Annotated in this window: 102 protein-coding genes, 4 tRNA genes and 1 pseudogene (2 of these 107 cut by a window edge); 44 read left to right on the forward strand and 63 right to left on the reverse strand. The window is 67.8% G+C overall.

Annotated features, from left to right (window positions below; all coding sequences use genetic code 11):
- The 3 genes from IEV99_RS12465 to IEV99_RS12475 form a co-directional block, all read left to right on the forward strand.
- Positions 1 to 771 carry the 3' portion of an FAD-dependent oxidoreductase gene (locus tag IEV99_RS12465; RefSeq protein WP_188518110.1) on the forward strand. 639 nt of this gene lie to the left of the window's left edge, so the window shows 771 of its 1,410 coding nt (coding positions 640-1,410); its start codon lies off the left edge, out of view; the stop codon is at positions 769 to 771.
- Positions 772 to 838: 67 nt separating this feature from the next.
- A complete protein-coding gene (locus IEV99_RS12470; protein ID WP_188518111.1) occupies positions 839 to 1,075 on the forward strand; it encodes a SlyX family protein in 237 nt (78 codons plus the stop codon).
- 25 nt (positions 1,076 to 1,100) lie between these two features.
- Positions 1,101 to 2,249, forward strand: a complete 1,149-nt coding sequence (locus tag IEV99_RS12475) for a CaiB/BaiF CoA transferase family protein (protein ID WP_188518112.1) — start codon at positions 1,101 to 1,103, stop codon at positions 2,247 to 2,249.
- Here IEV99_RS12475 and IEV99_RS12480 read toward each other — a convergent pair.
- The 6 genes from IEV99_RS12480 to IEV99_RS12505 form a co-directional block, all read right to left on the reverse strand.
- A complete protein-coding gene (locus tag IEV99_RS12480) occupies positions 2,246 to 3,211 on the reverse strand; it encodes a M14 family metallopeptidase (protein WP_188518113.1) in 966 nt (321 codons plus the stop codon). The genes IEV99_RS12475 and IEV99_RS12480 overlap by 4 nt on opposite strands.
- An 84-nt stretch (positions 3,212 to 3,295) precedes the next feature.
- Positions 3,296 to 4,498 carry an NAD(P)/FAD-dependent oxidoreductase gene (locus IEV99_RS12485; RefSeq protein WP_188518114.1) on the reverse strand — a complete coding sequence of 401 codons (1,203 nt, stop codon included), beginning with the start codon at positions 4,496 to 4,498 and terminating at the stop codon, positions 3,296 to 3,298.
- 12 nt (positions 4,499 to 4,510) lie between these two features.
- Positions 4,511 to 5,599 carry an ABC transporter ATP-binding protein gene (locus IEV99_RS12490; RefSeq protein WP_188518115.1) on the reverse strand — a complete coding sequence of 363 codons (1,089 nt, stop codon included), beginning with the start codon at positions 5,597 to 5,599 and terminating at the stop codon, positions 4,511 to 4,513.
- Entirely contained in the window at positions 5,596 to 7,557 is a 1,962-nt protein-coding gene (locus tag IEV99_RS12495) for a dipeptide/oligopeptide/nickel ABC transporter permease/ATP-binding protein (protein WP_188518116.1), read from the reverse strand. Before IEV99_RS12495 ends, IEV99_RS12490 begins: the two co-directional genes overlap by 4 nt.
- On the reverse strand, positions 7,554 to 8,480 hold the full coding sequence (locus IEV99_RS12500; protein WP_188518117.1) for an ABC transporter permease: 927 nt from the start codon (positions 8,478 to 8,480) through the stop codon (positions 7,554 to 7,556). The genes IEV99_RS12495 and IEV99_RS12500 overlap by 4 nt, the downstream gene beginning before the upstream one ends.
- Positions 8,481 to 8,502: 22 nt before the next feature.
- Entirely contained in the window at positions 8,503 to 10,029 is a 1,527-nt protein-coding gene (locus tag IEV99_RS12505; RefSeq protein ID WP_188518118.1) for an ABC transporter substrate-binding protein, read from the reverse strand.
- A gap of 228 nt (positions 10,030 to 10,257) precedes the next feature.
- Between IEV99_RS12505 and IEV99_RS12510 the strand changes: the two genes are divergently transcribed.
- Positions 10,258 to 11,145, forward strand: coding sequence for a LysR family transcriptional regulator (locus IEV99_RS12510; RefSeq protein ID WP_188518119.1), 888 nt, complete (start codon positions 10,258 to 10,260; stop codon positions 11,143 to 11,145).
- Positions 11,146 to 11,149: 4 nt separating this feature from the next.
- Here IEV99_RS12510 and IEV99_RS12515 read toward each other — a convergent pair whose 3' ends face one another.
- From IEV99_RS12515 to IEV99_RS12560, 11 genes and pseudogenes are all read right to left on the reverse strand, one after another.
- Positions 11,150 to 11,497 (reverse strand): response regulator, encoded by a 348-nt coding sequence (locus IEV99_RS12515; protein WP_188518120.1) that lies wholly within the window; start codon positions 11,495 to 11,497, stop codon positions 11,150 to 11,152.
- Between the two features lie 143 nt (positions 11,498 to 11,640).
- Positions 11,641 to 11,717: transfer RNA gene (locus IEV99_RS12520), tRNA-Asp, on the reverse strand.
- Between the two features lie 85 nt (positions 11,718 to 11,802).
- Positions 11,803 to 12,930: an HAD-IC family P-type ATPase gene (locus IEV99_RS23745; protein WP_244643839.1), complete on the reverse strand. Its 1,128-nt coding sequence runs from the start codon at positions 12,928 to 12,930 to the stop codon at positions 11,803 to 11,805.
- Positions 12,931 to 13,129: 199 nt separating this feature from the next.
- Positions 13,130 to 13,756, reverse strand: a pseudogene (locus IEV99_RS23920) (P-type ATPase actuator domain-containing protein); the annotation flags it as partial.
- A gap of 159 nt (positions 13,757 to 13,915) precedes the next feature.
- Positions 13,916 to 13,991 (reverse strand) — tRNA-Val (locus IEV99_RS12530).
- A gap of 189 nt (positions 13,992 to 14,180) precedes the next feature.
- Positions 14,181 to 14,456: an HU family DNA-binding protein gene (locus IEV99_RS12535; RefSeq protein ID WP_188518121.1), complete on the reverse strand. Its 276-nt coding sequence runs from the start codon at positions 14,454 to 14,456 to the stop codon at positions 14,181 to 14,183.
- Between the two features lie 188 nt (positions 14,457 to 14,644).
- Positions 14,645 to 17,071, reverse strand: coding sequence for an endopeptidase La (gene lon / locus IEV99_RS12540; protein ID WP_188518122.1), 2,427 nt, complete (start codon positions 17,069 to 17,071; stop codon positions 14,645 to 14,647).
- Positions 17,072 to 17,331: 260 nt separating this feature from the next.
- Positions 17,332 to 18,603, reverse strand: a complete 1,272-nt coding sequence (gene clpX, locus IEV99_RS12545; RefSeq protein WP_188518123.1) for an ATP-dependent Clp protease ATP-binding subunit ClpX — start codon at positions 18,601 to 18,603, stop codon at positions 17,332 to 17,334.
- 395 nt (positions 18,604 to 18,998) lie between these two features.
- Positions 18,999 to 19,622, reverse strand: a complete 624-nt coding sequence (locus IEV99_RS12550; protein ID WP_188518124.1) for an ATP-dependent Clp protease proteolytic subunit — start codon at positions 19,620 to 19,622, stop codon at positions 18,999 to 19,001.
- 181 nt (positions 19,623 to 19,803) lie between these two features.
- The gene (gene tig, locus IEV99_RS12555) at positions 19,804 to 21,264 is read right to left on the reverse strand and encodes a trigger factor (RefSeq protein WP_188518125.1); all 1,461 of its coding nucleotides are present in this window, start codon (positions 21,262 to 21,264) and stop codon (positions 19,804 to 19,806) included.
- Between the two features lie 107 nt (positions 21,265 to 21,371).
- Positions 21,372 to 21,456, reverse strand: a tRNA-Leu gene (locus IEV99_RS12560).
- 220 nt (positions 21,457 to 21,676) lie between these two features.
- On the opposite strand from IEV99_RS12560, the gene IEV99_RS12565 reads away from it, so the two are divergent.
- From IEV99_RS12565 to IEV99_RS12585, 5 genes are all read left to right on the forward strand, one after another.
- Positions 21,677 to 23,149 carry a multicopper oxidase family protein gene (locus IEV99_RS12565; RefSeq protein WP_244643841.1) on the forward strand — a complete coding sequence of 491 codons (1,473 nt, stop codon included), beginning with the start codon at positions 21,677 to 21,679 and terminating at the stop codon, positions 23,147 to 23,149.
- 108 nt (positions 23,150 to 23,257) lie between these two features.
- Complete coding sequence (ndk, locus tag IEV99_RS12570) at positions 23,258 to 23,680, forward strand: nucleoside-diphosphate kinase (RefSeq protein ID WP_188518126.1); 423 nt, start codon at positions 23,258 to 23,260, stop codon at positions 23,678 to 23,680.
- 85 nt (positions 23,681 to 23,765) lie between these two features.
- On the forward strand, positions 23,766 to 24,140 hold the full coding sequence (locus IEV99_RS12575; RefSeq protein ID WP_188518127.1) for a hypothetical protein: 375 nt from the start codon (positions 23,766 to 23,768) through the stop codon (positions 24,138 to 24,140).
- Positions 24,141 to 24,173: 33 nt separating this feature from the next.
- Positions 24,174 to 26,261, forward strand: a complete 2,088-nt coding sequence (locus IEV99_RS12580; protein WP_188518128.1) for a molybdopterin oxidoreductase family protein — start codon at positions 24,174 to 24,176, stop codon at positions 26,259 to 26,261.
- Between the two features lie 57 nt (positions 26,262 to 26,318).
- The gene (locus IEV99_RS12585) at positions 26,319 to 26,672 is read left to right on the forward strand and encodes a hypothetical protein (RefSeq protein WP_188518129.1); all 354 of its coding nucleotides are present in this window, start codon (positions 26,319 to 26,321) and stop codon (positions 26,670 to 26,672) included.
- Between the two features lie 10 nt (positions 26,673 to 26,682).
- On the opposite strand, the gene IEV99_RS12590 is transcribed toward IEV99_RS12585, so the two are convergent.
- From IEV99_RS12590 to aspS, 5 genes are all read right to left on the reverse strand, one after another.
- On the reverse strand, positions 26,683 to 28,032 hold the full coding sequence (locus IEV99_RS12590) for an Nramp family divalent metal transporter (RefSeq protein WP_188518130.1): 1,350 nt from the start codon (positions 28,030 to 28,032) through the stop codon (positions 26,683 to 26,685).
- Positions 28,033 to 28,135: 103 nt separating this feature from the next.
- Positions 28,136 to 30,457 (reverse strand): NADP-dependent malic enzyme, encoded by a 2,322-nt coding sequence (locus IEV99_RS12595; RefSeq protein WP_280514672.1) that lies wholly within the window; start codon positions 30,455 to 30,457, stop codon positions 28,136 to 28,138.
- 133 nt (positions 30,458 to 30,590) lie between these two features.
- Positions 30,591 to 31,211: a CatB-related O-acetyltransferase gene (locus IEV99_RS12600; RefSeq protein ID WP_188518131.1), complete on the reverse strand. Its 621-nt coding sequence runs from the start codon at positions 31,209 to 31,211 to the stop codon at positions 30,591 to 30,593.
- Positions 31,212 to 31,355: 144 nt separating this feature from the next.
- Positions 31,356 to 32,234, reverse strand: coding sequence for a glycosyltransferase family 2 protein (locus tag IEV99_RS12605; protein ID WP_188518132.1), 879 nt, complete (start codon positions 32,232 to 32,234; stop codon positions 31,356 to 31,358).
- A gap of 46 nt (positions 32,235 to 32,280) precedes the next feature.
- Entirely contained in the window at positions 32,281 to 34,053 is a 1,773-nt protein-coding gene (aspS, locus tag IEV99_RS12610; protein ID WP_188518133.1) for an aspartate--tRNA ligase, read from the reverse strand.
- Between the two features lie 165 nt (positions 34,054 to 34,218).
- Here aspS and rnd point away from each other — a divergent pair, with 165 nt between their 5' ends.
- Entirely contained in the window at positions 34,219 to 35,370 is a 1,152-nt protein-coding gene (rnd, locus tag IEV99_RS12615) for a ribonuclease D (protein ID WP_188518134.1), read from the forward strand.
- Positions 35,371 to 35,748: 378 nt separating this feature from the next.
- Here the strand turns inward: rnd and ppx are convergent, their stop codons facing one another.
- From ppx to IEV99_RS12640, 5 genes are all read right to left on the reverse strand, one after another.
- On the reverse strand, positions 35,749 to 37,260 hold the full coding sequence (gene ppx, locus IEV99_RS12620) for an exopolyphosphatase (RefSeq protein ID WP_188518135.1): 1,512 nt from the start codon (positions 37,258 to 37,260) through the stop codon (positions 35,749 to 35,751).
- A 14-nt stretch (positions 37,261 to 37,274) separates the two neighbouring features.
- The gene (locus IEV99_RS12625) at positions 37,275 to 39,476 is read right to left on the reverse strand and encodes an RNA degradosome polyphosphate kinase (RefSeq protein WP_188519645.1); all 2,202 of its coding nucleotides are present in this window, start codon (positions 39,474 to 39,476) and stop codon (positions 37,275 to 37,277) included.
- A gap of 379 nt (positions 39,477 to 39,855) precedes the next feature.
- Complete coding sequence (locus IEV99_RS12630) at positions 39,856 to 40,545, reverse strand: HdaA/DnaA family protein (RefSeq protein WP_188518136.1); 690 nt, start codon at positions 40,543 to 40,545, stop codon at positions 39,856 to 39,858.
- A 3-nt stretch (positions 40,546 to 40,548) separates the two neighbouring features.
- Positions 40,549 to 41,724, reverse strand: a complete 1,176-nt coding sequence (locus tag IEV99_RS12635) for an AI-2E family transporter (RefSeq protein WP_188518137.1) — start codon at positions 41,722 to 41,724, stop codon at positions 40,549 to 40,551.
- Positions 41,700 to 42,239: a CDP-alcohol phosphatidyltransferase family protein gene (locus IEV99_RS12640; RefSeq protein ID WP_188518138.1), complete on the reverse strand. Its 540-nt coding sequence runs from the start codon at positions 42,237 to 42,239 to the stop codon at positions 41,700 to 41,702. The genes IEV99_RS12635 and IEV99_RS12640 overlap by 25 nt, the downstream gene beginning before the upstream one ends.
- A gap of 149 nt (positions 42,240 to 42,388) precedes the next feature.
- On the opposite strand from IEV99_RS12640, the gene purM reads away from it, so the two are divergent.
- Both purM and purN read left to right on the forward strand, forming a co-directional pair.
- Positions 42,389 to 43,474, forward strand: coding sequence for a phosphoribosylformylglycinamidine cyclo-ligase (gene purM, locus IEV99_RS12645; protein ID WP_188518139.1), 1,086 nt, complete (start codon positions 42,389 to 42,391; stop codon positions 43,472 to 43,474).
- Positions 43,471 to 44,142 carry a phosphoribosylglycinamide formyltransferase gene (gene purN, locus IEV99_RS12650; protein ID WP_371875789.1) on the forward strand — a complete coding sequence of 224 codons (672 nt, stop codon included), beginning with the start codon at positions 43,471 to 43,473 and terminating at the stop codon, positions 44,140 to 44,142. The genes purM and purN overlap by 4 nt, the downstream gene beginning before the upstream one ends.
- Here purN and IEV99_RS12655 read toward each other — a convergent pair.
- The 3 genes from IEV99_RS12655 to IEV99_RS12665 all read right to left on the reverse strand — a co-directional run bounded on the left by IEV99_RS12655 (position 44,131) and on the right by IEV99_RS12665 (position 45,732).
- Positions 44,131 to 44,400 carry a hypothetical protein gene (locus tag IEV99_RS12655; protein ID WP_188518140.1) on the reverse strand — a complete coding sequence of 90 codons (270 nt, stop codon included), beginning with the start codon at positions 44,398 to 44,400 and terminating at the stop codon, positions 44,131 to 44,133. The two genes, purN and IEV99_RS12655, sit on opposite strands and share 12 nt — an antisense overlap.
- 3 nt (positions 44,401 to 44,403) lie before the next feature.
- The gene (locus IEV99_RS12660) at positions 44,404 to 44,937 is read right to left on the reverse strand and encodes a DinB family protein (RefSeq protein ID WP_188518141.1); all 534 of its coding nucleotides are present in this window, start codon (positions 44,935 to 44,937) and stop codon (positions 44,404 to 44,406) included.
- Positions 44,938 to 45,180: 243 nt separating this feature from the next.
- Entirely contained in the window at positions 45,181 to 45,732 is a 552-nt protein-coding gene (locus IEV99_RS12665; RefSeq protein WP_244643844.1) for a histidine phosphatase family protein, read from the reverse strand.
- A gap of 68 nt (positions 45,733 to 45,800) precedes the next feature.
- Here IEV99_RS12665 and IEV99_RS12670 point away from each other — a divergent pair, with 68 nt between their 5' ends.
- A complete protein-coding gene (locus IEV99_RS12670) occupies positions 45,801 to 46,055 on the forward strand; it encodes a hypothetical protein (protein WP_188518143.1) in 255 nt (84 codons plus the stop codon).
- 148 nt (positions 46,056 to 46,203) lie between these two features.
- Here IEV99_RS12670 and rpsI read toward each other — a convergent pair whose 3' ends face one another.
- From rpsI to IEV99_RS12685, 3 genes are all read right to left on the reverse strand, one after another.
- The gene (gene rpsI / locus IEV99_RS12675; RefSeq protein WP_188518144.1) at positions 46,204 to 46,683 is read right to left on the reverse strand and encodes a 30S ribosomal protein S9; all 480 of its coding nucleotides are present in this window, start codon (positions 46,681 to 46,683) and stop codon (positions 46,204 to 46,206) included.
- Positions 46,684 to 46,685: 2 nt separating this feature from the next.
- Positions 46,686 to 47,150, reverse strand: coding sequence for a 50S ribosomal protein L13 (gene rplM / locus IEV99_RS12680; RefSeq protein ID WP_188518145.1), 465 nt, complete (start codon positions 47,148 to 47,150; stop codon positions 46,686 to 46,688).
- A 200-nt stretch (positions 47,151 to 47,350) separates the two neighbouring features.
- The gene (locus IEV99_RS12685; RefSeq protein ID WP_244643846.1) at positions 47,351 to 47,791 is read right to left on the reverse strand and encodes a PaaI family thioesterase; all 441 of its coding nucleotides are present in this window, start codon (positions 47,789 to 47,791) and stop codon (positions 47,351 to 47,353) included.
- A 104-nt stretch (positions 47,792 to 47,895) separates the two neighbouring features.
- On the opposite strand from IEV99_RS12685, the gene IEV99_RS12690 reads away from it, so the two are divergent.
- From IEV99_RS12690 to IEV99_RS12700, 3 genes are all read left to right on the forward strand, one after another.
- Positions 47,896 to 48,729 (forward strand): enoyl-CoA hydratase, encoded by an 834-nt coding sequence (locus IEV99_RS12690; protein ID WP_188518146.1) that lies wholly within the window; start codon positions 47,896 to 47,898, stop codon positions 48,727 to 48,729.
- Between the two features lie 98 nt (positions 48,730 to 48,827).
- Positions 48,828 to 50,285 carry a glycoside hydrolase 5 family protein gene (locus IEV99_RS12695; RefSeq protein WP_188518147.1) on the forward strand — a complete coding sequence of 486 codons (1,458 nt, stop codon included), beginning with the start codon at positions 48,828 to 48,830 and terminating at the stop codon, positions 50,283 to 50,285.
- A 53-nt stretch (positions 50,286 to 50,338) separates the two neighbouring features.
- On the forward strand, positions 50,339 to 50,890 hold the full coding sequence (locus IEV99_RS12700; protein ID WP_188518148.1) for a CoA-binding protein: 552 nt from the start codon (positions 50,339 to 50,341) through the stop codon (positions 50,888 to 50,890).
- Between the two features lie 3 nt (positions 50,891 to 50,893).
- On the opposite strand, the gene IEV99_RS12705 is transcribed toward IEV99_RS12700, so the two are convergent.
- Both IEV99_RS12705 and IEV99_RS12710 read right to left on the reverse strand, forming a co-directional pair.
- Complete coding sequence (locus tag IEV99_RS12705; protein WP_188518149.1) at positions 50,894 to 51,205, reverse strand: P-II family nitrogen regulator; 312 nt, start codon at positions 51,203 to 51,205, stop codon at positions 50,894 to 50,896.
- A gap of 8 nt (positions 51,206 to 51,213) precedes the next feature.
- Positions 51,214 to 52,191, reverse strand: coding sequence for a sodium-dependent bicarbonate transport family permease (locus IEV99_RS12710; protein ID WP_188518150.1), 978 nt, complete (start codon positions 52,189 to 52,191; stop codon positions 51,214 to 51,216).
- 243 nt (positions 52,192 to 52,434) lie between these two features.
- Here IEV99_RS12710 and IEV99_RS12715 point away from each other — a divergent pair, with 243 nt between their 5' ends.
- A complete protein-coding gene (locus IEV99_RS12715) occupies positions 52,435 to 53,721 on the forward strand; it encodes an O-acetylhomoserine aminocarboxypropyltransferase (protein WP_188519648.1) in 1,287 nt (428 codons plus the stop codon).
- A gap of 155 nt (positions 53,722 to 53,876) precedes the next feature.
- Here the strand turns inward: IEV99_RS12715 and IEV99_RS12720 are convergent, their stop codons facing one another.
- A complete protein-coding gene (locus tag IEV99_RS12720) occupies positions 53,877 to 54,959 on the reverse strand; it encodes a COX15/CtaA family protein (RefSeq protein ID WP_188519649.1) in 1,083 nt (360 codons plus the stop codon).
- A gap of 152 nt (positions 54,960 to 55,111) precedes the next feature.
- Between IEV99_RS12720 and IEV99_RS12725 the strand changes: the two genes are divergently transcribed.
- A complete protein-coding gene (locus IEV99_RS12725) occupies positions 55,112 to 55,327 on the forward strand; it encodes a DUF2842 domain-containing protein (protein ID WP_188518151.1) in 216 nt (71 codons plus the stop codon).
- 5 nt (positions 55,328 to 55,332) lie between these two features.
- On the opposite strand, the gene IEV99_RS12730 is transcribed toward IEV99_RS12725, so the two are convergent.
- The gene (locus IEV99_RS12730) at positions 55,333 to 56,418 is read right to left on the reverse strand and encodes a polysaccharide deacetylase family protein (RefSeq protein ID WP_244643848.1); all 1,086 of its coding nucleotides are present in this window, start codon (positions 56,416 to 56,418) and stop codon (positions 55,333 to 55,335) included.
- Positions 56,419 to 56,537: 119 nt separating this feature from the next.
- On the opposite strand from IEV99_RS12730, the gene IEV99_RS12735 reads away from it, so the two are divergent.
- The gene (locus tag IEV99_RS12735; protein WP_188518152.1) at positions 56,538 to 57,719 is read left to right on the forward strand and encodes a GNAT family N-acetyltransferase; all 1,182 of its coding nucleotides are present in this window, start codon (positions 56,538 to 56,540) and stop codon (positions 57,717 to 57,719) included.
- Between the two features lie 17 nt (positions 57,720 to 57,736).
- On the opposite strand, the gene IEV99_RS12740 is transcribed toward IEV99_RS12735, so the two are convergent.
- Positions 57,737 to 59,932 (reverse strand): GumC family protein, encoded by a 2,196-nt coding sequence (locus IEV99_RS12740; RefSeq protein WP_188518153.1) that lies wholly within the window; start codon positions 59,930 to 59,932, stop codon positions 57,737 to 57,739.
- A 164-nt stretch (positions 59,933 to 60,096) separates the two neighbouring features.
- Here IEV99_RS12740 and IEV99_RS12745 point away from each other — a divergent pair, with 164 nt between their 5' ends.
- From IEV99_RS12745 to IEV99_RS12760, 4 genes are all read left to right on the forward strand, one after another.
- A complete protein-coding gene (locus tag IEV99_RS12745) occupies positions 60,097 to 60,654 on the forward strand; it encodes a polysaccharide biosynthesis/export family protein (protein ID WP_188518154.1) in 558 nt (185 codons plus the stop codon).
- Positions 60,655 to 60,690: 36 nt separating this feature from the next.
- Positions 60,691 to 61,788, forward strand: a complete 1,098-nt coding sequence (locus IEV99_RS12750) for a glycosyltransferase family 4 protein (RefSeq protein WP_244643851.1) — start codon at positions 60,691 to 60,693, stop codon at positions 61,786 to 61,788.
- 77 nt (positions 61,789 to 61,865) lie between these two features.
- Positions 61,866 to 63,401, forward strand: coding sequence for an undecaprenyl-phosphate glucose phosphotransferase (locus tag IEV99_RS12755; RefSeq protein WP_244643852.1), 1,536 nt, complete (start codon positions 61,866 to 61,868; stop codon positions 63,399 to 63,401).
- The gene (locus IEV99_RS12760; protein WP_188518156.1) at positions 63,398 to 64,693 is read left to right on the forward strand and encodes an O-antigen ligase family protein; all 1,296 of its coding nucleotides are present in this window, start codon (positions 63,398 to 63,400) and stop codon (positions 64,691 to 64,693) included. Before IEV99_RS12755 ends, IEV99_RS12760 begins: the two co-directional genes overlap by 4 nt.
- Here IEV99_RS12760 and IEV99_RS12765 read toward each other — a convergent pair.
- The 5 genes from IEV99_RS12765 to IEV99_RS12785 all read right to left on the reverse strand — a co-directional run bounded on the left by IEV99_RS12765 (position 64,663) and on the right by IEV99_RS12785 (position 69,974).
- On the reverse strand, positions 64,663 to 65,775 hold the full coding sequence (locus tag IEV99_RS12765) for a glycosyltransferase family 4 protein (protein ID WP_194483070.1): 1,113 nt from the start codon (positions 65,773 to 65,775) through the stop codon (positions 64,663 to 64,665). The genes IEV99_RS12760 and IEV99_RS12765 overlap by 31 nt on opposite strands.
- 122 nt (positions 65,776 to 65,897) lie before the next feature.
- Complete coding sequence (locus IEV99_RS12770; RefSeq protein WP_188518158.1) at positions 65,898 to 66,185, reverse strand: GYD domain-containing protein; 288 nt, start codon at positions 66,183 to 66,185, stop codon at positions 65,898 to 65,900.
- Between the two features lie 190 nt (positions 66,186 to 66,375).
- A tRNA-Pro gene (locus IEV99_RS12775) sits at positions 66,376 to 66,453 on the reverse strand.
- Positions 66,454 to 66,606: 153 nt separating this feature from the next.
- On the reverse strand, positions 66,607 to 69,411 hold the full coding sequence (gyrA, locus tag IEV99_RS12780; protein ID WP_188518159.1) for a DNA gyrase subunit A: 2,805 nt from the start codon (positions 69,409 to 69,411) through the stop codon (positions 66,607 to 66,609).
- A 134-nt stretch (positions 69,412 to 69,545) separates the two neighbouring features.
- A complete protein-coding gene (locus tag IEV99_RS12785; RefSeq protein WP_244643853.1) occupies positions 69,546 to 69,974 on the reverse strand; it encodes a DUF2306 domain-containing protein in 429 nt (142 codons plus the stop codon).
- A gap of 126 nt (positions 69,975 to 70,100) precedes the next feature.
- On the opposite strand from IEV99_RS12785, the gene IEV99_RS12790 reads away from it, so the two are divergent.
- Positions 70,101 to 70,730, forward strand: coding sequence for a MarC family protein (locus IEV99_RS12790; RefSeq protein WP_188518160.1), 630 nt, complete (start codon positions 70,101 to 70,103; stop codon positions 70,728 to 70,730).
- Between the two features lie 12 nt (positions 70,731 to 70,742).
- Here the strand turns inward: IEV99_RS12790 and IEV99_RS12795 are convergent, their stop codons facing one another.
- The 3 genes from IEV99_RS12795 to ssb all read right to left on the reverse strand — a co-directional run bounded on the left by IEV99_RS12795 (position 70,743) and on the right by ssb (position 73,724).
- Positions 70,743 to 71,864 carry a M20 family metallopeptidase gene (locus tag IEV99_RS12795; protein WP_188518161.1) on the reverse strand — a complete coding sequence of 374 codons (1,122 nt, stop codon included), beginning with the start codon at positions 71,862 to 71,864 and terminating at the stop codon, positions 70,743 to 70,745.
- 84 nt (positions 71,865 to 71,948) lie between these two features.
- Positions 71,949 to 72,776 carry a DUF2189 domain-containing protein gene (locus IEV99_RS12800; RefSeq protein ID WP_188518162.1) on the reverse strand — a complete coding sequence of 276 codons (828 nt, stop codon included), beginning with the start codon at positions 72,774 to 72,776 and terminating at the stop codon, positions 71,949 to 71,951.
- A gap of 417 nt (positions 72,777 to 73,193) precedes the next feature.
- The gene (gene ssb, locus IEV99_RS12805) at positions 73,194 to 73,724 is read right to left on the reverse strand and encodes a single-stranded DNA-binding protein (protein ID WP_188518163.1); all 531 of its coding nucleotides are present in this window, start codon (positions 73,722 to 73,724) and stop codon (positions 73,194 to 73,196) included.
- Between the two features lie 363 nt (positions 73,725 to 74,087).
- Here ssb and uvrA point away from each other — a divergent pair, with 363 nt between their 5' ends.
- The 3 genes from uvrA to trmFO all read left to right on the forward strand — a co-directional run bounded on the left by uvrA (position 74,088) and on the right by trmFO (position 79,345).
- On the forward strand, positions 74,088 to 77,030 hold the full coding sequence (gene uvrA / locus IEV99_RS12810; protein ID WP_188518164.1) for an excinuclease ABC subunit UvrA: 2,943 nt from the start codon (positions 74,088 to 74,090) through the stop codon (positions 77,028 to 77,030).
- Between the two features lie 537 nt (positions 77,031 to 77,567).
- Positions 77,568 to 77,729 carry a DUF1127 domain-containing protein gene (locus IEV99_RS12815; RefSeq protein WP_188518165.1) on the forward strand — a complete coding sequence of 54 codons (162 nt, stop codon included), beginning with the start codon at positions 77,568 to 77,570 and terminating at the stop codon, positions 77,727 to 77,729.
- A gap of 188 nt (positions 77,730 to 77,917) precedes the next feature.
- On the forward strand, positions 77,918 to 79,345 hold the full coding sequence (gene trmFO, locus IEV99_RS12820) for a methylenetetrahydrofolate--tRNA-(uracil(54)-C(5))-methyltransferase (FADH(2)-oxidizing) TrmFO (protein WP_188518166.1): 1,428 nt from the start codon (positions 77,918 to 77,920) through the stop codon (positions 79,343 to 79,345).
- Between the two features lie 19 nt (positions 79,346 to 79,364).
- On the opposite strand, the gene IEV99_RS12825 is transcribed toward trmFO, so the two are convergent.
- From IEV99_RS12825 to yajC, 5 genes are all read right to left on the reverse strand, one after another.
- A complete protein-coding gene (locus IEV99_RS12825) occupies positions 79,365 to 80,234 on the reverse strand; it encodes a phytoene/squalene synthase family protein (protein ID WP_188518167.1) in 870 nt (289 codons plus the stop codon).
- Between the two features lies 1 nt (position 80,235).
- Positions 80,236 to 80,622: an Mth938-like domain-containing protein gene (locus IEV99_RS12830; protein WP_188518168.1), complete on the reverse strand. Its 387-nt coding sequence runs from the start codon at positions 80,620 to 80,622 to the stop codon at positions 80,236 to 80,238.
- Positions 80,619 to 81,629, reverse strand: coding sequence for a protein translocase subunit SecF (gene secF, locus IEV99_RS12835; RefSeq protein WP_188518169.1), 1,011 nt, complete (start codon positions 81,627 to 81,629; stop codon positions 80,619 to 80,621). Before secF ends, IEV99_RS12830 begins: the two co-directional genes overlap by 4 nt.
- Before the next feature lie 15 nt (positions 81,630 to 81,644).
- On the reverse strand, positions 81,645 to 83,258 hold the full coding sequence (gene secD / locus IEV99_RS12840; protein ID WP_188518170.1) for a protein translocase subunit SecD: 1,614 nt from the start codon (positions 83,256 to 83,258) through the stop codon (positions 81,645 to 81,647).
- Positions 83,259 to 83,379: 121 nt separating this feature from the next.
- The gene (yajC, locus tag IEV99_RS12845; protein WP_188518171.1) at positions 83,380 to 83,712 is read right to left on the reverse strand and encodes a preprotein translocase subunit YajC; all 333 of its coding nucleotides are present in this window, start codon (positions 83,710 to 83,712) and stop codon (positions 83,380 to 83,382) included.
- Between the two features lie 206 nt (positions 83,713 to 83,918).
- Here yajC and IEV99_RS12850 point away from each other — a divergent pair, with 206 nt between their 5' ends.
- Positions 83,919 to 84,788, forward strand: a complete 870-nt coding sequence (locus tag IEV99_RS12850; protein ID WP_188518172.1) for an ATP-binding protein — start codon at positions 83,919 to 83,921, stop codon at positions 84,786 to 84,788.
- Between the two features lie 7 nt (positions 84,789 to 84,795).
- Here the strand turns inward: IEV99_RS12850 and IEV99_RS12855 are convergent, their stop codons facing one another.
- Both IEV99_RS12855 and IEV99_RS12860 read right to left on the reverse strand, forming a co-directional pair.
- Positions 84,796 to 85,212, reverse strand: coding sequence for a hypothetical protein (locus tag IEV99_RS12855; protein ID WP_188518173.1), 417 nt, complete (start codon positions 85,210 to 85,212; stop codon positions 84,796 to 84,798).
- Entirely contained in the window at positions 85,209 to 85,661 is a 453-nt protein-coding gene (locus IEV99_RS12860; protein WP_188518174.1) for a DNA polymerase III subunit chi, read from the reverse strand. The genes IEV99_RS12855 and IEV99_RS12860 overlap by 4 nt, the downstream gene beginning before the upstream one ends.
- A 115-nt stretch (positions 85,662 to 85,776) precedes the next feature.
- Here IEV99_RS12860 and IEV99_RS12865 point away from each other — a divergent pair, with 115 nt between their 5' ends.
- On the forward strand, positions 85,777 to 86,199 hold the full coding sequence (locus IEV99_RS12865; protein WP_188518175.1) for a PaaI family thioesterase: 423 nt from the start codon (positions 85,777 to 85,779) through the stop codon (positions 86,197 to 86,199).
- A gap of 98 nt (positions 86,200 to 86,297) precedes the next feature.
- Here IEV99_RS12865 and IEV99_RS12870 read toward each other — a convergent pair whose 3' ends face one another.
- A complete protein-coding gene (locus tag IEV99_RS12870) occupies positions 86,298 to 87,818 on the reverse strand; it encodes a leucyl aminopeptidase (protein WP_188518176.1) in 1,521 nt (506 codons plus the stop codon).
- A 314-nt stretch (positions 87,819 to 88,132) separates the two neighbouring features.
- On the opposite strand from IEV99_RS12870, the gene lptF reads away from it, so the two are divergent.
- Genes lptF through rsmA form a run of 5 tightly spaced genes read left to right on the forward strand, consistent with a single transcriptional unit; the run spans position 88,133 to position 94,877 of the window.
- Positions 88,133 to 89,281, forward strand: a complete 1,149-nt coding sequence (lptF, locus tag IEV99_RS12875; protein ID WP_188518177.1) for an LPS export ABC transporter permease LptF — start codon at positions 88,133 to 88,135, stop codon at positions 89,279 to 89,281.
- A 5-nt stretch (positions 89,282 to 89,286) separates the two neighbouring features.
- Entirely contained in the window at positions 89,287 to 90,372 is a 1,086-nt protein-coding gene (gene lptG, locus IEV99_RS12880; RefSeq protein ID WP_188519653.1) for an LPS export ABC transporter permease LptG, read from the forward strand.
- A 38-nt stretch (positions 90,373 to 90,410) separates the two neighbouring features.
- On the forward strand, positions 90,411 to 92,963 hold the full coding sequence (locus IEV99_RS12885; protein ID WP_188518178.1) for an LPS-assembly protein LptD: 2,553 nt from the start codon (positions 90,411 to 90,413) through the stop codon (positions 92,961 to 92,963).
- 31 nt (positions 92,964 to 92,994) lie between these two features.
- The gene (gene pdxA, locus IEV99_RS12890) at positions 92,995 to 94,005 is read left to right on the forward strand and encodes a 4-hydroxythreonine-4-phosphate dehydrogenase PdxA (RefSeq protein WP_188518179.1); all 1,011 of its coding nucleotides are present in this window, start codon (positions 92,995 to 92,997) and stop codon (positions 94,003 to 94,005) included.
- Positions 94,002 to 94,877, forward strand: a complete 876-nt coding sequence (gene rsmA / locus IEV99_RS12895) for a 16S rRNA (adenine(1518)-N(6)/adenine(1519)-N(6))-dimethyltransferase RsmA (RefSeq protein WP_188518180.1) — start codon at positions 94,002 to 94,004, stop codon at positions 94,875 to 94,877. Before pdxA ends, rsmA begins: the two co-directional genes overlap by 4 nt.
- 17 nt (positions 94,878 to 94,894) lie before the next feature.
- On the opposite strand, the gene IEV99_RS12900 is transcribed toward rsmA, so the two are convergent.
- The 8 genes from IEV99_RS12900 to fabD all read right to left on the reverse strand — a co-directional run bounded on the left by IEV99_RS12900 (position 94,895) and on the right by fabD (position 102,900).
- Positions 94,895 to 96,004, reverse strand: coding sequence for an acyltransferase family protein (locus IEV99_RS12900; protein WP_188518181.1), 1,110 nt, complete (start codon positions 96,002 to 96,004; stop codon positions 94,895 to 94,897).
- A 151-nt stretch (positions 96,005 to 96,155) separates the two neighbouring features.
- Positions 96,156 to 96,821, reverse strand: a complete 666-nt coding sequence (gene gmk, locus IEV99_RS12905; RefSeq protein ID WP_244643854.1) for a guanylate kinase — start codon at positions 96,819 to 96,821, stop codon at positions 96,156 to 96,158.
- Positions 96,811 to 97,698 (reverse strand): YicC/YloC family endoribonuclease, encoded by an 888-nt coding sequence (locus IEV99_RS12910; RefSeq protein WP_188518182.1) that lies wholly within the window; start codon positions 97,696 to 97,698, stop codon positions 96,811 to 96,813. Before IEV99_RS12910 ends, gmk begins: the two co-directional genes overlap by 11 nt.
- A gap of 114 nt (positions 97,699 to 97,812) precedes the next feature.
- Positions 97,813 to 99,231, reverse strand: a complete 1,419-nt coding sequence (mltG, locus tag IEV99_RS12915) for an endolytic transglycosylase MltG (protein WP_188518183.1) — start codon at positions 99,229 to 99,231, stop codon at positions 97,813 to 97,815.
- Positions 99,232 to 99,378: 147 nt separating this feature from the next.
- Positions 99,379 to 100,644 carry a beta-ketoacyl-ACP synthase II gene (fabF, locus tag IEV99_RS12920; RefSeq protein ID WP_188518184.1) on the reverse strand — a complete coding sequence of 422 codons (1,266 nt, stop codon included), beginning with the start codon at positions 100,642 to 100,644 and terminating at the stop codon, positions 99,379 to 99,381.
- A gap of 33 nt (positions 100,645 to 100,677) precedes the next feature.
- Positions 100,678 to 100,917, reverse strand: a complete 240-nt coding sequence (locus IEV99_RS12925; RefSeq protein WP_188518185.1) for an acyl carrier protein — start codon at positions 100,915 to 100,917, stop codon at positions 100,678 to 100,680.
- A gap of 271 nt (positions 100,918 to 101,188) precedes the next feature.
- Complete coding sequence (gene fabG, locus IEV99_RS12930) at positions 101,189 to 101,926, reverse strand: 3-oxoacyl-[acyl-carrier-protein] reductase (protein WP_188518186.1); 738 nt, start codon at positions 101,924 to 101,926, stop codon at positions 101,189 to 101,191.
- A 26-nt stretch (positions 101,927 to 101,952) separates the two neighbouring features.
- Positions 101,953 to 102,900 (reverse strand): ACP S-malonyltransferase, encoded by a 948-nt coding sequence (gene fabD / locus IEV99_RS12935; protein WP_188518187.1) that lies wholly within the window; start codon positions 102,898 to 102,900, stop codon positions 101,953 to 101,955.
- A 142-nt stretch (positions 102,901 to 103,042) separates the two neighbouring features.
- Here fabD and IEV99_RS12940 point away from each other — a divergent pair, with 142 nt between their 5' ends.
- Complete coding sequence (locus tag IEV99_RS12940; RefSeq protein WP_188518188.1) at positions 103,043 to 103,591, forward strand: sugar O-acetyltransferase; 549 nt, start codon at positions 103,043 to 103,045, stop codon at positions 103,589 to 103,591.
- A 10-nt stretch (positions 103,592 to 103,601) separates the two neighbouring features.
- On the opposite strand, the gene IEV99_RS12945 is transcribed toward IEV99_RS12940, so the two are convergent.
- Complete coding sequence (locus IEV99_RS12945) at positions 103,602 to 103,994, reverse strand: VOC family protein (RefSeq protein ID WP_188518189.1); 393 nt, start codon at positions 103,992 to 103,994, stop codon at positions 103,602 to 103,604.
- 257 nt (positions 103,995 to 104,251) lie between these two features.
- On the opposite strand from IEV99_RS12945, the gene rpsF reads away from it, so the two are divergent.
- The 9 genes from rpsF to purF all read left to right on the forward strand — a co-directional run.
- A complete protein-coding gene (rpsF, locus tag IEV99_RS12950) occupies positions 104,252 to 104,746 on the forward strand; it encodes a 30S ribosomal protein S6 (RefSeq protein WP_188518190.1) in 495 nt (164 codons plus the stop codon).
- The gene (gene rpsR / locus IEV99_RS12955) at positions 104,746 to 104,985 is read left to right on the forward strand and encodes a 30S ribosomal protein S18 (protein ID WP_188518191.1); all 240 of its coding nucleotides are present in this window, start codon (positions 104,746 to 104,748) and stop codon (positions 104,983 to 104,985) included. Before rpsF ends, rpsR begins: the two co-directional genes overlap by 1 nt.
- A gap of 164 nt (positions 104,986 to 105,149) precedes the next feature.
- On the forward strand, positions 105,150 to 106,124 hold the full coding sequence (locus IEV99_RS12960; RefSeq protein WP_188518192.1) for a DUF2232 domain-containing protein: 975 nt from the start codon (positions 105,150 to 105,152) through the stop codon (positions 106,122 to 106,124).
- Between the two features lie 25 nt (positions 106,125 to 106,149).
- A complete protein-coding gene (gene rplI, locus IEV99_RS12965; RefSeq protein WP_188518193.1) occupies positions 106,150 to 106,713 on the forward strand; it encodes a 50S ribosomal protein L9 in 564 nt (187 codons plus the stop codon).
- Between the two features lie 256 nt (positions 106,714 to 106,969).
- Positions 106,970 to 108,463 carry a replicative DNA helicase gene (locus IEV99_RS12970; protein ID WP_188518194.1) on the forward strand — a complete coding sequence of 498 codons (1,494 nt, stop codon included), beginning with the start codon at positions 106,970 to 106,972 and terminating at the stop codon, positions 108,461 to 108,463.
- Entirely contained in the window at positions 108,460 to 109,587 is a 1,128-nt protein-coding gene (gene alr, locus IEV99_RS12975; RefSeq protein WP_188518195.1) for an alanine racemase, read from the forward strand. Before IEV99_RS12970 ends, alr begins: the two co-directional genes overlap by 4 nt.
- An 8-nt stretch (positions 109,588 to 109,595) precedes the next feature.
- Positions 109,596 to 111,020 (forward strand): DNA repair protein RadA, encoded by a 1,425-nt coding sequence (radA, locus tag IEV99_RS12980; protein ID WP_188518196.1) that lies wholly within the window; start codon positions 109,596 to 109,598, stop codon positions 111,018 to 111,020.
- A gap of 66 nt (positions 111,021 to 111,086) precedes the next feature.
- Positions 111,087 to 111,821 (forward strand): CvpA family protein, encoded by a 735-nt coding sequence (locus tag IEV99_RS12985; protein WP_371875790.1) that lies wholly within the window; start codon positions 111,087 to 111,089, stop codon positions 111,819 to 111,821.
- 164 nt (positions 111,822 to 111,985) lie between these two features.
- A protein-coding gene (gene purF, locus IEV99_RS12990) for an amidophosphoribosyltransferase (protein ID WP_188518197.1) crosses the window boundary here: on the forward strand, positions 111,986 to 112,248 show its beginning. The gene runs 1,225 nt beyond the window's last position; 263 of the gene's 1,488 nt are visible here — the first part of the coding sequence; it begins with the start codon at positions 111,986 to 111,988; its stop codon lies off the right edge, out of view.

Below are 112,248 nucleotides of genomic sequence, written 5' to 3' on the forward strand. Positions count from 1 at the left end.
CGCCGCCACATCCCCGAGATGGACGGCGCGCTCTATTTCGGCCACCCCGGCAATCGTGGCGACGCCGTGTTGTGGGGCGAGGCTCTGGGCGCGGAGCTGCGTTGTCTCGGCGGATACCAGGGGCACGGCTCGGTCGCGCACCCGCACGGGATCCTGATCAGTTGGGCGGTGATCATGGAGGGCGGCTTGCAGGTGGACGCGGCCGGCCGGCGCTTTTCGGACGAAAGCCACGGCTATTCGGAGCAGGCCGCGACGGTGCTGCGGGACGCCGGCGGCGTCGCCTATGACGTGTTCGACGAGCGCATCGCCGCCGTGGCGCGGCAGTTCGAGGATTTCCGTCAGGCGGAGGCTGCCGGCGCCGTGCTGGCGGCCGACACGATCGAGGAACTCGCCGCCATGGCGAAGCTGCCCGCGGCCGTGCTGGCCGCGCAGCTGGACGAGGTCGAGCGGCTGAAGGCGAGCGGCGGCGCCGACGCGTTCGGCCGCAGCTTCGCGGGCTCTCGGCCATTACGCCCGCCGTTCCGGGCCGTGCGGGTGACCGGCGCGCTGTTCCATACCCAGGGTGGCCTCGCCGTGGATGCATCGGCCCGCGTGCTGCGCCGGGATGGCGGCGCGCTCCCCAATCTGTTCGCGGCCGGCGGCGCGGCGGCCGGCGTGTCGGGATCGACGGCGGCCGGATACCTGTCGGGCAACGGCCTGCTCACGGCCGTGACGCTGGGCCGGATCGCGGGCGCTGCCGCGGGCCGCCTTGCGCTTGGGACTTGCGGCTGACGCGCGGCCGCGCCAAGGCTAGGATCGACCTTGCGCGAGAGCGCCACGAGAGAGCCGAAGCCGATCCATGCCGGACGAATCTCCATCCAGCCCGTCATCCCTGACCGCCCGGGTCGACGACCTCGAGGTCCGCGCCGCCTACCAGGACCAGGTGATCGAAGACCTCAACAAAGTCGTGCTCGACCAGTGGACCGCGCTGGAGCAGGTGCAGCGTCGCATGAGGGCGCTGGAGGATCGCCTGCGCGAGGTCCAGGCCAGCGTCGGCGCCGACGGACAGGACGAGCCGCCGCCTCCGCATTACTGAGGCGCAGCCGCTCCGGGAGAACCGCATGGGACCGCTGCATGGCCTGAAGATCGTCGAGATGTCGAGCATCGGCCCGGCTCCCTATTGCGGCATGCTGCTGGCCGACATGGGCGCGCAGGTGATCCGCATCGACCGGCTGGAGGCGGCTGACCTCGGCTTTCCGGTGGAGCCGCGCTTCGACCTCCTGAACCGCGGCAAGCAGGCCGCCGCCGTGGACCTGAAGTTGCCCGACGGCGCAGCGCTGGTGCTGGACCTCGTCGGCCGCGCCGATGCGCTGATCGAGGGCTTCCGGCCGGGCGTGATGGAGCGGCTGGGGCTGGGGCCGGATGCGTGCCTCGCCGCCAACCCGCGCCTCGTCTACGGCCGCATGACCGGATGGGGGCAGACCGGCCCGCTCAGCGGCGACGTCGGGCACGACATCAACTACATCGCGCTCTCGGGCGTTCTCCAAGCGATCGGGCCCGCCGAGGGGCCGCCCGTGCCGCCCCTCAATCTGGTGGGCGACTTCGGCGGCGGCGCGCTGTTCCTCGCCATGGGCATGCTGGCCGCCTTGCTAGAGGCGCGCGGCTCCGGCGTCGGCCAGGTCGTCGACGCCGCCATGGTGGACGGCGCCGCCAGCCTCATGACCATGCACCACGGATACGTTCAGGCCGGCCTCTGGACCGACCGCCGCGGCGACTGCCCCCTCGGGGGCGCCGCTCCCTGGTACTCCACCTACGAAACCCTCGACCGCAAACACGTCGCCGTGGGGGCGATTGAGGGGAGGTTTTATCGGGCGCTGGTGCGCGGGCTCGGGCTGGAGGGCGCGGGCCTGCCGGGGCAGCACGACCGCGCGCGCTGGGGCGCGCTGCGCGCCGCGTTCGCGGGCGTGTTCGCGACGCGCACGCGCGACCAGTGGGCGGACGCCTTCGCGGGGACGGACGCCTGCGTGACGCCCGTGCTCGATTGCGCGGAGGCGGCCGCGCATCCGCACGCCCGGGCGCGGGGCGCCTTCGTGGACGCGGGCGACGGCGTCCACGCGCCTGCGCCCGCGCCGCGCTTCAGCCGCACGCCCGGCGCGGTGGCGGGCCCGCCCGCGGACGCGCGCGCCCGCACGCGCGAGAGCCTGCGCGCCTGGGGGCTGGCGGACGCCCGCCTGGACGCCCTTGCGGCGGCCGGCGCGATCGCGCCCTAGCGCACCGGCGCGCCCACGTTCCCGATCAGCTGCCCGCGCGCCACATAGGCGTGCTCGGTCTGGCGCAGCACGTAGCCGGGCGTGGGCGCCCGGATGGAGCGCGGGGCAGGGTCCGCGCCCGCGACCGGGTGCACCAGCGCGACCACGTCGTCCGCGCCCACCTGCGCGCCCAGCGCCACGCGGTGCTCCACGAGCCCGGGCGCGTCCGCCACGTACTGGCCCTCGGGCCCGGCCGTCACGTGCACGCCGCGGAACCGCGCCGGCGCGGGCGCCCCCGCCAGCACGCCATACCGCGCCAGCGCACGCCTCAACCCCCCCTCCATGGTTTCCAGCTCAGAGGTTTTGAGGCGGCCGCCGCCGCCTTCGACTTCGATGGAGGCGAGGTTCATCTCCTTGGCGGCCCCGCAGGCGGTTTCGCGAATGCCCTCGACGTGCTGCACGAAGTCGTAGCCCCAGGCCTCCATCAGGTCCGTCAGCGCCGCCTCGCCGACCTTGCTGGTGGGGGTCGTGAAGCCGAACACCATCGGCACCACCGAGACGTCGCGGCCGCCGGCGTGGACGTCGATCAGGAGGTCCACAGCCGGAAACAGTGAGCCGGTCGCAAAGGCGGCGAGCTTCTCGGTGGGCGTGCCCTGCGGGTTGCCGGGAAAAACCCGGTTCATGTTCTGGCCGTCAAAGGGCGACAGCCGCTTGCCGGTCTCGGAAGCCGGGAAATTGATGGACGGCGCGATGATGACGCGGCCGGTCACGTCCTCGGGCCTGATCGCGTCGGCCAGGCGCCGCAGCACGATCTGCGCCTCGTACTCGTCGCCATGGACGCCCCCGAACAGCAGCACCGAAGGGCCCTGCCCATTGTTGATGCAGCACAGGACGTCGCCCGAGACGCCGTCCAGCGGGCCTACGAGAGGGCCGAGGTCGTAGAACGCCTTTCCGGGGCGGGAGGGGTCGAATTCGGCGAGCATGGGATGCCTTTCTGGTCGCGTGTCACCGGCCCGCGACGCCATGTGCGCCGCGGGATTGGTCTTCGGTGCGGATGAAAACGCCGCTCAGGCGGCGCGGCTGACCTCGGCCGACCGGAGCAGCGCCGCCGGCTTGTGGAAGCGCGTGGGCGAAAACGCCTCCAGCGCCTCGGGCTTGGAGCCCGACGTGATCCAGTCGGTCATCAGCTTGGTGAAGCCGAGCGAGATCGCGAAGCCATGGCCGGACCAGGCGTAGCCATAGAGCGTGTTGGCGAGCGTCTCGGTCTGGCCAATGAGTGGGATCTGGTCCGCCGCCACGGTCTCGATCCGCGACGCGTCGGCCTTCATGAAGGTCGAGTGGTCAATGAACGGGAAAGTCATGATCGCGTCCGTGACGTTCTGCGTCATGGAGCTCAGCGAGCCCTTCCACAGGCCCTCCGGCGTATGCGCCACATGCGCGCCGCCCGACAGCATCAGCGTGCCGTCCGGGATCTGCTTCACGGCCAGGCGCCGGTGAGCGTGCGAGATCAGGTGGTTGACCTTCTTGTTGAGCGGGTTCGACACGTAGTGCATCTGCGGCATCAGGTTCCAGACGGGGCTGAACTCGTGCGGCTTGAAGATCGGCTGCAGCAGCGTCTGCGCGCCCGCGTTGGCGACGATCACGAGGCGCTCGCCAACCGGAACGACCTCGCCGCCCGCCAGCCGCACGCCCGTGGCGACGCCGCGCGTGTGGATTATCTCTTCCACCTTGGCCTGTGTGCGGATCGACACGCCCGCCTTGGCGGCCTCCTTGGCGAATTGCTGGGTCGCGAAGGTGTGGTCGCCGACGCCATCGTTCGGGCAATACACCGCCCCGATGATCCCGGCGGCGAGTTCGGGCTCGCGCGACAGCGTCTCGTCGCGTGACCAGACCTCGGACGGGGCGCCGAGGCTGGACTGCGCCGCCGCCATGGCGTGCATGCGGCCCATCACCTCGTGCTCGCGGTGGCCGTACGGGATGTCGAACACCTTGATGCCGCCGATCCGGCGATAGCCGACGCCACCCTCAAAGGCCTGCTGGTAGTGGCTCCAGAGTTCCAGCGAGAGCGCGCAGACGGGCAGTTCGCGGAAGTCACGGCCATTGGTGCGGACGCCACGCTCGCCGGGACCGCCGGAGGCGCCGCCCGCGATCTCGCCGGCCTCGAGCAGCGTGACGCTCTTGCCGGCCTTGGCGAGCTGGTAGGCGAGGCTCGTTCCGTAGATGCCGCCGCCGACGATGACGATCTCTGAGGCCTGGTGTGTGCTGGACATCGGTTTGACCCTTTATGCTGAACGGGGCGCCGGTTGCGCCGGAAGCGCGTCGGCGAAGTGACAGGTTGCGATGCTGGCGCCGCCGGGCGCCGGCATGGGGGACGGCTGGTCTTGCACGCAGCGCCGCGGCAGGCGGCCATGCGGCGTGTCCACGGCGGCGGCGGGAGCGCGCGCCGCGAGAACGCGAGCGGCCGGGCAGCGCGTATGGAAGCTGCACCCGGTCGGAACCGCGAGCGGGCTCGGGATGGAGCCCTCCAGCACGGCGCCGGCCTCGGCCCCATGGTGGGAGGACGCCGCCATCAGGCTCTGCGTGTAGGGGTGGCGCGGCGCGCCGCAGACATCTTCCACCACGCCCTGCTCCACGAACCGGCCGAGATACATGACCCCGACGGAGTCGGCCATGTGCTCCACCAGCCCGAGATCGTGCGTGATGATGATGAAGGTGAGCGACAGGCTCTGCTTCAGCTCCATGAGCAGGTTGATGATCTGCGCCTGCACGGACACGTCGAGCGCGCTCACGGGCTCGTCCAGCACCAGGATCTCGGGTTCGCAGATGATGGCCCGCGCGATGGCGGCGCGCTGGCGCTGCCCGCCCGACAATTCATGCGGATAGCGGTCGAGGTGAGCCGCGTTCAGCCCCACCAGCGCCATGACGTCGGCGACCCGGGCTTGGCGCGCATCGCGCCCGGGATGAAGGCCGTGCACCTGCAGGGCCTCTTCCAACGTGTCGAACACCGTCATGCGGGGATCGAGCGAGGCGCGCGGGTCCTGCAGCACGAGCTGGATCTTGCGCCGCAGCCCGCGCAAGGCCGCGCCGTCAAGGCCCGCCACCGCCGCGCCGTCCACTCGAACCTCGCCCGAGGTCGGCTGCAGCAGGCCGACCAGCAGCCGTGCAAGCGAGCTCTTGCCCGACCCGGATTCGCCCACGATCGCAAAGCAGCTGCCGCGCGGGGCGCGAAACGACACGCCGTCCACGGCGCGGGCCACCGGCGCGGAGCCGCCGCCGAACAAAGGACGACGTCCGACGAAATGGCGCGACACGTTTGAGACCGAGACGGCTTCGTCCGATGACGGCTGGTCGATGCGCAGCGCGGCGCTCATGCCCGGCCCTCCTCGGCGAAGTGGCACGCGACGAGGCGTCCGTCGACCGGCCGCGCGGCGGGCTCTCGGGCGGCGCATTCGGGCCGGCCGCGCGTGCGTTCGCAACGGGGGCGGAAGGCGCACCCGCCCGGCAGCGAGCCCACCATGGGAGGCTCGCCCGCAATGGCCGGCAGCGGCGCGCCGCGACGCGAGCCGCCTGGAACGGATGAACGCAGCGCCTGCGCGTAGGGGTGGAGCGGGCTGCGCAGGACGGCGGCCGCCTCGCCGGCCTCCACGAGCGAGCCCGCATACATCACCGCCACGTCGTCGGCGAAGCGGGCCACGAGGTTGAGGTCGTGAGTGACGATCAGGATCGCCATGCCGCGGCGGCGCTGGATGTCGCGCAGCAGCGCCAGGATCTGCTGCTGGATGGTGACGTCCAGCGCACTGGTGGGCTCGTCCGCCAGCAGGAGCTGCGGGTCCTGCGCCAGCGCAATCGCTATCACGATGCGCTGCTTCATTCCGCCCGAGAACTGGTGCGGGTACATGGCGAGGCGCCGCTCGGGGTCGGAGATGCCGACATCCTCCAGAAGCGCGACGCAGCGCGCCCGCACGGCCGCGGCGTCGAGATCCGTCCCGATCCGGACGGCCTCGGCGAGCTGGGCTCCGACCGTCAGCACGGGGTTGAGAGCGCTGGCGGCGTCCTGGAACACGACGCCGATCTTGCGGCGGCGCAGCTCCATCAGGGCGGCGGGCGAAAGCCCGACCGCGGACTCGCCGCCGACCGCGATCGAACCCTCGACCACCGCCACCTGGGCGGGGGTGGCGAGGGTCGCGACCGCGCGCAGCAGCGAGGTCTTGCCCGAGCCGGATTCGCCCACCACCGCGAGCGTGCGCCCGGCCTGGAGCGTGAGATCGACGCCGCGCACCACCTCCAGCAGGCCAGCCGGCGTGCGGAACGCGAGGCGCAACCCGCGAACGGACAGGGCAGGAACGGCGTCGCCCTCCCCGGCCGGCGCGCCGGCCGGCGCGACCTTCGCGCGGCGCAGCCGATCCAGCCAGGAGCGGCGCGGCGCGACGCCCCGGCTGGTCGGGTCGTAGACGGTGCGCAGCGCGTCGCCGAGCAGGTTGAAGGCGAGCGCCGAGCCGGCCAGGAACAGGCCCGGGAAAGTCGCCAGATGCGGATGGCTGCGGATATAGGACCGCGCTTCGCCCAGCATCGTGCCCCATTCGGGGAACGGCGGCTGCGTGCCGAGCCCGAGAAAGCCGAGGCCCGACGCCGACAGCAGCGTGGAGGCGAACAGCAGCGTCGAGAGCGTCAGCAGCGTGCCCGAGATGTTGGGGAGCACGTGGCGCAGGATAATCCGCGACGGGCGCGCGCCGAGCGAGGACAGCCCCTCCACATAGGGCTCGGCCAGGATGCTGAGCGTCACGGCCCGGGCCGTGCGGGCGAAGATCGGGATCGACACCACGCCGACCGCGATGATGACGTTTTGCGTGTTGGCCCCCAGGATGGCCACGATCGCGAGCGCGAAGACAATGTCGGGGAAGCTCAGCATCACGTCGATGGCGCGCATCACGATGGCGTCGAACCAGCCGCGCCGCCAGGCCGCGAGCACGCCGAGCGGCACGCCGACCAGAAACGCGAACGCGACCCCGCCCACCCCGACGCCCAGCGTCGCTCGGGCCCCGAGGAGGATGCGGCTGAAGACGTCGCGGCCGAGCTGGTCCGTGCCGAACCAATGCAGCGCCGATGGCGGTTTCAGCGTCTGGGCGAAGTTCTGCTTGAACGGATCGAGCGGGGCCAGCATGGGGCCGAAGATGGCGAGCAGCAGGTAGCCGAGCACCAGCGCGAGGCCGATCGCGCCCTTAGGCTGGGAGACGATGCGGCGCAGCGTCAACCAGCGCGACCGGGGCGTCCGGGCCTCGGCCCGCGGGGGCGTCGCGCCCAGCGCCATGGTGTCCATCGCGGCCGTCATGCGGCCCTCCTTTCCTCGCGGGTGCGGGGATCGAGCCACTGGGTCAGGAGGTCGGTGGCGAGGTTGATGAGCACGAAGAAGATCGCGAACATCAGGATCGTGTACTGGACGACCGGGTAGTCTGCGCGCGACACGGCGTCGACCAGCAGGCGCCCCACGCCCGGGATGCCGAACACCGTCTCGGTGACGACCGAGCCGCCCAGCATGCCGCCGAACTGCACGCCCGCGACGCTGACGGCGGCGACGAGCGAGTTGCGCAGCGCATGCGAGACGATGACGCGGGTTTCGCTGAGGCCCTTGGCGCGGGCGGTGTCGAGATAGTCCTTGCTCATCGCCTCCAGCAGGCTCGCCGTGATGAGGCGGCTGAACATGGCGGTAGGGCGGGTCGCGACCACCAGGATCGGCAGCACGAAGTGCATGGGCGTGGAGGCGCCCGCCGCCGGGACCCAGCCGAGGTACACGGCGAAGAACCAGATGCAGAGCAGCCCGAGCCAGTAGATCGGCATCGAGATGCCGGTGAGCGTCAGCACGGTGATGATCGCCTCGGCGAACCCGCCCTGGCGCAGCGCGCAGACGACGCCCGAAACCGTGCCAACCACCAGCCCGAGCGCCAGGCCCCCGATCGCGACGATCAGCGTGTTGGGCAGCCTCTCGGCGAGCTCCACCGCAACCGGCCGATGCGTGCGGAACGAGGTCGCGATCGACGGGTCCCAGAGACCCTTGAGGAACAGGCCATAGCGGGTCAGCAAGGGCTGGTTCAGCCCCAGGAACTCGCGGATGCTCTGGACCTCCTCGTCGGTCGCCGCCGGCCCGGCCAGCATCTGGGCCGGATCGCCGGGGATCATGTCCATGAAGAAGAAGACCAGCAGGGACACGACGAAGAGGGTCGGAAGGGCCTGGGCCAGGCGTCGGGGGATGAACATGGCCGTCTCCGTTGCGGGAGGGCTATTTCAGGGTGACCTTGTCGAACACCAGCGTCTCGTTGGGCTGGACTTCCAGTCCCTGAACCTTGTTGGACACGCCGAGCGCCTGGGTCTGGTACCAGAGGAAGATGAAGGGCTGGTCGTTCCAGACGATCTCCTGGACCTCGCCGTAGATCTCCTTCTGCTTGGCCGGGTCGGTCACGCGACGGCCCTCCGCCAGCAGGTCGTCCACCTTGGGATTGCTGTAGCCGGTGCGGTTGGCGCCGACGCCGGACTTGAACAGCCGGAACAGCGTGTAGTCCATGCCGGCGGTGGCGCGGCCCACCATGCCCATGTTGTCGGTGCGCTGGGCGGGATCGAGGCCCACCACTTTGCTCCAGGTCCCACGGTCCACCACGTTGGCGGTCGCTTTGACGCCGATGTTCTCGAAGGAGCCCGCGATGGCCTGGCAGACCTGCGCGTCCTTGATGTAGCGCCCGTTGGGGCACGTCATGGTGAGCTGCAGCGTCCCCGGCTTGTAGCCGGCCTCGGCGAGCAGCTTCTTGGCGCCTTCGGGATCGAACTTGATCGGCGGGAAGGTGCGGCGCAGTTCGTCCTGCGTGCCCGGGCCGACCATGCCGACCGAGGGCGTGCCGAGGCCGCCCAGGATGCCCTCCGCCATCCCCTGGCGGTCGATGGCCATGTTGAGCGCCTTGCGGACCTTGGCGTCCTTGAGCGGGCCGCGCAGCACCAGCTCCATGTTGATGGAGAACATGCTCGGCGGGTTGATGACCTTGGCGGTCTTCAGCGCGTTGATGGCCGGCATGGATTCGGGCGGCACGCGCTCCACCACGTCGACGCCGCCGGTTTCCAGCAGCGCCATGCGGGCGCCGTCCTCCGGCGCGACCGTGAAGTCGATGGCCTTGAGGGTGGCGGGGTAATCGCCCGAATAGGTGGGGTTTGGCACGAGGCGGAAGCTCTCGCCGCCGATGAACTTTTCCACCATGTAGGGGCCGCTGCCGACGGGCTTGCGGCCATATTCGGCCCCCATCTGCGCAACCGCCTTGACGTTGACGATGCTCGCCGCCGTATTGGCCAGCAGCATCAGCACGTGGCCGTTGGGCTCGGCCATGTGGAATTCCACCGTGTCCTCGCCGACTGCCTTGGCGACCCCCAGCGAGGCGTAGAGCCCGCGATAGATGGAGCCGACCTTCTCGTCGAGCAGGCGGTTGAAGCTGGCCGCCACCGCCTCGGCGTTGAGCGGGTCGCCGTTGCTGAATTTCTTGCCTGTCTTGATCTTGACGGTGAACACCTTGCCGTCGGCCGAGAAGCCGTAGTCGGTCGCGAGGTTCTTCTGGATATTGTTCTTGGGGTCGAGCCGGAAGAGCCCTTCCAGCACAGCGAGATCCACCGCGTTGGCGACCGGCAGGTCGTTGAAGGCGGGATCGAAAGTGGCGGGATCAGCCCCGACAGCGACCCGCAGCACGCCTTCGGGCGCCGCCATCGCGGTCGTGGAGCCAAGAACGCCCGCCAAGACGGCGGCGTATCGAACAAGACGCAGCTTCTCCATAGCCGTGGTTCCCCAATGCCTGTCGGTTTCGATTGTCCGCGGGGGATCAGCACTGCGCGAACCCCGGTGAATGCCCCGGCGGCGCGGTTGTCAGCCTGAATGGGCGCTGGGGTGGGCCGATCGATCAAGGGCCTTCAGCCAGCGACCTCATCAGGAGATACGAAAGGCGCCATTGCCTCAAATCACTAATTCGCCGATCTTCATCACCTGCGGTTATGGCGAGGCGCAATGAACTACCGGCAGGTCGAGGTGTTCAAGGCCATCATGGACAGCGGCTCCGTGACCGGCGCGGCCGCGATCCTGCGCATCTCGCAGCCGGCCGTCACCAAGGCGCTGCGCCTGCTGGAGCTCGACCTGGGGCTGCAGCTCTTCCTCCGCACCACCAAGGGCATCGCCGCCACCGACGAGGCGCGCGCGCTCTACGCCGAGGTGGAGCGCACTTATTTCGGCATGCAGAACCTGCAGCGCTTTGCCGGCGGCCTGCGCGACCGCAAGCAGGGTCGCGTGGTCGTCACCGTGATCCCGACCCTCAGCGTCGCCTGGCTGCCGCTGATGGCGGCCCGCTTCGCCCGCACGCATCCGGGCGTGACGCTGTCGCTCTATTCCGACAACTCCGCCGACGCGGTGCGGCTTGTCGGCTCGGGCGAGATCGACATCGGCATCGCGCAGATCCGCAGCGAGGAGACCAACCTCGCCCGCCGCAAGCTCTTCGACCTGGAAGGCTTCGCCGCCCTGCCGGCCGGCCACCGCCTCGCGGCGCAAAGCAGCGTGTCGCCGGCCGACCTCGCGGACGAGCCGATCATCTCGCTCGGGCCCGCCGACGAGTTCCGCCGGCGCTTGGCCGCCGCCATGGAGGCCGCGGGCGCGCACTACAGCTCGGTGATCGACGTCAGCCTCGGCCTCACGGTCTGCGCCATGGTGGAGCACGGGCTCGGCGTCGGCGTGGTGGATTCGGAAACCGCCCGCCTGCGGGCGGATTCGGGCGTGGCGTTCCGCCCCTTCGCGCCGCGCCTGGCGGTGCCGATCTACATGTTCCGCCAGCGAAACCGCCAGGCCAGCGGCGTCGCGGAGGCGTTCAGCGCCAGCCTTCAGCCGCCGCCGCCGTTCCGGCCCTGACCGGCTAGGCGGTGAGGCGCGCGATCGCCCCCTCGAGGTCGGCGATGCCGTAGGGCTTCATCAGCACCAGCATGCGGTCGTCCAGCTCCAGCCGCTCGTCGGGCTCCAGCCCGGTGGCGACGATGATCGGCATGGTGGGATGCAGGGTGCGGACGGCCTCCAGAAACGTCTCGGCCCGGATTTCGTCCGCAAGGCCAAGGTCGGAGATCACGAGGTCGATCGGCTCGCCCCGGATCACGTCCAGCGCCTCTGCGACGGTGTCCGCCTCAACGATGCGGTGGCCCAGATCCTCCAGGCTCGCCGAAATGTTCACTGCAATCTGCGGATCGTCCTCGATCACCAGGATACGCATGGCGCCGGCACTCCCAACGAACGCGATCGTACCATGAAGGCGCGTGGGAACGAAAAGATGCCGGAATCACGCGCGGCTGCGCCGTGTGCGGCGCTCACCTTGAGCGGGAGCGGATCGGTCAAAGTTGTTGATCTGTAAGGAAGTGGCGGGAGAGACGGGGCTCGAACCCGCGACCTCCGGCGTGACAGGCCGGCGCTCTAACCAACTGAGCTACTCCCCCGCGGGGCGGACCGTCGAAGTGGTCCGCTGCGGTGGCGCTGAATTACGGGACGGCCTCCCCCCTGTCAACAGGCCAGACGCGAATTTCAGCCCCCCGCCGGCGGCGCAGACGCCGCGGTCGAGCCCGAGCCGGACCGGGATAGCGCGCGACCGCTTGGATTCCCCGGAGTTTGCAGCGCCCGCAGGGCGTTCAGGATCACGGCGACGTCGATGGCTTCCTGCAGAAGAGCGCCTTGCAGGGGCGTGAGATGGCCGAGGCTGGCGGCAATCATGCCGGCGACCGACAGGCCCATGCCGACCCAGACGCTCTGCAGCGCGATTCGGCGCGCGCGGCGGCCGATGCGCACCGCGGTGGGCAACCTGGCGAGATCGTCGACCAGAATCACGGCGTCGGCCGCTTCGGAGGCGGCGGCCGCGCCGCGCGAGCCCATGGCCACGCCGACGTCGGCGGCCGCCAGCGCGGGCGCATCATTGACGCCGTCGCCCACCATCACGGAAACGCCGTGGGCGGCCTCCCGGCCCACCGCCGCGACCTTCTCGGCCGGGCTCGCGCCCGCCAGCACGAGGTCGATCGGCAGGCCCCGCACGGCCGCCCGCGCCACCGCCTCGGCGTCGCCGGTCACCAGCACGATGCGCCGCACGCCCTCGGCCCGCAGCGCCGCCAAAGCCGCGGCGGCTTCCGGCCGCACGACGTCCTGGAGCGTGATGGCGCCCGCCATGCGGTCGCCCAGGCCCACATAGGCGGTCATGCCGCGCTCCTGCCCGTCGCGGCGACGCTGCGCCGCCCAGGCGCTGTCACTCACGGCTCCGGCGACGTGCTCGAACGAGCCGACGGCCACCCGCTGATCGCCCACCCAGCCGGTCAAGCCGGCGCCATGCGTTTCGACCACGTCCCGCGGCAGCGCCAGGGCCCCCTGCCCGCGCGCATGGTCGGCGATGGAAGCCGAGACGCCATGTCCCGAGCCTTGCGCCAGGGCTCCGGCGGCGGCGAGCACCTCCTCGGCCGAATGGCTGCCGTCCGTGTCGACCGCCACCACCTTGGGGGTTCCGACCGTGAGCGTCCCGGTCTTGTCGAACAGCAGCACCCGCGCCTGCCCGAGGCGCTCCAGCACGCCTGCGTTCTTGATCAGGACGCCCGCGCGGGCGCAACGCGACATGCCGGCCACGATCGCGACCGGCACGGCCAGGATGAGCGGGCACGGGGTTTGCGACAACCAGAACGGCCAGCACCCGCAAGGCGTCGTGGCTCGCGAACCAGGTGGCCGCAGCCAGCCCGATCGTCAGGGCGAGAAACAGCAGCGCATAGCGGTCCGCCAACCGCGCCATGGGGGCGCGCGACGACTGGGCGCTCGCCACCATGCGGATGATCCCCGCATAGGCGCTCTCGGAGGCGTGGCGTCGCACTATAAGCGCGAAGGCCCCGCCCGCGTTGGAGCAGCCGCTCATGACGTCTTCTCCGGCCCTGGTGCGGACCGGCAGGGATTCGCCCGTCATGGCGGATTGGTCGAGCAGCGCCTCGTCGGACGCCACCACGCCGTCCGCCGGCGTCACCTCTCCGGGCCGCACCAGCAGCCGATCGCCGGGCTCCACGCTCTCCAGCGGCACGGACACGAGTTCCGCGCCCTGGTAGCGCAGGGCGGTGCGCGGCGCGCGCGCCAGGAGGGCCGTCATGTCCCGGCCGGCGCGGCGCTCCGCAAAGGCCTCCAGCATGTTGCCGCCGGCATACATCAGCGCCACTACGGCGGCGGCCAGCATCTCGCCGAGCGCCAGGGCGCCGCTCATGGAAAGCGCGGCGACGATGTCGAGCCCGAACTCGCCCCGGCGCAGGCTGGACAGAATGGACGCGACAAGCCCCGCCAGGATCACGGCCGCGCCGGCGGCCCACAGCTTGGCGGCCCAGTCCGGTCGGCCCAACGCCGCGCATCCGAGCCCTGCGCCAAGGCCCAGCAGCGCGATCGCGAACAGGAAACGTTTGAGTGTGTCGTCAGCCAAGGGCGCTCTCCATGGCCCTGTCCTGGACCAAGGGGCCGCTCGACGCATTGTGCGGGATCAAGCCGAGGCTTGGCCAGCGCAATGGGCTCGGCCTGGCCGCTCTTCGCGCCTGCGACGCGAAGTCTCTCCACGGGAGATTGGCCCGGAGCGCTCGCAAGGATGCGAGGTTGGCCAGGCGGCTGACATGGAGGCCTTGACAACAGAAACTGGTGGGCGGTGAGGGACTCGAACCCCCGACATCCTCGGTGTAAACGAGGCGCTCTACCAACTGAGCTAACCGCCCTGAGACGCGCCGCGATGGGTTGCGTCCGACGAGCCTTCACGGCTCGGGCTTCTTATGGCAACCCCGCGAGAGGCTTGCAAGCGCTCGCCTGCCGGCGAAAACGCGTTCCGGCGCGTGAAGCCTCCGCAACGAAAACGGGCCGGCGCAAGGCCGACCCGTCGCGAAGCGGCGGAAACGCCGCCAGGCGGCTTAGCCGTTGAGGGCGGCCTTAAGGCCGGCGCCGGCCTTGAACTTGGGAGCCTTCGACGCCTTGGTCTTGATGGTCTCGCCCGTGCGCGGGTTGCGCGCCTCGCCGGCGGGACGATCGGTGACCAGGAAGGTGCCGAAGCCGACCAGACGGACTTCGTCGCCGCCCTTGAGCGAGGTCGTGATCGCCTCCAGCACGGCGTCGACGGCCGCGGTGGCCTGGTTCTTGTTGAGGTCCGCCTGCTCCGCGACGGCGGCGACGAGTTCGCCCTTGTTCATCGGTTTCTCCTCTGAATCCTGCTTGCCGCCGAATCTGGCGACGCCCGGCAGGTTTTTTCAGTTCGGCGCAAAGCGCGCAAGGCGTGAACGGCAGAAACCCTGAGTTTCTCTCAAAAATTCGCGCAAAAAGGGCCCGCAAGCGTGCTTGCGGGCCCTCAAATATCAACTCACCGGTGGAGCGATGGCGCTTAGTGGGCAACCATCCCGGACGTGTCCTCCTCGCCGGAAGGCTTGGCCCGCACCGCAGTGAGGTCCTCTTCCCACGAGATGGCCTGCGGCTGCCGCACCAGGGCGTGGCGGATGACCTCGTCCATGCGCGCGACCGGCACGATCTCCAGACCGTTCTTCACGCTGTTCGGCAGGTCGGCCAGATCCTTGGCGTTCTCCTCGGGGATCAGCACCTTCTTGACGCCGCCGCGCAGCGCCGCGAGGAGCTTCTCCTTGAGACCGCCGATCGGGAGCACCCGCCCGCGCAGCGTCACCTCGCCCGTCATCGCGATGTCGTGGCGCACCGGGATGCCGGTGAGCACGGACACGATGGCGGTCGCCATGCCGATGCCGGCCGACGGACCGTCCTTCGGGGTCGCCCCCTCGGGAACGTGGACGTGGATGTCGCGCCGGTCGAACAGCGGCGGCTCGAGGCCGAAGTCCACCGCGCGCGAACGGACGTAAGACGCCGCCGCCGAGATCGACTCCTTCATCACGTCCTTGAGGTTGCCCGTCACGGTCATCTTGCCGCGGCCAGGCATCATCACGCCCTCGATGGTCAGCAACTCGCCGCCCACCTCGGTCCAGGCCAGCCCGGTCACGACGCCAACCTGATCCTCCTCCTCGGTCTCGCCGTAGCGGAACTTCGGAGCGCCGAGGAAGTCGGGCAGCGTCTCAACCGTGACGTCGACCTTCTTCTTCTTCGACAGCATGATCTCCTTCACGGCCTTGCGGGCTAGGTTCTGGAGTTCACGGGTCAGGTTGCGAACGCCCGCCTCACGCGTATAGCGGCGGATAAGCATCAGCAGGGCTTCGTCGTCGATCGACCACTCCTTCTCCTCAAGCCCGTGCTTCTTCACGGCCTCAAGGATGAGGTGGCGCTTGGCGATCTCCAGCTTCTCCTCTTCGGTGTAGCCGGCGATGCGGATCACCTCCATGCGGTCCAGCAGCGGAGGCGGGATGTTGAGCGTGTTGGCGGTCGTCACAAACATCACGTTCGACAGGTCGTAGTCGACCTCGAGGTAATGGTCGTTGAACGTGCTGTTCTGCTCGGGGTCCAGCACCTCAAGCAACGCCGAGGACGGATCCCCGCGGAAATCCATGCCCATCTTGTCGATCTCGTCGAGCAGGAAGAGCGGATTCTGCGTCTTCGCCTTCCGCAGCGACTGGATGATCTTGCCCGGCATGGAGCCGATATAGGTCCGCCGGTGACCACGGATCTCGGCCTCGTCCCGCACGCCGCCCAGCGACATGCGCACGAATTCGCGACCCGTCGCCTTGGCGATCGACTTGCCGAGCGAGGTCTTGCCGACGCCGGGAGGACCGACGAGGCACAGGATCGGGCCGGTCAGCTTGTTCGAGCGGCTCTGCACCGCAAGATACTCGATGATCCGCTCCTTGACCTTGTCGAGGCCGTAGTGCTCGGCGTCCAGAAGCTCCGACGCGTGGGCGAGGTCCTTCTTGACCTTGGAACGCTTGCCCCAGGGCAGAGACAGGATCCAGTCCAGGTAGTTGCGGACCACGGTCGCCTCGGCCGACATCGGCGACATCTGGCGGAGCTTCTTCATCTCCGCCTGCGCCTTGTCGCGGGCTTCCTTGGTCAGCTTGGTCTTTTCGATGCGGTCCTCGAGCTCGGCGAGTTCGTCCTTGCCGTCCTCGTCGCCCAGCTCCTTCTGGATCGCCTTCATCTGCTCGTTGAGGTAGTACTCGCGCTGGGTCTTCTCCATCTGGCGCTTGACGCGCGAGCGGATGCGCTTTTCCACCTGCAGCACGGAGATCTCGCTCTCCATGAAGCCGAGGACCTTCTCAAGCCGCTTGGAGACCTCGGTGATCTCGAGCACGTCCTGCTTGTCCGTGATCTTCACGGCCAGGTGCGACGCGATCGTGTCGGCGAGCTTGGAATAATCGTCGATCTGTCCGACGGCCGCTACGACCTCGGGCGAGACCTTCTTGTTGAGCTTCACATAGCTCTCGAACTCGGAGACCACGGAGCGCGCAAGCGCCTCGGCCTCGATCTTGTTCGGGATCTGGTCGGCCAGGGCCTCAGCCTCGGCCTCGTAGTAGTCCTCCGAGCGCACATACTCGCGGACCTTGGCTCGGCCGACGCCCTCGACCAGCACCTTCACGGTGCCGTCGGGAAGCTTCAGGAGCTGCAGGACGCTGGCCAGCGTGCCGATGGAGTGGATCGCATCGGTGGCCGGATCATCGTCGGCGGCGTTCTTCTGGGTCGCGAGCAAGATCAGCTTCTCGCTCTTCACTACTTCCTCGAGAGCCTTGATGGACTTCTCGCGGCCGACGAAGAGCGGCACGATCATGTGCGGGAAGACGACGATGTCGCGCAGCGGCAGCACGGGGAAGGAATCGACCGAACCCGGCTCGATCTGCGGACGCTGTCTGGAAGTCGTCATGGACAGGGTAATCCTTTCTGGTGCGCTCGCGAGGGCTCCCGACGGGCAACCCGGCGAACGAGAGAGCGGCGGAACCGGGGGATCGTGTCCCGTCGCTGGCGCACCCGGCTCCTCCAGGGATCAGTCCCCACGAAGGGAATGGCCCTGTTTGGCATGAGCGAACCGGCTGTTGTCGTTGGCTCTCAGATGGTTGTGCAAGAACCCATCTTCAAGCGTCAGGGGAGCCCTGGCGCAGCGCGCGCCAGGTCCCGTTTACGTGATCAGGCGCTGGAGGCGGCCTGCTGTTCGTTGGCCTTGTCCGAGTAGATATAGAGCGGACGCGCCTTGCCTTCGATGACCTCGGGGCCGATCACCACCTGCTCGCAGCCTTCCAGGCTCGGCAGGTCGTACATCGTCTCCAGCAGGATGCCTTCCATGATGGAACGCAGCCCGCGCGCGCCGGTCTTGCGCTCGATCGCCTTCTTGGCGATCAGCGACACGGCCTCGTCCGCGAAGGTGAGCTCGACGTCCTCCATCTCGAACAGGCGGCCATACTGCTTCACGAGCGCGTTCTTGGGCTCGGTAAGGATCTTCTTCAGCGCCGGCTCGTCCAGGTCCTCGAGGGTCGCGATCACCGGCAGGCGACCGACGAACTCGGGGATGAGGCCGAACTTCAGCAGATCCTCGGGCTCGACCTCACGGAAGATCGCGCCGGTGCGGCGGTCGTCCGGGGCCTCGACCTTGGCGCCGAAGCCGATCGACGTGCCCTTGCCGCGCGCCGAGATGATCCGCTCCAGCCCCGCGAAGGCGCCGCCGCAGATGAACAGGATGTTGGTCGTGTCCACCTGCAGGAACTCCTGCTGCGGATGCTTGCGGCCGCCCTGAGGAGGCACGGAGGCGACGGTGCCTTCCATGATCTTCAGCAGGGCCTGCTGCACGCCCTCGCCCGACACGTCGCGGGTGATGGACGGGTTGTCCGACTTGCGGGAGATCTTGTCGATCTCGTCGATGTAGACGATGCCGCGCTGCGCCCGCTCGACATTGTAGTCGGAGGCCTGGAGCAGCTTCAGGATGATGTTCTCGACGTCCTCGCCGACATAGCCGGCTTCCGTGAGGGTCGTCGCGTCCGCCATCGTGAACGGCACGTCGAGGATGCGGGCGAGCGTCTGGGCCAGCAGCGTCTTGCCCGAGCCCGTCGGGCCGCAGAGCAGGATGTTGGACTTGGCCAGTTCGACGTCGTTGTGCTTCGTCGCGTGGTTCAACCGCTTGTAGTGGTTGTGCACCGCAACCGAGAGCACCTTCTTGGCGTGGTCCTGCCCGATGACGTAGTCGTCCAGGACCTTGCGGATCTCCTTCGGGGTCGGAACCCCGTCGCGGGACTTCACCAGCGAGGATTTGTTTTCCTCGCGAATGATGTCCATGCACAGCTCGACACACTCGTCGCAGATGAACACCGTCGGACCCGCGATGAGTTTGCGGACCTCGTGCTGGCTCTTGCCGCAGAACGAGCAGTACAGGGTGCTCTTGGAATCACCGCTGCCGACTTTGCTCATGGCGAACCTCCACTCGATCGAGAGCCGGACGGCAGCCGCGCGACTCGTTCGATCAGGTTATGGGGCGCAAGGTGAAGAAACTGTAGTCCCCTCACCCTCCGTCCCTTGGGACAGATCCCCGTCTGACACCGAAACCATGACGGATTCGGGACCAAGCCTGTCGATGCAAACATGGCGCCGTCCGGGGATCAATAGGCTGCATCCCGGATGCGGGATGCGGCCCGCGGAACGAAAACAGGCAGTTCGGCCTGTCTGTTCCATGGGTTAGAGGCCGTCTGCGCCGATTGGGCGCATCCGGCAGGCGCCGCGAAACCGCGGCGTTGTGTCGTGAATGTGACGATGGGCCTCAATGCCGTGAGGCCGTCGTCCCAAGGCGGGAGCCGCGCCGGCTCCGCTCAGACCGCATCGACCGGACGCTTCTCCATCACCTGGTCGACGATGCCGAACGCCTTCGCGCCCTCGGCGGTCATGAAGTTGTCGCGCTCCAGCGCGCTCTCGATCGCCTTGTAGTCCTGGCCCGTGTGCTTCTCGTAGATCTCGTTGAGGCGGCGCTTCAGCCCCTCGACCTCGCGGGCGTGGATCAGGATATCGGTGACCTGGCCCTGGTAGCCGCCGGAGGGCTGGTGGACCATTATGCGGGCGTTGGGCAGCGCGAAGCGCATGTCCTTCTCGCCGGCCGCCAGCAGCAGCGAGCCCATCGAAGCCGCCTGGCCGACGCACAGCGTCGACACGGCCGGGCGGATGAACTGCATCGTGTCGTAGATGGCGAGGCCCGAGGTCACGATGCCGCCGGGCGAGTTGATATAGATCGAGATTTCCTTCTTCGGGTTCTCGGACTCAAGGAACAGCAGCTGCGCCACCACGAGGGACGCCATGTTGTCCTCGACCGGCCCGGTCAGGAAGATCACGCGCTCGCGCAGGAGGCGCGAGTAGATGTCGAAGGCCCGCTCGCCGCGGTTCGACTGCTCAACGACCATCGGCACGAGCATGTTGTTGTAGACTTCGATCGGATCGCGCATGGCCGGCTCATTTCGATGGATGGAGGAATCAGAAGGGCGCCGGTTGCCCGGCGACGCACCTGAACATAGTGATCCGCGCCGCCCTCGCAAAGGGGTCCGCGCCAATCCGGTGAACGAAGCGTGTCACGCGAAACAGGCGGCCGTGGGGCCGCCTGTCTGGTGAGCGTCGCTGCGTGCGGACTTACTCGGACGCGTTCGTGACCGGCGTCTCGGCCGCCGGCTCGGCGCCGGCCTTCTTCTTGGAGGCGCGCGCCTTCTTGGGCTTGTCCTCGGAAGCGGCGGCCGCGGAGGGTTTGCCCTCCTCGTCCTCGGCCATCAGCTCTTCCTTGGTGACCTTCTTCTCGGTCACGTTGGCGGTCTCGAGAATGTGGTCGATGACCTTTTCCTCGAAGATCGGCGCGCGAATCTCGGCCAGAGCCTGCGGGTTCTTCCGGTAGAAGTCCCACACCATGCGCTCCTGGCCGGGGAACTGGCGAGCCCGCTCCACGAGGGCGCCCGACACTTCGTCGTCGGTCACCTGCACCTGGGCCTTTTCGCCAATCTCGGCCAGCACGAGGCCAAGGCGCACGCGCCGGGCCGCGATCTTCTGGTACTCGGCGCGAGCCTCTTCCTCGGTGGTCTCTTCATCCGCGAAGGTCTTGCCGGACTGCTGCATGTCCGATTCCACCTGGCGCCAGATGTTGTCGAACTCCTGCGTCATCAGGCTGGGCGGCAGGTCGAACGTGTACTGCCCGTCCAGCGCGTCGAGGAGCTGGCGCTTCAGCTTGCGGCGCGACACGGCCGTGTAGTCCTTGGCGATCGCCTCGCCGAGCGCGGTCTTCAGCGCCGCGAGGTCGTCCATGCCGAACTGCTTGGCGAACTCGTCGTCGATCGTCACCTCGGAGGGAGCCTGCACGTCCTTCACGGTGGTCGCGAAGGAGGCTTCCTTGCCGGCGAGCTGCGGTGCGCCGTACTCGGCCGGGAAGGTCGCCAAGATTGTGAGCTGCTGGCCGGCGGTCGCGCCGATCAGCTGATCCTCGAAGCCCGGGATGAAGCCGTTGGAGCCGATGTCGACCGGAATGTCCGTGCCAGCGCCGCCCTCGAACTCGGTTCCGTCGATGGAGCCGACGAAGTCGACGACGACGCGATCGCCCTTCTCGGCCTTGGCGCCCTCACCCTTCGTGGCGAACTGGCGGTTCTGCTGGGCGAGACGGTCGAGCGCCTCGGAGAGCTCGCTCTCGGGCACGTCGAACACTTCGCGGGTCACCGCGAGGCCCGAGAAGTCGGCGATCTCGAACTTCGGCAGCACCTCGAGCGCGACCTTGTAGGACAGGTCGCCCTTGGCCTCCATGGCGGCCTCGACCTCTTCCTTGTTCTCAGGGAAGACGATCTGCGGCTCGAGCGCGAGCTTCAGGCCCTGGTCCTCGACGATCTTGCGGTTCGTCTCGTTGACGAGGTTCTGCAGCACGTCGGCCATCACCGAGCGGCCATAAACGCGGCGCAGGTGGCCCACCGGCACCTTGCCGGGGCGGAAGCCGTTGATGCGGACCTTGTCCTTCATCCCGACGAGTTCGTTGGTGAGGCGTTCCTCGAGATCCTTCGCCGGGAGAACGACGGTGAACTCGCGCTTCAACCCCTCCGACAGTGTTTCCGTGACCTGCATAGCGTGACGTGCCTTCGAGCGTGAAAAGGGAGCAAGGGAACGCGGAGCGTGGGCGTGAGCCCGGGTTTGATCCTCAGCCGCGCTGCGAAGCGCGTTCGGCGGCGACCTGGTGCGGGCGGAGGGACTCGAACCCACACGACTTGCGTCACCGGAACCTAAATCCGGCGCGTCTACCAGTTCCGCCACGCCCGCATGAGGGCAACCGCGCCCCACCGCAGAGCATTTGCCCCACGGGTGCGGCTCTATAGCATGCGCGGCGACGGGCGCCAGCGAAAAGTAACGACCTCCCGGGAGCCGCCCCGGGAGGCGGGAAAGCTTGAAGGCGCCGCCGCTACGTCGCGATCGCCCAAAGGCTCTCTCGCGATTCACGCGCAGCCATGGCACAAGATCCCCGGGCGCACCCGCCCTCAGGATGCGTAGCACTTCTATGATCGACCCGGCTTCCGGTCTGCTTCTGACACGGCGCACTCTCGTCCAGGCCGCCGCCGCCGCCATCTTGACCCCGCTGCCTACCGCAGCCGCGCTGGCGCAGGCCGCCGCGCCCGCTCCCAGCGCAGCCTCCCGGGCGGATGGGCTCCCGACCACGCTGCTGGAAGCCAAGCCCGCCGTGGCCGAGCTGCAGCCCGGCGCCGCCACGGACGTGTGGGGCTTCGGCGGACGCACGCCCGGCCCCGAACTGCGCATCCGCAAGGACGAACCGTTTCGCGCAAAGCTGGTCAACAGCACGCCCCAACCGCTCTCCATTCATTGGCATGGCATGCGGATCGCCTCCGAGATGGACGGCGTGGCCGGGCTGACGCAGGAGCCCGTCCCGCCCGGCGCAACCGCCGACATTGCATTTACGCCGCCGGACGCCGGCACCTTCATCTATCGCCCGCTCGTGCCCGGCCTGACCGCCGAGGCAGCCGAGCGTGGCCTCTCCGGGGTGGTCGTCGTCGAGGATCCGGGCGCCCAGCCGGTCGATCTCGACCGCGTTTGCGCCGTGGACGACTGGCGTCTCAACGAGCAGCACCAGCTCGACGCGTTCGGGTCGGTCGATGACCGCGCCGGCTACGGGCGGCTCGGCAACCTGCTCACCGTCAACGGCGTGCGCGCGCCCGAGCGCATCACCGTGGCGCCGGGATCGCGGGTGAGGCTGCGCCTCGCCAATCTGTGCAACGCCCGCGTGATGCGCATCCGCTTTGACGGGCTCAAGGCCTATGTGTCGGCCGTGGACGGCCAGCCCACCGACACCTTCGAGCCGCTGCGCGCCAGCCTCCCCTTCGCGCCGGGCAGCCGCTACGACATCGTGTTCGAGGCGGGCGCGGCCGGCAGCGCGGGCGCGGTGGCGGCGTCGATCGGCCAGGGCTTCCCGCTGGTGGAGATCAAGGTCGAGGGCGAGCCCATCACGTTCCGTCGGCCGGTGCTGCCGCCCCTGGCTCCGCTGGGCGATAACCCGCGCCTGCCGCCCGCCATCCCGCTGCAAAAGGCGCAGCGCGCTGACGTCACCATCGCGGGCGGCGCCAGGCTGGGGACCGACGGCCGGCCGGCGTATGCGGGTGACCCAGCCCGGATCTGGACGATCAACGGCGTCTCGGGCGCAGTGGGCCCGGAGAAAAACGCGGCCAAGCCGCTCCTGTCCGTGCGACGCGGAACGCCGGTCGTGCTCGCGATCGCGAACAAGACGCCCTTTCCGCAGGTAATGCACCTGCACGGCCACAGCTTCCGCCTGCTGCATCCGCTGGACGACGGCTGGGAGCCCTACTGGCTCGACACCGTGATCGTGCCCGAGGGCCAGACCGCCCGGATCGCCTTTCTGGCCGACAACAAGGGCCGTTGGCTGCTGGGCTCCACCGTGCTGGAGCGGCTCGACAGCGGTCTCTCGGCCTGGATCGATGTGACCTGAGGCGCCCTGCCCCACGCTTGTGGGCAAGCCGCCGCGCCGCTATAAGCCCGCCACCGCACGGATTTCCGCCGCCGCCGGCGCGCGGCCCCACACACTTTGGAGAGACACATGGCCCTCGAGCGCACCTTCTCGATCATCAAGCCGGACGCCACCAAGCGTAACCTGACCGGCTCGGTCAACGCCGTTATCGAGAAGGCCGGCCTGCGCATCGTCGCGCAGAAGCGCATCCAGATGACCCGCCAGCAGGCCGAGACCTTCTACGGCGTCCACAAGGACCGCCCCTTCTTCGGCGAGCTGGTCGATTTCATGATCTCGGCCCCGGTGGTCGTCCAGGTTCTGGAAGGCGAGAACGCCATCGCCAAGTACCGCGAAGTGATGGGCGCCACCAACCCGGCCAACGCCGCCGAGGGCACCATCCGCAAGCTCTTCGCCAACTCGGTCGGCGAGAACTCCGTGCACGGCTCGGACGCGCCCGAGACGGCCGCCGTCGAGATCGCGCAGTTCTTTGCCGGAAATGAAATCGTCGGCTGAAGGTCGCGCCGGGCTGCAACTCCCGGTGCGTTGAACGAATCGCGCTGCGGTTTGGAGATGACGGGGTCCTGAACGGGGCCCCGTCATGATCATCAAGCCCGATGTCGAAGCTCTTCTCCGCAAATTGTTGAAAGCTCTGCCGCTGGGGAGCGATGCCGACGGCGGCGTTCCGGCCCCCCTCCCGGCGCTGCAGGCGAGCGGCGCCCCGCCCGCCCCGTCCGACGCCTGCTCGGACGCGGATCTCGATCAACTGCTCGGGGAGCTGCGGGAATGGACCGCCGCCATGGCGTGGAGCACGCGCCCCAGCACGGCGGTGCTCGACTACGTGCTCCTGGCCGCCAACGGCCGACTCACCGAGCTGTTCGGCGAAGACCTTGCGCCGGTTCGCCGACAAGCCATTCTGGCGACCTGCCGCGACGAGGCATGGCGCATCATCATGGACATTCGCCGGGCTGCGTGATGTGTTCGGCGGGCAGCGAAACTGGCCCCCGACATGAATGCTCCGACCTCTATCCACCGCAAGAACGCCGTTTGCCCCCATGATTGCCCCTCAGCCTGCGCGCTGGAGGTGGAGATCATCGAGGGCGCCCGCGTCGGCCGCGTTTATGGCTCGGCGGAGCAGCGCTACACGGCGGGCGTGATCTGCGCCAAGGTCGCCCGCTACGCCGAGCGGGTCTACCATCCCGACCGCGTCACCCACCCGCTGCGCCGGGTCGGCCCAAAGGGATCAGGCCAATTCGAGCGCATCTCGTGGGACGAGGCGCTCGACATCGTGGCGGCGAAGTTCCTGGAAGCCGAGCGCGACTTCGGCGCGGAATCGGTCTGGCCCTACCACTACGCCGGCACCATGGGCCTGGTGATGCGCGACGGCATCAAGCGGCTCACCAACGTGAAGCGCTATTCGGGGTTCTTCTCCACCATATGCATCAATCTCGCCTGGCCGGGCTACATCGCCGGCACCGGCAAGCTCGCCGGGCCCGATCCGCGCGAGATGGCCGTCTCCGACTGCGTCGTGATCTGGGGCACCAACGCGGTGGCCACGCAGGTCAACGTGATGACGCACGCCATCAAGGCCCGCAAGGAGCGCGGGGCCAAGATCGTGGTGATCGACGTCTACCGCAACGCCACCATGAAGCAGGCCGACATGGGCCTGTGCCTGAAGCCCGGCACGGACGGCGCCCTCGCCTGCGCGGCCATGCACGTGCTGTTTCGCGACGGCCTGGCGGATTGGGACTACCTGCGCGAGTTCACCGACGCTCCCGAGGAGCTGCGCGACCATCTCGCCAGCCGCACGCCCGCCTGGGCCTCCACCATCACGGGCCTGTCCGTGGAGGAGATCGAGGCTTTCGCGCACCTCGTGGGGCGCACGCCGCGCACGTATTTCCGCCTCGGCTACGGCTTCTCGCGCCAGCGCAACGGCGCGGTGAACATGCACGCCGCCTCCTGCATCGCGGCCGTCACGGGCGCGTGGAAGCACGAGGGCGGCGGCGCTTTCCACAACAACGGCGCGATCTACCATTGGCGCAAGTCGATGATCGAGGGGCTCGACGCCTATGATCCGGCCGTCCGCAAGCTCGACCAAAGCAAGATTGGGCGAGTCCTGACCGGCGACCCAGAGGCGCTGAAAGGCGGCCCGCCCGTGAAGGCGCTGCTGGTGCAGAGCACCAATCCGGCCGCCGTGGCGCCCGAACAGGGGCTCGTGAAGGCCGGTTTCGCCCGCGAGGACCTGTTCGTCTGCGTGCACGAGCAGGTGATGACCGAGACGGCCAAGCTCGCCGACATCGTGCTTCCGGCCACGATGTTCATGGAGCACGACGACCTCTACCAGGGCGGCGGGCACCAATACATCATGCTCGGCCCGAAGCTGGTCGACCCGGTCGGCGAGTGCCGTTCGAACCATGACGTGATCTCGGCCCTCGCCGAGCGGGTCGGCGCGAAGCACGCGGGCTTCGACATGAGCCCGCGCGAGCTCATCGACTGGACGTTGCAGAATTCCGGCTGGGGCACGCTGGCCGACCTTGAGGCCGGCAAGTGGATCGACGCGCAGCCGAGCTTCGAGCAGGCGCATTACCTTAAGGGCTTCAGCTGGCCGGACGGCAAGTTCCGCTTCAAGCCGGACTGGCCCAAGGTGCCGTTCTCGAATGACGGACCCATGGGACCGATCGACGCCATGCCGCGGCTGCCGGACCACTGGGCCGTGATCGAGGAGGCGACGGAACTCTACCCGTTCCGCCTGGCCACCAGCCCGGCGCGCAATTTCCTGAATACGAGCTTCAACGAGACCCCGACCTCGCGCGCCAACGAGGTGAAGCCCACCGTGATGATCCATCCGGCCGACGCGCAGGCGCTCGGCGTGCAGGATGGCGAGATCGTGCGCCTCGACAACGAGCGCGGGACCATCCTGATCGCCGCCAAGCTGTTCGAGGGCGTGAGGCGCGGGGTGTTGATCGCCGAATCAATCTTCCCGGACAGCGCCTACCCGGACGGCAAGGGCATCAACCACCTTACGGGCGCGGACGCGCCTGCGCCGTTCGGCGGAGCCGCGTTTCACGACAATCACGTGCGCGTGTTGAAGGCTTGATTTTCGCGTCTCACCTGCGAAGGGTGACGCACGTACCTGCCTTAGGGGATTCTCCGCATGCGCTCCGCTCTGCTCGCCGTCGCGTTCTCGCTCGCCGCCTCCACGATCGCGCTCGCGGGCGCCTCGTCCTCGAACTTCGGCGAGCCGCAGCCGGACCCCAAGACCGCCAAGATGACCCGCTACGAGGCGAAGCTCTGGGTGTTCGACGGCTGCCTGATCAGCCAGTCGCGCCTGCAGGGCACGACGCGCGAGGCCGTGCACTCGCCGTGCAGCTGCTACTCCACCAAGACCATCGACCAGATGACCAAGGCCGAGTTCGAGTTCTTCAAGGCCAAGAGCTACTTCGACGATTCGAGCCGCGAGAAGGGCTACCGCAACCTCGACGCTTGCAAGCTCAAGCGCCCGAGCTGAGGCAGGGCGCCTACCCGGCGACGAAATCCACAATCAGCTTGATGTTGAGGGCCACCAGCACGGCGGCGATCAGCGCCGCCGAGGCGGTGAGCCAGCGCGGCGCGACCAGCGCGCCGAGCTTGCGGCGGGACGCCGTGAACGTCACCAGCGGCACAACCGCGAAGGGCAGCTGGAGGCTCAGCGCCACCTGCGACAGGATCAGCAGCTTGCTGGTCCCGCTCTCGCCATACCAGATCGTCACCACGGCGGCCGGCACGATGGCGATCAGCCGCGTCACCAGCCGCCGCAGCCACGGCTGCAGACGGATGGCGATGAAGCCTTCCATGACGATCTGCCCCGCCATGGTGGCCGTCACGGTGGAGTTCAGCCCGCACCCGATCAGCGCGATCGCGAACAGCGTCGGCGCGAGCGCGCTGCCGAGGATCGGGTTCAGCAGCGTATGCGCATCGCCGAGCTCGGCCACGTCGTGCCTCCCTGTGGTGTGGAAGGCCGCCGCCGCCAGGATCAGGATCGAGGCGTTGATCGTCAGCGCGAACATCAGCGCCACAGTTGAATCGATGGTGGCGAATTTCAGCGCCTCGCGCCGGTCCTCCACGGCCGTCCCATAGGCGCGGGTCTGCACGATGCCGGAGTGCAGATAGAGGTTATGCGGCATCACGGTCGCGCCGATGATGCCGAGCGCGAGGTAGAGCATGTCCGGATTGGTGACGAGGTCCGTGGTGGGCGCGAAGCCCTTGACGACGGCCGACCAGTCCGGGTTCGCCATCACGATCTGCAGCCCGAAACACGCCGCGATGATCAGCAGGATGCCGATGATGAAGGCCTCCACCACCCGGAAGCCGAGCTTCTGCAGGTAGAGCACCAGGAACACGTCCAATGACGTGAGCAACACGCCGAGCTCCAGCGGGATCCCGAACAGCAGGTTGAGGCCGATCGCGGTGCCGATCACCTCGGCGAGGTCCGTCGCCACGATGGCGAGCTCGGCCATGATCCAGAGCACGATGGCGACGGGCTTGGGATAGGCGTCCCGGCAGGCCTGCGCGAGATCCCGCCCCGACCCGATCGCGAGCCGCGCCGCCAGCGACTGCAGGACGATGGCCATGACGTTCGACAACAGCGCCACGAACAACAGCGCGTAGCCGAACTTGGAGCCGCCCGCGAGCGAGGTCGCCCAATTGCCCGGGTCCATGTAGCCGACCGCCACGAGGTAGCCCGGACCCATGAACGCGAAAAGGCGACTCCAGTACGAGCCGCCTTTTTTCACCGACACGGTCGCGTGCACATCCGCGAGCGAAGCTTCGCCACGGCCGAGGCGCCAATGGCCATGGCTGGGTTCGATGTCGGAAACGCGCTGGTCCATGCAAAGCAACTCCGCGGCGCGCAAAACGGCGCCGTCGGGAGAACATGGTTCAGTTGCGAATGATTGGCAAGTGCAGAACGCGCAGTCTCGCGCCCTGCGACAATCACTGCGCGGCGAGGGCCTCCGCCTTGTCGGACGCCTGCGCCTGCGCCTCGACGACGGCCAGCGCGGTCATGTTCACCACGCCGCGCGCCGTCACCGAGCTCGTCAGGATGTGCGCCGGCCGTGCCGGGCCGATCATGATCGGGCCTACCGGCAGCGCATCGGCCAGCATCTTGGTGAACTGATAGGCCGCATTGGCGGCGTCCAAATTGGGGAACACCAGGATGTTCGCTTCGCCCTTCAGCCGCGATTGCGGCAGCTTGCGCTCGCGCACGTCCTGCGACAGCGCCGTGTCGCCCTGCATCTCGCCGTCCACCTCGAGATGCGGCGCGCGCTGCTGGATCAGCTCCAGCGCGAGGCGCATCTTGCGAGCCGACGGCGTGTCGGCCTCGCCGAAATCGGCGTGGCAGACCAGCGCGATCTTGGGCTCGATGCCAAAGCGCGTGACATGCTGGGCGCACAGCACCGCCGTCTCGGCGATCTCCTCGGCGGTCGGGTCGGGCCGCACATGCGTGTCGGCCAGGAAGTAGTGGCCCTTGGAGGTGATCATCAACGTCATCGCCGAGAGCCCCTTCACGCCCGGCTCGATCCCGACGATGTCCCGGATCAGCCGCAGCTTGGACTGGAAGCGTCCTTCCAGGCCGCAGATCATCGCGTCGGCCTCGCCGCGCACCACCGCCAGGCTGGCGATCACGGTCGTGGAGGTGCGCACCAGCGTGCGCGCCGCGTCGGGCGTGATGCCGCGCCGGCCGCCGACTTCCACAAGCGTAGCCACGTAGTCGCGGTAGCGCGGGTCGTCCTCGGGGTTCACGATCTGGACGGTGGTGCCGAGGGCGAGCGACAGGCCGTAGCGCTTGCAGCGCGTCTCGATCACGGCCGGGCGGCCGACCAGGATCGGGATCGCGATCCCCTCCTCGATGGCGACCTGCGCGGCGCGCAGCACGCGCTCGTCCTCGCCATCCGCGTAGATCACCCGCTTGGGCGCTTCCTTGGCGGCGGTGAAGATCGGCTTCATCACGAAGCCCGAGCGGAACACGAAGCGCGACAGGCGCTCCTCATAGGCGCGGAAATCCTCGATCGGCCGCTTGGCGACGCCGCTGTCCATGGCGGCCTTGGCCACCGCGGGCGCGATGCGCAGGATCAGGCGCGGGTCGAACGGGCTCGGGATCAGCGACTCGGCCCCGAAGGTCGTGACCTCGCCCCCATAGGCGCGCGCCACCACGTCGGACGGCGCCTCGCGGGCGAGCTTGGCAATCGCCTCCACGGCCGCCTGCTTCATGGCTTCGTTGATGGTGGTCGCCTCGACGTCCAGCGCGCCCCGGAAAATGTAGGGGAAGCACAGGACGTTGTTGACCTGGTTGGGATAATCCGACCGGCCCGTGCAGATCATGGCGTCCGGACGCACGGCTTTTGCCTCGCCCGGGTCGATCTCCGGGTTCGGGTTGGCGAGCGCCAGGATCAGCGGCTTATCGGCCATCTGCTGCACCATGGCGGTCTTCAGCACGCCACCGGCCGAAAGGCCGAGGAACACGTCCGCGCCCGGGATCACCTCCGCGAGCGTCCGCGCGTCCGTCTTCTGCGCGAAGATCGATTTCCACCGGTCCATCAGCGTCGGGCGGCCCTCATAAACCACGCCCTCGATGTCGGTGATGAAGATGTTCTCGCGCCGCGCGCCCATGGAGACGAGCAGGTTGAGACAGGCGAGCGCCGCCGCGCCGGCCCCCGACGTGACGATCTTAACCTCCGGCAGCGTCTTGCCGGCGATCTCCAGCGCGTTCACGACGGCGGCCGCCACGATGATGGCGGTGCCGTGCTGGTCGTCGTGGAACACCGGGATGGCCATGCGCTCGCGCAATTGCGCCTCGACCTCGAAGCACTCCGGCGCCTTGATGTCCTCGAGGTTGATGCCCCCGAAGGTGGGCTCCAGCGCCGCCACCACGTTGACGAGGCGCGTGACGTCCTTTTCGTCCACCTCGATGTCGAACACGTCGATGCCGGCGAACTTCTTGAACAGAACCGCCTTGCCCTCCATCACGGGCTTGGAGGCGAGCGCGCCGATGTCGCCGAGGCCCAGAACGGCGGTCCCGTTGGTGACCACCGCGACGAGGTTCTGGCGGGCTGTGAGCTCGGCCGCCTGGGACGGATCGGCCGCAATGGCCTCACAGGGGGCGGCCACGCCGGGCGAATAGGCGAGCGCGAGGTCGCGCTGGTTGCCGAGCGGTTTTGTGGCCTGGATCTCCAGCTTCCCGGGCTTGGGCAGCCGATGATAAACGAGCGCGCCCGAGCGCAGATCATCCGACATGGTGGACATGTTCGAGGCCATGGACGCCCTCTTCCCTTCCGTCAGCCGCGCTGTTCGCAGCCCCCTTTGGAATCGACCCTAGCGCGCCGGGCGCAGCCGGTCACGCCGTCGTGAAGATCGAACACCTGTTCCCGCGCGTGCAGAATCCTGGCGGCTAGGTCTTCACGGCGCCGCTACGCAGCGCATCGCACGCCGCGACCACTTTGGCCACATCCGAACTTTGCAAGGCGGGGATGAGCTTGGCGATGGCCGCCCGGTCGAGCTCCCACCAGCGCGTCCGCAGCAGGGCCGCGATCTCGTCCTCGGAGAAGCGCAGGCGGATCAGCTTGGCCGGGTTGCCGCCCACGATGGCGTAGGGCGGCACGTCCTTGGCCACCACGGCGCGGGCCGCCACGATGGCGCCGTGCCCGATGGTGACGCCGGACAGGATCGTCGCGCCGGACCCCACCCAGACGTCGGCCCCGATGCGCACGTCGCCCCGGCTGGAATGGTAGTCGGCGTCGGCCGGCGCCTCGGGAAACAGGCTGCGCATGCCCGAGAACGGGTAGGTGGTGACCCAGTCCGTGCGGTGATTGCCGCCGAGAAAGATCTGGATGTTGTCCGCAAAGGAGCAGAACGGGCCGATGCTGAGTCCGGCCCCCTCCCCCCAGTCGCGCACCCGGATCTTGCCGTAGCTGTAGTCGGCGATCTCCCAGCCGCGCTTCGTCGCCTGCGCCTCCAGGTGAATGCGCGTGAGATTGTGCGGATTGGACCAGCGGGCGATGAGCTTACGCATGGGCGAGCGCCCTGGGGTTTGGTCCCACCAACCCCTCCACCGTCATCCCCGGGCTTGACCCGGGGATCCACGCGCTGGGCGGCCGCGTGGATGGCCGGGACAAGCCCGGCCGTGACGGCGAGGTGACGTCCTGCAGCCCCGTTATCATTCCAGCCCCTCGCGCCCAAGCGCCGTTTCGCCCCGCAGCCAGGCGAGCGCGCCGGCGGCCGAGCCGCCGTAACGCTCCACGAGCGCGCGACGGAACACAAGGGCGCTCAGGGCCGCCTTGGGCAGGTTCACGGCCAGCGTGCCTCGCGCGGGGTCGGGCAGCCCGTATTTCCGGCTCACATAGGCGCGCGACCATGCCATGTGCCAGCGGGCGCGAAACACCCGCCCGCGCTTGGTGGCCGTGGAGCCGCCGCGCTCGTGACGGGCCACGGCGTCGTGGACGTGGACCAGCGCATGGCCGGCGTCGGCAATGCGGCGGCAGAGGTCATCGTCCTCGTAGAACAGGAACAGCTGCTCGTCGAAACCGCCGATCCGGCTGAAAACATCGCGGCGCGCCAGCAGCGAGGCGCCGGACAGGAAGGGCGTGCAGCAGTCGCCTTCCGGCAGCGCGAGCCTGCCGCCCGGGTTCTGCAGGTAGGGCGCAAGCAACGAGGTCGCCTGGAAGAAGAAGCGCCCGTCCGGCTCGATGATGCGCGGCGCCAGCAACGCCGCATCCGGCCAGCGCTCGGCGGCTGCGACCAGCGCCGCGACCGCGCCTTCGTCATAGGCGAGGTCCGGATTTGTAAGCAGGCAGAACGGCGTCGAGGCGGCGCGCACGCCGATGTTCATGGCCCGCCCGAAACCCTCGTTGCGGCTGTTGCGGATCACCCGCGCGCCGAGGCGCTCCGCCAGCTCCGGCGTGCCGTCCCGGCTTGAGTTGTCGACCACGATCGCGTCGACGCCCTCGCGCTTCAGCGCCGCCAGGCAGCTCGGCAGCACGCGCGCGCTCTCGAACGTGACTACGATGGCGGTGACGGACCCGCCCGAGGCGCTCACGCCCACCCTCCCCTTGAGGGGAGGGTGAAGAAGGCGGCGGCGCCGCTCACTTCTCCGGCACGTTCAGGCGAATGTGCAGCTCGCGCAACTGCTTGGGGCTGGCTGCGTTGGGCGCGCCCATGAGCAGGTCCAGCGCCTGCTGGTTCATCGGGAACAGCGCCACCTCGCGCAGGTTCTGCGCGCCGCAGAGCAGCATCACGATACGGTCGATGCCGGCCGCCATGCCGCCATGCGGCGGCGCGCCGTACTGGAACGCCCGGTACATGCCGCCGAAGCGCTCCACCACGGTCTCCTCGCCATAGCCGGCGATCTCGAACGCCTTCACCATCGCCTCGGGGCGGTGGTTGCGGATGCCGCCCGACGCGATCTCGAAGCCGTTGCAGGCGATGTCGTACTGGAACGCCTTGATGGTGACCGGGTCCTGCTTCTCCAGCGCCTCCAGCCCGCCCTGCGGCATCGAGAAGGGGTTGTGCGAGAAGTCGACCTTCTTCTCGTCCTCGTTCCACTCGAACATCGGGAAGTCGACGATCCAGGCCAGCGCGAACTGGTTTTCGTCCACGAGGTTGAGGTCGAACCCGACCTTGTTGCGGGCTAGGCCGGCGAACTTCACGAACCTGTCCGGGTCGCCGGCCACGAAGAAGGCGGCGTCGCCGTCCTTGAGGCCGAGCTGCGCCGCGATGGCGGCGGTGCGCTCGGGGCCGATATTGTTGGCGATGGGGCCGGCGCCCGCGCCCTCGCGCCACATCACATAGCCGAGCCCGGGCTGTCCTTCACCCTGCGCCCACGAGTTCATGCGGTCGCAAAACGCGCGGCTGCCGCCGCCCGGGCCCGGGATGGCCCATACGCGGTTCTTCGGGTCCTCGAGCATGCGCGCGAAGACCTTGAAGTTGGAGCCGCGGAAGTGCTCGGACACGTCCTGCATCTCCAGCGGGTTGCGCAGGTCCGGCTTGTCGGAACCATATTTGCGCATTGCGTCCGCGTAGGGGATGCGCGGCCAGGGCGCGGGTGTGACGCGCTTGCCCTTGCCGAACTCCTCGAAAACCCCGCCCACCACCGGCTCCACGGCCGCGAACACGTCGTCCTGGGTGACGAAGCTCATCTCCAGGTCGAGCTGGTAGAACTCGCCCGGCAGGCGGTCCGCGCGGGGGTCTTCGTCGCGGAAGCAGGGCGCGATCTGGAAGTAGCGGTCGAAGCCCGCCATCATCAGGAGCTGCTTGTACTGCTGCGGCGCCTGCGGCAGCGCGTAGAACTGGCCCGGATGCAGCCGCGACGGAACCAGGAAATCGCGCGCGCCCTCTGGCGACGAAGCGGTCAGGATCGGGGTCTGGAACTCGTTGAAGCCCTGGCCCTTCATGCGGGTGCGCAGCGAATCGATCACCGCCCCGCGGGTCATGATGTTGTCGTGCAGGCCCTGCCGGCGCAGGTCGAGGAAGCGATACTTGAGCCGCGTCTCCTCCGGATAAGGCTGGTCGCCGAACACCTGCAGGGGCAGCTCGGCGGCGGGGCCCAGCACCTCGATCTCGGTGACGAAGATCTCCACCGCGCCGGTCGGCAGCTCGGCGTTGTCGGTGCCCTCCGGCCGCTTGCGGCACTTGCCGTCGACGCGCACGACCCACTCGGCGCGCAGGCGCTCGGCGTCCTTGAAGGCCGGCGAATCGGGGTCCACCACGCACTGCGTCATGCCGTAGTGGTCGCGCAGGTCGATAAACAGCAGCCCGCCATGGTCGCGGATGCGATGGCACCAGCCGGAGAGGCGAACCTCGGCGCCGACGTCGCTCTCCCGGAGCGCGCCGCAGGTGTGGGAGCGATAGCGGTGCATGGGACTGTCCTGATCGGCGTGGGCCACGGGGGCCGGCGCAAGAACTGAAGCCGGGTTGCGACCCGGAATTGTGAGGCGGAAAAACCCATAGCCCCCCGCCTTTGTCAAGGCGAGCGCCCGTCCTGCACTGGCGCCCCGGCCCGGGGTGCGCTAACAGGGCCAGCCATGCCTTTGATCACCACCACTGAAGCTCTCGAATCCGCCTGCGCGCGTCTCGCCAAGCATCCGTTCGTCACCTTCGACACGGAATTCATGCGCGAGACGACGTATTACCCGAAGCTCTGCCTCATCCAGCTTGCGAGCCCGGACGAGGTCGTGCTCGTGGACCCGCTCGCGCCCGAGCTCGATCTCTCGTCATTTCTGGCGCTGATGCGTAATCCCGCCGTGGTGAAGGCCGTGCATTCCGGCCGGCAGGACCTCGAGATTCTGTGGAACATGGACGGCTGCATCCCCGTGCCGCTGTTCGACACCCAGGTCGCCGCCATGGTGTGCGGCTATGGCGACAGCGTCTCCTACGAGCAGCTGGCGCATGACCTCGCCAAGGCGCGGATCGACAAGTCCTCGCGCTTCACCGACTGGTCGAAGCGCCCGCTCTCGGAAGCGCAGCTCGTCTATGCGCGCTCGGACGTCACCCATCTGCGCGACGTCTATCTCGAGCTGGTGAAGAAGCTCGAGGAATCAGGCCGCACGCACTGGCTGGCGAACGAGATGGAGGTGCTGACCTCCCCGGCCACCTACCAGGCTCATCCGGAGGACGCGTGGCAGCGCCTGCGCGGCCGCGTCCGCAAGGCCAAGGAGCTGGGCGTGCTGATCGAGCTCGCCGCCTGGCGCGAGCGCGAGGCGCAGAGCCGCGATGTGCCGCGCTCGCGCGTGCTCAAGGACGACGCCGTGATGGACGTCGTCACGGCCGCGCCGCGCACGCCCGAGGCGCTGGGCCACCTGCGCTCCATCCCGTCCGGCTTCGAGCGTTCGCGCGCCGGCGGCGATATCGTGGCGGCCGTGCAGCGCGGCCTCGACCGCGATCCCAAAGCCCTGCCGCCGCTGGAGCGCAATGGCCGGCGCAGCTTCAACCAGGCCACCGTCGAGCTGCTCAAGGTGCTGCTGAAGATGACCTGCGAGCAGGAAGGCGTCGCCGCCAAGATCGTCGCCACCGTGGACGACCTCGAGGCCATCGCGTCGGACGACGCCGCCAAGGTGCCGGCCATGCAGGGCTGGCGGCGCGAGCTGTTCGGCGAGCGCGCCCTGGCGCTGAAGCACGGCCGCCTTGCGCTCGCGATGGACGACGGCAAGGTCGTGAGCGTCCCGCGGCACGTCTGATCAGTAAACAATATAAAAATTGTCTTTACGCAATTTTTAGCCATGCCGGCCGAAACTCTTCGCAGTTTCGGCGACGGTGCATGGCATGTTGACGCAAAGCCACGATACGACGCGCTCGCGCGACCGGGAGGTGAGCAATCTGCTGCACCTCTGCGGGGACCTCGCGCTTGCAATCACCTGCGAGAGTTGCGGGGCCGTCTGCACGCGGACCGGTGCCTGGCTGGCCGCTCACCCCACCTTCATGTGCGGCCGATGCTTTCAAGACACCAGCGTCCGGTTGAACGCGCTCATCCAGGCCGTCCAGACCGCGGGCGAGGAACGGAGCGCTGCGCCCAGGGTCCTCGCCGAGGCGCTACCGCCGCTCCGGCCGCTCCGCGGTCACTGACCGACCTGGAACTTGGGCGTCCGGCCGATGATCCGCGCCAACGCCTTCAAGCGGTTGAAGAGCCGGTCATTCGCGAGCGCGGCGAGGTCCCGCGGCACGTCCACCTGCAGCTGCCCATGCGCGCAATGCAGCGGCGTGCGCGGCAGAACGCCCGGCATGCCGGCTGAAACCAGGTAGGCGACCCGCATCGCGGCGCCCAGAATGCGCGCCCGGTCGATCATGCGCGGCGACGCCAGCTCGCGCAGGCGCGGGCTGACCTGGTCGTCCGACAGGCCGAGATGCCGGTAAGCCACCGCCAGCGCCAGATAGGCGCGGCCGGGGTGGTCCACGCCCGCGAACCCCGCATGCGCGATGATATTGAGCGACTGCTCGCCCCGGTAGTCCGGATGCGCGCGCCAGCCGATGTCGGCCAGCAGGCAGGCGGCGTGGCGCAGGCGCTTGTCCTCGGCGGTCTCGTCAAGGCTGGTGGACGCCATGAAGCGGTCCGTCCAAGCGCAGAGCTCCTCGCCGTGGCGCGGCGAGCGCGAGCGCAGCACGTTCAGCTCGCGCGCCATGGCGAGCAGTGGGTCCTCGGCCCGCTGGGCGTCGTCGAGTTGTTCGAACAGCAGCCCCTCGCGCACGCCCATGGCCGAAACCACGACCTCGCTGGGCTTGGCCATCCGGATGATCTGCTCCAGCACCAGCGCCCCATAGGCGAGCAGCGGGCGACGCGCGGCCGAAATCGATTCTATGGAATCCAGCGTCTCGGCCTCGACACGCTCCACCAGGCGGGCGAAATCCACGGCGTCGCGAGCCGGGATGACATAGTTGTGCATCACGTGCAGCGGGTAGCCGCGTTGCTTCATGTGCAGCCGCGCCAGGGCGCGCCAGGTGCCGCCGACGGCGTAGAAGGCCCTGCCCTTCGCGGCCTCGATCTGCGGCAGCCCCTCGAAGGCGTCGCGCACCAGCTTCACGGCTTTCTTGACGCTGCCGCCCGAGCGGTCCTGCAGCGCCAGGCCGCCGAGCGGCAGGGTGACGCCCGAGCCGAGCTTCTGCCCCTTGACCTCGATGAGCTCCAGTGAGCCGCCGCCGAGATCGCCCACGACCCCGTCCGGCTTCCAGATGCCGGACGCCACGCCCAGCGCCGAGAGCTTCGCCTCGCGCTTGCCCGAGATCAGCTCCACCGGCTGCCCGGTGACCTGCTCGCAGCGCGCCAGGAACTCCGCCCCGTTCGCGGCGTCGCGCGCCGCCGCGGTTGCCAGCACCCGCACTTCCTCGATCTTCATCACCTGGCAAAGCACCCGGAAGCGCGCCAGCGCCGAGAGCGCCTTCTCCATCGCCTCGGAGGCGAGCTTGCCGGTGGTGAGGACGTTGCGGCCCAGCCCGCAGAGCACCTTCTCGTTGAAGATCGGCGTCGGCGACCGCGTCTGCCCCTCATAGGCGACCAGGCGCACCGAGTTCGAGCCGATGTCGATGATGGCCACCGGCGCGCCCACCTTGAGGCGACCTTGTGCGAGTTCCGGCATCTGGGTCCTATGGTTCAGAGATCTGACGCGCCGGCGAGAACCGATTCGAGCCGAATCCGCTGCGCCGCAAGGCTCTTCGGGCTCGAACTCTTCAGCGACTTGCCGCGGCCGGACAGGCTTGGGTTGGTCATGAAATAGCGATGGGCGTTGAAGGGCGTCTCGCCCTCGGCTGGCCGAATACGCTGGCTGGAGCCATCCGGCAACACCGTCCAGCTTTGCTCGTTGTCAAGAAAGTTGGCCAGCATGATCTGGTCAAGCACCTGCTGGTGCACGGTGGGGTTCAGGATCGGCGTCATGGCCTCGACCCGGCGGTCGAGGTTGCGCTGCATCAGGTCGGCCGAAGAGATGTAGAGATGCGCCTTGGGATGGGGCAGCCCGTGCCCGCCGCCGAACGCGTAGATTCGGGAATGCTCCAGGAAGCGCCCGACGATCGACTTCACGCGGATGTTGTCCGAAAGCCCCGGCACGCCCGGCCGCAGGCAGCAGATGCCGCGGACAATCAGGTCCACCTGCACGCCGGCCTGGCTCGCCTCGTAGAGCGCATCGATGATCTGCGCGTCCACGAGGGCGTTGCACTTGCCCCAGATCGCGCCCGGACGCCCCGCCTTCGCGTGGGCGATCTCGTCCGCGATATGGGCGAGCAGCTTCTTTTTCAGCGTCAACGGCGATACCGCCATGCGCTCCAGCTCCGCCGGTTCGGCATAGCCTGTAATGAAATTGAAGATGCGCGCCACGTCCCGGGCGATCACCGGATCAGCCGTGAAGAAGCTGAGGTCGGTATAGATGCGCGCCGTGATCGGGTGGTAGTTGCCGGTGCCCACATGGCAGTAGGTGACGAGCTGGCCGCCTTCGCGCCGCACCACCATCGAGAGCTTTGCGTGGGTCTTCAGCTCGATGAAGCCGAACACCACCTGCACGCCGGCCTTTTCGAGATCGCGCGCCCAGCGGATATTCGCTTCCTCGTCGAAGCGCGCCTTGAGCTCCACCAGCGCGGTGACGCTCTTGCCGGCTTCGGCGGCTTCCGCCAGCGCCTTGATGATCGGGCTGTCCGACGAGGTGCGGTAGAGCGTCTGCTTGATCGCCACAACGTTGGGATCGCGCGCGGCCTGCGCCAGGAACTGCACCACCACGTCGAAGGATTCGTAGGGGTGGTGGACGATGAGGTCCTTCTGACGGATCGCCGCGTAGCAGTCGCCGCCAAGGTCGCGGATGCGCTCGGGAAAGCGGGGGTTGTAGGGCGTGAACTTCAGGTCCGAGCGCTCCAGCCCGACGAGTTGCGACAGATCGTTCAGCGCCAGCATGCCCTCGGTGAAGAACAGCTCTTCGCTCTGGACGCCGAACTCGCCGGCCACGAACTGGCGCAGGTTCTCGGGCATCGACGCCTCGACCTCGAGACGGATCACCGAACCGCGGCGGCGCTGCTTCAGCGCCGTCTCGAACACCCGCATCAGGTCCTCGGCCTCTTCCTCGACCTCGATGTCGCTGTCGCGGATGACCCGGAAGCCGCCGAGCCCCCGCACCGAGTAGCCGGGGAAAAGCCGGCCGATGAACAACGCGATCGCTTGTTCGAGCGCAATGAAGCGCACGGCGCCGGTTTCAGCGAGATCTGGCAGGCGGATGAAGCGGTCGACCTTGTTGGGCACCCGGATCAGGGCGTTCAGCAAGCGGCCGTCGGTGGTGCGGACGAGCTCCAGCGCGAGCGAAAAGCCGAGGTTCGGGATGAACGGGAACGGATGCGCGGGGTCGACAGCGAGCGGGGTCAGCACCGGGAACACGTGGTGGAGGAAGAAGTCCTCCAGCCAGCTCTTCTCGTTGCGGGTGACCTCCGGCCCGTCCACCAGGACGATGCCGACCTCGAACAGCGAATCGCGCAATTCGCGCCAGCGCCGCTGCTGGTCGCTCGCCAGCGCCGTCACGGCCTCGCCGATGCGGGCGAGCTGCTCGGCGGGCGTCAGGCCGTCCTGCGACAGCTGCACGATGCCGGACTTGAATTGCCCGCGCAGGCCCGCGACCCGGACCATGAAGAACTCGTCCAGGTTGTTGGCCGAGATTGACAGGAAGCGCAGCTGCTCGAGCAGCGGGTGGTTGAGGTTGGAGGCTTCCTCGAGCACCCGCCGATTGAAGTGCAGCCACGAGAGCTCGCGATTGATGAAGCGTTCCGGCGTGCCGATGAGCGGCGACGGCTCGGGCGCGGCCTCCTGCTTGGCGGCGGGCATGCGGCCGGCGCGGGCGGGCTGCTTCGGCGCGGCAGGCTGCTTGATTGGCGGGGTGGGTTTGTCGGGCGCGACAGCCTTCGCGCCCTCCGCAGCCGCCTTTGCGGCGGGCGGAACTTTCGCGGCGTCCGGCTTCGGCGCGGCCCTGGCGACTTTTGTGGGCGCTGCCTTGGCCGTTACGACCTTGCGCGGCTTGGCGGCCGTTTCGGAGCCGCCGATCTCGGGAGCCTCGGCCGAAGCCGCGGCCTGAGCCTTCGCCTTCGCGGCGGCCTGTTCGTCTTTCACGTCCACGCGCCGGCTCCTGGATCCACGCTTCACGATCGCCACAGCTTCTCCCAAGGCTCTACGACATTTCGACGACAGGCAACCGAGGGCGTATGGATTAAAGCGTTGGATCCCCCTCCCCGTTCCGCAGAATTTCGGCCGCCAACGGCCGCGTGATGCGCCGCCCGCGCGCCAGCCCCTCGCGGTCGAGCGCTTCCACGACGGCACGCGCGGCCGCGATCGAGCGGTCGATGCGCAGCGCCAGGAATTCCACCACGGAGGTGTCGACCACGATCTGGCGTTCCAGGAACATCTTGACCAGCACGGCGCGCACCAGCGCGTCATCGGGCTCGCCCAGCGTTTCGGAGGGCGCGAGCCGCAGGCGCGACAGGATGTCGGCCGTCTGCAGCCGCCAGTCGCCCGGCGGCGTCCGGGCCGTGAGCAGCAGGAAGCACCGGCGCTCGCGCGCCATGTTCAGGAGGTGGAACAGCGCCTCCTCGTGCCCTTCGGCGGCGTCACAATCCTCCACCACCAGCGCGCCTGCCGACACGAGGTGCGGCACGTCGCCGACCCGCAGCCGGTCGCGCGGAACCGTCCAGGCGTGGCTGCGCGCGGCCCAGATGGTGGCGAGGTGCGTCTTGCCCGAGCCCGGCGGGCCCACCATCACGAGCACCGGATCCGGCCAATCCGGCCAACGCTCCAGCGCCTCGAAGGCGGCCTCGTTGGAGGCGCTGACGAGAAAGTCCTCAGCGTCGTGGTGCGTGTCGACCGGCAGGTCGAGCGCGAGCTGGCGGGGCTTGTCGGCCACGGCTCAGGCGTCCGGCGGCAGGCCGCCGTCCGGCGTCTTCACGCCCGTGTAGATCGGGCTCGCCATGTACTGCTTGAGCCCGAAACGGGCCAGCACGCCCACGGTGGCGGCGAGCGGCACGGCGAGCAGCAAGCCGACGAAGCCAAACAGCGCGCCGAATGCGAACAGCGCGAACATCAGCCACACGGGATGCAGCCCCACCGCCTGGCCGACGAGTTTGGGCGACAGGATGTTGCCCTCCAGAAACTGGCCGCTGAAGAACACCGCCAGCACCGCGCCCACCATCACCCAGTCGGGCCAGAACTGCACCACCGCGACCGAGCTCGCGAGCACCAGCCCGGTGAGCGACCCGACATATGGAATAAACGAGATCAGCCCCGCCAGCATGCCGATCAGGAAGCCGAAATTCAGCCCGCACAGCATCAGCCCGATCGCGTACCATGCGCCGAGTAGCAGGCACACAAGAGACTGGCCGCGGATGAACCCGCCGATGGCGTCATTGATCTCGGTGGCGAGTTCCCGAACGGTCGCGCGGTGGCGCGGCGGCGTCCAGCCGTCCACCTTGGCGATCATCCGGTCCCAGTCGACCAGCAGGTAGAAGGCCACAACGGGCGTGACCACCAGCAAGGACGCGACGCCGATCAGCGTCTGGCTGCCACTCCACAACGATTTCAGCACGTCGCCGCCCCACGCGACGCCCTTGCCGATCACGTCGCCGAGCGAGCCCTGGATGTCCGCCGGCTGCACGCGATGGCCCAGCCGCTCCAGCCAGGGCGAGCCCTTCTCCACCACGAGCTGCTGCAGCCGCTGCGCGTAGCCCGGCACCTTGGCGGCGAAATCCGCGAGATTGCCGGCCAGCAACGGCGCGAGCAGCAGCAGCGCCAGCACGAACACCAGCACGAAAACGCCGAGGATCACCACCGTGGCCCACAGGCGGCTGAAGCCGACGCGCTCCAGCCTGTCGGCCAGCGGGTCGAGGAAATAGGCGAGCGCCAGCCCGGCCACGAAGGGCAGCAGGATGCCGCTGAACACATAGAGGCAGAGCCCGACCACGCCGAGCGCCGCCAGCCAGAAGGCGATCTGGCGCCCGAGCGGCAAAGGTCGGTCCTCAGCCGCCGCGACCGCGGCAGGTTCCCGCCGGATCTGGATGTCCGTCACGACGCCATGTGCTTCAACCATCGGGCGAGATAGGCGCCCGCCGAGATCGTCGTCAAGCCGGCGACCACCAAAGCGCCCGCATAGATCAAGGAGGCCTGCTGCAGCCCATAGGCCAGCGAGCCGAGGATCAGGGCCGCGAACACGATCTGCGCCAGCGTATTGGCCTTGGACACGAAGGACGGGTTGATGGCGATCGGCTTCTCGAGCAACCAGGACAGCACCACTGCGCCCATGATCATGATGTCGCGCGACACCACCACGATGGCGAGCCAGGGCGGCAACTGCCCGACGATGGAAAGCGACACGTAGATCGACACCAGCAGCGCCTTGTCGGCGAGCGGGTCCATATAGGCTCCGAGCTCGGAGCGCATGTCGAAGCGCCGCGCGATCCAGCCGTCGACGCCATCCGACACCCCCGCCAGCACGAAACCCGCGAAGGCGAGCTTCCACTCGCCCTGCCCGATCATCGCGACCACGAACGGCACCAGCAGGAAGCGGCCGATGGTGATCAGGTTGGGGATGTTCACGACGGTCATGGGGCAAGCTTAAGCCAGACGCGCCTGCTTCGCGAGCCGGCGAGGATCAGATATGAACGGCGGAGCGCCATTTCATGGGCGCCGCGGCGGCCTGCCCCTTGCCAGTGTGCGCAGGTAAGCTTACTCCGCCCGCACACGGAGTTTATTACATGCCGAGCAACGAGACCAAGGGTCTCACCTACGCGCAGTCCGGCGTCGACATCGACGCCGGCAACGCCATGGTGGAAGCGATCAAGCCGCTCGTGCGGGCCACGGCGCGGCCCGGCGCGGATGCGGTGATCGGCGGCTTCGGCGGCCTGTTCGACCTCAAGGCCGCCGGGTTCACGGACCCGGTGCTGGTGGCCGCCAATGACGGCGTCGGCACCAAGGTCAAGATCGCGATCGAAACCAACAAGCACGACACCATCGGGGTTGACCTCGTGGCGATGAGCGTCAACGACCTCATCGTCCAGGGCGCCGAGCCGCTGTTCTTCCTGGACTACTTCGCCACCGGCAAGCTCGCCCCCAATGTGGGCGCGGAAGTGATCGCCGGCGTCGCAAAGGCCTGCAAGGAAGCCGGCTGCGCGCTGATTGGCGGCGAAACCGCCGAGATGCCCGGCCTCTACAACGAGAACGACTACGACCTCGCGGGCTTTGCGGTGGGCGCGGCCGAGCGCGGCGCGCTGCTGCCCCGGCCGGACATCGCGGACGGCGACATCCTGCTGGGCCTGCGCTCCTCGGGGCTGCATTCCAACGGCTTCTCGCTGGTGCGCCGCATCGTCGACCTCAGCGGCCTCCCATGGGAGGCGCCCGCCCCGTTCGAGCCCGACTGCCCGATCGGCGTGGCGTTGCTGGAGCCGACCCGCCTTTATGTGAAGCAGGTGCTGGCGGTTCTGCGCGCCACCACGGGCGTGAAGGCGCTGGCGCACATCACCGGCGGCGGTTTCACGGACAACATCCCGCGCGTGCTGCCGGAGGGCTTGTCGGCCGTGGTCGACGCCTCCGCGATCCCGGTGCTGCCGGTGTTCAAGTGGCTGGCCGCCGTGGGCGACGTCAGCGATGTCGAGATGCTGCGCACGTTCAATTGCGGCATCGGCATGGTGGTGGTTGTCGCCCCCAACGAGCTCGAGCCCGCGCTGGCCGCCTTCCGGGCGGTCGGCGAGAAGCCGGTGCAACTCGGAAAGCTCGCGCCCCGCAAGGATGGCCAGGCGGTCGTCTACAAGGGCAAGCTCGACCTGGCGCTGGAACCCAGGTGACCCTTCAGGCGACCCTGGCCGCCCGCCGCCGCACCGCCGTCCTCGTGTCGGGTCGCGGCTCCAACATGGCGGCGTTGATCGAGGCGGCGCGCGATCCCGCTTATCCGGCCGAGATCGTGCTGGTGCTGTCCAACCGTCCGGACGCGGGCGGCCTGGAGCGCGCCGCGGCGGCCGGCATCGCGACCGCCGTGGTGGACCACAAGGCGCATCCGAGCCGGGAGTCGTTCGAGGACGCCATGCAGGCCGCGCTGGAAGCCCATGTCGTCGAACTCGTGTGCCTGGCGGGATTCATGCGCATTCTCACGGCCGGCTTCATCGCCCGCTGGGAGGACCGCCTGATCAACATCCATCCGTCGCTGCTGCCGGCGTTTCGCGGGCTCCACACGCATGAGCGCGCGCTGGCCGAAGGCGTGCGGCTGCACGGCTGCACGGTGCATTTCGTGGTCCCGGAACTCGATGCCGGGCCCATCATCGCGCAGGGCGCTGTTCCGGTTTTCGACGACGACAGCGCCGACGTTCTCGGCGCGCGCGTGCTTCAAGTCGAGCACGCGCTCTATCCGCTTGGCCTCGCCTTGGTGGCGAGCGGGCGGGCGCGGCGGGACGGCTTGCGCGTCCGTGTGGACGGCGCAAAGCCGCAAGCGCCTTTGATCAGTCCCCTACTCGTCTAAAATCACCTTCCGGCTCAGTTCAGCCCGAGCTTCGCCACGATCCCGCCGCGATGCGGCGCGTTCCTTCACGTCAACTGCTTGCAATTGCAGGATGATTCGGGTTCGCAATATGGACAGGCGCTGGTCGGCTCTCGCGATGCTCCTCACGGTCTTGGCTTTGCTGCTGGGCACGGGCATGACTGCCGTCGCCGCTTGGCGCATCGGCGCCCAGGCGGAAGGCCGCTTCATCATCACCACCACGGCGGATTGGAACGACACCCTTCAGCGCGTCGCGTCCTCGACCTTCCGGGACGCGCCCGATCCGCTGTCGCGGTGGTAGTAGAGCAGGTCGAGCTCAGGCGCTGCCGCCCCGAGCCCTGTCAGCAACGCGTGAACCTGGCCCCGGTGGTGCGTTTGGTGGTTGAAGAAGTGGTCCAGCGCCGGCGCGAGCGGCTGCTCGAAGACCTCGGCGCTGCTCACGCGTGAATACCGGATGGCGCCGGCAAGATCGGCGTCGCTCAGCCCCGCCGCATAACCGACGATGCGCGCGTCCTCCGCCTCGCGGGCGGCCCGCAGCCCGTCAAGCTCCTCGAACAGCACCAGATCCAGGCGCTTGTAGGTCTCGCCCTCCCCGGTGAAGCGCCGCATCCAGATGCGGTCCGTCACCAGAAGATGGTTCAGCGTACCGTGCACCGAGCGAAAAAACGCGCCGCGGTCCGCCCGGTAATCGGCGTCCGACAGGGTGGCGGCCGCGGCGTATACCTTGGCGTTGGCCCACGCGTTGTAGCCGGCGAGCGTGGCGTAGGGTCGGTACATGGCGCTGACTCCTGTTTGGGCGACGATAGCGGCAACGCCCCAGCGAACGCCACCCAGGCGCTTAGCCCCAACCTCGATCCGTTTGTCTTAGGGAGAATCGCGCCTTGGCGATCCGTCTCGAAGGACGAGGGATTCCAGAGCGCACGACCTCTCAGTCTCCTGGCCCCCTCGTCCTTCGAGACGCAGGCCCGAGCGGGGTTGCTCTTCAGGATGAGGGAGCATGGAAATCTGAACAGCCTGTCGTCAGCGCGGCTTGATGCGCCCGAACACCCGAATCGGTGCGGCAGCCGAGGCCGGCGCAGCGATAACGACCAACTCGCCCGATGCCGGGAAGACGCCCGTCAGCGCCGTAATATTGACCTGGTGCGTGACGACCACGGCGGCCATGCCACCCAGGCCCGCGAGCGCGGCGCGCATGTCGCGCAGGTGCGCCGGCTCGCGCTCCGCGTTGGCGAAAAAAGAATCGAAGGGCGGCGAGCCTTCAACCGGAGCGACATCCAGCAGCCGCGCGGTTTCCAGCGCCCGGCACCAGCGGCTCGACAGAACGGCCGCGATCGCGACGCCCCTGGAACGCAGCATCGCGCCGGTGCGGCGCGCCTGCTCGCGCCCGTCGGCGGAAAGATTGCGCTGCGTGGCGCAATCCTCCAGCACGAAGCCCGGCGGATCACCGCCGCCCGGCGCTATGGCGTGGCGCATCAGCACGATCGCGCCGCCGCGCCGCAAGGCCTCGAACGCCTCCTCCTCGGAGGCCGCCATCGCCGGAAAAGCCGCGAGAAGGCCGAGGACCGCAACCAACCAAGGTCGGACGAGCGCTTTTCTGGTCATGCCGTGTATAAGCGCACGGAGCCCGTTTGGATCAGTTGATGTTCACCGCCATTCTTCTCGCCTTCGACCTCGCCATCGCGATCTCGGCCTTGGCGTCAGGCTGGCTCTGGTGGCTCGCGAGCCGGCAACGCATCCGGCGTATCTCCCGCCACGAGGAGCTCGACGCAGCCGATCTCAATCGGATCGTGACGGCGCTCAACAGGACGCAGATCCTGAATTCCCGGGCCGCCCTCACCACAGCGGCGGCCGCCGTGTTCGCGGTGATCCGTTTGCTGCTGAATTACCTGGCGTAGCTGCGCGGTCGGCTTTGCAGCCCGCCTGCCCGACAATTCGCGACGGCTACCCTCGCCCCATCCTGAACGCGCCAAAACGAAAAAGGGCGGCCCGAGAGCCGCCCTTCCGTATCTCGCGCAGCACGCGAGACAAACCGTGCAAGCGCCTTTAGCGCTTGGAGAACTGGAAGCTCCGGCGAGCCTTCTTGCGGCCGTACTTCTTGCGCTCGACGACGCGCGAGTCGCGGGTCAGGAAGCCGACCTTCTTCAGCGCCGGGCGAAGCTCGGGCTCGAAATAGGTCAGGGCCTTGGACAGGCCGTGGCGCACCGCGCCGGCCTGGCCGGACAGACCGCCGCCCGCGACCGTGACGACGATGTCGTACTGGTCGACCCGGTTGGCGACCTGCAGCGGCTGCTGCAGGATCATCCGCAGAACCGGGCGGGCGAAGTACACGCCGAGCTCACGGTTGTTCACCGTGACCTTGCCAACGCCGGGCTTGATCCAGACGCGGGCGACCGCGTCCTTGCGCTTGCCGGTCGCGTAGGCGCGGCCCTGGGCGTCGAGCTTCTGGACGTGCTTGGGAGCCTCGGGGGAAGCGGTCTCGACCGCGCCCTTGAGGTCCTGCAGGGACTGGAGGGTTTCGGCCATGATCAGGCGTTCCTCGCGTTCTTACGGTTCAGCGCCGCGACGTCGAGCGTCGTGGGCTCCTGGGCGACATGGGGATGCTCCGCGCCCTTGTAGACGCGCAGGTTGCCGAGCTGCTTGCGGCCGAGCGGGCCACGGGGAAGCATGCGCTCCACGGCCTTCTCGACGACGCGCTCGGGGAAACGACCTTCGAGGATGAACTTCGCAGTCCGCTCCTTGATGCCGCCCGGATAACCGGTGTGATGGTAATAGACCTTCTGCTCGCGCTTGCGGCCGGTCAGAACCACCTTGTCGGCGTTCACGATGATGATGTTGTCGCCGCAATCGACGTGGGGCGTGTAGCTCGCCTTGTGCTTGCCGCGCAGCCGCATGGCCACGAGCGACGCGAGACGACCCACCACGAGGCCTTTCGCGTCGATCAGCACCCACTTCTTGTCGACCTCGGCGGGCTTGGCCGAATAGGTCTTCATGAGACAGTTCCGATCTGGGCGCGCCGACGCGAAACGCTGGCGCGGGAATGAAAACGCGGGCGACCAAGGGCCGCCCGTGCGATGGGCTGCGTATACGCGAGCCCTTGCGCGTCGTCAACGCCCACTATGCGCCAGATCTGACTGAAAGCCCCACAAAATCAGCGCATTAACAATTGCGGTAATATTATACCGTACATATTTCAGCGCGGCGGGATCGAATAGGTCCCGGTTACGTGGGCGACGGGTTCGTCGGAGCCTTCCGAAGTGATGGTCACCTCTCCGACCGCCAGGCGTTTGCCGAGCTTCAGCAGACGGCAATCGGCGTACAGCGCCCGCGGCTCGGGCTTGCGCAGGAAGTTGATGGACAGGTTCGTGGTCACCGCGAGGCCGACTGGCCCGATGGCCCCCAGCACCGCCGCGTACATGGCGAAGTCCGCCAGCGTCATCATGGCCGGGCCCGATATGGTGCCGCCCGGCCGCAGCTGGCTCGGGTGGTAGTCCATCCGCAGCCGCGCCCCGTGCGGCGGGATCTCCAGCACGTGCCAGATGCGGCCATGCGTGAACATCTGTGGAAATTCGCGCTCCAGAAACGCGTCCAGTTCCGCCAGCGACATCACCGCCCGCTTCTCGCCCTGCGTCATCCCGGCCTGCGCTCCCGCCCGCTTCGTCGGCGTTCCCGCCGCGCATCATTCGGCCTATGTATGGGCAATGATGCGCCATCGGCGCAACCGGCGGAGTCAACGAAATGCAGGTGAGCGAAACTGCCCAACCCGCGCCCGACCGCGGTGCTTCGGCCTCCGTTTTGCTGCGAGCCGACAAAGAGAACGTCGCGCTGCTGACCCTGCACCGGCCGGAAGCGCGAAACGCCCTCTCGGACGCCCTTATCGACGCCTTGTCCCGCGAACTCGACGCCATCGCGGCGGACCGGAGCATCCGCGCCGTGATTGTCGCCTCGGCGCCGAGCTCGTGCTTTTCGTCCGGGCACGACCTGAAGGAAATCTCCGCCCGCCGCTCCGACCCGGACCGCGGCCGCGCCTATTTCGAGGACCTGCTCGGGCGCTGCGCCGCCATGATGCAAAAGATCGTGCGCCTGCCCCAGCCCGTGATCGCGGCGGTCGAGAGCCTCGCGACGGCGGCGGGCTGTCAGCTCGTCGCTTCCTGCGATCTCGCGGTAGCGGGCGAAGACGCGCGCTTTTGCACGCCGGGCGTTCACATCGGGCTTTTCTGCTCCACCCCGATGGTGGCGCTGTCGCGCAACGTCGCGCCCAAGCACGCCATGGAAATGCTGCTCACCGGGGAAACCATCGCGGCGGCCGACGCCTTGCGGATGGGCTTGGTGAACCGGGTCGTCCCGGCCGGCCATGCGGTCGACGCGGCGCGGCGGCTCGCGGCCGTGATCGCGTCCAAGTCAGCGCCGGTGCTCGCGGTCGGCAAGCGCGCCTTCTACGAGCAGATCGAGATGGGCCTCGAGGACGCCTACGCGCATGCCTCGCGCGTGATGGCCGAGAACATGTTGGCCCGCGACGCCGAGGAGGGCATCGGCGCCTTTCTCGAGAAGCGGACGCCCCGCTGGGAGTGACCCGGTTCCATCGGATCGCCGGCCCCAGTTGCGCGTTGGCGTGACGTGCGTCGCCGCGACGGCGCCCCGCCCCGTGTCACGAGAGCCAGCCCCGCCGCATGGACCAGGTCGACCTCCCCCTCCGCCGCCACTCCGTTTTCACCCCCGCCCCTTGCGCCCTCCCGTGGATTCAGGTCGCCCCGGGGGCACCCTATTTCCAGACGGAAACCGGCGCGGCCTGGCACCCGATCGGCGGGAACGAGGCAATCTCGTGGGCCGAGCTCGACGGGCTGTTTCGGCGACGCGACCTGCCGGCGGTAGACCGATATCTTGGCGACCTCGCCCAGCAGGGCGTCACTGTGCTGCGCCTGATGCTCGAATACGCGCAGGTGCGGCACCGCTATTTTGAGCGACCGGCCGGGCGCTTCCCGCCCACCATGGTGCAGCTCTGGGACGACATGTTCGCCCTGTGCGAGAAGCACGGGCTGCGCCTGCTGCTAACGCCGGTGGACACGTTCTGGACCTGGCTGCACTGGTGCCATCACCCCTACAACCGCGCCAATGGCGGCCCGCTGGCGGATCCCTCGCAAATGCTCCTGTGCGTCGACACGCGCGAGTTCATCAAGAACCGCCTCGCCTTCGCAACGCGACGCTGGGGCGGCTCCGGCGCGTTGTTCGCGTGGGATCTCTGGAACGAGATTCACCCCGCCCAGGGCGGCGACGCGGCCGAGTGCTTTCCCGAGTTCATCGCGGACCTATCGCACCACGTGCGCCGCCTCGAATTGGACCTGTATGGCCGGTCCCACCCCCAGACCGTCTCTATTTTTGGGCCCGAGCTCGAGTGGCGGGCGCACATGCCGCTCAAGGAGCCGATTTTCCGCCATCCCGACCTCGATTTCGCGACCGTGCACGTCTACCAGCAGGGCACCATCGACGACCCCGCCGACACGGTCGCGCCGGCGCTCGACATGGCTCGCCATGTCCGTGCTCACCTTGCCGAGATCGCTGACGGCAGGCCGTATTGCGACAGCGAGCACGGCCCCATTCACAGGTTCAAGGACAAGAAGCTGAACCTGCCCGAAGCTTTCGACGACGAGTACTTCCGGCACATGCAATGGGCGCACCTGGCCGCTGGCGGCGCCGGCGGCGGGATGCGCTGGCCCAACCGCAACCCGCACCGGCTCACCGAAGGCATGCGCCGCGAACAGGGCAAGCTCGCCCGCTTCCTGCCCGAGTTCGACTGGCTGAGCTTCCGCCGCGAAGGCATCGATGTCGAAGTCGCGGCGGACGGCGCCGTCCACGCCATGGCGTGCGGCGACGACCGCCAGGCGCTGGTCTACCTGCTGCGCGGCGACGCGGTCGGGCCCGACGGCATGCTGGATCGTCAGGCGCCCGCGCTGGTGGTGCGCGTGGTCGTGCCGGGACTTGCGGACGGCGAGTACCGCGTGACCTTGTGGGATCCGGTGGCCGGCGAACCGCGCGAGCGCCTCTTGGCCGGCAGCCATGAGGGAGCGCTGCGCGCCTGCGTCCCGGCGTTCCGGACGGACCTGATCCTGGCGGTGCGACCCGCCCCCTGAGGCGCGCGCCTGTTTCGATGGCGCCGCGCCCGGCGCTGGTGTAACTCTCGGCCATGACGCACGACAGCTACCCCGACGACCTGATCCGCGGCATTCTCCACAACGTGAAGACCGTTGCGCTGGTCGGCTTTTCCAATAATCCGGCCCGCCCGAGCTGGATCGTGACGAAATACCTCATCGAGCGCGGCTACCAGGTGGTCCCGGTCAATCCGGGCCTCGCCGGCCAGACGGTGCTGGGCCAGCTCGTCTACGGCTCCCTGAAGGACATCCCCTTCCCGCTCGACATGGTGGAGATCTTCCGCAACTCGGAAGCCGCCGGCCCGATCACCGACGAGGCGCTGGCGCTCGATCCCCTGCCGCGGGTGATCTGGATGCAGCTCTCGGTGCGCAACGACGAAGCCGCCGCTCGCGCCGAGGCGAAGGGCGTCACCGTGATCATGAACCGCTGCCCGAAGATCGAGTTCGGCCGGCTGTCGGGCGAAATCGGCTGGAACGGCATCAACTCGCGCATCCTGTCGTCCAAGCGCGCCGTGATGGCCGAGAAGGGCTTCCAGAAGCGCACCCTCGGTCCGCCCGGCGTGAACCCGTTCGGGACGCGCCGCTGAGCCTCAGAAATGCGCGCCGCGGATGACCTGGACGTCCGACACGGCGACGATCGCGATCCGGTTCGCGAGGTAGGCCGACACCGCCTCCAGCGTCGCATCCAGCCGCGTCGCATCCAGGATGCACAGCACCGCCACCATGCGGCCGGCGCTGGTGACCTGCCCGGCCTCGTCCCACGGACCGTGCCGCCCGCTCCCCGCCAGGGCCGGCAGCACAGTGTAGCCGGTCGCCTGCAGGCGATCGAGGATCGCCAGCACGCCATTCAGCGCCGGCGCCTCGATGATGATCTCGATCTTCTTCTTCGCGTGCATGTCCATGGCGGGCCTCACGGGCTGACGCTTCGGGCCAGCAGCAGATAGAGCGGCAGGCCGATCGCGAGATTGAACGGAAAGGTGACGCCGAGCGAGAGCGTCAGGTAAATGGCAGGCTCCGCCTGCGGCAGCGCAATCCGCATGGCGGCGGGCGCGGCGATGTAGGACGCCGACGCCGCCAGTGTGATGAACAGCATCGCGCCGCCGGTGGAGAGGCCGAGGCCCAACGCGATCGCGGTTGCGATGGCGGCCGAAATCAGCGGCATCCCGATCCCGAACAGGATCAGCGGCGCGGTCAAAAACCGCCGCGCCCGCGACAGGCCGCGTCCGGCGACGAGCCCCATGTCGAGCAGGAACAGGCACAGCAACCCGCGGAACAGGTCCACGAACAGGGGCGCGATCGGCTTCACGCCGGCCGGCCCCGCGATCCAGCCCACCACGAAAGAGCCGACCAGCACCACCACCGAGCCGTTCAGCCCGGCCTCGCGCAGCAGGTGGCCAACCGATCCAGTGGCGGCTTCCGGCGCGGCCCGCCGGGCGATCAGCAGCGCCGCCATGATGGCGGGCGTCTCCATCACGGCCGCCACCGCGACCATGTAGCCTTCCGAGCCGAGCCCCGCTCGCGACAGCGCGTCCAGCGCGGCCGCGAAGGTCACGGCCGAGATGGAGCCGTAATGGGCCGCTACCGCGGCCGCGTCGACCGCCCCCAGGCGGCTGATCAGGCGCAGCACTCCGTAGGCGAGCGCCGGAATCAGAAACGACAGCGCCGCGCCGGCCAGCACCGTCCAGATCAGCTGAGGCTGCAACCCCTGGCGGGACACCTCCACACCGCCTTTCAGGCCGATCGCCATCATCAGGTAGATCGCCAGCGCCTTTGCGACGGCTTCAGGAAAGCTCAGGTCCGAGCGCGCCAGCGCGGCTCCGACGCCGAGCGCAAAAAACAGCACCACCGGCGACAACAAGTTGCCGACGGCCAGATCCAACGCACCCATGTCTGCTATCCCCTGCCCAGCTGCAGCCACTGCTACCGCAAGCGGGCCCCTATTCAACATTTATTGTCGTGAAATAAATACATTTGACGGCTGGAGGATTGTGGGCCGATTTAGCCGATCCCAGACGTGTATTTACAACTTGCCCGCGCGTTGACGCTGCTGGGTTCGTTCGGTAAAAAGAACAGCAATCCACTTTCCAAGAACGTCGCGGGCTCGCCCGCGCTCCTGCACGAGGACACGCCCATGACCGAGCCCAAGGCTCCCGGCTTCGCCACGCTCGCGATTCACGCCGGCGCGGCGCCGGATCCGGCCACCGGCGCGCGCGCCACGCCGATCTACCAGACCACGTCCTTCGTGTTCGACGATGTCGACCATGCCGCTTCGCTGTTCGGCCTGCAGGCGTTCGGCAACATCTACTCGCGCATCGGCAACCCGACCTGCGCGGTGCTGGAAGAGCGCGTCGCGGCGCTGGAGGGTGGCACGGCTGCGCTCGCGGTGGCGTCCGGCCATGCGGCCGAGTTCCTGGTGATGCACACCCTGATGCAGCCAGGCGACGAGTTCATCGCCTCCAAGAAGCTCTATGGCGGCTCCATCAACCAGTTCAACCACTCGTACAAGAACTTCGATTGGCGAGTGAAGTGGGCCGATCCGGACGACCTCCCGAGCTTCGAGGCCGCCATCACGGACAAGACCAGGGCGATCTTTATCGAGTCGATCGCCAACCCGGGCGGCGTCGTGACCGACATCCAGGCCATCGCCGACATCGCTCACAAGGCCGGCGTGCCGCTGATCGTCGACAACACCATGGCGACCCCCTACCTGATCCGCCCGTTCGAGCACGGCGCCGACATTGTCGTGCATTCGGCCACCAAGTTCCTGGGCGGCCACGGCAATTCCATCGGCGGCCTGATCGTGGACGGCGGCAAGTTTGATTGGCTGAAGTCGGGCCGCTATCCGATGCTGTCGCAGCCGCGCCCGGAATATGGCGGCATGGTGCTCGGCGAGACCTTCGGCAATTTCGGCTTCGCGATCGCCTGCCGGGTGCTCGGCCTGCGCGACCTCGGCCCGGCCTTGTCGCCGTTCAACGCCTTCATGATCCTGACCGGCATCGAGACGCTGCCGCTGCGCATGCAGCGCCATTGCGACAACACCCTCAAGGTGGCCCAGCACCTGCAGCGCCACGCCAAGGTCGCGTGGGTGAGCTATCCGGGGCTGGAGGGCGACAAGTATGGCGCGCTCGCAAAGCGCTACTCGCCCAAGGGCTCGGGCGCGGTGTTCACGTTCGGCCTCAAGGGCGGCTACGACGCCGGCGTCGCGCTGGTGTCGAACCTCAAGCTCTTCTCCCATCTCGCCAATATCGGCGACACGCGCTCGCTGGTGATTCACCCGGCCTCGACCACCCACCGCCAGCTCACCGCCGAGCAGCAGACGCAGGCCGGCGCCGGCCCGGAGGTCGTGCGCCTCTCGATCGGCATCGAGGACGTCGAGGACCTGATCGCCGATCTCGACGAGGCGCTGGCCGCGAGCTGAGGCGCGTCAACGCGGCTGAACTTCAGCGCTGGATCAACCTCTCACCCTTCATCCTGAGGAGCAGGCCCCCTTGGGCCTGCGTCTCGAAGAACGAGGGTTTTGCGCCTTTTGGGAAGGGCTCAAAAAAGCAGCTGTCGCCCTCTGCAGCCCGAGTCTCAGGCTCGCGTCAGCCGCCAATGCACCGCCGCCATGCCGAGCACCAACATCGCGAAGGCCTGGTGGGCGAGGCCCAGCGACAGCGGCACCATGGCGAGCAGGGTCACGATGCCGAGCGCGGCCTGCGCAACCGACAACCCCGCGATGGCGCTGGCGCGTCGCGCCGCGGGCGTACCCGGCTGCACGCGCCGCGTCGCCCAGACCTGCCAGAGAGTCAGCCCCAGCAGTGCGTAGGCGGTCATGCGGTGGTGGAACTGAACCGTGAGCGGATTGTCCACGAGGTTCTCGAACCACGGCGTCTGGATGAACAACCCCGATGCGGGCGGGATGAAGTTCCCGTCCATCAGCGGCCAGGTGTTGTAGGTGAGCCCGGCCTTGGAGCCCGCCACAAGGGCGCCGAGCGCGATCTGGAGCAGCACCAGCAGCAGCGTCGCCGTCGCGAGCCCGCGCACGATGGGGGTCGAAGGTTCGTTCTCGCGACGCTTCAGGCCGGCCGCGACCGCCACCAGGCCGGCGAAGATCACGCTCGCGGTGGTGAGGTGCAGCATCAGCTTCAACGGCGCGACGGCCGTCATCCCGGGCTTCAGGCCGGACGCCACCATGATCCAGCCGATGGCGCCCTGGAGTCCGCCCAGCAGCCCGAGCGCCGCGACCTTGATGGCGAGCCTCCCACGCAGCAGCCCCGTGGCGAAGAACCCGATGAAGCCGAGGCCGAACACGAGTCCGATCGCCCGGCCGAGCTGCCGATGCGACCACTCCCACCAGTAGATCTCCTTGAACTCGCCGAGGGTCATGCCCTTGTTGACGAGCTGGTACTGGGGAATTTGCCGGTACTTGTCGAATTCCACCGCCCAGGCCTGCTCGGTCAATGGCGGCACGGCCCCGGTTACGGGCTTCCACTCGGTGATGGACAGGCCCGACCCGGTGAGCCGCGTGGCGCCGCCCACCACCACCATGCCGAACACCAGCGCGGCGATGACGTAGAGCCAGATCCGCACCGGCTGAAGCCGCCGCGTCGCCGCGTCGGGGCGCAAGGCGGCCTCCGCGCGGTCGAAGTCGTGGTCCGTGGCCGTAACCGACATCATCATTGTCCATCCATCGGGCATGCCGCCGCGGCGAAACGCGCAGCCGCGCAGGCTTGATCGCCCGGTCGCGCCGACACATAGTCCGCGCCGCTTGGGCCCACAATGGCCGCGTCGCCGCAGGCGCCGCCGGATCGAGGATCGGAATCAACATGCGCCGACGCACGCGCAAATTCATCGGCGCCGTCGCCATGCTGTTCTTCGTGTGCTTCTACGCGCTCGCCATGATGGCTTTGGCGCAAGGCTCGATCCAGGACGCCGGCAAGCTTGCGCAGGCGATTTTCTACGTCGTGGCCGGCATCGGCTGGATTGTGCCGCTCATGCCGCTGATCAAGTGGATGGAACGCCCCGACCCCGAGGACGCCTGAACGCGTCACGCGACGTTCAGCCGCCGCCCCTTGTTCCACAGGTGGAACGGAATTCCTGACAACAGCGCGCCAAACTGGCCGACATTCTGGAAATTACCGTTCAGCGACACCCGCGGCAGCGCCGTGAGGTGGTCGCGGTGCTGCGGAAACAGCATGCCGGGCCTGGTCGTGACGGCGCTGCGGAACCCGAGCTCGCGCGCCATGGCGAACTCACGAGGACCGGCGGACGTCGGATCTCCCACCGGATAGGCAAGGTGCCGGACCGGGACGCCGAGTTCGCGCTCGATGGCGGCGCGCGAGTCGGCCATTTCGGCGCAGGCTGTGGCCGCATCGTGCTTGGCCAGCATTGGGTGCGTCATCGTATGCGCGCCGATCGTGATCAGCGGATCGGCGGCGAGCCGGCGCAGGCCCGCCCAATCGAGGCAAAGCCGTTCGGTGGTGGCCAGGCTGTCGATCCCCTGCCCGGCTGCGAGCTTTGCGACAACCGTGCGCATGTCCGGCTCGGGCAGCGCCCGCAGCCGCCAGTAGAGCGCCTCGAAGGCCGCCGCCTTGGCGGCCGGATCGCCCGTCGCCATCGCAAACGGACCGTCCGGCAAATCGGCCCGGACCTCGTCCGCCCGCGCGATGGCGTCCTCCAGGTCGCACCACCACAGACCGGCGCTGCGGTCCGCGAAGCCAGGGGTCACGAACACGGCGGCAGGCGCGCCATGCCGCCGCAGCACCGGCAGGGCATGATCGAGATTGTCGCGGTAGCCGTCGTCGAACGTGATCGCCAGCAGCGGTGGCTTGGCGGCAAACTCAATTCCCGCCTCCAATGCGTCGACCACGGCGTCGAGGCTGGCGATCCGGAAGCCAAGCGCCTTGGCGCGCGCCAGAGCCGCATCCAGGAACTCGGGCGTGACCTCGAGCAGCCGGTTCGGCGCGAACGGCCGCTCCGTCCAGGGCCGCACGTGATGCAGCATCAGGATGCCGCCCAGCCCGCGCGAGCCCGGAAGTGTCCATCGGCCGGCTCCAACTGCCGCAAGGCCGTTCAGGGCCGCCTGGAAGATCCGGTACTTCAACCCCACCGTGAAATCCTCGATCCGTGGCAATTCCAACCGCCGCGCAAGTCATCGTTAATGGCTGGCTGTTAAGCTTGACTTAAAGGTTTCGTTGACCATTCCGCGGTCGGCCGGCCACGTTGCAGAGCAATCGAGAGATAAGCGCCGAAATGTCCGCCGCATTGGACACCCCTTTTGCGACGTGGAGTCGGATCGAGGTCTTCCGGTCGCCGGAGGATGCCGCATCGGCCTGGCGCGCTCTTGAAGCGCAAGGCGTCGCCACGCCTTACCAGCGATATGACTGGCTTGCGCCCTGGTACGCGTTTGTGGCCGCCCGCAAGGGCCAAACGCCCGCGATCGTGCTCGTGTCCAATGGGGCCGGCGCTCCGCTGGCGCTCTTCCCGCTTGTGATGCTGCGCACTGGTCCCGTTCGGCTTGCGCGCTTTGCTGGGGGCAAGCACTGCAATGCCAATATGGGGCTATTCGACGCCGACTTTCTGGCGACGCTCGGCCCGGAGGACGCCAGCACGCTGTTGTTTGCGATCAGCGAAGCGCTGTCGGGGGTAGACCTGCTCGATCTTCGCTCGCAGCCGCTCTCGTGGAACGGCTTCGCCAATCCGTTCGCGTTGGTCGCGGGAGCCCGCCCGGCCGAGGATGCGCACGCCCTCGCCTTCCAGCCTGGCGATACCGCCGACATGCTGGTCCGCCGCCTCGTCAGCAAGGACAGCCGCAAGAAGCTGGCCAAAAAGCTACGCTGGCTCGAGGCGATCGGGCCCGTGTCGCTGCGCAGGGCGCAAACCGAAGCCGAGGTCGACGGCGTGCTCGAGGCATTCTTTCGGCAGCGCGCCGCGCGCTTCAAGGCGCAGCACATCGCCAATCCGTTCTCCTGCAAGACGGTGCAGCAGTTTCTGCGCAGCGCCGCCCTGGCGGGCCTCGACCGCGGAAGTCCCGCGCTGGAGCTCTGGGCGCTGTGGTGCGGCGACCGGATCGCGGCCGCATTCGGCGGGGTGAGCGATGGCCGACGGTTGAGCGGCGCATTCATTTCGTTCGAGAACGACAAGACGCTGATGCGCTCGAGCCCAGGCGAGGTGCTCACGATGGAGCTCGCCAAGGCGGCGCTCGCGAATGGCCTGGCGAGCTTCGACCTCGGCATGGGCGAGGATGGATACAAGCGGCACGTCTGCCCCACGCGGGAGAAGCGTGTCGACGCCTCCATTCCGATCACCCCGATGGGCCACGCCATGGCGCTGGGCCTGCGTGGCGCGAATCGCGTTCGGGAGATTGTGAAACGCGACGTCCGGCTGTTGAAAACGGTTCGCCGGGTCGCGCTACGCTTTGGCGCGCCGACATGACAGGTTGAGGCGGGCCCTTAGGCCGCCTCGACGTTCTGCGCCCGGTCAACCGACAGCCGGACCACACGCAACCCCCAGGCGGACAGGCTTGCAGCCGCATCCGCTACCTCATCGGCCGAAGCATTGGGGCCGACCGCCAGCACGGCCATGTCGGCGCACTGCGCCAGCACGCGCAGGATGGAGCGCTCCTCGGCCGGTGGGGTCGCCACCATCACGGCGTCATAGGTCTGCGACAGCGCGCCGAGCGCGAGCTCCACGCCTGCCGCCTGGCTGGTGATCGCGTCCGCGGTCAGAGCGCCGGAGGACACCAGGTGAAGCCGCGACGCAGGATCTCGGTGGATCACCTGAATAAACGAGGCATGACCGCTGATCAGCTCGGCGAAGCCTGCGGTCGTTTCGCGGCCCGCGGTGTCGGCGTCGATCAGTGCGAGGCGACGCGCGCTGGCGAGGCGGCGGCCAAGCGCCAGAGCGAGATCGCGGGCCGGCGCGCCGCCAATCGGCGTCACGAGGCAGCGCCGCACCGTCCCGGACCCGATCGCGACGTCGAAGGCGCTCGCCGCATCCGCAAGGCTCACCGAGCCGTCCCGCATCTCGCGCGGTGGCTCCGCGGGCCTGCGCTGCGCCGCATCCGCGGCCAGCCGCGCCAGGGCGTGCTCGGCGGGAGCCAAGGCATGCTGGGCTGACGCAAGGTCACCAGGCTCGGCTGGGCGAAGCCGCGGCCGCCACGCCGGTTCGGCTGCGGCCACAACAGGCGCCACGGCGGCGGGCTGAGCGGCGGGAACGGCGCCGGCGCCCAGCGGGAAGGTCGGGGCATAGCTCACCGGAACTGGCCCAAAGGCGCGGCCGGACAGCAGCTCAGCGCAGATCACCCAAACGGTCATCACCAGCAGCGTCGCCAAGGTCGCGATGATGATCATCGGGCCTTTCTTCGGAAAGGACGGCGCAACGGGCGGATCGGCGCGCTGCACGATGCGGGCGTCTGGCGGCGACGCATCCTTGACGTCGCGGGCGGTGGCCTCGCGGTAGCGCGTCATCATGGCCTCGAGCTGCTCGCGCTGCGACCGCGCCTCCCGCTCCAGCGCGCGCAACTCCACGTCCTTCTCGCCGGCCGCGATGCTTTGCTGTTTGGTGGCGTCGAGCGCGCTCGCGAGCGCGTCCACGCGCGCCTGCGCGACCCGCGCGTCGTTCTCCAGCGTGCGCACGGCCTTGAGCGCGGCCGCGGAGATCTGCGCGTCGATGTCCGCGAGCTGCGCCTGCAGCTCCTTCATGCGCGGATGGCCGGGCCCGAGCGAGCGCGACTCGAGCGCGATCTGCGCCTTCGCGGTGGTGCGGTCGGTCACGAGCTTGCGCACGAGATCGTTGTTCGCCACATCCGAAACGTCGAGCGTGCGGCCGCCCGCGAGGGCTTCGCGCAAAAGCTTGGCCTTTGCCTGCGAATCGGCCTGGGCGCCGCGAACCTGGTTGAGCTGCGTGTTAAGCTCGGCCAGTTGCTGCTGCTGCAGGGTGGCGTTGTTGGTGGCGACAAGGAGGCCGGCGCCGGAGCGGAACGCCTCGACCTTGGCCTCGGCGTCGGCGACCTTCTGGCGCAGCGGTTCAATTGCGCCGTTGAGCCATGAGCTTGCCTTCTGGGCGACCCGGAGCTTGGCCTCCTCTTGCAATTCCAGGTAGATGTCCGCGATCGCATTGGCGCCGCGCGCGGCGAGAACCGGGTCGGACGACGTGAACTCGATCGCCAGCACGCGGGTCTGCCCCACCGGGAAAGCCGTGACGCGCTCGACGAAACGGTCGATCAGCTGCTCGTTTTCGCTGGCGCGGGCGAGGCCGAGATAGACGAGGCCGCTCTTTACGACTCCCACCACCGACGCGCTGGTGTCGAACTCGGGGTTTCCCTTCAGCTGCAACCGGTCCACGGCGCGTTTGGCGAGGTCGCGTGACGTCACCAGAAGAACCTGGCTGGCGACCTCGCGCTCGTCGATCTGCAGGTCGCGCTCGGCGCTTTGGCCAGGGCGCGTGTAATAATTATCGCCGGGCTGAAGAAGAATGCGGGCGTCCGCCGTGTAGCGCGGCGTGGCGGTGTTCACCCAGAACGCCGTCAGCCCGAACACGATGAGGGTGGCGAGCAGAATGAGCGGGCTGCGCCGCCGCAAGGCGCGCCCAAGCTGTCCCGCATCGAGGTCCCCGCCGTTGGCGGGGACGGGACCAGCATCAGCCATCACTCAACCCCAGAACAGATTACACCGTGCCGGAACTATGAAGTTTTGGGCTTTCGATAACGTTAAGCATGAGGCCATGCGCGGTCAGGGTTTATTAACCACGTTGACGCACATGATCGCGCATTCGACCGCCTATCCAGCGAGTCCCGCAGCGAGCCCCTTTGATGTCGCGTCGCAAGTTCCTGATCCTGCTCGGAGCAGCCGCCGTTTCGGCCTGCGCGCCGCCCCTGCATACTCCGCCGGGCTTCATGGAAGGACTCGACGCCCCCTATACGCTGGCCAGCGGCGACCGCCTGCGCATCATCGTGTTCGGGCAGGACAACCTCTCCAACAGCTACGCGGTGGACGGATCCGGCCGCGTCTCCCTGCCGCTCATTGGTCCGACGCCGGCCGGCGGCATGACCACCACGCAACTCGAGCGCGCGATCGAGGCCAAGCTGCGCAACGGCTACCTGCGCGAGCCCCGCGTTTCCGTCGAGGTTGAGCAGTACCGCCCTTTCTTTGTCCTCGGCGAAGTCACCACGGCCGGGCAGTTTCCCTACGTCAACGCTATGACGGTCCAGACCGCCATTGCGATCGCGGGCGGGTTCTCGCCGCGCGCTCTGCGCACCCAGGCCGACATCACGCGCCAGATCGGCGGCCGGCCGGTGAGCGCCACCGTTCCGATCACTTTCCCGGTGCGCCCCGGCGACACCATCGTCGTGCGCGAACGCTGGTTCTGAGACATGGCCCAGAATGGGCGCCTTCGGATCTTGCACGTGTTTCGGGCTCCCATGGGGGGCCTTTTTCGGCATGTGCTCGACCTGGCGGGCGCCCAGGCCGCAGCCGGCCACGCCGTGGGGCTGGTCTGTGACGTAGGCGGCGGCGCGAGGGCCGAGGCCGCCATCGAACGGATCCGCCCCAGCCTGAGCCTCGGCACCTTCCGCATCCCGATGCCACGCGAGCCGGGTCCCACGGACGCTTTGGCGCTGCTGCGGATCACTAAAATCTTCGCTGCCGCCAAAGCCGACATCGTTCATGGCCACGGCGCCAAGGGCGGCTTCTATGGGCGGCTCGCGCCGGTCGGGCTGCGCCGGGTCGGGCGCATCTATACCCCCCATGGCGGCAGCGCGCATTACGGCGCCAACACCCTGGCGGGCAAGCTCTACACCCGCGTCGAGCGCCTGCTGATGCGCCGCACCTCGGTGTTCACGTTTGAGAGCGACTATGTGGCCAGCCGGTTCGAAGCCATGCTGGGCGATGCGCCGCACGATGCCGTGGTGGTCCGCAACGGGCTGGAGGCGCATGAGTTCGTCCCAGTGGCGGATGGGCCGGAGGCGGCTGACGTTCTTTACCTTGGCGAATTGCGAACGCTGAAGGGCGTGGACACGCTGCTTGACGCGCTGACGCTGTTGCGCGCCCGGCTTCCGTGGGAGCCCTCCGCCGTTCTGGTCGGGGCGGGTCCGGATGAGGCCGAGTTTCGGGCCCTCGCGCAACGGCTCGGGCTACGCGAAGTCTCGTTCAAGGCTCCCATGCCGGCGCGCGACGCCTTTCGGCTCGGCCGAGTCATGGTCGTGCCCTCGCGGGCCGAGTCGCTCCCCTATGTGGTGATCGAGGCCGCCGCCGCCGCGCGCCCGCTGGTCGCCACGGCGGTGGGCGGCATTCCTGAAATCATGGGGCCTTTCGCCACAAGGCTCGTGCGGCCTGATGATCCGCCCGCTCTGGCCGACGCCATCGCGGCGCTGCTGTCCAAGTCCGAGGCGCAGCGACAAGCCGAGGCGGAGGATCTTGCCCGGCATGTCGCCTCGGCATTTTCCATCGACGCCATGGCGGGCGGAATCGAAGCGGCTTATCGCAAGGCTCTGGCGAGGATTTAACGCTTCCGTCAGCCATCGTGCATAGGGTTCCTCAAGGATTGAGGCTTGGAGAGCGGCCGAGCGGCCGCGATCGCGCGATGGCAAAAATCGGACTGGACGACCTGTTGCGGAACGACGCTGGCTCGGTGGCTGCGATGCGCCCCGGACCAAAGGCGTCGCTGAGCGCGTTGGCGGAGGAGATCGCATCCCGCCCGCGAGCGCGCACCTATTCGGCCAACGTCATCTCAAGCGTCGTCGCTGCGGCCGAGCTCATGTTCCTGGTTGTGAGCGGCGTGCTGCTGCGCGCCGGCTACCTGCAGACGGGCCTGCTGCCTGACGTGCCCTATGCGGCCCTGATCGTCGGCTCGGCGCTGACGACCGTGGTCGCCCTCCAATCGCTGCAGTTTTACGAACTCGGCGCCCTGCGTGGGCCGATTCCGGCCTTGGTGCGCGTGGCCGCGGTGTGGAGCGCGGTGGCTCTTGCGGCCCTCGCGATAGCGTTCATTTTCAAGCTGGGCAACGAGATCTCGCGCGGCTGGTTCGTCGGCTGGTATGGAATCGGCTTGCTCGGCCTGATGTCCATGCGCCTGATCGTCCGCACGGCCGTGCGCAGCATGCTCCGCGAGGGCCTTCTGGACAGGCGGACCGCGATTGTGGGCGGCGGCCCGGCAGCCGAGAGCCTTCTGCGCGCGCTCGATGCGCAATCGGATTCCGAGGTTCGCGTCATCGGCGTGTTCGACGATCGCGACGAGCAGCGTTCGCCTGAAAGCGTCGGCGGCTATCCGAAGTTGGGAACGACGGACGACCTCGTCGACTTCGTCCGGCGCGCCAACCTGGACCTGGTGATCTTCACCCTGCCGATCACGGCAGAGGATCGCATCCTTTCAATGCTGCGCAAGCTTTGGGTGCTTCCTGTCGACATTCGGCTCTCGGCCCACCAGAGCAAGCTCCGCCTGCGTCCGCGCACCTACTCGTATATCGGATCGGTGCCGGTGCTGGCCGTCACGGACCGGCCGATCGCCGATTGGGACGTGGTGTTCAAGTGGCTCTTTGACCGTGTGGTCGGGGCCTGCCTGCTGGTGCTGCTCACGCCTCTAATGCTCGCCACCGCTCTGGCCGTGAAGCTCGATTCAAAGGGACCTGTTTTCTTTCGGCAGCGTCGCTACGGCTTCAACAACGAGCTGATCGAAGTCTTCAAGTTCCGCTCGATGTATGCCGACCAGGCGGACCTCACCGCCTCCAAGCTCGCCACGCGTGACGATCCGCGGGTCACCCGTGTCGGCCGCATTATTCGCAAGACATCGCTCGACGAGTTGCCGCAGCTCTTCAACGTCGTGTTCAAGGGCAACCTGTCGCTCGTCGGCCCCCGTCCACACGCGGTGAACGCCAGCGCCGAGAACCGGCGCTATGACGACATCATCGACGGGTATTTCGCCCGCCACCGCGTGAAGCCGGGCATCACCGGCTGGGCGCAGATCAAGGGCTGGCGCGGCGAGACCGACACGCTGGAGAAGATCCAGAAACGCGTGGAGCACGACCTCTACTACATCGAGAACTGGTCGGTGTTCTTCGACCTCTACATCCTGGCCGCAACGCCAATCGCGCTCGCCACCAAGACCGAGAACGCATATTGACCTTTGCGCCTGCCCATTCCGGGATTGCGCCGGCGCCTTTCGCCTATACGGCCCGGCGCGGTCCGCCCGTGGCGGCGGTCCAGAACGGCATTTTGCGGCTGCTCGTGCTTTGCGGCGCAATCGTCTTCATCGAGCCTTCCCCGTTCGAGGTCGTGTTCACGCTCGCCGGGCTGGTGATGCTGCTGACCGGCTTCAGGCTGCCGCGCGAATCCATTCCGCTGATCGTTTTGCTGACGCTGTTCAACCTGGGCGGAGCGATCTCGCTCACTGAGGTCACCGAGGACCAGAAGGCCGTGATCTTCACTGCCGTGTCGGTCTACATGCTGGCCGTGACGCTGTTTTTCGTCATCATCATGATGGATCGCACCCACGAGCGGGTCGCGCTGATCCAACGGGCGCAGATCCTGGCCGCCGTGATCGCCGCCATCGCCGGAACGCTGGGCTATTTTAACGTCGCCGGCCTTTCCAGCCTGTTCACGGCTTTCTCCGGCACGCGCGCGTCCGGCATGTTCAAGGACCCAAACGTATTCGGGCCGTTCATCGCCGTCGGCGCCACGTTTCTGTTTCATGGCGTCGTGTCGGGCCGCACGCGCCATGTGACGCTGTCGGTGCTGACGCTCGTCTTCCTGAGCTTTGCGGTCCTGATCTCGTTCTCACGCGGCGCATGGGGCGTGATGGGCCTGAGCCTCGCCATGGTGGTCGGGCTGAACCTGCTTACCTCACGCAGTTGGGCGCAGCGGCGGCGAATTGCATGGGTCACCAGCCTGTTCCTGCTTTGCGGACTGGTCGCCGGAGCCGCGGTGCTGACCAACCGCTCGATGGCGAACATGCTCGAGGAACGGGCCGTTCTGCTACAGAGCTACGATTCGGGCGAAACCGGCCGCTTCGGCAACCAGAAGCGCTCGATCCCGCTGCTGCTTGACCTGCCCAACGGGTTTGGCCCGCTCCAATTCGACAAACGCTTCGGCGAGAACCCACACAACGTCTTCATCTTCGCCTTCAGCTCCTATGGCTGGCTCGGCGGGATCAGCTACCTGTCGTTCGTGATCATCACCTGCGTGATCGGCTGGCGTATGGCGTTCCAGCGTACGCCGTTCCAGCACGACGCGATCGCGCTCTGGTGCTGCCTGTTTCCGCAGATCGCGCAGGGCTTCCAGATCGACACCGACCACTGGCGGCACTTCTGGATGCTGAGCGGGATGGTGTGGGGGCTGGCCATCATGGCGAGCCGCTGGAAAGCCGCGAATGCGCCGGCGCAGCCTCACGCCAGCGTGTCGAACAGCCGGGCGTAGCTGCGGGCGGCGTCATCCCAGTCGAAATGGGCGGCGCGCGCCAATCCGCCGCCGACAAGGCGCGCGCGCAGATCCGCGTCGCTGACGAGTTCCAGAAGGCCACGGCCGATCGATTCGGCCGAGGTCGGATCAACCAGCAATGCGGCCCCGCCCGCCACCTCTCCGGTGGAGCTCGCATCGCTGGTCAGCACTGCGGTCTCGCAGCGCATGGCCTCGATGATCGGCAGGCCGAAGCCCTCGTAAAGCGAGGGAAACAGAAAGCATCCGGCGCCGCTCATCAGCGCCGGCATGTCCGCGTCGGGCACGAAGCCCAGCCGCCGCACGCGCGGCATGGCGGCCAACTCCTGCAGGCGCCCGAACACATGGGCCCGGCCGGCCAGCCCGAACACCACGAGCTCCATGTCGGCCGGCAAGGATGGCAGGATCCGGCTCCAGGCTTCCAAGGTGCGGGCAAGGTTCTTGCGCGGGTCCGAGGTCGCCTGCAGCAGCACGTAGCGCCCCGCGATGCCGAAGCGGCTGCGCACCGCCTCCACCTCCGCATCCGGACGCTTGCCGAAATGCGCAGACACGCCGTTGTAGATCACCGACACCTTTTCGGCGGGCAGGCCGAACAGCGAGATGATGCGATGGCGGGAAAACTCCGACACCGTGACGACATGCGCGGCGCGGCGCACCAGAATCGGGACCAGCGTCTGGTAGACGCGGACAAATGACGGCGCAAAAAATTCGGGGATGTCGAAGAACGCCACGTCGTGCAGCGTGACGACCTGTTTGCCGTAAGCCACCGGGCCCGTCGCGGAGGGCGACCAGAGCAGCCGGCCGCCGGCCCGGAACGGCAGCACGATCTGCTCCCAGGCATGCCCCCGCGCTCCGCGGAGGGCGTGGCCCGGCTCGACGCGCTCGACATCGGGCAGGCGCTGCATGAGCTCCAGCGTCATGCGCTGCTGGCCGCCAGTTTCAAAAGCAGCGGCGCGCATGTTGACTACGACCTTGCCGTGTCGGCCAGCCGCCATCGGGGCGGGCGTCGACGACGACGCACTGACCGACGGGTCCGGGGCCGAAAAAAACGCAGGTGCAGGCATGATGGTCCGCTGGAGAAGATCAGCGACCCTACAACCGCGATCATTGACGTTCGATTACGGCCCGAGCTCCGACGGGCGTGCGCCGCCACGCAGCGTCGACGTTGCGGCGCAGGCTCTGGCCGTCAGAGGCTGTTCATCAGGCTCCGGTACTCATCTTCCGTGAAGGCTTTCAGAGTTCTGGTCCGCACGGCGCCGGTTCCGGCCAGCTTGAGGCCGAAACGCGCAAACGCTGCGTCGTCGGGCGCATCCACGATGCAGACCATATCGACGTCCCCCATCGTCATGAACGCCTGCTCGACCGAAACGCCGTAGGCGTGCCCCATGTCGCGGGCGCGATCGAGGCGCTTCGGAGAGTCCTTGGCGGCCTGCACTCCCTGGTCGGTCCAGTTGATCAGAGCGATGTATTTCATGGGATCCTCCCTGCCGCGTGCGCCACCCAGCGAGAAGGATTGTACACCCGCCCCAAGGCCGTCCTCGGCGCAGAAGCTCTATGCCCCGCGGCCTAAGCTTGGCGTGGGACGGCTTGCCGGAAACCGCCGGCGAGGCCCGGCCCTGAAAACAAAAAGCCCGCCCAAGTCTCTGACAAGGGCAGGCTTTTGATGGTCGGAGTGGCGGGATTCGAACCCACGACCCCTTGTCCCCCAGACAAGTGCGCTAACCGGGCTGCGCTACACTCCGACGTGGCGCGCTTATACGCAGCCAAGGCGGCGGGCGCAACCGCTTCCGGCGTCGCCGGGCGGGGTTTTCCGCTAGCGCCCTGCGGGGGTGACCTCCCGACAAGCAAATGGCCGGCGCAGGGCCGGCCATTTGTGGTTGACGCCAGGATGCGCCTCAGTCTTCGGGGCCGCCATCGGGCGCGTCGGGGCTTTCGCCCTCCCCTTCGCCGCCCTCAGGCAGCGGGCCGGCTTCTCCGTTTGCGGTAGGCGCGTCATCGCCTTCGTCCGAGATCCGCTCCACCGAGACGACCTTCTCGTCCTTGGCGGTGTCAAACACGATCACGCCCTGCGTGCCGCGGCCGGCGATGCGGATGCCCTCCACCGGGCAGCGAATGAGCTGGCCGCCATCCGTGACCAGCATGATCTGGTCCGAGTGGTCGACCGGGAAGGACGCGACCAGCGGCCCGTTGCGGTCGTTCACCACCATGGCGACGATGCCCTTGCCGCCACGGCCCGTGACGCGGACCTCGTAGGCCGAGGTGCGCTTGCCGTAGCCGTTCTGCGAGAGGGTGAGAATCACCTGCTCGCGCGCCGAGAGCGCCGCGTAGCGCTCCTGCGAGATGGCGGCGGCGGGCGCATCGGCCGCCTCCTCGTCGTCGGCCGCCACTTCGTCCGACGCCGCCTCGCCCTGGATGGCGCGACGCATCTTCAGATAGGCCGCGCGCTCCTCGGCCGACGCCTCGACGTGGTTGAGGATGGCCAGCGAGATAACGGTGTCGTCCCTGCCCAGCGAGATGCCGCGCACGCCGGTGGAATCGCGGCCCTTGAACACCCGCACGTCGTCGACGCAGAAGCGGATGCACTGGCCCCGCGCCGTGGTGAGCAGCACGTCGTCCTCGGCCGAGCAGATCTGGACGTCGACGATGTGGTCTCCCTCGTCCAGCTTCATGGCGATCTTGCCGTTGCGGTTCACGTTCACGAAGTCCGACAGCTTGTTGCGCCGGACGCCGCCGGAGGCGGTCGCGAACATGACGTCGAGCGTGTCCCAGGCGGCCTCGTCCTCGGGCAGCGGCATGATGGTGGTGATGCGCTCCTGCCCTTGCAGCGGCAGCATGTTCACCAGCGCCTTGCCGCGCGCCTGGGGAGCGGTGAGCGGCAGGCGCCAGACCTTCTCCTTGTAGACCTGGCCGCGGGACGAGAAGAACAGCACCGGCGTGTGCGTGGAGGCCACGAACAGGCGCGAAACGAAATCCTCCTCGCGCGTCTGCATGCCCGAGCGGCCCTTGCCGCCGCGCCGCTGCGCCCGATAGGTCGAGAGCGGCACGCGCTTGATGTAGCCGGCGTGCGACACGGTCACGACCATGTCCTCACGCTGGATCAGGTCCTCGTCGTCGAGGTCCGCGTCCCACTCGATCAGGATGGTCTTGCGCGGCGTCGCGAAGGCCGCCTTCACCTCGGCGAGCTCGGTGGTGACGATCCCCATGATGCGCTCGCGCGAGCGCAGGATGTCGAGATAGTCGGAGATCTCGGCCGCGAGCTTGTTGAGCTCGTCCGCGATCTCGTCGCGGCCCAACGCCGTGAGGCGCTGCAGGCGCAGGTCGAGGATGGCGCGGGCCTGCGCCTCGGAGAGGCGGTAGGTGTCGTCCTCCGACACGCGGTGGCGCGGGTCGTCGATCAGCGCGATCAGCGGCGCCACGTCCTTGGCCGGCCAATCGCGCGACATCAGCGCCTCGCGGGCCGTGTTGGCGTCCGGCGAGTTGCGGATCGTGTAGATGACCTCGTCGATGTTCGCGACCGCGATGGCGAGGCCGACGAGCACATGGGCGCGGTCGCGGGCCTTGCCGAGCAGGAAGCGCGTACGCCGGCTCACCACCTCCTCGCGGAAATCCACGAAGGCGGCGATCAGGTCGCGCAGCGTCAGCGTCTCGGGGCGGCCGCCGTTCAGCGCCACCATGTTGCAGCCGAAGCTCGTCTGCAGCGCGGTGTAGCGGAAGAGCTGGTTCAGCACCACGTCGGCCACGGCGTCGCGCTTGATCTCGATGACGATGCGCATGCCGTCGCGATCGGACTCGTCGCGCAGGTCCGAGATGCCCTCGACGCGTTTCTCGCGCACGAGGTCGGCGATCTTCTCGATCAGAACCGCCTTGTTGATCTGGTACGGGATCTCGTTGACGATGATCGCCTCGCGATCCTTGCGGATCGTCTCGGTCTTCGTCTTGGCCCGCATGATCACGGAGCCACGCCCCGTCAGGTAGGCGCTGCGGATGCCGCCGCGGCCCAGGATCGATCCGCCAGTCGGGAAATCAGGCCCCTGGATGTATTCCATGAGCCCTTCGACCGTGATCTCCGGGTCGTTGATGAAGGCGATGCAGCCGTCGATGACCTCGCCGAGGTTGTGCGGAGGCACGTTGGTGGCCATGCCGACCGCAATGCCGCCCGCGCCGTTGACGAGCAGGTTCGGGTAGCGCGCCGGCAGCACCATGGGCTCGCGCTCGGAGCCGTCATAGTTGGGCTGGAAGTCGACCGTGTCCTTGTCGAGATCGTCGAGCAGGCTCATGGCCGGGCGCGCCAGGCGCACCTCGGTGTACCGCATGGCCGCGGCCGGATCGCCGTCAACCGAGCCGAAATTGCCCTGGCCGTCGACCAGCGGCAGGCGCATGGAGAATTCCTGCGCCATGCGCACCAGCGCGTCGTAGATCGATTGGTCGCCGTGCGGATGGTACTTACCGATCACGTCGCCGACCACGCGGGCCGACTTGCGGTACGGCTTGTCCGGCGTGTACCCGTTCTCGTTCATCGAATACAGGATGCGCCGATGCACCGGCTTCAACCCGTCACGGGCGTCCGGCAGCGCGCGCGACACGATCACGCTCATCGCGTAATCGAGGTAGCTGCGCTTCATTTCGTCCGTGATGGAAACCGGGCGGATATCCTGCCCCTCGCCGCCACCAGCGGGAGCGTTCTTGTCGTCTTCGGCCAATGTGCTGTCCGGTTGTCTTTTACAGGCGTCTTCTCTTAACCGATTCCGGCGCGGATGACCACCCTCAGGCGCTTCGGACGAGGCCTCTTTTCCTCAACATAATCAGCGTTCTAGACAGCCGCCCCCATCGTTGTTCATGGACCTGACAGCACGGCATGCAGGATTCGTCCCGGCGCCAGCGTAAACACCCCCGCTCCGACTAGCGCACCGGCGACGATGATCGTCATCGCACGGCGATGAGCCCGGATGTTTCCCCGCCTCGCCTGCCCCAACGCATAGGCGAGCCCGACCAGGGTTCCGGCCGACAGCAGATGGATCGGGCTGAATGGTCCCCACAGGCGAAGCTGGTGGATAAACATTGAACTGAGCGCCACGACCACCATGGTGGCGATCCAGATCCGCCCCGAAACCCGATGGACGCGCCCTCCCCGTCTCGCCAGCCATTGCACAGGCGTGAAAGCGATGGCCACCACCACGGCGGCTACATGCAGCTGCACCGCCGGCGCTGCGGCGGTTAACGGGTCGAGCGTCATGCATCCCCAACTGTCGAGATGAAGGTCCATGATAATGTGATGAACATTTACATAATGCTGGCGACTACTGCAATCCCTCTGCCGTGCGCAGAGCGAGGAGCTTCACCGGCGCGGTTAAATCGTGCTTAGTGCCCCAAACCCGCTGGCGAACGTTTCATGTTGCTGGACTATCTGACCTCCGCACTTGTCACCCTGCTCGTCACCGTGGACCCGCCCGGCCTCGCGCCCCTGTTCCTGGGCGTTACGCGCGGCATGAGCGATCCGGAGCGCCGTCAGGTCGGCCTGCGGGCGTCCGTCATCGCGGCCGCCATCATGGGGGCGTCCGGGCTCGCGGGCGCCCAGCTCCTGAATGCGCTGGGCATCACGCTTCCGGCGTTCCGCATCGCCGGCGGTCTGCTGCTGTTCTGGATCGCGTTCGAGATGGTGTTCGGCGGTCGGCAGGAGCGCAAGGGCGACGCCGCCGAGAAGGCGATCACGCTCGACCACATTCGCAACGTTGCGGCCTTCCCGCTCGCGATCCCGCTGATGGCGGGGCCCGGGGCCATCACGGCCACAATCCTGCTGGCGGGCCGCGCTGGCGGCGACCCGTTGCGGCTCGGCGTGCTGCTGGCCGTGATCGTCGGCGTCTGCGCCAGCTGCCTCGTCGTGTTCTACACAGCCAGCCAGGTGTCCCGCTGGCTCGGCGTCACCGGCAACGTCGTGCTAACCCGTCTTCTGGGCGTGATCCTGGCCGCCCTGGCCGTTCAGTTCGTCGCCGACGGCGTGAAGGCGATCTCGGCGGCCTGAGCCCAGTGCGGCTCAGGAGAGCCGCGTCAGCAGCCGTTCCATCAACTGCGCCCGGGGCACGACCGACGAAACGAGCGCGTGCTCGTGCAGCGTATGCGCGCCGTCTCCGTCGATGCCGAGGCCGTCCAGCGTGGGCACGCCGAGCGCCGCCGTAAAGTTGCCGTCGCTGCCGCCGCCGGTCTGCGGCACGTCCTGCAGATCCATGCCGATCTCGGCCGCCAGCGCCCTCGCCTTCTGGTAGAGGCTCTCGACATCGGCGGTCTTCTTGTAGGGCGGCCGGTTCATGTCGCCCACGACGGTGATCCGGCAATCAGGATCGTGCGGAGCGAGGCCCAGAATCCGCGCCTTGAACTCCTCGCCGTCCGCCGGCTCCACCACTCGCAGGTCGACTGAGAAACGCGCGTGCTGGGGGATCACGTTGGCGGCCGTGCCGCCCGCCATCATCCCCACCGTGGTGGTGACGCCGCGGGCGTAATCCGTCATGGCCTCGATCGCGAGGATCTGTCGGGCCGCCTCCCGGATGGCGCTGCGGCCGTCGGGATGGCGCGAGCCGGAATGGGCGGGCCGGCCTTCCACATGGACGTCGAACCGCCCGACGCCCTTGCGGGCGGTGACGATCTTGCCGTTGTCGCGGGCCGGCTCTGTCACCAGCACGGCTGAGGCCTTGCGTCCGAGCTCCTCGATCAGGCCGCGCGTGGTGGGAGAGCCGATCTCCTCGTCGGGCGTGAACAGAAAGGTGAGCGGCTGGGCCGCCCCGGCCGAAGCAGCGCGCTTGAAGGCCTCGAGCGCCAGATAGGCGCCGCCCTTCATGTCGTAGATGCCGGGGCCGAAGAGCTTGTCGCCCTCGCGGCGGATCGGCAGGTCCTTGGCGAGCGTGCCGAGCGGGTGGACGGTGTCGACATGCGACATCACCAGGATGCCGGCGCGATCAGTCTGCGGGCCAGCCCGCAACACGATGCTGTCGCCGAGCCCGTCCTTGCCGGGAATGCGCTCGATCGCGATCGGCAGCCCTTCGACGTCCTGCGCCACGGTGTCGATCATCCGGTTGACGCCGGCCGCGTCGCTGGTGGGACTCTCGATCGCGACCCAGCGCGAGATACCGGCGAGCATGGCGTCGAGGTCGAAAGAGCTCATCAGGGAGGCCTCCAGGGCGTTTTGGCGCGTCTTCTCTGACCCCTGTTTAAAACATCTCTCGCCGGGATGGCCAGCCACGGGCGTTCAGCCGGCCTCCGCGGGCTCGACCAGCCGGCGATAAAGCCGCCATGTCGTGTGGCCGAGAACCGGCAGAACCACGAAGAGCCCGAGAAACATCGGCGCCGACGCGACGATCAGCAGCCCGACAACCATCGCCGCCCAGGCCAGCATGGGACCGGGGCTCCGGGTGACGGCGCGGACGCTCGTGATCATCGCCGTGATGAAGTCGACGTCCCGGTCCAGCAGCAGCGGGAACGACACCACCGTCAGCGAGAACAGAACAAGCGACAGCACGGCCCCGTCCGCATGCCCGATAGCGAGGAACAGCCACCCTTCCGGCGTGGTGAGCAGCACGTGGAGGAAATCCGCCATCGCGAAGGACTGGAAGCCGAAGAACAGCGCGATCAGCAGCCGGATCTGGTACATCCAAAGGAGGAACACGAAGAGCGTGACGAACGCCATCCAGCCCAGCTCGCGCCGGCTTTGCGCGAACACGACGCCGAGCACCGCGCCCCAGCCGAGCGGCAGGCCGCCCTCCCGTCGTCGCGACACTTCATAGAGGCCAACGGCCACGAAGGGCCCAATCAGCGCGAACCCGGCTGCGAGCGGATAAACGAGATAGCCCAACCCCCAGGACGTCGCGGCCAGCACCAGCACGATGCCGCCGACCGCATAGATGCCGCCGAAGAAGAGCCCGAACAGCGGCGCGGCCTGGAAATCGCGGATGCCCTCGGCCAGGGCCTCGCCGATGTCGGAGAAGCGGATGGCCCGCACCTTGGGTTCCGGCCGCGGAGCCTGGGCGGCTTCATCAGCGACAGCGTTCAGCTCCGTCGCCTGACCAGCGTCAGTCATGATGTTTCCCCCTCGTGCGGCCTGGGCAAGCCGGCGCCGCTTTTCATCCGGCGCGCGTCGGGGGAACGCGCGCACCGGTTCGTGCAGCATGGCGGCTGAAACACGCGGGATCAAGCCGGCCCTGGCTGTTCAGAGGGGGCCAGGCGCCTCAGGTCCTCGGAACTCAGTTCTTCGTGACGTCGCGACGAGCGACAAACCGCGATCCCCTCATCCTGAGGAGCAGCGCCTCCCGGCGATGCGTTTCAGAGGACGAGCGAGCCCAGAGCGTCCGACCCTCGAGGCTCATGGAGCCTGCGTCCTTCGAGACGCAGCCCCAAACAGGCAAGCTCCTCAGGAGAGGGGCGATGAGCGTGTGCGCCGAGCGGCTGGCGCCCAGCACAGCCTATCGGATAAATGCCCCGTCCCCGATCTGTAACCCTAGAACGGGATGTCGTCGTCGAGATCGGCCGAGCGCCCGCCGCCGGCCGGAGCCGGGCGCCGCTCCATCGGCGACGACCGCCCGAAGTCTCCGCCCCGGCTGCCGCCGCCGTAGCCGCCCGAGGACGCGCCGCCGTAGCCGCCATCCTCGTCGCCCGCGCCTGCGCCGCCGCCCTGGCCGCGACCGTCAAGCAGGGTGAGCTCGCCGCGGAAGCGCTGCAACACCACCTCGGTCGTGCTGCGCTCAGCCCCGGTCTTGTCCGTGAACTTGCGGTTCTGCAGCTGGCCTTCCAGATAAACCTTGGAGCCCTTCTTCAGGTACTGCTCGGCGATCTTCGCGAGGTTCTCGTTGAAGATCACGACGTTGTGCCACTCGGTGCGCTCCTTGCGCTCGCCGCTGGCCTTGTCGCGCCAGGTCTCCGAGGTGGCGACGCTGAAGTTCACGACCGGCTCTCCCGAGCCAAGCCGACGCACCTCCGGGTCGCGGCCCAGATTGCCGACCAGGATCACTTTGTTGACGCTGCCCGCCATGAGGGCCTCCTGCGCTAGAATGGGCGTACGAGCTTCCGCGCCCGTGGATTGGGCGCGACCTTAAACCATCCGGCCCGGCCGGTCCCGCCTCGGCCCGGTTATCCACATCCGAGCCTCGAAAACCTGGCGCATTCGGCCGCACGCATCGTTTGTTCTTGTTGTGTTCCTAGCAGGTCTGCGTTAACGGTTCAAGGGCGGCGCGGCTGACGCGTTGTTGGAGATTGATCCCTCGGGGTTTCTCCGGACCCTGTCGTTCGAGCGTGAGCCGCCCTACATGTGGCGTTCAGTCCTTCAGCGATCGCGGTTGGCGTCGGGCCACGGCCCGGGCGGCGCGCATCGATTTTCGTGTGCAGGGTAATCGGCATGGCCGCGATCGACGACTTCTTCAACTCCGCCAAGGAGCGCCAGGGCGGCCCGCGCAAGGCGGATTCGCGCGTCATCGCCATCCGGGGCGCCCGCGAGCACAATCTGAAGAACGTCGACCTGACGATCCCGCGCGACCGGCTTGTCGTGTTCACGGGCCTTTCCGGCTCCGGCAAGTCTTCGCTCGCCTTCGACACGATCTACGCCGAGGGCCAACGCCGCTACGTCGAGAGCCTGTCCGCCTATGCGCGGCAATTCCTCGAGATGATGCAGAAGCCTGACGTCGACCAGATCGATGGGCTCTCGCCGGCAATCTCGATCGAGCAGAAGACGACGTCCAAGAACCCGCGCTCCACGGTCGGCACCGTCACGGAGATCTACGACTACATGCGCCTGCTCTGGGCGCGGGTGGGCGTGCCGATCTCGCCCGCGACCGGGCTGCCGATCGAGAGCCAGACCGTGTCGCAGATGGTTGACCGCGTCCTGGCTCTGCCCGAGAAGACCCGCCTTTATCTGCTCGCGCCCGTGGTGCGCGGCCGCAAGGGCGAATACCGCAAGGAGCTGGCCGAGTATCTGAAGCGCGGCTTCCAGCGCGTGAAGATCGACGGCGAGTTCCACGAGATCGGCGAGGCGCCGGCGCTCGACAAGAAGTTCAAGCACGACATCGACGTGGTGGTGGACCGCCTGGTGGTTCGCCCGGATATCGCGTCGCGCCTGGCCGAAAGCTTCGAGACCGCGCTGGAACTGGCCGACGGCATCGCCGTGATGGAGTTCGCGGACGAGAAGGACGACAAGGGCGAGGCGCGCCGCATCATCTTCTCGTCCAAGTTCGCCTGCCCGGTGTCCGGCTTTACGATCCCGGAAATCGAGCCGCGGCTGTTCTCGTTCAACAACCCCTTCGGCGCCTGTCCAACCTGCGACGGCATCGGCCACGAGATGGCGGTCGATCCCATGCTGATCGTGCCGGACGAGACCCTGACGCTGCGCGGCGGCGCCATCGCGCCTTGGGCCAAGTCGACCTCGCCCTATTATGGCCAGACGCTGGCCTCCATGGCCGACCACTACGGCTTCAAGCTCGCGACCAAGTGGCGGGACCTGCCCGAGAAGGCCAAAAACGCGATCCTCTATGGCACCGGCTCCGAGAGCGTGCGCTTCGCCTATGACGACGGCCTGCGCGCCTACGAGGTGCGCAAGCCCTTCGAGGGGGTCGTCCGCAACATGGAGCGGCGCTACAAGGAAACCGAGAGCGACTGGGCGCGCGACGAGATCTCGCGCTACATGTCCGAGACGCCCTGCGCCGCCTGCAGCGGCTACCGGCTGAAGCCAGAAGCCCTGGCCGTGAAGCTCTCCGGCCAGCACATCGCGCAGGTTTCGCAGCTCTCGGTACGCGACGCCCATGTGTGGTTCGGGGCGTTGCCCGAGACCCTCAACGAGAAGCAGACCGAAATCGCCGGCCGCATCCTGAAGGAGATCCGCGAGCGGCTCACCTTCCTGCTCGACGTCGGCCTCGAATACCTGACGCTGGCGCGCGCCTCGGGCACGCTGTCGGGCGGTGAAAGCCAGCGCATCCGGCTGGCGTCGCAGATCGGCTCGGGACTGACCGGGGTGCTCTACGTGCTGGACGAGCCTTCCATCGGCCTTCACCAGCGCGACAACGAGCGCCTGCTGCAAACGCTGAAGCGCCTGCGCGATCTCGGCAACAGCGTCATCGTGGTGGAGCACGACGAGGACGCCATCCTGCAGGCCGACTACGTGGTCGATGTCGGCCCCGGCGCTGGCATCCACGGCGGCCGCATCGTCAGCCAGGGCACGCCAGCGGACGTGCTCGCAGACAAGAACTCCCTCACCGGCAAGTACCTGAAGGGCGAGATGGCGGTGCCGGTGCCGCCCAAGCGCCGCAAGCCCCAGAAGGGCCGCATGCTCAAGATCACGGGCGCGCGCGGCAACAACCTGAAGGACGTTACCGCCGAGATCCCGCTCGGCACCTTCACGTGCGTGACGGGCGTGTCGGGCGGCGGCAAGTCCACGCTCGTGATCGACACGCTCTACAAGGCCGTCGCCCGGCGGCTCAACGGCGCGCTGGAGCATCCCGCGCCCTTCGACACCATCGAGGGGCTGGAGCACCTCGACAAGGTGATCGACATCGACCAGTCGCCCATCGGCCGCACGCCGCGGTCCAATCCGGCGACCTATACGGGCGCGTTCACGCCCATACGCGAGTGGTTCGCGGCGCTGCCGGAGGCCAAGGCGCGCGGCTACATGCCGGGCCGCTTCTCGTTCAACGTGAAGGGCGGCCGCTGCGAAGCCTGCCAGGGCGACGGCGTCATCAAGATCGAGATGCACTTCCTGCCGGACGTCTACGTCACTTGCGACGTCTGCAAGGGCAAGCGCTACGACCGCGAAACGCTGGAAGTGAAGTACCGCGAGAAGTCGATCGCCGACGTGCTCGACATGACGGTCGAGGAAGCCGGCGAGCTGTTCAAGGCCGTGCCGTCGATTCGCGAAAAGATGGAGACGTTGACGCGCGTCGGGCTCGACTACGTCAAGGTCGGCCAGCAGGCCACCACGCTGTCGGGCGGCGAGGCGCAGCGCGTGAAGCTCTCCAAGGAGCTGTCGCGGCGCTCCACCGGGCGCACGCTCTACATCCTGGACGAGCCGACCACCGGCCTGCACTTCCATGATGTCGCCAAGCTGCTAGAGGTGCTGCACGAGCTCGTCGACCAGGGCAACAGCGTCGTGGTGATCGAGCACAATCTCGAGGTCATCAAGACTGCCGACTGGGTCATCGACCTCGGCCCCGAAGGCGGCGACGGCGGCGGCGTGATCGTCGCGCAGGGCCGGCCCGAGGACGTCGTCAAGGTCGCGGCGAGCCATACCGGCCGCTTCCTGAAGGAAGTCCTGGCCCGCAGGCCGCTGAAGGCCGCCAAGCAGGCGGCCGAGTAGGCTCGCCCGGCCCGCGAGCCTTCAGGCTCGCTCTTTTGCCGCACCCAAGCGAGCCTTCAGGCTCGCGGTCCGAAGGGCGCCCGAGACGTCGGGACATCCGAAACTTTGCGGCCCCGGCGCCCGCGGGTGTGCAACACTTTCTTCATCATGCCTGGATCTCGCGGCGATGCGTCGGCCGGCCGGGCGTGGCGAATGCAGGCGATTGGGCAAGCCTTTGTTCACCGTGTTCCACCGCACCGCGCAACTGTGCCTGCACGTCGAAGGCGAGATTTGGCCAAATAGCGCAATATTTCACCAACAAGCGCTCAAAAACCCGGCTAGAGCGCCACTTTTATGCCATGCGCCAGTTGCGCATCTCTTAACGAATTCCTTCGCTGCCATGCGTTGACAGAGGGTCGGGCATGTTGCAGCCCCCATGGCGGAGCATGGCGGCCGGACGTATATGCGGTGCAGCAAATCGCTGACGCGACGAGCCGCCGGGAACGCTACTTTCTCCTGACAGCTCCGCGCCTTACCGCACTGCACAGGAACAAAGCCATGCTGACCGTCAACACCATTTCCAAGCGTCTCCGCAACTGGGCCCGCTACCGCAACACCGTTCGCGAGCTGTCGCAGCTGACCGATCGCGACCTGAGCGATCTCGGCATCTCGCGCGGCGACATTCGCTTCATCGCCAAGAAGCACGCCGTCAAGCCGTAAGCCTCTTCGCAGGTTCGGCGGCCCATCCGGGGTTTCGCCGAAGAACCTGCAACGTCGTCTCGGAGCCTGGCCGATCCCCTCCCCGGCCTCCCTCCTGAGCGCAGCGCCCGCCCCTCCCGGCGGGCGTTTTGCGTTTCAGCCCCCCGCGCCCATTGCGCCGCCGGGACGCGGCCCCTAGGTTCCGCCGCATGAGCAAGCTCTCCCCCATTTACATCGTCGGCGGCGGCCTCGCCGGTTCGGAAGCCGCCTGGCAGATCGCCAACGCGGGCGTGCCCGTGGTGCTGCACGAGATGCGGCCCGTGCGCGGCACCGACGCGCACAAGACCGACAGCCTGGCCGAGCTCGTCTGCTCCAACTCGTTCCGCTCGGATGACGCCCGCACCAACGCGGTCGGCCTGCTCCACGCCGAAATGCGGCGGCTCGATTCGGTGATCATGCGCTGCGGCGACGCCAACCAGGTGCCGGCGGGCGGCGCGCTCGCGGTCGACCGCGACGGCTTCGCTGCCGCCGTCACCGCAGCGCTCGAGGCGCATCCGCTGATCACCATCGAGCGCGCCGAGGTCGCCGGCCTGCCGCCGGCCGAATGGGATTCGGTGATCATCGCCACCGGGCCACTCACCTCGCCGGCCCTTGCCGAAGCCATCCTGCAGCTCACGGGCGAGAGCGCGCTGGCGTTTTTCGACGCCATCGCGCCCATCGTGCACCGCGACAGCATCGACATGGACGTAGCGTGGTTCCAGTCGCGCTACGACAAGGCCGGCCCGGGCGGCACCGGCGCCGACTACATCAATTGCCCAATGACGCGCGACCAGTATGCGGCCTTCGTGGAAGGGCTGGTCTCGGGCGAGAAGACTTCGTTCAAGGAGTGGGAGAGCAACACCCCCTACTTCGACGGGTGCCTGCCGATCGAGGTCATGGCCGAGCGCGGCGCCGAGACGCTCCGGCATGGGCCGATGAAGCCGTTCGGCCTCACCAACCCGCACAAGGAAGGCCCGGACGCGAAGGCCTATGCGGTGGTGCAGCTGCGGCAGGACAATGCGCTGGGCACGCTCTACAACATGGTGGGCTTCCAAACGAAGCTGAAGCATTCGGCCCAAGTCGCGCTGTTCCGCACCATTCCGGGGCTGGAAAACGCCGAGTTCGCCCGCCTCGGGGGCCTGCATCGCAATACCTACCTGAACTCCCCGCAGGTGCTCGACAGGACGCTGCGCCTCAAGGCCATGCCGCGCCTGCGCTTCGCCGGGCAGATTACGGGCTGCGAGGGTTATGTGGAAAGCGCCGCCATGGGCCTGCTTGCCGGCCGGCTCGCCGCCGCCGAGCGCCTGGGCGCCACGCTGGCCCCGCCGCCGCCCGAAACCGCGATGGGAGCCCTGCTGAACCACATCACGGGCGGCCATATCGCCACCATCGACGAGGGGCCACGCTCGTTTCAGCCGATGAACGTCAATTTCGGCCTGTTCCCGCCGCTGCCGGAGGCGCCCAAGAGCGAGGATGGCAAGCGCCTTCGCGGTCCCGCCAAGGCGGTCGCGCGCAAGATGGCGATCACCGATCGGGCGCGAGGCGTAATGGAAACCTGGGCCAGCGGGCAGGAACAGAACCGCGTCGCGGCCGAGTAGGCTTCCCGCTCGGCTGGATTCAGCGCGCCTGGCGCGAGGCGCGCCAAAGCGTCCACATGCGGCGCAACGGCGAAATATCCGCCGCCGTCCTGAACGGATCCGCTGCGGCGCGCTCGAGCGCGGCCAGATAGGGGTCAACGAGCGCAACCGGCAGCATGGCGATTTGCACCGCGGGATTTGCGCCGGGCAACGCCGCGCGCGCGGCCTCCAGGTGCCGGCGCGCCATTACGCGCAGTTCTGCCAGCACGGCGCGTAGCGGCTCGTCGACCTGCCGGGCGAGCAGCGCGCCGCGCGAGAGGCCATGCCGGTTCATCACGTCAACAGGCAGAAAAACCTGGCCGCGCCCCGTGGCCCACGGCAGCGCGCGCAGAATGCCCGTGAGCGCGTAGGCTACACCGCCATGCCCCACCGCGTCCGCGCCGCCGGGGTCGCGGCCTTCGGCCAGGATGATGCTGGCGAGCCTGATCAGAGCGGACGATGTCTCACCGCAGTAGCCCTCCAGGTCGCCCACGGACGGCATGGCGTCGTCGTAAAGATCGAAGGTACGGGCCTCGATCACGTCCAGCAGCGGCTTTCGGGGCAGCGCGTAGCGGGCGATGGCGGCCCCGAGCGCCTGCGCGACCGGGTGGCCGCTGCTCGCCAGGCCATCACCCTCGATCAGGTCGCGCCAGAACTGCAGCCGCATTTCGCCCGGCAGCGGCTCCGACACCACGTCGCGGACCCGGCTGATTTCGGCGCTGAAGGCGTAAAGCGCCAGCAGAGCAGGCCGATGGGCGTCGGGTGCGAACAACGTTGCGAGATAGCGGTCGCGGTCCGCCTTGCGCACGAGTTCGGCGACGACATCCTCTGACGCGGCGTCGCGGTTTGCGGGCGCCGGCTCCTCCGCCATCTCAGGCGACCGCGATCAGCGCGGCGCCGACGCTGCGGTTTTCAGCCAGCATGATGTTGTAGGTGCGCGCGGCCGCGCCGGTCTGCATCACGTCGATGCGGATGCGCGCTTCCTTGAATCGCCAGCGGATACGTTCCGGCAGCGCCGCAATTTCGGCGCCGCAGCCGATCAGAAGCACTTCGGGCGGCTGCGCCTCGGCGAACACCGCCTCGAACGCGCCCGTGGTGAACTGCGCCGGCGCGGTCACCTCCCAGGCGCGGACGCCCGAGGGCAGCGCCAGGATGGAGCCGCGATGCGACATGTCGGCGAAGCGAAACCCGCCATTGCCATAGGCGTCGATCAGGTGGCGCCCGGGGACGAACCCCTCGTAGCGGGCGCCGCCGCTCATTGCGCCGGGCGCTCGGCCGGGCCGCGCACCCGCGGCTTCGCGGCGGATGTCTTGGCCGCCGGCGCGGCATCGTGGCCGGCCGCGATGGCCGATTCGGCGCCGACCTTCAGGCCGAGATAGATCAGCACCGGCGCGGCGATGAAGATCGACGAGTAGGTGCCGATCACCACGCCGAAGATCATCGCCCACGAGAAGCTGGCGATCACCTGGCCGCCGAACAGCACCAGCGCGAGCAGCGCCAGCGTGGTGGTCACCGAAGTCATGATCGTCCGCGACAAGGTGGTGTTGATCGCCAGATCGAGCAACTGCTCCACGGGCATCTTCTTGTAGCGCCGCAACAGCTCGCGGATACGGTCGAACACCACCACGGTGTCGTTGAGCGAGTAGCCGACGATTGTCAGGATCGCGGCGATCGACGTCATGTTGAATTCGAGCTGCGTGATCGCAAAAAACCCGATCGTCAGAACGAGGTCGTGCAAAGTCGCGATCACGGCGCCGACCGCGAACTCCCACTCGAAGCGGAACCACAGATAGATCAGCACGCCGACGATAGAAAGCACGACGCCAAGCGTGCCAGACTGCACCAGCTCGCCCGAGACGCGCGGACCCACCACCTCGACGCGGCGGAAGTCATAGTCCTTCTCGAACGTCGTGCGGACGCGCTCCTGCGCGGCCTGCTGGGCCTTTTCGCGATCCTGCTGGGTCGCGCCGGGCTGAAGGCCGAAGCGGATCGAAACGTCGCCCTTTTCGCCGAATTCCTGAACCTCGACCTCGCCCACCGAGAGACCGTGCGCGGCCTCGCGCACCTGGGCGATGTCCGACTTCCCGTTCTTGGCCTGCATCTCGATGAGAGTGCCGCCCGTGAAGTCGATGCCGAAATTCATGTTCACGAAAAAGAAGCAGAGCACGGCCACCACGGACAGGAGCGCCGAGAACGGGAAACTGACCCGCCGGAAGCTCATGAACGGGAACTTGGTGTCGTCCGGGATGATGCGCAGAAGTTTCATGGTGTTTTTCCTGCGTCAGAACGGCAGCTTGGTCGGCTTGGCCGAGCGGTACCACAGGGCGATCATCATGCGCGTCATCGTGACGGCCGTGACCACGGTGGTGACGATGCCGAGGATGAGCGTCACCGCGAAGCCCTTCACGGGGCCGGAGCCCAGGAAAAACAGGATCGCGGCGGCGATGAACATGGTGACGTTGGAGTCGATGATGGTCGCGAAGGCGCGTTGGAAGCCTGCCTCCAGCGCCGAGATCATCGACCGCCCGGCGCGCGCCTCTTCGCGGATGCGCTCGTAAATCAGCACGTTAGAGTCTACCGCGGTGCCGATCGTCAGCACGATGCCGGCGATGCCCGGCAGCGTCAGCGTGGATCCCACCATCGCCATCAGGGCGAAGATCAGGATCACGTGCACGGCGAGCGCGATGTTGGCGAAGAGGCCGAACAGGCCATAGGTCACGAACATGAAGCCGACCACCAGCACGGTGGCCACATAGGAGGCCTTCTTGCCGGCGTCGATGGAATCCTGCCCCAGGCCTGGGCCGACGGTGCGCTCCTCCACGATCGTGAGCGGCGCCGGCAGGGCGCCTGCGCGCAGCAGGATGGCGAGGTTGTTGGCGGCCTCAACCGTGAAGCGGCCGGAGATCTGGCCCTGCCCGCCCGTGATCGGCTGAAGGATGCGCGGAGCCGAGATCACCTTCTTGTCGAGCACGATCGCGAAGGGCCGCCCGACATTCTCGGTGGTCACCTGCCCGAAGCGCTGGGCGCCGCGGATGTTGAACTTGAAGTTGACGATGGGCTCGCCGGTGCGCTGGTCGAAGCCCGGCTGAGCGTCGATCAGGTCCTCGCCCTGTACGAGCACGCGCTTTTCGACAGGCATGGATGCGCCGCCGTCTTCCTGCGACGGCAACTGCTCCACGTCTCCGGGAGGCGCGCCCGGATCGGCCACGAGGCGGAACTCGAGCTGCGCGGTGGTGCCAAGGATCTCCTTCAGGCGACGCGGGTCCTGCAGGCCGGGGACCTGCACGAGAATGCGGTCGACGCCCTGGCGCTGGATGTTCGGCTCCGTGGTGCCGAGCGCGTCGACGCGGCGACGCAGCACCTCGATGGCCTGGTCGATGGCCTTGCGAACGCGCTCGTTCACGCCGGCGTCCGTCACCGCCAGGCTGATCAGCCCGTCCGGCTGCTCGTTAATTTCAACCGCGTTTTGCGAGCCCGTCTGCCCGAAAAGGCCGCCGACCGGGGCCGCAAGCTCACGAAGGCGCGGCAGCAGGCGCGTGCGCTCGGCCTGGTCCGCCACCCGAACGGTGACGCCACGCGGCTGGACGCCGATGCCGCCCGCGAGCGCGATACGCTCCTCGCGCAGGAGCCGGCGGACGTCGTCGCGCAGGGTGTTCACCTGCCCTCGGAGCACTGACTGGGTGTCAACCTCAAGCAGCACGTGCGATCCGCCCTGAAGATCGAGGCCAAGCACGATGGCCTGGTGCGGGATGATCCAGCGCGGCAGGAAGCCCGGAATGGACTGCTCGATGCTCTTGCGGGTGTCCAGCGACAAAAGGCTCGGCAGGGCAAAGAGGATGCCCAGCACGGCGATGAGGAGGACCCCGAAGGTCTTCATTCGTGAGAAGCGGAGCATATCCGGTCGTTGTTCCTGCGCGGCTCATCGGCGCCATGGACCCGGAGCTAAGCACTCCAAGCCGATAGCGCCACCATGTCAGTCAAAATCGGCGCCGCGGAGGCGCCGGGATCGCGTCGAATCAGGCGGCCTTGACGGGCTCGCCCTTCGCGCGGACCTCGGCGATCATCGACTTTACGGCGCGCACGCGCACGCCTTCCGCGATCTCGATTTCCATCTCGGGCTCGTCCCCGGCCTTGGTGACACGGCCGATCAACCCGCCGTTGAGCACCACGGTGTCACCGCGGCGCACGTTCTTCAGGAGATCCTGATGCTCCTTGGCGCGGCGCTGCTGCGGCCGGATGATCAGGAAATACATGATCACGAAAATCAGCAGAAACGGAACGAGCTGGACGATCATGTCCATGCCGCCCGCCGAAGCTCCGGCGGTCTGGGCGAATGCTGGCGTGATCACGGGGAGAACCTCCGCATGGGGAAAGGGCCCCACGTCCCGCGGTTGCGGGGGGAGCCGGAAAAAGTGCGGCGGACTATAGCCACGGGCTTGGAGAAAGCAACAACGCCGGGCTCCCGATCCAACGCAGGCATAGCCCAGCGAAGCGTGACAGCCCAATCCGACTTCGCTAAGCACGTCGCACCGTCTGAACCCTGAAGAAAGCCGCCATGTCCGCCCTCACGCCCTCCGACGCACTCCTGGCCCGCATCGCGGACGCGCTGGAGCGCATGGCGCCGCCCCGGGCCGAGACGCCGGATTTCGCAGGCGCCGACGCCTTCGTGTGGCGCCCCTCCCCGGCTGGGCTCGTGCCGGTGCCAAAGGTGAACCGGGTCGATATCGTGCTTCTCAAGGGCATCGATCGCGCCCGCGACACGCTGCTCGAGAACACGTCCCGCTTCGCCCGCGGCTTGCCGGCCAACAACGCCCTGCTGTGGGGCGCGCGCGGCATGGGCAAGTCCTCGCTGGTGAAGGCCGCCCACGCCCAGGTCAACGCGATGCGCCCGGCCGGTCAGTCGGCTCTGAAGCTGATCGAGATCCACCGCGAGGACATCGACAGCCTGCCGTTGCTGATGGAGATGGTGCGCGCCGCATCGTTCCGCTTCATCGTGTTCTGCGACGACCTCTCGTTCGATGGGGACGACACGTCCTACAAGTCGCTGAAAGCCGTGCTGGAAGGCGGCATCGAGGGCCGGCCGGACAACGTGGTGTTCTACGCCACCTCCAATCGACGCCACCTTCTGCCGCGCGACATGATGGACAACGAACGCTCCACCGCCGTGAACCCCGGCGAGGCGATCGAGGAGAAGATCTCGCTTTCGGACCGTTTCGGGCTGTGGCTGGGCTTCCACAAATGCAGCCAGGACGAATTCCTCGCCATGGTGGACGGCTACGCCGACCATTTCGGCCTCGCGGTCGTGAACCGCGACGCCATGCACCATGACGCTCTGGAATGGTCCATCACGCGCGCGTCGCGCTCGGGCCGCACCGCCTGGCAGTTTATCCAGGATCTCGCCGGACGGCTCGAGCAGCAGCTCTGACCCGACGTTACGCCCCCGCGCGCACCACCTGCACAAGGCGGTTGTCGGCAAAGAGGTAGAGCGCCTTCCCGGTTGGCTCCATGTAGAGGATCGTGGTTTCACGCTTGGCGCGCGGGCTGGAGCCCGTCTGGACGCTGAGCGGCTCGCCCTTGAGCGCCACGAGCTCGCATTCGGTGACGCCGATCAAGCCCTGGCCCTCGCGGCCCCGGAACTTGGACGGGTCGATTGACAGGTCAGCCGTGCAGCGGCCGTCCTCGCCCACCACGGCCTCCGTGGTGGCGACACGCGCCGTGGCGCTCTTGTCGTTCATGAAGCCGCCGACCTCGACCGCACAGCCCGAGAGCACGATGGCGAGGGCCGTCGCGACGATCGGGGCCGCGAGCGCTCGTCCAGCGGGCCAGCCGGCCCGCGCCGCATCCATCATGCCTTTTTCTCCCAGCGACCTTCGTCGCTCTGTTGCCAATAGCTGGTCTGGTGATCCTGCCCACGCAGGTTCTTCCAGGCGACCCGCGCCGCCGCGACCGCCTCGTCGTCTCGCCCGTCGAAGATCAGGACGAGGCGCTGATAAGCCGCCGCATCCGGCGGAATTGCGGCGCCGTCCACCAGAAAGCGCACCTGCGCGCCGTTCGGATTGGCTTCGCCGGTGGTGAGGACGATCGGCTCGGCCGCAGCGGATGGCTCGCTCTCCAGCCCGTGCGGCAAAAAGCTCTCGTCCGAGTAAGTCCACAGAAGATCATCGATCGCCGCCGCGCGTTCGGGCCCGGAGGTCTGCACGGCCGCGCGCCACCCGCGCGCGAGGCTGCGCTCCAGCAGTCCGGGCAGGACGGCGTCCAGGTTCTGGCGCTGGAGGTGGTAGAAGAGGATCTCCGCCATCGGCGTCCTGCGTGGTTGGGCTTTCCGGTCTACACGGTTGCGGGCCATCCCGGCGAGTCGGTTGCCGCCGAGCGCGCCGGCGCTACGCTGCGGGACCATCGAACCGGGGAAGCGGATGAGCGACGCGCGCGTGCAGGAACTCGAACAGGCGGGCTGGGCGATCGAGCCCGGCGACGGCTATCGCAACCATATCGGGCCGCTTTGGTCGCGCCAGGATAGAGAGCACAAGCGCTTCGGCATGCTCACGGACTCCCGGCACGCAAACCGGTTCGGCGTCGTCCATGGCGGGTTGCTGTTGTCGCTGGCCGACGAATCGCTCGGCATCACGTCGCTCATCGCCAATGGCGGGCGACGGCAGGTCACGATCCAATTGAGCAGCCAGTTCATCTCTTCCGCGCAGGTCGGCGAGTTCGTCGAATCGCACACCGAGGTGCTGCGCCGAACGCGCACGATGATTTTCGTGCGCGGCCTGTTGCAGGTTGGCGACCGTACGATCCTGAGCGCCGAGGGCATCTGGAAGGTGCTGGACGAGCGCTGAAGCACCAGCCCACCGGGTGAACGCCGGTTGGTGGATACGATGATGCCAACCAAGCTGAGCGGAGCGCCTGACGCGATCAGGCGCTCTGCTTGAAGCGCTCAGCCCTCGTAGTGATCCGACACCAGCCGGTCCAGCAGCCGCACCCCCCAGCCGGACGCCCAGCCCCGGTTGATCTCGGTCTGCGGCGAGCCCATGGCGGTGCCGGCGACGTCGAGATGCGCCCACGGCGTGTCGTTGACGAACCGCTTCAAAAACTGCGCGGCCGTGATGGAGCCGGCGTGGCGGCCGCCCGAGTTCTTCACGTCCGCGAACTTGCTGTCGATGATCTTGTCATAGGCCGTCGACAGCGGCAGGCGCCACACGCCTTCCCCGGTCGCCTTGGAGGCGGCGGCCAGCCGCTCGGCGAGTTCGTCATCGTTGGAGAACAGCCCGGCGTTCTCCTGCCCGAGCGCCACCAGCACCGCGCCCGTCAGGGTCGCGAGATCGACCATGAAGGCAGGCTTGAAGCGATCCTGCACGTACCAGAGCACGTCGGCGAGAACGAGCCGGCCCTCGGCGTCGGTGTTGATGATCTCGATGGTCTGGCCCGACAGCGATGTCACGATGTCGCCCGGCCGCTGCGCCGCGCCGTCCGGCATGTTCTCGACGAGGCCGATCGCCCCGATCACGTTCACCTTCGCCTTGCGCGACGCGAGCGCGTGCATGAGGCCGACCACGCAGGCCGCGCCCGCCATGTCGCCCTTCATGTCCTCCATGCCGCCCGCCGGCTTGATCGAGATGCCGCCGGTGTCGAAGCACACGCCTTTGCCCACAAAGGCGATCGGCTTGTCCTTGGCGTCCTTGCCCTTGCCGCCCTTGGCGCCATTCCAGCGCATGATCACGACGCGGCTCTCCTTGGTGGAGCCCTGCCCCACCGCCAGCAGCGCCCGCATGCCAATCTTGTCGAGCTTCTTTTCGTCGAGGATCTCCACCTCGACGCCCAGCTTCTCGAGGTGGGCCGCGCGGCGCGCGAATTCCTCGGGGTCCAGCACGTTCGGCGGCTCGTTCACGAGGTTGCGGGCGATCACGACGCCTTCGGCAACCGCCTGGCGTGAGCGATGCGCCTTGGCCGCCGCCTTGGGGTCAGCGACCGCAATCGTGGCGTCGACCTCGCGGGCGCCTTCGTCCTTGTCCTGCTTCTTCGTCTTGTACTTCTCGAACGCATAAGCGCGCATCGCCATGCCGAGCGCCATGTCGGCCGCCGCGTCTGCATCGTGGCGCAGCCCCTCCGGCGCGTCATGGAAGAGCACGGTGACGGATTTGGCGTGGCCAATGCGGCCGAGGATCGAGCCGCCGAGCGTCACGAAATCAGCCGTGGCGCGATCGGACGCGGCGCCGACGCCAACCACCACCAGGCGGGCCGCTTGAAGGCCGGCCGGAACCAGCACCGAAAAGCCGCTCCCCGCCTTGCCCTTGAAGTTTTCCGCCGCCGCAGCCCGCGTCACCGCGTCGGCCGCAACGTCGCCGATCAGGTCGCGCACCGCCCCGGGAAGCGCCAGGTCGTCGCCGACGAGAACCACGACGGCTCCCGATGCGGGCAGATTCGCGTCGGCAAAGGAAACTCTAAGGCGCTCGGACATGCAGCGGCTCCGGGAAGACGATGGATCGAAAATCGTTCGTTCAGCGTCTTAGCGGCTTGCGCGGCGCCGCGCCAGCGATGGGCAAAGCCGGCCCCCCATTCGCGGAAGGTGTCGAGACCAACATCTGGAGCCGTGCAGCGGTGACGTGGCCGCATCCATTCGGCGATCCGCGCCCCAATGCCGCGGCAGAATGGCCACGCTCGCCTTGAGGGCGCCCGGATCGTGATGAACCTGCGGCCTCGGACGCCCCGCTCCGCTTGCCCGAACAGGGCGGAGGCTTTACCGCTGTCGCACAATCATTGCCGAACCCCCGCATGAGCCTGCTCGATCGCTACATCTTCCGGATCGCCTGCGTCGCCTTTCTGGCGACGGTGCTGAGCTTGACCGGCGTGATCTGGATTACGCAGGCGTTGCGCGAGGTCGATCTGGTGACCGGCAAGGGGCAGACGATCTTCACATTCCTGACCGTCACCAGCCTGTCGCTTCCGGCGCTCGTGGCGATCATCGCTCCGGTCGCGCTCTTTATCGCGGTGGTCTACGCGCTCAATAAGCTGAACGGCGACTCGGAGCTCATCGTCATGAGCGCGGCGGGCGCGCCGCCCGGGCGCATCATGCGTCCGCTCCTGATCCTGACTGTGATCGTCACCCTGCTGGTCGGCGTGATGACGACGTGGGCGATGCCGGCCAGCTTCCGGGCTTTGCGCGACCTGATCACCAGCGTCCGAGCCGACTTCGTCACAAACATCGTCAAGGAAGGGCAGTTCACCACGCTCGACCTCGGCATCACCTTTCACTACCGCGAACGCGCCGGAGACGCCCTGCTGGGCATCTTCATGCAGGACCGCCGTGATAAGACGAAACCCGCCGTCTACATCGCCGAGCGTGGCCAGACGCTGGACATCAATGGCTCGCCGTATCTCGTTCTCGAGCAGGGAAGCGTACAGCGCGAGCAGCCGGGCTCTGCGGATCCCGCGATCGTTGTGTTCCAGCGCTATGCGATCGACTTGAGCCAGTTCGGCGCGGACGGCGAAACGCCGACCTACAAGCCACGCGAACGCAGCACCTGGGCGCTGCTCAATCCCAACGTGAGCGAGGCCTATTACCAGATGCCCGGCACCGCCGGCCGTTTCCGCACCGAATTGCATGATCGCTTTTCGGGGCCACTCTATTGCCTGGCCATGATGGCGATCGCCTTCGCGGCGCTCGGCACCCCGCGCACCACGCGCCAGGGCCGGGGCGCGGCGATCGGGGCCGCCATCGTCACCGTTGGCCTGCTGCGCATTGCCGGCTTTGCAGCGTCGAGTCTAATTGCGCGCTCGCCGTGGGCGGCGCCCCTTGCCTACGTGATCCCGGCGCTCGGCTTCCTGGGCGGGCTAGCGGCGACGTTCGGGCCGGAGCTGCGGCTCGGGCGGCGCGGGCGCGGGTTCAGCCGGCCGGCGGCCGCAGCCGCCACCGCGAGCTGACGCACATGATGATTGGCGCCACGCTCGGACGGTACCTTGCCGGACGGTTCATCAGGACGATCACGGGCGTTTTCGTGACCGTGTTCGTGCTGATCTACACCCTGGACTTCGTCGAGCTCGTGCGGCGCACCGGCGACGTCGTGGACCTCTCCACGGCCTTGCTGGCCGAACTGGCGCTGTTTCGCACGCCCGCGGTGGCCGAGCAGATCCTCCCCTTCGCGGTGCTGTTCGGCTCCATGGCGGCGCTGCTGAACCTGTCTCGCAAACTGGAACTGGTGGTGATGCGGGCCGCCGGCGTTTCGGTGTGGCAGTTCATGGCCCCCGCGCTCGGCGTCGCGGTGGCGATCGGCGTCTTCGCCGCGACGGTCTACAACCCGGTTTCCGCCAAGCTGAAGGAGCGCGCGATCCAGGTCGAGACCTCCAAGCTCGGCCGCTCCAAGGCGACGGCCGAAAAGGAACTCTGGATCCGCCAACGCAGCCTCGACGGTCAGGCGATCATCCGCGCCGACAGGTCCATGGACGCCGGCACGCGGCTGAGTCGCGTCACCGTGTTCGAGTTCGCCAAGGACGGTTCGTTCGAGAGCCGCGTCGAAGCCCGAGAGGCGCTGTTGCGCGACGGTTACTGGGAGTTGGTGGAAGCCCGCCTGACAGGTGTGGGCGTGGAGCCACAGAGCTTCGCTTCCTACAATCTGTCGACCAATCTGACGCCCGATCAGGTCCGCAATTCCTTCACGTCAGCGGAGACAATTCCCTTCTGGGAGCTGCCGAATTTGGTGAAAAGAACCGAGGCGGCAGGCCTCGACGCAACGCGTTATCGTTTGCAATTTCAATCGCTTCTAGCCCGGCCTTTACTCTTTATTGCAATGGCGCTTATCGCCGCATCCGTTTCATTAAGATTTTTCAGGTTTGGTGGTGTGGCGAAGATGGTTCTCGGTGGCGTGACGGCAGGCTTCGTGCTCTATGTCGTCACCCACTTGGTCGAGGATCTCGGCGCCGCTGGTCTGCTTTCGACGACGGTTGCGGCTTGGTCGCCAGCTGTGGTCGGGAGTTTGCTCGGAACGCTCGCTCTGTTGTACCAAGAGGACGGGTGATGACGGGCCGTGCGTTTTTCGGCCGCCTTGGTTCGAGCATGTTGAAACGTAATACGATTGCGGCACTGGCCGTCGGCATTGCGAGCGTCGGGCCGGTCTCCTGGACCGATGCGCCCGTGGCGCAGACGTTGACCGACATGCTCGCGAAAAAGACCCAAAAGGCGAACGACAAAAAGGACCGCTTGGCGGTCGAGTCGCGCGAGCTCGTCTACGACAAGGACAAGAACACCGTTTCGGCCATTGGTAACGCGCAGCTCTACTATCAGGGCCGCGTGCTGGAAGCCGACAAAGTCACCTATGACCGCGCCAACAACCGCGTCTACGCGGAAGGCAACGCAAAGATGACCGAGGCCACCGGCCAGATCGTCTACGGCAGCAAGTTCGAGCTGACGGGCGACTTCAAGGACGGCTTCATCGATTCGCTGCGCGTCGACACCATCGACAAGACGCATTTCGTGGCCCCGCGCGGCGAGCGCACGGGCGGCGAGACGACGGTGTTCGAGCACGGCACCTACACCGCCTGCGACGCCTGCAAGGACGACCCCTCAAAGCCGCCGCTTTGGCAGGTGCGGGCTAAGCGCATCATTCACAAAAACGAAGAGCGGACCGTCTACTACGAGGACGCGACCCTCGAATTCTATGGCGTGCCGATCGCCTACGTCCCGTTCTTCTCGGCGCCCGACAACACCGTGAAGCGCAAGACCGGCTTCCTGGCTCCCCACTACGTGGCGTCGTCGGCCATCGGCTACGGCGTCGCGACCCCGTTCTTCTGGGCGCTTGCGCCGAATTACGATCTCACCATCACGCCGACCTTCCTGACCCGCCAGGGCGTGCTCGGCGACGTGGAGTGGCGTCATCGCCTCATCAACGGTAGCTACAACGTCCGCGCGACCGGCATCTTCCAGCAGGATCCACACGCGTTCCTGCAGCCTCCCTATGGCGCTGGCGACCGCGATTTCCGCGGCGCGATCGACTCGCGCGGCAAGTTCCTGCTCAACGACAAGTGGGTGTGGGGCTGGGACGTGGCTGCGTCCTCGGACAAGTGGTTCTACCAGAACTACAAATATCGCGGCTACGCCAACGCCAACGCCATCTCGGCGTTCAGCACGCTCGGCTTCCGCGAAACCACGTCAACCCTTTACCTGACCGGCCAGGGCCAGCGCAGCTGGTTCGACGCGCGCGCATTCTATTTCCGCGGCCTGTCTTATGCCGACTGGCAGAAGGTGCAGCCGGTCGTCCATCCGGTGATCGACTACGACCGCCGCTTCACGCCCAGCGTGCTCGGCGGCGAGCTGACCGTGAACGCGAACTTCACCAGCCTGACCCGGTCGCAGACCGACTACCAGAGCCTGGTGCAGGAAAACGGCGTCACGCCTGGCCGCTACCTGTTCCCGATCGGCTACACGGCCAACGGCACACCGATCAGCCTTTACGACAGCTGCGCGCCCGGCCAGTTCAACCCGGCCAAGTGCTTTGTGCGCGGCCCGGCCGGCACCTATACGCGCCTGACCGCGGACGTGTCCTGGCGGCGGACCTTCATCGATCCGCTCGGCGAGAGCTGGACGCCGTTTTTGTCGGCCCGCGGCGACGTCCTGTTCAAGTCGCCTGAGACCAGCGGCTACTTCAACAGTTCGCTGCCCAACTTCCTCGACACAAGCGACGACGCCGTGTTCCGCGGCATGCCGGCGGTTGGCCTGACCTACCGGTATCCGTTCGTGGCCGACACGAGCTGGGGCACGCATGTAATCGAGCCAATCGGCCAGATCATCGCCCGGCCGAACGAGACGCAGGTCGGCAAGATCGTCAACGAGGACTCGCAGAGCCTTGTATTCGACGACACCAACCTGTTCGAAACCACGAAATTCTCAGGCTACGATCGCACCGAAGGCGGCACCCGCGCCAATGTCGGCGCGCAGTACACCTTCACGATGAACAATGGCGGCTATGTCAGCGCGCTGTTCGGGCAGTCTTATCAGGTTGCGGGCCGCAACTCGTACAACAACCCGGACCTGACCCGGACCGGCTGGGATTCCGGGCTCGACTCGCAACGCTCCGACTTCGTCTCGCGCCTGCAGATCGCGCCGACCTCCAACATCGCCGTGACGGCCCGCTCGCGCTTCAACGAGAGCGACTTCGCGCTGAAGCGCGTCGAGGTGCAGGCGCAGGCCACCTTCGGCAGCCTCGCGACCAGCATCATCTACGCCCGCTACGCCGCGCAGCCGAGCCTCGGCCTCTTCACCAAGCGCGAGGGCATCTCGACCTCGGCGCGCTACGACATCACGCCGAACTGGTACGTGCAGGGCAGCGTGTTGATCGATCTCAGCCGCCACGCGGCCGAGCGCTTCTACCAGGTCCAGGGCTACCAGACATCGAACCCGGTCGGCATCGGCGCGATCTCGCTCGGCGCCGGCTACCACGACGAGTGCACGACCTTCGGCATCGTCTACCAGAACTCCAGCAAGCAGACCGCCGCCGACGGCACCAAGGAGCGCGTCCAGACCGTGCTGCTGCGCCTCGAGCTGCGCACGCTGGGCTCGGCCAGCTACTCCTACAACCAGACCACGGTCACGACGGACGGCATCACGCAGTGATGCCCGCCGAGGCCCCGATCGGGGGACGCCGATGGCGCCGGCACAACATCGACCGCTGATTCTCACGCAGGGCGACCCCGCCGGCATCGGCCCGGAAATCGCCTTGAAGGCCTGGCTAGCGCGCGACGCCCAGGGGCTGCCGCCCTTCGCGATCGCGACGGACAGCCAGTTCCTCGGCCGCATCGCCGCCCGGCTGGGCGTGACCGCGCCGCTGGCCGCCGTGGAGCCCGAGGAGGCCGCGGCGGCCTTTTCGACGGCCTTGCCCGTCCTGGTCGGCTGCGCACCCGTCGACGCCGAGCCCGGAACGCCCTCGCCCGCCACCGCAGCGGGAACGATCGCGTCGATCGACCGGGCAGTGGAACTCGTCCACGCGGGCCGCGCCGCGGCCGTCGTCACAAATCCGATCGCGAAATCCGTGCTGTACGAGGCGGGGTTCCGCCATCCCGGTCACACGGAATACCTCGCCGCCCTGGCGGCCCGCTTCTGGGGTGGGCCCGAGCCCCGGCCCGTGATGATGCTCTGGTCGGAGACGCTGGCCGTCGTACCGGTGACCATCCACATTCCGCTCAGCGCCGTTCCGGCCGCCTTGACAACGGAGCTGATCATCGAGACGGCGCAGATCACGGCGCGCGACCTGCGCGAGCGCTTCGGCGTGCGCAACCCTCGCCTGGCGCTCTCCGGCCTCAACCCGCATGCCGGTGAGAACGGCGCGCTCGGCATCGAGGACGACGCCGTGGTGCGCCCGGCCGTGGAGGCGCTCCGGGCCGAGGGGCTCGACGTCCGTGGGCCGCTGCCGGCCGACACGATGTTCCACGCCCGCGCGCGCGCAGCCTATGACGTGGCGATCTGCATGTATCACGATCAGGCGCTGATCCCGATCAAGGCGCTCGCTTTCGACGATGGCGTCAACGTCACGCTGGGGCTTCCCTTCGTGCGGACGTCGCCCGACCATGGCACCGCCTTCGACATCGCCGGAACCGGCGTGGCGCGCCCCGACAGCCTGATCGCGGCGCTGCGGCTGGCCGGCCGGCTCACCGCATGAGCGCCGTCGACGACCTCCCGCCCCTGCGCGACGTCATCCGCGTGCACGAGCTCGCGGCCAAGAAGTCGCTGGGGCAGAACTTTCTGCTCGACCTCAACCTCACCAGCAAGATCGCGCGCTCTTCGGGACCTCTGGAGGGCGTCACCGTCATCGAGGTGGGTCCCGGCCCGGGCGGGCTCACCCGGGCCCTGCTGGCCGGCGGAGCCGCGCGCGTGATCGCGGTGGAACGTGACGAACGCTGCCTGCCCGCATTGGCCGAAATCCAGGCCCGCTACCCGGGCCGCCTCGTCGTCATCGCGGGCGACGCCCTGGAGGCGGATTGGCCCGCCTTGGCCGCCGAGCATCGCGCATCCCCGGCCTCGCCGGTCCGGGTCGTCGCCAACCTGCCCTACAACATCGGCACCGTATTGCTGACGAACTGGATCGAGGCGGAGCCCTGGCCGCCATTCTTTGAAAGCCTCACGCTGATGTTCCAGCGCGAAGTGGCGGAACGCATCGTCGCCACCACGGATAACCGGGTCGATTATGGCCGCCTCGGCGTTCTCTGCGGCTGGCGCACCGAAGCTGAGATCCTGTTCGACGTTCCGCCCAGCGCCTTCACGCCGCCGCCGAAGGTGACGTCATCGGTGGTCAGGCTTGTTCCGCGCCCCGCTCTCCTGTCGTGCAGGACGCAGGACCTCGCGGCAGTGACCGCGGCTGCGTTCGGCCAGCGCCGCAAGATGCTGCGGCAGAGTCTCAAGGCGCTTGTGCGGGACCCTGCCCCGCTGCTCGACGCCGCCGGGCTCGACCCCACTGCCCGGGCCGAGACCGTTCCCGTTGAGGGATTCGTGACCTTGGCGCGGCTCTGGCGCGAGATGCGCGACCGCGACTGACCGGCCCGCGTCCGCCGTCAGGCGGAACGCTCCTTGGGCCAGAGCGCGCCCTCGATCCAACGCCGCAAGGGCGCGTCGTAGAAGCGGGTCGCCAGATAAGCCGCTCCCACCACCAACGCGGTGGCGAGCACGAAGCTCTGCAAGCTCGCGACCCACTGCTCGGCCCCCCAACGGGCGGCGGCGGTCTTGAACGCGACCAGCACGGGGAAATGCATGAAATAGATACTGTAGGCGTAGGGGCTGCAGCGCGCGCAGAAGGCGTCGAACCACCCGCTTGGGCGGCTCACACTGGCCAAAATCACGAGAGCGGGGGCTGCGACCAGCACCAACGGCAGGCCGACGAAGCGGACCCGGACGAACAGGATGGCGATGTAAGCCGCAAATAGCGCCAACGGATGAAGCCGCGGCAAGCGCGCCGCCCACCCTCGGCTGGCTAGATAAAGCAGCGCGCCAAGCCCAAAGCCAAAACAAACGCGGGCAAAGCCGCCTGCGTAGTTCATGGTGCGCCAGCCCATGTTCAGGTCCCGAAACACCAGATATGCGCCGACGTGAATCACCGCCGCTGTCCCGACGGCGATCGCCAGCCGTTTCACGTTTAATCGGGGCCAGGCCAAACAAAGAACCGCAAAGATGCAGAATTCCAGAAGCAGCGCCCAGCTCGGCCAATTGAACGGATACACGGCGCCTTCGGCGCGCACCGAGAAAATGGGCAGGCCTGCTACGCCAATCAAAGCCGATTGGACCATGCCCGCATTGGACCAGCCTTCGCGGAGCTCAGGCCACGCAAGAACGGCTGCGACGCCGGCCAGCAGCCCCAAAAAGTAGAGCGGGTAAATTTCCAGTAGCCGGTGGCCGATGACGCTGGCCTTCGTGGCCCTGCTCTGCCCGAGCAGGTGCGCGGCCAGGAAACCCTCGATCATGAAGAATATGTCGATCGTGATCTGCTGCTGCGGGATCAGGTTCTCATAGGAGTGATCCGCCCAATGGTTCGCCATGATCGTGAGAGCGATCAAAACGCGAAGACCTTGAAGCGCCGGGAACTGCGCATGAGCAGCCACTGGCGCAGCTGAGCCGACCCTCGCAGCGGGGGCGATTTCCAAAGTTGCGCTCGTATCGGTAGACGTCATTCAGCTCTCCGAACCGGTCCGAAGGAAGCCACAAAGAGAACTTCCGCCGTGACGAAACGAGCCCAAGTGTCCGGTCGGAGCCGTTTAAGGCAACTCCACCAAAAGGTGCGGATACGCTTCGGTGCGTTCGAGAGCGTGAGGCGAACAGGCCTCAAAGGTCGTTGAGCAGGCCTTGCACGAAGTCCGGCAAGCCGGTCTGCCGGTCGCGACGTAGCCTTTCGGCGACCAGGATGGCGCGCAAGCGGCCGAAGGTGCGTTCCAGATCGTCGTTGACCAGCACGTAGTCGTAATCGCGCCAACGATCGATTTCGATCTTGGCGGCGCTGAGGCGGCGGGCGATCACATCCGCGCTATCTTCTGCGCGGCGCTCCAGGCGGTTCTTCAGCTCGGGGATCGACGGCGGCAGGATGAAGATGCTGACCACGTCCGAGGCCGCCTTCTCGCGCACCTGCATAGCGCCCTGGTAGTCGATGTCGAACAGGATGTCCTGGCCGCCGGCCAGCGCCTTGTCGATCTCGCGACGGGGCGAGCCATAGAAGTTGCCGTGGACCTCCGCCCATTCCAGAAGGTCGCCCCGGTCGCGCATCTCCGTGAACTCGTCGATGCTGATGAACCGGTAGTGAACCCCGTGCACCTCGCTGGAGCGCTTAGGCCGCGTGGTGACCGACACGGAAAGCGTCAGGCTCGGCTCCTGCTCGCGCAGCAGGCGCGTAAGGGTTGTCTTGCCAGCGCCCGAGGGGGAAGACAGCACCAGCAGCAAGCCGCGGCGGTTGACGGTGTCGTTGGCGAGCTGCGCCGTCATGGTCTCACTCGACATTCTGAACCTGCTCGCGAAACTGCTCGACCTCGGTCTTCAGGTCCAGGCCGATGACCGTCAACGTCACGTCGTTGGCCTTGGCGCAGAGAGTGTTGGCCTCCCGCGAGAACTCCTGGGCCAGGAAATCCAGCCGGCGCCCGACGGGCCCGCCCTTGCCGATCAGTTCGCGCGCAGCGCCCACATGGGCGCGCAGGCGGTCGATCTCCTCGCGGATGTCGGCCTTGGCGGCGAGCAGCACGGCTTCCTGGTGCAGGCGGTTCGGATCCAGCCCCTTTGAGGCGTCGATCAGGCTGGCGATCTGCTCGGAAAGCCGCGCCTTCACGGCTTCGGGCTTGCGCGCCGGGCACGCGTCGGCCGCGTCCGCCAGGGCCGCCATGGCGTCGATCCGGGCGGCGAGCAGGTCGGCGAGGGCCCGTCCCTCCTCGCGTCGCGTTTCCACCAGAGATTTGAGAGCCCGGTCGAGAGCCGCCAGCATGTCGGCGCCGCTTGCGGCCGCGGCGTCGGGATCCTCCTCGGGCTCCACGACGTCGACGACGCCGCGCACGGACAGGAGGGAACCGACCGAGGGCGCACGCAGGCCAAAGCGCCCGTCATAGGGCGCGAGCGCCTCCACGAGAGAATCGAGCAGCGCGGTGTTCACCCTGGCGACCGGCGGGGCGGACTCGCGGGAGGCCGCGAGCGACGCGAAGCAGGTGCCACGCTGGATGGCCTTGCCGATGCGGGAGCGAGCCTCCTCGGCGAGGGCTTCGAAGCCCGGCGGCGTCTTGAGCCGCACGTCGAGGCCCTTGGCGTTGACCGTCTTGAGCTCCCAGACGTACTGCCAGGGGCCGGTCTGGCCGACTTCTCGGGCAAAGCCCGTCATGCTTGCGAGCGCCATGCGTTATCCGGCTGCAAAGACTGTGTTGGCGCTGTTTACGGCGCAGGACCGGCTGCGGCAAGCGCCGCCCGGCCGCGACCCGCATTGGGCTGTGGCCTGAGCTCTCGCAGTCTCTCAGGGGCGCAGCGTCGGCACCTGCTTCGGCGAGTTCAGGTCGAAGGTCTTGTTCGCCAGCGGGTCCTTGGGAGTGCCCGCGACGGCGTCGAGATTGCCGCGCGGTCCGGCCGGAACCAGGGCGCTGGCGCTCGGCGGGAGCCCCGGCGCTGTCGGGGCGGCGCCGGGCTTCGTAGAGGGTTTCGCGCCGGGCTTGCCGGGCGCGGCTGCGCCCGCCGCGGCGGGAGCGGTCGTCAGCGCTCCGTCCGGAGCCGTCGGACCGTCCTTGGCGGCTGCCGGCGCGGCGTCCACGGCGGCTTCCTTGCGATCGGCCTCCAACTGACGCCAGCGGCCTACGTTACGGTTGTGCTGGTCAAGCGTCTCCGCGAAGACATGGCCACCTGTCCCGTCGGCGACGAAGTAGAGCTCCTTGGTTCGCGACGGATTGGCGACCGCCTCGAGGGCGGCGCGGCCCGGATTGGCGATCGGACCGGGCGGCAGTCCCTGGATCACATAGGTGTTGTAGGGTGTCGGCTGCTCGATCTCGCTGCGCAGGATGCCCCGGCCCAGCGTGCCTTTGCCCTGCACGAGCCCGTACACGATGGTGGGGTCGGACTGCAGCTTCATGTTCCGGCTGAGCCGGTTCAGGAAAACGGCCGCCACGCGCGTCCGCTCGTCGGCCCGGCCGGTTTCCTTCTCGACGATGGAAGCCAGCGTGAGAAGGTCGTTCGGCGACTTCAGCGCCACTTCGTTGGAGCGGCGGCTCCAGACCTCGCGCAGCACGCGCGCCTGGTCCTGCTGCATCCGGTCGATCAGCTGCTGGCGCGTCATGCCGCGCGCGATCTTGTAGGTGTCGGGCAGAAGCGTGCCCTCTTTGGGCAGGCCGGAGATCTCGCCAGTCAGGATGTCGTTTTCGTTCAGCCGGTCGACGATCTGCTGGGAAGTTAGACCCTCGGGGATCGTCACCGAGTGAAGAACGGACTTGCCCTCCACGAGCGTGTCCATGACATCGCCGAGGCTGGCGTGCTGGCGAAACACATACTCGCCGGCCTTCAGCTGCGACGCCTTGCGCATCAGGTGCAGGCCCGCCAGGAACAGGCTCGGGTGGTCGATCACGCCTTCCTTGGCCAACTGGTCCGCAACGTCGCCAGAACTGCCCTTCACGACCACGATCTTGTCGGCCGCCAGCGGCCCCGGCGCGTAGAACTCGGTCCGCCCCATGTACAAGGCGCCGCCCGCGATCAGGGCGACCACCATGATGAGCGACAGGAAGCCGCTGAGGACATTGACCAGCGGCCTGCGGCGCCGCTCGGCCACGGGAGGCGGGGGCGGCGGCGTCACGGGCTGGATCGCTTCCGTTGGGCTTTTGGGCACGAAGGGCTTTTTGAATTCACCGTCCGGCTCATTGGCTCTGAACAGGTCGTCAGTCGGTTCGGCCATGGATCCGTTCGAGGCTGGAGGAACGCGGTTGCCCACACATGCGCGAAACCCGCGCGGACGCACGGACCTTAGCGCCGAATGTGGCGAAAGGGCGGGTCCGGCGCAAGCAAACGTGAGCGCGGGTTGTGAAACGTCCCCGACTAACGCTCAGGCGGCGTAGCGCCTGAACACGACCGACGCATTCGTGCCGCCAAAGCCGAAGGAGTTGGACAGCGCAATGTCGACCTTCCGGGGCCGGGCCGTGTGGGCCACGAGATCGATCGGCGTTTCCACGGACGGGTTGTCAAGGTTCAGCGTAGGCGGCGCCACCTGGTCGCGAATCGCCAAAATCGAGAAAATTGATTCGACCGCGCCCGCGGCGCCCAGCAGGTGGCCGATCGCCGACTTGGTGGACGACATCACGAGCTCGCTCGCGGCGTTGCCCACGAGCCGCTCCACGGCCTTGAGCTCGATTTCGTCACCCAGCGGCGTCGAGGTGCCGTGCGCGTTGATGTAGTCGACATCCGCCGGCGAGATGCCAGCGCGCTTCAACGCCGCGGACATGCAGCGGAACGCGCCATCGCCATCCTCGGACGGAGACGTGATGTGGTAGGCGTCGCCCGACAGGCCATAGCCGATGATCTCGGCGTAGATCTTTGCGCCTCGGGCCTTCGCGTGTTCGAGTTCCTCGAGCACCACGATGCCGGCGCCCTCGCCCATCACGAAGCCGTCCCGGGCCTTGTCATACGGGCGCGACGCGCGGGTCGGCTCATCATTGAAATTCGTGGACAGAGCTCGGCAGGCCACGAATCCCGCCATGGACAAACGGTTGATGGGCGATTCGGCGCCGCCCGCGACCATCACCTCGGCGTCGCCGAACGCAATCAGGCGCGCCGCGTCGCCGATGGCGTGCGCGCCAGTGGAGCAGGCCGTCACGACCGCGTGGTTAGGCCCTTTGAGGCCATGCTCGATCGAGACGTAGCCGGACACGAGGTTGATCAAGCGTCCGGGGATAAAGAACGGGGAGATCCGGCGCGGGCCCTTCTCGGCCAGCGTGATCGAGGCGTCGTAGATGCCGCCGATGCCGCCAATGCCGGAGCCGATCAGCACGCCCGTGGTGGTCTGCTCCTCGTAGGTCGTGGGTTTCCACCCCGAGTCCTCGAGCGCCTGCCGCGCAGCGGCGACGCCGAAGACGATGAAGTCGTCGACGCGCCGCTGATCGCGGGGATCCATCCACTGGTCGGCATTGAAGGTGGCGTCGGAGCCATCGCCCCGGGGCACCTGACAGGCGATCTTGGACGCGAGGTCGCCGACCTCGAAGTTCTCGATGCGGCGAGCGCCGCTCCGGCCTTCGAGGATCCGCTTCCAGGTGGGTTCAACGCCGCAGCCGAGCGGCGTCACCATCCCGAGTCCCGTGACGACGACGCGCCGCATGCTGACCAGTCCGTTTCTTAAAACCGCGAGCGATCAGGCCGCGGCCTTCTTCTCCAGGAACGACACGGCGTCGCCGACCGTGCGGATCGTCTCGGCGGCGTCATCCGGGATCTCGACCGAGAACTCTTCCTCGAAGGCCATCACCAGCTCGACCGTGTCGAGCGAGTCGGCGCCGAGGTCGTCGATGAAGTTCGCGCTCTCGATCACCTTCTCCGGCTCGACGCCCAGGTGTTCGATCACGATCTTTTTCACGCGGGCGGCGATGTCGCTCATGTGTTCAACCTCGTTCATGCAGGTCGCGCGGTGTTTTGCCGTCTCGACCGGAATTGGACTGCCGTTCCGCGATTACGGTCCGGATTGTCGTGGGGTCGCCGGAATACGCCGACCGGCGAAAGTCAGCTGCCCCGGGTGGTCCCTCAAACGCCGCAGCGGTCGGCGCCGTCAAGCCCCCCAATGGACCTGAGGGGTGAGTAACATACTTTATTTTCATTGGCGAGAGGGCCAACACCCTCATACGAAACTTGAGAACATCCAGCGATTTATCTCAAATCATTGCCATTCCGCCGTTGACGTGCAACGTCTGACCGGTCACGTACGACGCCTCCTGGCTCGCCAGATAAACAACGGCCGTTCCGATCTCTGCGGCCGTTCCGAGGCGCCCCATCGGCACCGTCGTGAGGATCGATTCTTTTTGCTTCTCGTTCAGCACGTCCGTCATTGCGGTTTCGATGAACCCGGGCGCCACGCAGTTCACCGTGATGTTGCGGCTCGCCACTTCGGCGGCCAGCGACTTCGACATGCCGACAAGCCCGGCCTTGGAGGCCGCGTAGTTGCCTTGGCCCGCATTGCCGGTCGTGCCGACCACGGACGTGACCGAGACGATGCGACCCCAGCGTTTGCGCATCATGCCCTTCACGGCGGCGCGCATCAGCCGGAACGACGCTTCGAGGTTCACGCGGATCACCGCGTCCCACTCGTCGTCCTTCATGCGCATGAACAGGTTGTCGCGCGTCACGCCGGCGTTGTTCACCAGAACGTCGAGCTGGCCCATCGCCTTCTCGGCGGCGGGCACGAGCGCCTCCACCGAATCCTTGTCCGATAGATTGGCCGTGAGCACATGGACGCGCTCGCCGAGTTCGCCAGCGAGCCCGTCGAGCGCTTCGCGCCGCGTTCCCGAGATGGCGACCGTCGCGCCCTGCGCGTGCAGCGCCCGCGCCACGGCCCCGCCGATGCCGCCCGAAGCGCCCGTCACGAGGGCGGTCTTGCCGGAAAGGTCGAACATGATGATCTCCGTCGTGATGAGGCCGTTCAGCTGCGCGGGCGGGCCTTGAAGGCCGCGATGTCGTCAGGCGTTCCGATGGATGTGCCTTCCGCGCCCTCGGCGATGCGCTTCACCAGGCCGCTTAGCACCTTGCCGGAGCCGACCTCGAAAAACGTCGTCACCCCATGGGCCGCCATAAAGGCCACGCATTCGCGCCAGCGCACCGTGCCGGTGACCTGCGCGACCAGCGACGCCCTGATCGCTTCCGGCTGCAGGACGGCTTCGGCATGCACGTTGGCGACCACAGGCACGACCGGCTGGCGAATGTCGACGCTCGCTAACGCCTTCTGCATGGCCTCGGCGGCGGGCTGCATCAGGGCGCAGTGGAAGGGCGCGGACACGGGCAGGATCACGGCCCGGCGCGCGCCCTTGGCCTTGGCGATCTCGCAGGCGCGCTCAACGGCGGCCTTTGAGCCGGACACCACCACCTGGCCGCCGCCATTGTCGTTCGCGGCCTGGCAGACCTCGCCCTGTGCGGCTTCGGCCGCCGCGGCGGTCGCGGCCGCGAAGTCGAGCCCGAGCAGGGCCGCCATCGCGCCCTGCCCGGCCGGCACGGCCTTCTGCATGGCGTCGCCGCGGATGCGCAAAAGGCGCGCCGCATCCCCGATCGTGAATGCGCCAGCGGCGCAGAGCGCCGAATACTCGCCCAGCGAATGGCCCGCCACATAGGCGGCGTCGCGGGCGAGGTCGAGGCCGGCTTCGGCCTCCAGCACCCGCATCACCGCCATGCTGACCGCCATCAGGGCCGGCTGCGCGTTGGCCGTGAGGGTGAGATCGGCTTCCGGGCCCTCCCACATCACGGCGGAGAGCTTCTGGCCCAGCGCGGAGTCGACCTCGTCGAACACCGCGCGGGCCTGCGGAAACGCCTCGGCGAGCGCCTTGCCCATCCCGACGGCCTGGCTGCCCTGCCCCGGAAAGGTGAATGCCACGGTCATGGTGCGTCTCCTCGGGCGTCCTGTTTTCTGGGCGCCGAAAGGCACGCGCCGGCGCGGGCTGTCAAGGGCGAGCGCGGCGGGGCGCAGTGAACGCTTTGGCTGCCGAACTATTATCGGCTGGGCCTTTGGGAAAGGGAGCGCGATGCAAACGCAGAAGCAGAAGATGCTCGCAGGCGATCTCTATGACGCCGCCGACGCCGAGTTGCAGCAGGACTTGGCCGCATGCCAGAGCTGGCTCGCGCGCTACAACGGCCTGCTTGGGGCCGCTCCCGACCTTCGCGCGAAGGCTCTGCGAGAGCGCCTTGGGATGGTGGGCGACGGTGCGGTGATCCGCCCGCCCTTTCATTGCGACTACGGCTTCAACATCGCGCTCGGGGCCGGCGCCTTCATGAACTTCAATTGCGTGATTCTGGATGTGGTCGCGGTGCGGATCGGCGATCGCACGCAGATCGGCCCGGGCGTCCAGATCCTCACCGCTGACCACCCGCGCGACGCGCCGACACGGGCGACCGGACTCGAGTTTGGTCGGCCGATCACGATTGGCGCCGATGTCTGGATTGGCGGAGGCGCGTTGATACTGCCCGGCGTGACGATCGGCGACGGCGCCGTGATCGGCGCGGGCGCGGTCGTGACCCGAGACGTTCCGGCAGCCGCGAGGGCGGTGGGAAACCCGGCGCGTGTCCTGGGCTGACGCCCTCGCCTTAAGCTTCGGCCCGGTGGCAAACGGCTTCCACGCGGTTGCCGTCCGGGTCCAGAAGGAAGGCGGCATAGTAGTGCGCGTGGTATTGCGGCCGAAGTCCCGGCAGCCCGTCGTCAGCTCCCCCCGCCCCGATTCCGGCCTTCCAGAACGCGTCCACTGCGGCGCGATCGGGCGACTTGAAGCACCAGTGCCGGCCGTGCGTGGGACCCGGCGGCGGCCCGGGCTTGATCGCCAGATAGGAGAGGTCGGGATGTTCGCTGTCGCAACGCTGGCCGTATCCGATCCAGCTGTCGGTGGACCCGACCTTCTGGACGCCGAGCGCCGCCATCACGGCGTCATAGAAGCGCTCGGCTTGCCGTAGATCCGAGACCGTGATGGAGACGTGATCGAGCATGGCGCCTATCCAGGCTGTTGCGAGGCGACCAGCATAACCAATGTTTCCGGCCGCCGCCCCTTGCGTCCAGGGATTGCTGCCTGTACACAGCCGCCTTCGCAGTTTCCGGCCGGGGGCTGAACGGAAGGGCGTGCGTTCGCGCACCCAGGGCTCGCCCCGACTTCCCGTGTCTCCGCCTTCGGTATTCCCACTCGGGCCTTTCGTGGCCCGAAGGGCTTCGCGCCGGAAGCATTCGAGTATGGAAAGGCCAAGAGCTTATGCCTCTTTACGAGCATGTGTACCTGGCGCGTCAGGATGTGACGGCGCAGCAGGTCGAGACCATGACGGAACAGTTCAAGTCCGTCGTCGAGGGTCTCGGCGGAACGATCGACAAGGTCGAGTACTGGGGCGTCAAGTCCCTCGCCTACCGGATCAAGAAGAACCGCAAGGCTCATTTCTCGCTCCTGAACATCAACGCTCCTGCGGCGGCCATCGCCGAGATGGAGCGCCAGATGGGCATCAACGAGGACATCCTGCGCTTCATGACCATCCGGGTCGAGGAGCACGAGGAAGGCCCGTCCGCGATGATGCAGAAGCGCGACCGCGACGATCGTGATGATCGTGGCGACCGTGGCTTTGGTGGTCGTGGCGGCGGCTTCGGCGGCCGTGGCGGCGATCGCGGCGGCTTCGGTGGCGCTGGCGGCCGTCCTGGCGGCGCTCCCCGTTCCGACCGTCCCCGTCGTGAAGACGCCCCTGCCGAGGAGACCGTCTGATGTCCGCCGCTGGCGCCCGTCGTCCCTTCTTCCGCCGTCGCAAGACTTGCCCGTTCTCCGGCCCCAATGCGCCGAAGATCGACTACAAGGACACGCGTCTGCTGTCGCGCTACATCTCTGAGCGCGGCAAGATCGTCCCGTCCCGCATCACGGCCGTATCGGCCAAGAAGCAGCGCGAGCTCGCTCAGGCGATCAAGCGCGCCCGCTTCCTGGGCCTGCTGCCCTACGTGATTGCGTGATCCTGTTTCGCCGCGGCCCTTGGGCCGCGGCTCGAGGCTCCTGACGCCGACCCACGGGCCGGCGTCCCATTTCGAAGTCGGCCGATGCCGGATAAGCCGTCGTCGGGGTGGTTGGGGAGCCGCCTCCCCTAACCCGTCGCCATGACGCGGGACAGCTCGACAAAATGAATGCGATTTTCGGCATCGGCGCCGGCGCAGGCTTGGCCTCCGCCCTTTTGTTCGCGGTGATCACCACCGGGAACCCGCTCGCCATTCTTCTGTATTTCGTCGCTCCGCTTCCGGTCATCCTCGCCGCGCTCGGCTGGAACCACCGCGCCGGCCTCGTCGCCGCCGCGTGCGGCTTTGCGTTCGTGGCGTTGCTCTTTTCAGTCAAGGCCGGGCTTGCCTTCGCGCTCAGCGTGGCCGCTCCGGCCTGGTGGTTCGCCTATTTGTGCCTGCTGGCCCGCGACGAGAATGGCGCCGTGGAATGGTATCCGGTCGGCCGCCTGCTGATGTGGATGGCCATCCTGTCCGCCGTTCTCACCACGGCCGTGTCAGTCTCGATCGGTCGCGGTGACTACGCCGCCTTTCTTCGCGCCTTCGAGCAGATCCTGGACGTGCTGCGCCGCCTGGGCACGGATGTCGACGGCGTACCCGGCGAAAGCGGCCGGTCGAGCGCCGATCTGGCGCAGCTCATGGCCATCATTGCGCCGCCCGTTAGCGCCGCCATCGGGGTTGCGAGCTCGGCCTTTCTGGTCTGGGCCGCAGCCCGGGTCACGCGCGCATCGGGGCGTCTGCCCCGGCCCTGGCCCTATCTGCCTGCCGCGACATTGCCGCGCGTCGCGCTGCTCGTGTTTGGCGCGTCCTGCGCGCTCGGCGCAGCGCTGCAAGGCTTTGCCGGGCTCGGCGCTCGCTCTCTCGCCGCCTCGCTGTTGATGGCCTACTGCCTCCAGGGGCTCGCCGTCATCCATGTGCTGACGCAGGGCCTCGCCGGCCGCATCGGCGTGCTCAGCGGCGTGTATGCGGCCTTCATCATGCTGCCGGGCTGGCCGGCGCTGATCTACGCGCTTCTGGGCGTCGCTGACGCCTTTCTCGGCTTGCGGGCCAAGCGGCTCGCCAAGAACCCACCGCCTCCGCCGGCCCCGCCGGCGTCGATCTGACATCACCGATCAAAGGAGCAGTTCCATGGAAATCATCCTTCTCGAGCGCGTCGCAAAGCTTGGCCAGATGGGCGAAGTCGTCCGCGTCAAGGACGGCTACGCACGCAACTTCCTGCTGCCGCGCGGCAAGGCGCTGCGCGCCACCGCAGGCAACCGCGAGAAGTTCGAGACGCAGCGCGCCCAGCTTGAAGCCCGCAACCTCGAGCTCAAGTCCGAGGCGGCCGGCGTTGGCGAGAAGCTCGACGGCCAGAGCTTCACGATCATCCGCTCGGCGGGCGAGATGGGCCAGCTCTACGGCTCGGTCGCGGCGCGCGACCTCGCCGACATCCTGACGGCGGGCGGCTTCACGGTCAGCAAGCAGCAGATCGAGCTCAACACCCCGATCAAGGCCATCGGCCTGCACAAGGTGCCCGTGCACCTGCACCCGGAAGTCGAGATCACGGTGACGATCAACGTCGCCCGCAGCCCCGAGGAGGCCGAGCGCCAGTCGCGCGGCGAGAGCGTGTTGCAGGGCCGCGAAGAGACCAACATGGACGATCTTGGCCTCGAGATCGGCGCCGCACTGGCAGAGTCCGGCGAAGACATGTGAGCTTCGGCTCGCAGCGTCGAGAACCAGAGAGCCCGGCCGGCGACGGCCGGGCTTCTTCATTTCGAGCGGCCAAACGACTCACTGCAGCAATCCCGCCACAGCCAAGGCTTGCCCACTTCGATCCGCAACAATCCACGCGGCCCTGTGAATCGCCGGACTAAGTACCCCCGCGCACTCCCGCGGCTGCGGCAACCATGCGATGTCATCCGGACGGCGGGCGGTGGTAAGCTCCCGACATCTCGGAACAGCGAATCACATGGCGTCAGCGAACCAGCTTGCGGTTCGGCCCCTGGCCGATCCAACTCCCCAATACCGGACGGCTCCGCACAACATCGAGGCCGAGCAGGCGCTGCTCGGCGCGATCCTGGTCAACAACGAGGCCTACTTTCGGGTCTCGGACTTCCTGGAGCCCATCCACTTTTCCGAGGAGGTGCACCGGCGCGTCTACGAGGTCACGCAGTCGCTGATCCGCACCGGCAAGGTCGCGACGCCCATCACGTTGAAGACCTTCGTGGGCGACCAGGACCTCGGCGGCCTCACGGTCAGCCAGTACCTTGCGCGCCTCGCCGCCGAGGCCACCACGGTGATCAACGCCGAGGATTACGGCCGCACGATCTACGACCTCGCAATGCGGCGGAACCTGATCGTCATCGGCGAGGACATGGTCAACCTCGCCTATGACGCGGCGGTGGACGAATCGCCGCGCAAGCAGATCGAGGAGGCCGAGCGCCGTCTCTACGAACTCGCGGAGTCGGGCCAGACCGAAGGCGGCTTCCAGAACTTTTCCAACTCGCTGCGCAGCGCCATCGACATGGCGGCGGAAGCCTTCAAGCGCGACCGCAAGCTCTCGGGCATCTCCACCGGCATCAGCGACCTCGACCGCATGATGGGCGGCCTGCAGCCGTCGGATTTGATCATTCTCGCCGGCCGCCCCGGCATGGGAAAGACCTCGCTCGCCACCAACATTGCGTTCAACGTCGCCAAGGACTACCGCGGCGAGCGCCAGCCCGATGGGCACATGAAGCGCATCGAAGGCGGCATTGTCGGGTTCTTCTCGCTCGAAATGTCGGCTGACCAGCTCGCCACGCGCCTCATCGCCGAAGAGTCGGGCGTGGCCTCCTACAAGATCCGCCGCGGTGAGATTTCGGAGCAGGACTTCGCCCGCGTCGCCAACGCGGCGCGCGAGATGGAGCGCTGCCCCTTTTACATCGACGACACCGGCGGCATCTCGATCGCCCAGCTCACCGCCCGCGCCCGGCGCCTCAAGCGCCAGAAGGGCCTCGACCTGCTGGTGGTCGACTACCTCCAGCTGCTGTCGGCCTCCGCCAAGAAGGGCGAGAACCGTGTGCAGGAGCTCACCGAAATCACCACAGGCCTGAAGGCGCTCGCCAAGGAGCTGGTGGTCCCGATCATCGCGTTGTCACAGCTCTCCCGTCAGGTCGAAAACCGCGACGACAAGCGCCCACAGCTCTCCGATCTCCGCGAATCGGGCTCCATCGAGCAGGACGCCGACGTGGTGATCTTCGTGTATCGTGAGGAGTACTACCTCAAGAACAAGGAGCCCAAGATGGGCACCGAGGAACACTTCAAGTGGCAGGCCGAGATGGAGCAGATCCACGGCCGCGCCGAAGTGATCATCGGCAAGCAGCGCCACGGCCCCACCGGCACCGTGCCGGTCCACTTCGAGGCCGAGATCACGCGCTTCTCCAACCTCGCCGCCGAGGACCACCTGCCCGAGCGCATGGAATGAGCAGAGACCCGGCTGCATCCGGCCCGCCGCTGCGCGAAGCCGGCGGCGTGCTCACCGTCGACCTTGGCGCTCTCAAAGCCAACTGGCGGATGCTCGCCGGCATGGCCCCGGGCTCCGAATGCGCCGCGGTCGTCAAGGCGGACGCTTACGGAACCGGCATCGAGGCGTCCGTCCCCGCTTTGGCGCGCGCCGGGTGCCGCACCTTCTTCGTCGCCCACCTCGCCGAGGCGAGGCGCGCACGTGCGGCGGCGCCCTACGCCGACATCTACGTGCTGAACGGGCTGCTGCCCGGAACCGCCCCCGCCTACGCGACCGACCGCCTGCGGCCGGTGCTGGGCTCCGCCGAAGAGATCGCCGAATGGGCGGCCTTCACGCGCGCCGAATCGCTGGATCTCGCAGCCGCGCTCCACGTCGACACGGGCATGAACCGCCTTGGCCTCACGGTCGCGCAGGCGCTGGAGATGGGCGAAGCCGGACTGGAAGGCTGTCCGATCAGCTTTTTGATGACGCATTTCGTTAGCGCCGAGGAGCCCCCGAACCCGATCAACGCCCGCCAGATCGAGGACTTCGCCACCCTACGAGCCGCCTTCCCAACCCTGCCCGGCAGTCTCGCGAACTCGTCCGGCGTGTTCCTTGGCCCGCAGGCCCACCACGACCTGATGCGCCCCGGCTATGCGCTCTACGGCGGCAATCCTCAGCCAGGCCGCCCCAACCCCATGCGCCCCGTGGTCGGCCTGGAAGGCCGCATCGTGCAACTGCGCTTCGTCGAGCACGGCGACACGGTGGGCTACAACGCCCAGTGGACCGCCCGGGGCCGCCGGCGCATCGCCGTGATCTCGGTGGGCTACGCCGACGGCTATCCGCGCGCCGCATCATCGTCCGACGCGCATCCGGGCGCCGACGCCATGGTGGGCGGCGTTCGCTGCCCCTTCGCCGGGCGGGTCTCGATGGACCTGATCGCGATCGACGTCACCGAGGCTCCCGGCGACCTCGGCCGCGGCGATTCCGTGTGGCTCCTGTGCGCCGAGATTACAGTCGACGACGTCGCGGCGCGCGCCGGCGCGAGCGGCTACGAGATCCTCACCTCACTGGGCCGCCGCCACGCCCGGCGCTACGTGGACTGAATGCCTCGATGGCCAAGCGATCCCTCACCTATGCGTGCCAGAGCTGCGGCGCGGTCTATGGCCGCTGGCAGGGCCGCTGCGACGCCTGCGGCGGTTGGAACACCATCGCGGAGGAAGCCGGCGCGGCTCCGCTGCCAGGCGGCTCCTCCGCCCCGAAAGGCCTGCGCGGCAAGGGACGCGTCTTCGCGCTGGAGGGCCTGACCGGCAGTGAGCCAGAGGCGCCGCGCATCGCGTCGGGCATCGCCGAACTCGACCGCGTCACGGGCGGCGGTTTCGTGAAGGGCTCGGTGATCCTGCTGGGCGGCGACCCCGGCATCGGCAAGTCCACGCTGCTGATGCAGGCCTGCGCGGCGCTGAGCAACAAGGGCCACCAGGTCGTCTACATCTCGGGCGAAGAAGCCGTCGGCCAGGTGCGCTTGCGGGCCGAGCGCCTGGGCCTCAGCAAGGCGCCGGTGGAGCTTGCCTCCGAGACCAGCGTCGAGGACATCATCACGACGCTCTCGCAAGGGCCCGCGCCCAAGCTCGTGATCATTGATTCGATCCAGACCATGTGGACCGAGGCCGTGGAGGCCGCGCCCGGCACGGTCACGCAGGTGCGCGGCTCGGCGCAACTCTTGATCCGCTACGCCAAGACGAGCGGCGCGGCGCTGATCCTGGTCGGCCATGTCACCAAGGACGGGCAGATTGCCGGCCCCCGCGTGGTGGAGCACATGGTGGACGCCGTGGCGTCCTTCGAGGGCGACGGCGCGCACCATTTCCGCATTCTCCGGGCAGTCAAGAACCGCTTCGGCCCCACCGACGAGATCGGCGTGTTCGAGATGACGGGGCTCGGGCTGTCGGAGGTCGGAAACCCGTCCGCGCTATTCCTGGCCGGTCGCGACACCGCCTCCCCGGGCACGGCCGTGTTTGCCGGCATGGAAGGCACGCGGCCACTCCTGGTGGAGTTCCAAGCCCTCGTGGCCCCGACGTCGCTGGGCACGCCCCGGCGGGCGGTGGTAGGCTGGGACCAGAGCCGCCTCTCGATGGTAATCGCCGTGCTGGAGGCCCATGCCGGGCTGAAGCTCGGCCAGCACGACGTCTACCTGAACGTGGCCGGCGGCCTGCGCATCAACGAGCCTGCGGCGGACCTCGCGGCCGCGGCCGCGCTGGTGTCGTCTCTCGCGCAGGCGCCGCTCGCGCCGGACCGCGTCTACATGGGCGAGATCGGGCTGACCGGCGCGCTGCGTCCCGTGAGCCAGGCGGCGTCGCGCCTGAAGGAAGCCGCCAAGCTCGGATTCTCCTCCGCGATGATGCCGAAGGCCGGCATGGACAGCGCCGGCAAGCCGCCGATCCAGCTGCTGTCTGCGGCTGATGTGGCGGATCTTGTGGCCGGAATAGCAGCCAGCGCGAAAAGGTCGGGGACGCGGAAGGTTCGCGACCCGGAAGACGCGTGACGGTAAGCCGTTGCGCCGCTATAAGACGGGCGAATTGCAACGGATTCCTGCCGAGTTGAAGATTTCATGAGCCAGATCCCCGTGACACCGCTCGACCTCGTGGTCCTGGGCGTGATCTTCATCTCCGCCCTTCTGGCCGCCGTGCGCGGCTTCACCCGAGAGGTGCTGGCGATCGGCTCCTGGATCGCGGCGGCCGCCGCCGCCTACGCGCTGCATCCGCTGGTTCTGCCCTACGCCAAGGAGTACATCAGCAACGCGCAGCTGGCTCTCGCGGCCGCGATCGCGTCCGTGTTCCTGATCACGCTGGTGCTGGTCTCCTTCCTGACCGTGAAGATCTCGGACCTGATCCTCGACTCGAAGATCGGCGCGCTCGACCGCACCCTCGGCTTCCTGTTCGGCGCCGCTCGCGGCCTGCTGATCGCCGTTATCGCCTTCGTGTTCTTCGACAAGCTGGTCGGCGACAAGCAGCAGCCTGACTGGATCCGTAACGCCAAGATGCGCCCTGTTCTGAAGGATACGGGTGACTACATAGTGGGACTTCTCCCCGAAGACCCGGAGGGCTATCTGCAGAAGCTCCGGAACAAGAACAAGGATCTGGGCGACCCGAGCGAACCCCCGGCGGCGCCCGGCGCGCCCACGGCGCCTCCGGCCCCCTCTGTTCCGGGCGCAACGCCGCCCGCCCAGAAACGCACGGAGACGGAGCAGGCCCCCTCCTATAAGAAGACGCAGCAGCAAGGCCTGCAGCAGTTGATCGAAACGGCGGCCGGTTCGGCCCCCGCCCCTGCCAAAACGACGCGCTGAGAACCGGGCGCGAACGCAGCCGCAAGGCAGCGAGAACAAGAGTTCGCCGGGAGCGAACGGGATGAGACCGGGCGAGCCGGCCTCGCCCGAGTTGGTGACACACGAAAGACGAGCCGCCGCGCAGCGCCCCGCCCTGCGCGGATCATGCTTGGATGAGGACCGCGATGACCCGTCGTGACCACATGGATTTCGAAGCTCCCGGAGCCGCCGTGTTCGACCCCGAGGCCGACCGCCTGCACGAAGAGTGCGGCGTCTTCGGCATCTATGGCCACCCCGACGCCGCCGCCATCACGGCGCTCGGCCTTCACGCGCTGCAGCATCGCGGCCAGGAAGCCGCCGGCATCGTATCCTTCGACGGCAAGCGCTTCCATTCAGAGCGCGCGCTCGGCCTCGTCGGCGATACCTTCTCGGACCTCGCCACGATCGA

This window comes from Alsobacter metallidurans (assembly GCF_014636935.1).
GTDB lineage: Bacteria > Pseudomonadota > Alphaproteobacteria > Rhizobiales > Beijerinckiaceae > Alsobacter > Alsobacter metallidurans.

Bases quoted from the DNA above. Each gene is read 5' to 3' on its own strand.
- IEV99_RS12510 (WP_188518119.1), top strand. From the start codon at position 10,258: ATGAACTACCGGCAGGTCGAGGTGTTCAAGGCCATCATGGACAGCGGC.
- IEV99_RS12580 (WP_188518128.1), top strand. From the start codon at position 24,174: ATGAATGCTCCGACCTCTATCCACCGCAAGAACGCCGTTTGCCCCCAT.
- IEV99_RS12970 (WP_188518194.1), top strand. From the start codon at position 106,970: ATGGCGTCAGCGAACCAGCTTGCGGTTCGGCCCCTGGCCGATCCAACT.
- IEV99_RS12590 (WP_188518130.1), bottom strand. From the start codon at position 28,032: ATGGACCAGCGCGTTTCCGACATCGAACCCAGCCATGGCCATTGGCGC.
- IEV99_RS12700 (WP_188518148.1), top strand. From the start codon at position 50,339: ATGACGCACGACAGCTACCCCGACGACCTGATCCGCGGCATTCTCCAC.
- IEV99_RS12985 (WP_371875790.1), top strand. From the start codon at position 111,087: ATGAGCCAGATCCCCGTGACACCGCTCGACCTCGTGGTCCTGGGCGTG.
- fabG (WP_188518186.1), bottom strand. From the start codon at position 101,926: ATGTTCGACCTTTCCGGCAAGACCGCCCTCGTGACGGGCGCTTCGGGC.
- IEV99_RS12945 (WP_188518189.1), bottom strand. From the start codon at position 103,994: ATGCTCGATCACGTCTCCATCACGGTCTCGGATCTACGGCAAGCCGAG.
- IEV99_RS12500 (WP_188518117.1), bottom strand. From the start codon at position 8,480: ATGTTCATCCCCCGACGCCTGGCCCAGGCCCTTCCGACCCTCTTCGTC.
- IEV99_RS12900 (WP_188518181.1), bottom strand. From the start codon at position 96,004: ATGACGTCTACCGATACGAGCGCAACTTTGGAAATCGCCCCCGCTGCG.
- IEV99_RS12670 (WP_188518143.1), top strand. From the start codon at position 45,801: ATGTTCACCGCCATTCTTCTCGCCTTCGACCTCGCCATCGCGATCTCG.
- secD (WP_188518170.1), bottom strand. From the start codon at position 83,258: ATGCTCCGCTTCTCACGAATGAAGACCTTCGGGGTCCTCCTCATCGCC.
- IEV99_RS12860 (WP_188518174.1), bottom strand. From the start codon at position 85,661: ATGGCGGAGATCCTCTTCTACCACCTCCAGCGCCAGAACCTGGACGCC.
- rpsF (WP_188518190.1), top strand. From the start codon at position 104,252: ATGCCTCTTTACGAGCATGTGTACCTGGCGCGTCAGGATGTGACGGCG.
- IEV99_RS12715 (WP_188519648.1), top strand. From the start codon at position 52,435: ATGACCGAGCCCAAGGCTCCCGGCTTCGCCACGCTCGCGATTCACGCC.
- rplI (WP_188518193.1), top strand. From the start codon at position 106,150: ATGGAAATCATCCTTCTCGAGCGCGTCGCAAAGCTTGGCCAGATGGGC.
- IEV99_RS12855 (WP_188518173.1), bottom strand. From the start codon at position 85,212: ATGATGGATGCGGCGCGGGCCGGCTGGCCCGCTGGACGAGCGCTCGCG.
- IEV99_RS12825 (WP_188518167.1), bottom strand. From the start codon at position 80,234: ATGGCGGAGGAGCCGGCGCCCGCAAACCGCGACGCCGCGTCAGAGGAT.
- IEV99_RS12660 (WP_188518141.1), bottom strand. From the start codon at position 44,937: ATGTACCGACCCTACGCCACGCTCGCCGGCTACAACGCGTGGGCCAAC.
- fabD (WP_188518187.1), bottom strand. From the start codon at position 102,900: ATGACCGTGGCATTCACCTTTCCGGGGCAGGGCAGCCAGGCCGTCGGG.
- IEV99_RS12830 (WP_188518168.1), bottom strand. From the start codon at position 80,622: ATGAGCGGCGGCGCCCGCTACGAGGGGTTCGTCCCCGGGCGCCACCTG.
- IEV99_RS12600 (WP_188518131.1), bottom strand. From the start codon at position 31,211: ATGCGTAAGCTCATCGCCCGCTGGTCCAATCCGCACAATCTCACGCGC.
- tig (WP_188518125.1), bottom strand. From the start codon at position 21,264: ATGCAGGTCACGGAAACACTGTCGGAGGGGTTGAAGCGCGAGTTCACC.
- IEV99_RS12595 (WP_280514672.1), bottom strand. From the start codon at position 30,457: ATGGCCTCGAACATGTCCACCATGTCGGATGATCTGCGCTCGGGCGCG.
- IEV99_RS12940 (WP_188518188.1), top strand. From the start codon at position 103,043: ATGCAAACGCAGAAGCAGAAGATGCTCGCAGGCGATCTCTATGACGCC.
- IEV99_RS12960 (WP_188518192.1), top strand. From the start codon at position 105,150: ATGAATGCGATTTTCGGCATCGGCGCCGGCGCAGGCTTGGCCTCCGCC.
- lptG (WP_188519653.1), top strand. From the start codon at position 89,287: ATGATGATTGGCGCCACGCTCGGACGGTACCTTGCCGGACGGTTCATC.
- ssb (WP_188518163.1), bottom strand. From the start codon at position 73,724: ATGGCGGGCAGCGTCAACAAAGTGATCCTGGTCGGCAATCTGGGCCGC.
- IEV99_RS12885 (WP_188518178.1), top strand. From the start codon at position 90,411: ATGTTGAAACGTAATACGATTGCGGCACTGGCCGTCGGCATTGCGAGC.
- IEV99_RS12815 (WP_188518165.1), top strand. From the start codon at position 77,568: ATGCTGACCGTCAACACCATTTCCAAGCGTCTCCGCAACTGGGCCCGC.
- IEV99_RS12490 (WP_188518115.1), bottom strand. From the start codon at position 5,599: ATGAGCGCCGCGCTGCGCATCGACCAGCCGTCATCGGACGAAGCCGTC.
- IEV99_RS12505 (WP_188518118.1), bottom strand. From the start codon at position 10,029: ATGGAGAAGCTGCGTCTTGTTCGATACGCCGCCGTCTTGGCGGGCGTT.
- IEV99_RS12770 (WP_188518158.1), bottom strand. From the start codon at position 66,185: ATGAAATACATCGCTCTGATCAACTGGACCGACCAGGGAGTGCAGGCC.
- IEV99_RS12640 (WP_188518138.1), bottom strand. From the start codon at position 42,239: ATGACCGTCGTGAACATCCCCAACCTGATCACCATCGGCCGCTTCCTG.
- trmFO (WP_188518166.1), top strand. From the start codon at position 77,918: ATGAGCAAGCTCTCCCCCATTTACATCGTCGGCGGCGGCCTCGCCGGT.
- IEV99_RS12710 (WP_188518150.1), bottom strand. From the start codon at position 52,191: ATGGGTGCGTTGGATCTGGCCGTCGGCAACTTGTTGTCGCCGGTGGTG.
- IEV99_RS12685 (WP_244643846.1), bottom strand. From the start codon at position 47,791: ATGACGCAGGGCGAGAAGCGGGCGGTGATGTCGCTGGCGGAACTGGAC.
- IEV99_RS12635 (WP_188518137.1), bottom strand. From the start codon at position 41,724: ATGGTTGAAGCACATGGCGTCGTGACGGACATCCAGATCCGGCGGGAA.
- IEV99_RS12475 (WP_188518112.1), top strand. From the start codon at position 1,101: ATGGGACCGCTGCATGGCCTGAAGATCGTCGAGATGTCGAGCATCGGC.
- lon (WP_188518122.1), bottom strand. From the start codon at position 17,071: ATGACGACTTCCAGACAGCGTCCGCAGATCGAGCCGGGTTCGGTCGAT.
- IEV99_RS12795 (WP_188518161.1), bottom strand. From the start codon at position 71,864: ATGAGCTCTTTCGACCTCGACGCCATGCTCGCCGGTATCTCGCGCTGG.
- IEV99_RS12535 (WP_188518121.1), bottom strand. From the start codon at position 14,456: ATGAACAAGGGCGAACTCGTCGCCGCCGTCGCGGAGCAGGCGGACCTC.
- pdxA (WP_188518179.1), top strand. From the start codon at position 92,995: ATGGCGCCGGCACAACATCGACCGCTGATTCTCACGCAGGGCGACCCC.
- lptF (WP_188518177.1), top strand. From the start codon at position 88,133: ATGAGCCTGCTCGATCGCTACATCTTCCGGATCGCCTGCGTCGCCTTT.
- rpsR (WP_188518191.1), top strand. From the start codon at position 104,746: ATGTCCGCCGCTGGCGCCCGTCGTCCCTTCTTCCGCCGTCGCAAGACT.
- IEV99_RS12925 (WP_188518185.1), bottom strand. From the start codon at position 100,917: ATGAGCGACATCGCCGCCCGCGTGAAAAAGATCGTGATCGAACACCTG.
- IEV99_RS12550 (WP_188518124.1), bottom strand. From the start codon at position 19,622: ATGCGCGATCCGATCGAAGTCTACAACAACATGCTCGTGCCGATGGTC.
- IEV99_RS12485 (WP_188518114.1), bottom strand. From the start codon at position 4,498: ATGTCCAGCACACACCAGGCCTCAGAGATCGTCATCGTCGGCGGCGGC.
- ndk (WP_188518126.1), top strand. From the start codon at position 23,258: ATGGCCCTCGAGCGCACCTTCTCGATCATCAAGCCGGACGCCACCAAG.
- clpX (WP_188518123.1), bottom strand. From the start codon at position 18,603: ATGAGCAAAGTCGGCAGCGGTGATTCCAAGAGCACCCTGTACTGCTCG.
- purM (WP_188518139.1), top strand. From the start codon at position 42,389: ATGCCGAGCAACGAGACCAAGGGTCTCACCTACGCGCAGTCCGGCGTC.
- IEV99_RS12850 (WP_188518172.1), top strand. From the start codon at position 83,919: ATGTCCGCCCTCACGCCCTCCGACGCACTCCTGGCCCGCATCGCGGAC.
- IEV99_RS12695 (WP_188518147.1), top strand. From the start codon at position 48,828: ATGGACCAGGTCGACCTCCCCCTCCGCCGCCACTCCGTTTTCACCCCC.
- IEV99_RS12585 (WP_188518129.1), top strand. From the start codon at position 26,319: ATGCGCTCCGCTCTGCTCGCCGTCGCGTTCTCGCTCGCCGCCTCCACG.
- IEV99_RS12745 (WP_188518154.1), top strand. From the start codon at position 60,097: ATGTCGCGTCGCAAGTTCCTGATCCTGCTCGGAGCAGCCGCCGTTTCG.
- rpsI (WP_188518144.1), bottom strand. From the start codon at position 46,683: ATGGCCGAAACCCTCCAGTCCCTGCAGGACCTCAAGGGCGCGGTCGAG.
- IEV99_RS12625 (WP_188519645.1), bottom strand. From the start codon at position 39,476: ATGCCCGCCGCCAAGCAGGAGGCCGCGCCCGAGCCGTCGCCGCTCATC.
- IEV99_RS12470 (WP_188518111.1), top strand. From the start codon at position 839: ATGCCGGACGAATCTCCATCCAGCCCGTCATCCCTGACCGCCCGGGTC.
- rsmA (WP_188518180.1), top strand. From the start codon at position 94,002: ATGAGCGCCGTCGACGACCTCCCGCCCCTGCGCGACGTCATCCGCGTG.
- IEV99_RS12705 (WP_188518149.1), bottom strand. From the start codon at position 51,205: ATGGACATGCACGCGAAGAAGAAGATCGAGATCATCATCGAGGCGCCG.
- IEV99_RS12790 (WP_188518160.1), top strand. From the start codon at position 70,101: ATGTTGCTGGACTATCTGACCTCCGCACTTGTCACCCTGCTCGTCACC.
- aspS (WP_188518133.1), bottom strand. From the start codon at position 34,053: ATGCACCGCTATCGCTCCCACACCTGCGGCGCGCTCCGGGAGAGCGAC.
- alr (WP_188518195.1), top strand. From the start codon at position 108,460: ATGAGCAGAGACCCGGCTGCATCCGGCCCGCCGCTGCGCGAAGCCGGC.
- IEV99_RS12480 (WP_188518113.1), bottom strand. From the start codon at position 3,211: ATGCTCGCCGAATTCGACCCCTCCCGCCCCGGAAAGGCGTTCTACGAC.
- IEV99_RS12785 (WP_244643853.1), bottom strand. From the start codon at position 69,974: ATGGACCTTCATCTCGACAGTTGGGGATGCATGACGCTCGACCCGTTA.
- IEV99_RS12800 (WP_188518162.1), bottom strand. From the start codon at position 72,776: ATGACTGACGCTGGTCAGGCGACGGAGCTGAACGCTGTCGCTGATGAA.
- IEV99_RS12765 (WP_194483070.1), bottom strand. From the start codon at position 65,775: ATGCCTGCACCTGCGTTTTTTTCGGCCCCGGACCCGTCGGTCAGTGCG.
- radA (WP_188518196.1), top strand. From the start codon at position 109,596: ATGGCCAAGCGATCCCTCACCTATGCGTGCCAGAGCTGCGGCGCGGTC.
- mltG (WP_188518183.1), bottom strand. From the start codon at position 99,231: ATGGCCGAACCGACTGACGACCTGTTCAGAGCCAATGAGCCGGACGGT.
- IEV99_RS12690 (WP_188518146.1), top strand. From the start codon at position 47,896: ATGCAGGTGAGCGAAACTGCCCAACCCGCGCCCGACCGCGGTGCTTCG.
- IEV99_RS12515 (WP_188518120.1), bottom strand. From the start codon at position 11,497: ATGCGTATCCTGGTGATCGAGGACGATCCGCAGATTGCAGTGAACATT.
- IEV99_RS12910 (WP_188518182.1), bottom strand. From the start codon at position 97,698: ATGGCGCTCGCAAGCATGACGGGCTTTGCCCGAGAAGTCGGCCAGACC.
- IEV99_RS12755 (WP_244643852.1), top strand. From the start codon at position 61,866: ATGGCAAAAATCGGACTGGACGACCTGTTGCGGAACGACGCTGGCTCG.
- IEV99_RS12565 (WP_244643841.1), top strand. From the start codon at position 21,677: ATGCGTAGCACTTCTATGATCGACCCGGCTTCCGGTCTGCTTCTGACA.
- rnd (WP_188518134.1), top strand. From the start codon at position 34,219: ATGCCTTTGATCACCACCACTGAAGCTCTCGAATCCGCCTGCGCGCGT.
- uvrA (WP_188518164.1), top strand. From the start codon at position 74,088: ATGGCCGCGATCGACGACTTCTTCAACTCCGCCAAGGAGCGCCAGGGC.
- IEV99_RS12735 (WP_188518152.1), top strand. From the start codon at position 56,538: ATGTCCGCCGCATTGGACACCCCTTTTGCGACGTGGAGTCGGATCGAG.
- gmk (WP_244643854.1), bottom strand. From the start codon at position 96,821: ATGTCGAGTGAGACCATGACGGCGCAGCTCGCCAACGACACCGTCAAC.
- IEV99_RS12740 (WP_188518153.1), bottom strand. From the start codon at position 59,932: ATGGCTGATGCTGGTCCCGTCCCCGCCAACGGCGGGGACCTCGATGCG.
- IEV99_RS12720 (WP_188519649.1), bottom strand. From the start codon at position 54,959: ATGTCGGTTACGGCCACGGACCACGACTTCGACCGCGCGGAGGCCGCC.
- rplM (WP_188518145.1), bottom strand. From the start codon at position 47,150: ATGAAGACCTATTCGGCCAAGCCCGCCGAGGTCGACAAGAAGTGGGTG.
- fabF (WP_188518184.1), bottom strand. From the start codon at position 100,644: ATGCGGCGCGTCGTCGTCACGGGACTCGGGATGGTGACGCCGCTCGGC.
- IEV99_RS12725 (WP_188518151.1), top strand. From the start codon at position 55,112: ATGCGCCGACGCACGCGCAAATTCATCGGCGCCGTCGCCATGCTGTTC.
- secF (WP_188518169.1), bottom strand. From the start codon at position 81,629: ATGAAACTTCTGCGCATCATCCCGGACGACACCAAGTTCCCGTTCATG.
- IEV99_RS12870 (WP_188518176.1), bottom strand. From the start codon at position 87,818: ATGTCCGAGCGCCTTAGAGTTTCCTTTGCCGACGCGAATCTGCCCGCA.
- IEV99_RS12575 (WP_188518127.1), top strand. From the start codon at position 23,766: ATGATCATCAAGCCCGATGTCGAAGCTCTTCTCCGCAAATTGTTGAAA.
- IEV99_RS12865 (WP_188518175.1), top strand. From the start codon at position 85,777: ATGAGCGACGCGCGCGTGCAGGAACTCGAACAGGCGGGCTGGGCGATC.
- IEV99_RS12495 (WP_188518116.1), bottom strand. From the start codon at position 7,557: ATGACGGCCGCGATGGACACCATGGCGCTGGGCGCGACGCCCCCGCGG.
- ppx (WP_188518135.1), bottom strand. From the start codon at position 37,260: ATGCCGGAACTCGCACAAGGTCGCCTCAAGGTGGGCGCGCCGGTGGCC.